Raw genomic sequence first — 111,035 nt, forward strand, 5'->3', positions numbered from 1 at the left:
CTTCGCCCGCATCCTCAAGCCCGGTGGCCGCTTCTGCTTTGCGTCGGATATCGACACCTATGTCGATTGGACGCTGATCCATGCGCGCGACCATGAGGCTTTCGAATGGCCGGCGCGATCCTCGCTCGACTGGCTGACGCCTTACAAGGGCTGGGCGCCCACGCGCTACGAGGAAAAGGCCCGGCGTGAAGGACGCAGTTCGGCCTATTTGACCTTTATCCGTCGCTGATCGGGACGCGCCGATTGACAAGGCGGGGCCTCGCCCGCTCTATGAGGCCGAAAGTGATGCCCCGTTTCCGGGGTTCTTGGGAGGAAATCATATGAAGACTTCGCTTTGGGCAGGCGTGATCCTGTCCGCACTCGTTTCTGCCGGCAGCGCCTGGGCGGCCGACTACAAGATCATCGCGCCCGCGGCTCCCGGCGGCGGCTGGGACCAGACGGCCCGCTCGATGCAGTCCGCACTTCAGGATGACGGCATTTCGCCGAGCGTGCAGGTGACCAACGTGCCGGGCGCCGGCGGCACCATCGGCCTTGCCCAGTTCGTCAACCAGGCGAGCGGCGATCCCGAGCAGCTGATCGTCGGCGGTTATGTCATGGTCGGCGCGATCCTCACCAACAATTCGCCCGTGACGCTCGAGCAGATCACGCCGATCGCGCGCCTGACCGGCGAGTATGAGGCGATCGTGGTTCCGGCCGCGTCCGAGATCAAGGACATGGCCGGCCTCGTCGAGAAGCTGAAATCCGATCCGGGCTCCGTGTCCTGGGGCGGCGGCTCGGCCGGCGGCACCGACCAGATCACGGCGGGCCTGATCGCCAAGGCCGTCGGCGTCGATCCGACCAAGGTCAACTACATCGCCTTTTCGGGTGGCGGCGAAGCGCTGGCGGCCATTCTCGGCAATCAGGTGACGGTCGGCATCTCCTCCTACAGCGAGTTCGCGAGCCAGGTTCAGGCCGGCACGCTGCGCCTGCTGGCCGTGTCGTCGGATGAGCGCCTCACCGGCGTCGAGGCGCCGACCTTCAAGGAAGCCGGCGTCGATGTCTCGATCCAGAACTGGCGCATGGTCGCGGCAGCTCCCGGCATCAGCGACGAGCAGAAGGCGACTATTACGGCGGATGTCGACAAGATGGTGAAGTCCGAGGCCTGGAAGAAGATCCTTGCCGACAAGGGCTGGGCCGACACCTATCTGGCCGGCGACGAGTTCGTCGCGCAGCTCAAGAAGGATCAGGAAGCGACCGCGACGATCCTGAAGGAAATCGGCCTGGTTCAGTAAACCAGAGCCAGCCAGCGACGAAATGCGAGCTACGCTGTTATGAGCGAGAACACATCGCGCCGCCCCGACCGGGCGGCGCTTCTGATTGCGCTGGGCCTCGTGGTGATCGGTGCGGTCATCGCGTGGAGCACCTATAATGCCGGCGGCCCGCGCGGCTATTCGCCGGTCGGGCCCAAGACGGTTCCCTTCGTGATTGCCAGCGTTCTGGTGATCCTCGGAATTTTCACCGCAATCGCGGGAATGCGCGGCGATTTTCCCGAGCGTGAGCATCATGATCCGAAGCCGATCCTCTGGATCCTCGGTGGTCTCGTTATCCAGATGCTTTCCATGAAGACGGTCGGCTTCTCGATCGCGACTGGCCTTCTCTTCGCACTCGTCGCGAAAGGCTTCGGACGCGGGCCGCTCTGGATGACGATACCCATCGGCATCGTCTTTTCCTTCGTGATCTGGTTCATTTTTGCCAAGGGCCTGCAGCTTTCGCTTCCGGCCGGTCCGCTGGAGCGTCTGATCTGATGGATACGTTCGCGCTTCTGGGCCAGGGCCTCGTTACCGCCTTCGAGCTTCAGAACCTTCTTTACGCGCTGATCGGCGTGACGCTCGGCACGGCAGTCGGCGTGCTTCCCGGCATCGGCCCGGCGCTCACCGTGGCCCTGCTTCTGCCTGTCACCTACAAGCTCGACCCCGCCGGCTCGCTGATCATGTTCGCGGGCATCTATTATGGCGGCATGTATGGCGGCTCGACCACCTCGATCCTGCTCAACACGCCGGGCGAGAGCGCTTCGATCGTGACCGCGCTCGAAGGCAACAAGATGGCCCGAAAGGGCAGGGGCGGGCCGGCTCTCGCGACCGCCGCCATCGGCTCCTTCGTCGCCGGCCTGCTCGCGACGCTGGGTCTGGCCTTCATCGCGCCGAGCGTGGTGAGCTTCGCGCTGTCCTTCGGCCCGGCCGAATATTTCGCGCTGATGCTCTTGGCCTTCATGACGGTTTCGGCCGCCTTCGGCGATTCGACCCTGCGCGGCCTGACCTCGCTCTTTCTGGGTCTGGCGCTCGGCCTGATCGGCATCGACCAGCTGACGGGACAGGCACGCCTCGTCTTCGGCCTGCCCAACCTTTTCGACGGCATTTCGGTGACCACGCTCGCGGTCGCGCTCTTCGCGATCGGCGAGACGCTCGCAGTGGCCGCGAGCCACCAGACCGGTGACGAGAAGGTGGAGGCGGTGAAGGGCTCGGTCTGGATGAACCGCGAGGACTGGCGGCGGTCATGGATGCCATGGCTGCGCGGCACGGCGATCGGTTTCCCCATCGGCGCGATGCCGGCGGGTGGCGCGGACGTGTCGAGCTTCCTGTCCTATTCGGCGGAGCGCAACTTCTCGAAGCACCCTGAGGAGTTCGGTCATGGCGCGATCGAGGGTGTCGCCGGCCCTGAGGCCGCGAACAACGCGTCGGCCGCCGGCACGCTGGTGCCGCTCCTGACGCTCGGTCTGCCGACCACGGCGACCGCTGCGATCATGCTGGCGGGCTTCCAGCAGTTCGGGCTTCAGCCGGGTCCGCTGCTGTTTGCCACCAATGCGCCGCTGGTCTGGGGCCTGATCGCGAGCCTCTTGGTCGCGAACTTCATGCTTCTGGTTCTGAACCTGCCCCTGATCGGGCTTTGGGTGAAGCTGCTGACCATCCCGCGGCCGTGGCTCTATGCCGGCATTCTGGTCTTTGCGACGCTCGGCACCATCGGTGCGGATGCTTCGACGACCTATCTCGGGGGAATTCCCGTCGCCTTCGGGCTGGGGCTTCTGATGCTGTTCGGATTGCTCGGCTATGGCTTGCGCCGCTTCGGCTATCCGATCGCGCCCGTGGTGGTGGGTCTGATCCTGGGGCCGATGGCGGAGAAGAGCCTGCGTCAGGCACTCCAGATCAGCCAGGGCAATCCGAGCGCGCTGTTCCATTCATGGATCGCGATCGTGCTCTGGGTGCTGGCCTTCACGGCACTTCTCTTGCCGCTCTACCTGCGCATGCGGGGCAGAGGCAAAGTGCTCTCGCAGTTCGGGACCGACGAGGACTGAGATAGCGCGGACTGAGAACCCGAAACGGGTTCTCGTTCGTGCGAACTCTGGATGTCAGAGCTTGATCTGACGGAACGTTGCCGGCTCGATGCCGAGCTGCTGAAGGTCACGGGCCTTGGGCTGGCGACGACCGTCAAGGGCTGCCGAAACGGCGATGGCGCTGCCGAGAGCATCGAAGATGCTGCGAATGCGGCTGGGGCGCGACTGCATGGTCATGATGGTTTCCTGTTTCATTGTGCGATGCAACATAGATAATATGTCGCGTGGCCTTGGGTGAGGGATAAGATCGCAGGCCAGCCATGCTGAACTGCATGGACTGTGAACGAATGCGGATCGACTTGCATTCGGGGGGCAGCCAAGCTATATGCGCCCCATATTCTTGGTCGGTTTGACGAAGAGTGGGTCCACCCGGTCCCGCTCTTTTTTGTTTCCGGCCCCTCGTTCAGGACCCTGATGACGGCTGAAAGCTTTAACGACGATCGGCTTATCCGCGAAAGTGGTTCGGACGCCCGTGTGGCGGCCATCGTCGCGCCTGTGATCGAGCCACTGGGTTTCCGCCTCGTGCGGGTTCGCGTTTCAGGGCAGAACGGCTTGACGCTGCAGATCATGGCCGAGCGCCATGACGGCACCATGAGCGTCGAGGATTGCGAGACGGTGAGCCGTGCGGTGTCGCCCGTGCTGGACGAGGCCGACCCGATCCCCGACGCCTATCATCTCGAAGTGTCTTCGCCCGGCATCGACCGGCCGCTGGTGCGTGCCAGCGATTTTTCCGATTGGGCCGGCCACGTCGCCAAGCTCGAAACCTCGGTGATGGTGGATGGCCGCAAGCGCTTTCGCGGCAAGCTCGGGGTTCCGGAAAACGGCCATGTGGTGATCGAGCGCGACGCGGCGTCCTATGGTGACGCGCCGACCGTTTCGATCCCGCTCGACGCGATTTCCGACGCGCGCCTCATTCTGACGGACGAACTGATCCGCGAGGCGCTCGCCAAGGACAAGAAGGCCCGCCAGGCCGCCAAGCGCGGCGAAGTGGGCAACGACAACGAACCGGCGGACGACGAAGACGTCTCTGCTGACGAAGAGTAGTAATTCCAGCAAAAGTGCGCAGCGGTTTTGCGTGCGGAATTACGAGAAAGAAGAGATGGAGCATTTGCGATGAATCTTGATTCATCGGAAGTGCTCCGACACAAGGGAGAGTGACTATGGCCGTCAGCGCCAACAGGCTCGAGCTTCTGCAGATTGCGGACGCCGTCGCGCGCGAAAAGTCGATCGACAAGACCATCGTGATCGCCGCCATGGCGGACGCCATCCAGAAGGCCGCGCGCTCGCGCTACGGCCAGGAAACCAATATCCGCGCCGACATCAACCCGAACACCGGCGAGATGAAGCTGCAGCGCCTGATGGAAGTGGTCGAGACGGTCGAGGAATATGACCGCGAGATCGCGCTCGAGGACGCGCGCCGCCGCAACCCCGATGCGCAGGTCGGCGACTTCATCGCCGAGCAGCTGCCGCCCATGGATTTCGGTCGCATCGCCGCCCAGAGCGCCAAGCAGGTGATCGTGCAGAAGGTGCGCGAGGCCGAGCGCGACCGCCAGTATGACGAATACAAGGATCGCATCGGCGAGATCGTCAACGGCACGGTCAAGCGCGCCGAATACGGCAATGTCATCGTGGATCTGGGCCGTGGAGAGGGCATCGTCCGCCGCGATGAGCTGATCCCGCGCGAGAACTACAAGTATGGCGACCGCATCCGCGCCTATGTCTATGACGTGCGCCGCGAGCAGCGCGGGCCGCAGATCTTCCTGTCGCGCACCCATCCGCAGTTCATGGCGAAGCTCTTCACCATGGAAGTGCCGGAGATCTATGACGGCATCATCGAGATCAAGTCGGTGGCTCGCGATCCGGGCTCGCGCGCCAAGATCGCGGTGACGAGCCGCGATTCCTCGATCGATCCGGTCGGCGCCTGCGTCGGCATGCGCGGCTCGCGCGTGCAGGCCGTGGTCGGCGAGTTGCAGGGCGAGAAGATCGACATCATTCCGTGGTCGCCGTCCGCCGCCTCCTTTATCGTCAATGCGCTGCAGCCGGCGGAAGTCGCCAAGGTCGTTCTCGACGAGGACGCCGAGCGTATTGAAGTCGTGGTGCCGGATGACCAACTGTCTCTGGCGATCGGCCGTCGCGGCCAGAACGTCCGTCTCGCTTCGCAGCTGACGGGCTGGGACATCGACATCCTTACCGAGGAAGAAGAAAGCTCGCGCCGCCAGAAGGAGTTCACCGAGCGTTCGGCCCTCTTCATGGACGCGCTCAACGTGGACGAGATGGTGGGCCAGGTTCTGGCGTCCGAAGGCTTCTCGACGGTCGAGGAAGTGGCTTACGTCGATGCGGACGAGATTTCGTCCATTGACGGGTTCGACGAGGAAACCGCGACCGAGATCCAGTCGCGTGCGCGTGAGTATCTGGAGCGTATCGAGGCCGAGCACGATGCCAAGCGTCGTGAACTGGGCGTCGAGGACGAGCTTCGCGAGATCCCCGGCATCACGACCGCGATGCTGGTGGCGCTCGGCGAAGACGGCGTGAAGACGGTCGAGGACTTCGCCGGCTATGCGGTGGACGACCTGACCGGCTGGAAAGAGCGCAAGGACGGGGAAACCAAGACCTTCCCCGGCATCCTGACGCCTTTCGAGGTTTCGCGCCAGGACGCGGAAGCGATGGTCATGGCGGCCCGTTTGAAGGCCGGCTGGATCGAAGAAGAAGAACTCGGCTCGGACGAGGCGGACGACGCCTCCACCGAAGCGGCCGAGTAAGGGCAGTGGTTTGGAGCGCGACACATGGGCAGGGAGGCAGTCGAAGACATGAACGACCGCACTTGCATCGTGTCGCGCCAGGCCGGCAGCTCGGATGAGCTGATCCGTTTCGTCGCAGGGCCCGACAATTCCGTCGTGCCCGACCTGAAGCGCTCGCTCCCTGGGCGCGGCTGCTGGGTGACGGGCACGCGCGATAGCGTGGAAAAGGCGCTCAAGCGCAAGCTGTTTCCCCGCGCGCTCAAGGCCGAGGTGCAAGCGTCAGCCGACTTGCCCGCAAATCTCGACACCCTACTTGTTCGGAATGCGCTCGGCGCATTGGGTCTTGCGCGCAAGGCGGGAAGCCTCGTTTTCGGCGCGGCTCAGGTCGAGAAGGCCGTACGCTCCGGCCGTGCCGCCTTCGTGCTTCACGCGACCGAAGCCTCACCTGACGGCATTCGCAAGATCACGAATGCGCGACACGCGGTCCTCCACATGGATGGACCCGCCATCGAAGCCTACAAACTGTTCTCCGAGGCCGAATTGGGTTTGGCATTGGGTGGGACAAATGTGATACATGCTGCCGTGCTCAGCGAAGGCGCTGGCAAGGCGGTGGAAAAGCGCGTGCAGGCGCTCCATCGGTACCGGGGAGGTGGCTCCCCCGACAGCCGTTCAATGGATCAAGCGACTGCGCCCCAAGACGACGCCGCGAAGGATATGGAATGAGTGATACCAAGACAGGTGACGACAAGACGCTGAGCGTGAGCGGCAAGCTGACGCTGAAGCGTCCGGGCCTCGAGCAGGGCACGGTGCGCCAGAATTTCAGCCATGGTCGCACCAAGTCTGTCGTCGTCGAGACGAAGAAGCGCAAGTTCAACGTGCCGGGCACCGAGGCGCCTGCAGCAGCACCCGCGCCCGCCGCGGGCGGCCTGAAGCCGCGTCCGGCGGCCCCGGCTGCCGCTGCCCCCGCGCCGCAGGCCCCTGCCGCGCAAACGCCGCCTCCCGCGCCGACGCCGCGCCCGGCGGCACCGGCACCCGCTCCGGCACCTCAGGCTGCGACGCCTGCCCCAGCACCTCAGGCCGCGACGCCGGCTCCAGCACCTGCCGCGCCTCAGGCACCAGCAGCGATTGCCGCTGCTGAGCCGACGCCCGCGCCGGCTCCAACACCAGCACCTCAGCCGGCCGCCGCAGCACCCGTTGCTCAGCCTCGTGCCGAGACGCCAAGCGCACCGGCACCTCAGGCTTCCGCTCCGGCTCCGCGCCCCGCCGCGCCTTCCGCGCCGCAGGGTCAGCGTCCGGGTGGGCCTGCGCCGCAGGGCGGACGTCCCGGTTATCAGGGTCAGGGTTATCAAGGCCAGCGCTCGGGTGGTCCGGGCGGTGGTGGCCGTCCCAACGATCGTCCGCAGGGCGGCCGTCCGGGTGGCGCGCCTTACGGTCAGCGTTCGGGTGGTGGCGGCGAAGGCCGTGACCGTGATCGCGACCGCTCGCGTGGTCCTCAGCAGAACCGCAGCGGTGGCGGCGGCATGGTGTTGAACTCGCTCTCGCAGAGCGAGATGGAAGCCCGCCGTCGTGCCCTGGCATCAGCCGGTGCGCGTGAGCAGGAAGATCGTGCGCGCGCTGCCGACGATGCGCGTCGCCGCGCCGAGGAGGATGAGCGCCGCCGTCGCGAGCGTGAAGAATCCGCGCGCCGTCAGGCCGAGGAAGAGGCACGCATCCAGAAGGAAGCGGAAGACCGCCGTCGCGCCGAGGAAGACGCCAAGCGCCGCGCCCCGCGCGCCGAACTGGTCAACTCGTCTGACGACGAGGAGGAGGGCGACCGCCGTCCGGCTCGTGGCGCGGGTGCAGGTGCCGGTGCTGCGGCCCGTCCCGCACCGCGTCTTGCCGCGCGCCCCGATGCCAACCGTACGCCGGCCCGCACCCGTCCGGGTGGCGATGACCGCCGTCGCGGCAAGCTGACGGTCAGTGCTGCGACGTCCGACGACGATGCGCGTTCGCGCTCTCTTTCGGCGATGCGTCGCCGGCAGGAGAAGTTCAAGCGTGCGATGTACGAACAGCCGCGCGAGAAGATCACCCGCGAGGTGGTTCTGCCTGAAACCATCACTATCCAGGAACTCGCTCAGCGTATGTCCGAGCGCGCCGTGGAAGTGGTGAAGTACTTCATGAAGCAGGGCCAGATCATGAAGCCCGGCGACGTGATCGATGCGGATACCGCCGAGCTGGTCGCGTCCGAATTCGGCCACACCGTGCGCCGCGTGGCGGAAAGCGACATCGAGGAAGGCCTCTTCGACATCGCCGATCGTCCCGAGGACATGGAGTCGCGTCCGCCCGTGGTCACGATCATGGGCCACGTCGATCACGGCAAGACCTCGCTGCTCGACGCCATCCGCAATGCGAATGTGGTGTCCGGCGAAGCCGGCGGCATCACGCAGCATATCGGCGCCTATCAGGTCGAGAAGGACGGTCACCCGATCACCTTCATCGACACGCCGGGTCACGCGGCCTTCACAGCGATGCGTGCCCGCGGCGCGCAGGCGACCGACATCGCGATCCTCGTGGTGGCGGCCGACGATTCGGTGATGCCGCAGACGATCGAGTCGATCAGCCATGCCAAGGCGGCCAATGTGCCGATCATCGTGGCGATCAACAAGGTCGACAAGCCTTCGGCCGATCCGCAGAAGGTGCGCACGCAGCTGCTGCAGCACGAGGTGTTCGTGGAATCGATGGGCGGTGAGGTGCTCGACGTCGAGGTTTCGGCCAAGACGGGTGCAGGCCTCGACAAGCTCCTTGAAGCCATCCTGCTGCAGGCCGAAATCCTCGACCTCAAGGCGAACCCGGAGCGTACGGCCGAGGGTGTGGTCATCGAAGCCAAGCTCGACAAGGGCCGTGGTCCGGTGGCGAGCGTTCTGGTTCAGACCGGTACGCTGCTGCCCGGCGACATCCTCGTGGCCGGCACCGAATGGGGCCGTGTGCGCGCGGTGATCAACGATCGCGGCGAGGTACTCGACGAGGCCCTGCCTTCGACGCCGGTCGAGATCCTGGGTCTCGGCGGCACGCCGCAGGCCGGTGACCGCTTCGCCGTCATCAACGACGAGGCGCGTGCCCGCGAGATCACCGAGTACCGTCAGCGCATGGCCCGCGACAAGGCGGCCGCGCGTCATGCCGGCAGCCGCGGCTCGCTCGAGCAGATGATGAGCCAGCTCCAGACCAGCGGTCTGAAAGAGTTCCCGCTCGTCATCAAGGGCGACGTGTCCGGTTCGGTGGAAGCCATCGTGGCAGCGCTCGACAAGCTCGGCACCGACGAAGTGCGTGCGCGCATCGTTTATGCCGGTGCGGGCGGCATCACGGAAACCGACGTCTCGCTGGCCGAAACGTCCGGTGCCGCGATCATCGGCTTCAACGTGCGTGCGAATGCGCAGGCGCGTCAGGCGGCCGAGCGCGCCGAGATCGACATCCGCTACTACAACATCATCTACAACCTCGTGGATGACGTGAAGGCGGCCATGTCGGGCCTGCTCTCGCCGGAGCGCCGCGAAACCTTCATCGGCAATGCCGAGATCCTGGAAGTGTTCGACATCACCAAGATCGGCAAGGTCGCGGGTTGCCGTATCACCGAAGGCAAGGTGGAGCGTGGTGCGGGCGTGCGCCTGATCCGCGACAATGTCGTGATCCACGAAGGCACGCTGAAGACGCTCAAGCGCTTCAAGGACGAAGTGTCGGAGGTTCCGGTCGGTCAGGAATGCGGTATGGCGTTCCAGAACTACGAGAACATTCAGGCCGGCGACATCATCGAGTGCTTCCGCGTCGAGATGGTGAGCCGCTCGCTCTAAAAGCATCGGGGTGATCGATTGATCATCCTACCCAGAGTTGAAAGCGGGCGATGGAGCTGATCCATCGCCCGCTTCGCTATCCGCGTCTCGAAGAAAATGGCGCGAAACGAACCGTTCCTCCGAAAGTTGTTGAGTGATGTCGAGCCCCACGAAAGGCCCTTCCCAGCGCCAGCTCCGCGTCGGCGAGCAGGTCCGCCACGCATTGGCGGAAATGCTCCAGCGCGGCGAATTGCAGGATGACCTGATCGAAAGTGCCGTGATTTCGGTCGGCGAAGTGCGCATGTCGCCCGATCTCAAGATCGCCACCGCCTTTGTCGTGCCGCTGGGTGCCAAAGACGAGAACGCGGTGGTGGAAGCGCTCAACCGCCATGCGCGCTTTGTTCGCGGCCGCATGTCGCCCGCCTTGCGCCAGATGAAATACATGCCCGAATTCCGCTTCCGTCTCGACACGAGCTACGACAACATGACCCGCATCGACGCCCTCCTGCGCTCGCCCGAAGTGGCGCGTGACCTCGACCACGACGAGGAAAACTAATGGCACGGCGGGGCAAGAAGAAGGGTCGGCCGGTTTCGGGCTGGCTGGTGCTGGACAAGCCGGCGGGACTGGGCTCGACCGAGGCCGTGTCCAAGATCAAGTGGCTGTTCGGTGCGGACAAGGCGGGCCACGCGGGCACGCTCGATCCGCTGGCGTCCGGCATGCTGCCCATCGCCTTGGGCGAGGCGACCAAGACAGTGCCCTACGTCATGGATGGGGCGAAGACCTATCGCTTCACCGTGGGCTGGGGCGAGGAGCGCAACACGGATGACCTCGAAGGCGAGGCGACGGTGCGTTCGGATCTGCGTCCCACGCGTGATGCGATCGAGGCGCTTCTGCCGCAGTTCACCGGCGTGATCATGCAGACGCCGCCGCAGTTCTCGGCCATCAAGATCGCCGGCAATCGCGCTTATGATCTGGCGCGCGATGGCGAGGTGGTGGAGATCCCCGCCCGCGAGGTCGAGATCGTCCGGTTCGAGATCGTGGAAATGCCCGACGCGAACCACACGACCTTCGAGGTCGAGTGCGGGAAGGGCACCTATGTGCGCTCGCTGGCGCGCGACATGGGCCGCCTGCTCGGCTGCTACGGCCACATCACGCTGTTGCGCCGCGAGGAGGTCAGCCCCTTCACGGTGGAAGACCTCGTGACGCTGGCGGAACTCGAAACGGCGGGCGGCGAAACGGAAGAGATCGGCGAGCGCTTCGCGGCGCGCGACGAGTTCCTGCTCGATGCCGCTGCTGCCCTCGAAGATTTGCCGCAGCTGCCGCTCTCGGACGACGCGGCGCAGAAGATCAGGCTCGGCAATGCGGTGATCCTGCGCGGGCGGGACGCGCCGCTCCATGCGGACGAGGCCTGCGCCACCTCGCGCGGCAAGCTGGTGGCCATCGGCGCAGTCGAAGCGGGATTGTTCAAGCCCAAGCGCGTGTTTGTCGGGTAGAGCGGTTTCCGACCATGTTGCATCGTCGGCACGCAGGTGATTTTGATTCAGCACAAGGCGCGAGGAGGGCGCGATGTTCATGCATCGTAACCGACGAGCAACGCGGCTGCTGGGGCAAAATCGCCCCGCCGCGCAGCGGGCGCCCGAAGGGCGATGAGGGCGGTGCAATATGATTGGAAACCGCTAACCCATGCTCAAGGAACAGCGTGCCCTCCGCCGCAAGGCCAACCGCTCGCCGGTGGGCGCGGCTCCCGGCACGCTGACCGCGCACCCGCATGCGGAGCCGACGGAACTCAACCTCACGCTGGTCGGCAACGGGCGCAGCGAGTTCCACGAGAATGTCGCCTTCGATCTTGTCGCCAAGCGACGCGGCGAATTTCCGCTGGTCTGGCTCGATTGCGTGGGGCTCGGCGATGTCGAATTGATCGAGCGCGTCGGCAAGCTCTTCGGCCTGCACCGGCTGGCGCTGGAGGATGCGGTCAACACCGGCCAGCGGCCCAAGGCCGACTTCTACGACGCCCATGGTTTCGTCGTTCTGTCGATGATCGATGAGATCAAATCCGGCCGCGTGGAGCAGATCTCGCTCGCCTTCGGCAAGAATTTCGTGGTCACCTTCCAGGAGCGCAAGGGCGACCCGTTCGAACCCGTGCGCCACCGCATCAAGCGTAATTCGCCCATCTGCGAGCGCGGCGGCGACTATCTCGCCTACACGCTGATCGATGCCATCGTGGACAGCTATTTTCCCGTGGTCGAGAACATGGGCGACCTGATCGACAAGATGGAGGATGCGGTCTTCGCCGAGCGGGGCGGGGACCGGCGCATCAAGGAACTGCACATGCTGCGCCGAGGCGTGAGCGGGGTGAAGCGCTCGCTCTGGCCGCTGCGTGACGCGATGGCCGGGCTGACGCGCGCGGAGAGCCCGTTGGTAACGACCGAGACCAAGCTCTACTTCAACGACACGCTCGACCACGCCATTCGCCTGATCGAGATGGTCGAGACCTATCGCGACATGCTCACCGGCCTGATCGAGATCGACATCTCCATGGCGCAGGCGCGCACCAATGACGTGATCTCGTTTCTCACGATCATCTCCTCGATCTTCATCCCGCTCACGTTCGTCGCGGGCATCTGGGGCATGAATTTCGATCCGAAGGCCTCGCCCTATAATATGCCCGAGCTTGAGACCTATTACGGCTATCCGTTGGCACTTCTGTTCATGGCGGCGCTCGGCGGCGGCATCTTCGCCTATTTCAAATGGCGCAAGTGGCTTTGAGGCAGTTTTTGCGAGGTAACACAGGCGTTTAAAGGAAGTGCTGGCGTTTGGGCCCCGACTTCATTATATGCGGCCCAGCAACGTGCACCGCACCTTGCCTTTAGCGGCCCCCGCTGGACGACATCCCGGCCGTGGGCATCTTCTCCTCTCCAATCATAAGGAACCATCCGATGTCGATCACTGCCGAGCGCAAGCAGGAATTGCTCAAGGAATACGCGACCCAGAAGGGCGACACCGGTTCGCCGGAAGTTCAGGTCGCGATCCTGTCCGAGCGCATCAAGAACCTGACCGAGCACTTCAAGGACCACAAGAAGGACAACCACTCCCGTCGTGGCCTTCTCAAGCTCGTGTCGCAGCGCCGCCGCCTTCTTGACTATCTCAAGGGCAAGGAAGAGGCGCGCTACCAGACGCTGATCGAGAAGCTCGGCCTGCGTCGCTAAAAACCATCCGAACCGGCGGAAACCTCATGTTTCCGCCGGTTCACCTTTTCGGACCGGCCGTCACAGCACGGCGGTCCGCTGAAGGCTTCCAGTGAAAAAGGAAGCCGCTCCATGGGAACGGGTCATGGGGCAGGATTGCAGGAGGCCTTCTCACGAGACCTCCCGCTGTCTTGCCCATGGCTCGCCCGAACGAAGCCAGAGGGAAGAAGCCGCGCGCGTCTCATCGCGAGCCGCACTTCCCGTTTGAAGGACAAGGCATGTTCTCACACCACAAAGTGGAAATCGAATGGGCTGGGCGCCCGCTCACCCTCGAAACCGGCAAGATCGCGCGTCAGGCTGACGGCGCGGTTCTCGCCACTTATGGCGAAACCGTTGTTCTCGCCACGGTCGTTTCCGCCAAGGCCCCCAAGGTCGGCATCGACTTCTTCCCGCTCACCGTGAACTATCAGGAAAAGACCTTCGCGGCCGGCAAGATCCCCGGCGGCTACTTCAAGCGCGAAGGCCGTCCGTCGGAAAAGGAAACGCTGGTTTCCCGCCTGATCGACCGCCCGATCCGCCCGCTCTTCGCGGAAGGCTATCGCAACGACACGCAGGTCGTCGTCACCGTCGTCCAGCACGACCTCGAAAACGATCCGGACATTCTGGCGATCGTCGCGACCTCGGCCGCGCTCACGCTTTCGGGCGTGCCTTTCATGGGCCCGATCGGCGGCGCGCGCGTCGGCTACATCAACGGCCAGTATGTTCTGAACCCGCATATCGACGAATATCCTGAGTCCAAGCTCGACCTCGTCGTGGCCGGCACCGGCGACGCCGTTCTGATGGTCGAGTCCGAGGCGCAGGAACTCGGCGAAGACGTGATGCTGGGTGCGGTCATGTTCGGCCACAAGGGCTTCCAGCCGGTGATCGACGCGATCATCAAGCTGGCCGAAGTCGCCGCCAAGGAACCGCGCGAGCACCAGCCCGCCAGCCTGGGCGAGCTCGAGACCGAAATCCTCGGCATCGCCGAAAGCGAGCTGCGCGAAGCCTACAAGAACACCGACAAGCAGACCCGCTACAACGCGGTCGACGCGGTGAAGGCCAGGGTCAAGGCGCATTTCACGCCGGCCGAAGGCGAGGCGCCGAAGTGGACCGCCGAGCAGGTCGCCGGCACGTTCAAGGACCTTCAGGCCAAGATCGTGCGCTGGAACATCCTCGACACGGGCTCGCGCATCGACGGCCGCGATCTCAAGACCGTTCGTCCGATCGTGTCGGAAGTGGGCGTTCTGCCCCGCACGCACGGCTCGGCGCTGTTCACGCGCGGCGAGACGCAGGCCCTCGTCGTGGCGACGCTCGGCACCGGCGAGGACGAGCAGTTCATCGACGCGTTGACCGGCACCTACAAGGAGACCTTCCTCCTTCACTACAATTTCCCGCCTTACTCGGTGGGCGAGACCGGCCGCATGGGTTCGCCCGGCCGCCGCGAGATCGGCCACGGCAAGCTCGCCTGGCGCGCCGTGCACCCGGTTCTGCCCGCACCCGAGCAGTTCCCCTACACGCTGCGCGTGGTGTCGGAGATCACCGAGTCGAACGGTTCGTCGTCGATGGCGACCGTTTGCGGCACCTCGCTGGCGCTGATGGATGCGGGCGTTCCGCTGACGAAGCCCGTCGCGGGCATCGCCATGGGCCTCATCAAGGAAGACGAGCGCTACGCGGTGCTGTCGGACATCCTGGGTGACGAGGACCATCTCGGCGACATGGACTTCAAGGTCGCGGGTTCCGAGAATGGCATCACCTCGCTGCAGATGGACATCAAGATCGATGGCATCACCGAGGAGATCATGAAGGTCGCGCTGGACCAGGCCAAGGACGGCCGCCTGCACATCCTGAACGAGATGGCCAAGGCGCTGACCTCGGCACGTTCGGAGCTCGGCGAGTTCGCGCCCCGCATCGAGGTCATGAACATCCCGACCGACAAGATCCGCGACGTGATCGGTTCCGGCGGCAAGGTGATCCGCGAGATCGTCGAGAAGACCGGCGCCAAGATCAACATCGAGGACGACGGCACGGTGAAGATCGCCTCTTCCAACGCCAAGGAGATCGAGGCGGCGAAGAAGTGGATCCACACCATCGTGGCCGAGCCGGAAGTGGGCGAGATCTACGAAGGCACGGTCGTCAAGACCGCCGACTTCGGCGCTTTCGTCAACTTCTTCGGCCCGCGCGACGGTCTCGTCCACATCTCCCAGCTCGCCAGCGAGCGCGTGGCCAAGACCACCGACGTCGTGAAGGAAGGCCAGAAGGTCTATGTGAAGCTCATGGGCTTCGACGAGCGCGGCAAGGTTCGCCTTTCCATGAAGGTCGTCGATCAGGAGACCGGCAAGGAAATCGCTCGCGACAAGAAGGAAGAGGGCGAAGACGCCGCCTGATCGGTGGATCGCTGAAGATAAGAGGCGCGGCCGGCAACGGCCGCGCCTTTTTTGTTTTGGAGGATGACTGCGGGGAGGGTGGTGCTCGTCATTCAGGTCACCCCCACCCTGTATCCCTCCCCACAAGGGGGAGGGAGGACATGCGCGTTGTGTCTGATCCTTCAAGCCAGGCGCCAAGCATCGAGGTCGAACGCTACGATGACGCCCTCTCTCCCCCTTGTGGGGAGGGATAAGGGGTGGGGGTAACGTCTCCGCCAGACGCAATCCCTCCGCGAGCATCCGCCGCCGACGCCCCTCCCCACCACCATCCCCTTGCCCCAGACTCACATCCCCTGCAGAAGCACCGCATGACTGCCGCGACGCTTCTCCACCCCTTCACCGCCGATCTGCTCCCGCCCCCCGCGCCGGATGCCCGCGTTTTCTGGCTCGGTGCCGATCCCGATTTAACGCTTCCCGAAGCATTCCCCTCCGACATCACCTTCGTCCAAGGCTTTCGCCCGACATTCCTGCGCCTTGCCAAGCCCGGCTTGAACGTCATCTCGAGCCCCGAAGGCGAGGTTTACGATCTCGCACTCGTCCAGTGCACGCGCCACCGCGGCGAGAACGAGGCGCGGATCGGGGAGGCTCTGCGCCGTTTGAAGCCCGGTGGGCTGCTGGTGGTGGCTGGCGGCAAGATGGAAGGCGCAGATAGCCTGCGCAAGCGCGTCGGTTCGTGGCTTGCGCTCGAAGGGCATGCCTCGAAGCATCACGGCATCGTCTTCTGGGCGTATCGTCCGGACGTGCTCCCGCTCGAAGCCGCAGTGCCGGCGGAACCGGTGGAGTTCGAAAGCGATGGCGCGCGCTTCCGGACGCTGCCCGGCATGTTCTCGCATGGCGAGGTGGATGCGGCTTCGAAACTTCTCGCCGATCATCTCCCGACCGGCCTCAAAGGCGCTGCCGCCGACTTCTGCGCGGGGTGGGGCTATCTCTCTCGCCGTTTGCTCGACGCGCAGCCGGGTCTCAGCGCACTCGATCTCTATGAGGCCGACTGGGCTTCGCTCCAAGCCGCCAAGAGCAATCTGGGTGGCGATGAGGGCAGGGCGCTCGGGTTCTTCTGGCAGGACCTGCTCGGCGAGCCCGTCGAGCGCCGCTATGATTTGATCGTCATGAACCCGCCCTTTCACCAGGGCCGGGCGGCGGAGCCGGGGATCGGGCAGGGGATGATCGAAAAAGCGGTGAAGGCGCTGAAGGGCGGCGGGCGGCTCTTCATGGTCGCCAATCGCGGCCTGCCTTACGAGACGGTGCTGGCGGCGCGGTTCAAGACAGTGAAGCCGCTTGGGGCGGACAAGCGTTTCAACCTGTTCGAGGCGGTGCGCTAAAGTATTGTCTCGCCGCAATTGCGGACGCAAAACTGCTACGCAGTTTTGCTGGAATCGCTCTCGAAGCGCCCCCTAACGGTCGCTTTCGCCGCTTACTCTTTCGCGAAGTTCTTCAGCTCGTCGAGCGTGGGCATCGAGGTGATGTGATAGCCGGAATCCACATAGTGGATTTCGCCCGTCACGCCGGAGGCCATCTCCGAGAGAAGGTAGAGCGCGGAATTGCCGACCTCTTCGATGCCGATATTGCGGCGAAGCGGCGAGTTGCGCTGCTGATAGGTGTACATGTGCCGCGCATCCGCGATGCCGGCGCCGGCCAGCGTCCGCACGGGACCGGCGGAGATGGCGTTCACACGGATGTCGCGCGGGCCGTAATCATTGGCGAGATAGCGCACGCTGGCTTCGAGTCCGGCCTTGGCCACACCCATCACATTGTAGTTCGGCATCACGCGCACGGAGCCGGCATAAGTGAGGGTCAGAAGCGAGCCGCCATTGGGCATGATCTTTGCGGCTTCGCGCGCCACTTCCGTGAACGAGTAGCAGGAGATCACCATGGTGCGCACGAAATTGTCGCGCGTGGTGTCCGCATAGAGGCCCTTCAGCTCGTTCTTGTCGGAGAAGCCGATGGCGTGCACGAGGAAGTCGATCGAGCCCCACTCGCTCTGGAGCGTCTCGAAGACGGAAGCGACGGAGGCGCTGTCCTCGACATCGCAGGGGACGATGAGCCTGGCATCGACCTTGTCAGCCAGGGGCTTCACGCGGCGGCCAAAGGCTTCGCCCTGATAGGTGAAGGCCAGTTCCGCGCCTTGCGCGTGCAGCTTCTGGGCAATGCCCCAGGCGATGGAGTGGTCGTTGGCCACACCCATCACGAGGCCGCGCTTGCCCTTCATCAATTCGTTCATGATCAGGCCTCGTAGCGGCGGAAGACGAGCGTGGCGTTGGTGCCGCCAAAGCCGAAGGAGTTGGACAGCACGGTGTCGATCTTGGCACCGTCAATGCGCTCGCGCACGACCGGCACGCCCTCGAATTCCGGATCGAGGTTTTCGATATGCGCGCTTTCGCCGATGAAGCCCGCCTGCATCATCAGGATCGAATAGATCGATTCCTGCACGCCGGCTGCACCCAGGCTGTGGCCGGTCAAGGACTTGGTGGAGGCGACGTGCGGCATCTTTTCGCCGAACACCTCGCGGATGGCGCCGACTTCCTTGCTGTCGCCCACCGGCGTCGAGGTGCCGTGCGTGTTGATGTAATCGACCGGGCCTTCCACGCCCTGCAGCGCCTGGCGCATGCAGCGCGCCGCACCCTCGCCGGAAGGGGCCACCATGTCGTAGCCGTCCGAGGTCGCGCCATAGCCGACGATCTCGGCATAGATCTTGGCGCCGCGCGCCTTGGCGTGTTCGAGCTCTTCCACCACGAGCACGCCGGCACCACCGGCGATCACGAAGCCGTCGCGGTCGACGTCATAGGCGCGGCTCGCGACATCCGGGCGGTCGTTGTACTTGGACGACATCGCACCCATCGCGTCGAACAGGTTCGACATGGTCCAGTCGAGGTCCTCGTGGCCGCCCGCGAAGACCATGTCCTGCTTGCCCCATTGGATCAGCTCATAGGCATTGCCGATGCAGTGCGCCGAGGTGGAGCAGGCGGACGAGATCGAATAGTTCACGCCATGGATCTTGAACCAGGTCGCGAGCGTGGCGGAGGCCGTGGACGACATGGCTTTGGGCACCGCGAAGGGGCCGACGCGCTTGGGGCTTTCGTTCTTGCGGGTGGTGTCGGCTGCTTCCACGATTGTACGCGTGGAAGGCCCGCCCGAGCCCATGATGATGCCGGTGCGCTCGTTCGTGATATCGGACGCTTCGAGGCCACCATCGGCGATGGCTTGCTCCATCGCGACATGGTTCCATGCACCGCCCTGACCGAGGAAGCGCATCGCGCGGCGATCCACCAGTTCCGCGGGGTCAAGCGAAGGCTTGCCCCAGACGCGGCAGCGGAAGCCGTGCTCGGCGAATGAATCGGAGAATGAAATGCCGGATTTGGCGTCGCGCAGCGATGCGGTGACTTCCTCGGCATTGTTGCCGATCGAGGACACGATGCCGAGGCCCGAAACGACCACACGTCTCATTGTAAACTCCCGAGGCTCAGGGGCAGCGAGCGGATGCGCCCGCCACCCGCGTGGCTCAAGCCGAAGCGGCTTCCTTGAACAGGCCGACGCGCAGGTCGGTGGCCGTGTAGATGGTTTCGCCGTCGGCCTTGAGCCAGCCGTCGCCGATGCAAAGTATGAGGCGGCCGCGCATCACGCGCTTGAAATCGACGCCGTACTCGACGCGTTTCGTCTTGGGCGTCACCATGCCGGTGAACTTGACCTCGCCGGTGGACAGCGCGCGGCCCTTGCCGGGCTCGCCCAGCCAGCCGAGGAAGAAGCCCGACAGCTGCCAGAGCGCGTCGAGGCCGAGGCAGCCCGGCATCACCGGATCGCCGATGAAGTGGCAGGGGAAGAACCAAAGGTCGCGGTGAATGTCGAGTTCGGCGCGCACATGGCCCTTGCCATGCTCGCCGCCGTCCGAAGTGATCTCGGTGATGCGATTGAACATCAGCATCGGCGGATAAGGCAGCTGTGCGTTGCCTACCCCGAACAGTTCGCCGCGCGCGCAGGCGAGAAGTTCTTCGTAGTCGAAGGAATGACGCTCGGAAAAGCTCACGGACGGCAAACCCCATTGCGGGTCCCGTTGAGGGAGAATGCCGCTGATCGAACCGTTCTGCCTGTCACCCTGACGCTCGCCTTTCGCTTTCATCGCCCGTTCCGGCGCAAGGTCATGCGCTTAAACTGCGGCGGTTCGGGGGTCAACCGAAACCCATAAGGCTTTGCCTGCTCCGAAACGCCGCAAACCTGTGCTATTGATCCATTTTCGCCGACCGAATATATGCTTGCCATCCTTCTGTCATGGAAGGATCAAACGGGAAGCCGGGCCAATCGAGGCTCGGGAGTGTTTTATTCAGGCGGTCGATGGATATTTCGATCAGTAACCCAATGGGCTTCGAGCCCGCGAGCGAGCGCGTCCGTGCGGCGGGGCTGAGGCCCACGCGGCAGCGTGTGGCGCTGGCCGAGCTCCTGTTCGCCAAGGGCGACCGCCATCTCTCCGCGGAAGAGCTGCACGAGGAAGCGCTGGGCGCCGGCGTGCCGGTTTCGCTCGCCACCGTCTACAATTGCCTGCACCAGTTCACCGAGGCAGGGCTCCTGCGCATTTTGTCGGTGGAAGGCTCGCGGACCTATTTCGACACCAACATCTCCGACCACCACCACTTCTTCGTGGAAGGCGAGAACCGCGTCTATGACATCGACCAGGGCCCGGTTCAGATCCTGAACCTGCCCGAGCCCCCCGAAGGCATGGAAATCGCCAATGTCGACGTGGTGGTGCGCCTGCGGCCCATGAAGGACCGCTAGGAAGCGTCTTCGCGTCCGTTTTCAGATCGGGACGACCTCAGTCGTCCACCGACTCGCCCGGGTAGGCGCCCCAGATCTGGGACTGCACGACATAGCCCTCATGGCCGGCGAAAACCATTTCGCACCATGTGCCGTCGCATTTCTTGATCGACCCGACCACGCCGGGATCGACCAGCGCTACCTTGCCCGCATCCTTGGACGCCGAGGCATAGACCGGGATCTGCACATCCTTGCCGCGCTGCCAGGGTGCGGTGATGCCGGTGCGGCGGCCCGAAAGCAGGCCTTGATTGACCCAGCCTTCCGCGCCATCCGCATCGCGGATACGGCGCCAGTTGTCGTATTCCTGGATGATCTCCATCGGCATGCCGGCCTTGAGATACATCCAGTCCACCGGATAGTTCACGCCGGGTCCGATGCGTGAGTTGACCTTGCCCGAGCGCAGCGAGACGAAGCGAGGGAGCGGCAGGCCGCTCGGGCCCGTGGTGGTCGCGGCGAACACGCTGTCGCCCGCTTCCTGAGCGTGACCCTGAGCCATCGGCAGCGCCGCCAGCATCACCGCGAAAAGGCTTGCCGCGATGGCACGGGAGGCTGTGTGGCGCATGATCGGTCTGTTCCCTTCTCTCGGGGCTTGCTTCGGCGGCGGAACACCGGCAGACACGACGCAAGCGTTCCGAACGCTCCCGTTTCGGCTTTTTTGCCGGCCCGACGCATGAGAGAAATCATCGCGCGTCTTGGTTAAGGAGTGTTCAACGCCGGCCACGGAGAGGCATTGTTGAGCACGCGAAAGAGACCCCTCGTCGTTCTGACCCGCAAGCTGCCCGACCCGGTCGAAACGCGCATGCGCGAGCTGTTCGACGCGCGCCTCAACATCGACGATCACCCGATGACAGAAGGCGATCTGGCGGCAGCACTCCGCGAGGCGGATGTCCTGGTGCCGACCATCACCGACAAGATCGACGCGGCGCTTCTCCAGCAGGCCGGACCCCAGCTCAAGCTGATCGCGAATTTCGGAAACGGCGTGGACAGGATCGATGTGGCGGCGGCCGCCGCCCGCGGCATCACGGTGACCAACACGCCCAATGTTCTGACCGAAGACACCGCCGACATGACCATGGCGCTGATCTTGGCCGTGCCGCGCCGGCTCGCGGAAGGTGCCAATGTGCTGCCCGATGGGCCGAAATGGAGCGGCTGGTCGCCGACATGGATGCTGGGGCGCCGCATCGGGGGCAAGCGGCTGGGCATTGTCGGCATGGGCCGCATCGGGGCGGCCGTCGCACGGCGCGCCAAGGCGTTCGGGCTGTCCATCCATTATCACAACCGCCATCGGGCAGCGGCGCAGCTCGAGGACGAGCTGGAGGCGACCTATTGGGAAAGCCTCGACCAGATGCTCGCGCGCATGGACATCATCTCGGTGAACTGCCCCTCGACGCCGGCGACTTTCCATCTCTTGTCCGCACGTCGCCTGGCACTCATGCAGCCCTCAGCCACCATCGTGAACACTGCGCGCGGCGACATCATCGACGAGGATGCGCTGATCAAGCTCCTCGCGGACAACAAGCTCGCGGGTGCAGGGCTCGACGTCTTCACCAACGAGCCGGCGGTGAACCCCAAGCTCGTGAAGCTCGCCGCCAAGGGCAAGGTCGTGCTTCTGCCGCATATGAGTTCGGCCACGATCGAAGGCCGCATCGACATGGGCGAGAAGGTGATCGTGAACATTCGCGCCTTCATCGACGGCCACCGGCCGCCTGACCGGGTGCTGCCGAACAAGGTGTAGGAGCCCATTTGAACCTTCTTCGGGTCGGTCCAGCGGTTCTTTTCGACGCCCGCTTCGTTGCCGAGCCTCGTCGATGCCTCCAGCATCGCCTGCGTTCGGCGCCTCTCAGGCGACGAAAATCCCTCGCCGGACCTCAGCCGATGAAGGTCCAAACAGCCTCCGAGCTCAGCGTCCGTATTCGATCGCATCGAACCGCGCGCCGAGGCCGTCGTAAAGCAGCAGGCGGCCGACCAGCGGTTCGCCGATGCCGAGCAGAAGCTTGAGCACCTCGGTCGCCTGAAGCGTGCCGATGACGCCGGGCAAGACGCCGAGCACGCCGGCTTCCGCGCAGGACGGCACGGTGCCGGGCGGGGGAGGGGCGGGGAAGAGGTCGCGATAGGCGGGATAGGGGCGGCCCTCGCTATCCTGCGCATACGGCATGAACACCGTCACCGAGCCATCGAAGCGCGAGAGCGAGCCATGCACTAGGGGCTTTCGGGCTTTCTCGCAGGCATCGGCGAGCAGGTAGCGGGTGGCGAAATTGTCGGAGCCGTCGGCGATTACATCGAACCCGCGCACCATTTCATCGGCATTCGCGGCATCGAGACGGACGAGGTGGGTTTCGACCGCGACATGCGGGTTGATGGCTTTCAGCGCTTCTGCGGCGCTCGCCACCTTGGCGATGCCGACCTGCGTGCTGCCGTGGATCACCTGCCGCTGGAGGTTCGACAGCGACACGCGGTCGTCGTCCACGATGCCGAGCGTGCCGACGCCTGCGGCAGCCAAATATTGCAGGATCGGGCTGCCCAGGCCGCCTGCGCCGACCACCAGCACTCTCGCTGCCTTGAGCGCCTGCTGGCCCGCACCGCCCACTTCGGGCAGCACGATATGGCGGGCGTAGCGTTCGAGTTCTTCCGGTGAAAGCGTCATGGGAGGGAAGATAGGGTGCGCGAGCTCAAACATCCTCACGCACTTCGCCGTCCGAAACGCGCAGGAACTGAGCGCGGCCTTCGAGGCTGCCGAATAATTCGCGCTCGGTGCCCGTCATGAAGCTCTGGCAGCCGAGTTCGTCGAGGATGTCGAAAAGGGCCGCGCGCCGGCCGGCATCGAGATGGGCCGCGACTTCATCGAGCAGGAGCACGGGCACGGTGCCGGCGATCTCGCCCGTCAGCCGCGCATGGCTCAGGACCAAGCCGATCAGCAAGGCCTTCTGCTCGCCGGTGGAGCAGAGGGCGGCCGGCATCCTCTTGGGCGCATGGGACACGAGAAGGTCTGACCGATGCGGGCCGTCGAGCGTACGCCCGGCCGCGCGGTCGCGCTCCCGGCCATCGCGCAAGGACGCGCGGTAAGTCTCTTCGAGATCAACTGCCGCCTGACCCTCCACCTGTTCTTCGAGCGGGCCGGAAAGCGCGATGGTGGATTGCGGAAACGGGTTGTCGGCCGGCAGGCGGTCGATCATGGCCTGAAGCAGGCGAACCAGCTCGACACGGGCGGCGGCAATCGCCACGCCGGTTTCTGCCATCTGCGTCTCGATGGCCTCGAAAAAGGCGCGGTCGCGCACATCGTCGGCAAGCAGCCTGTTACGCGAGCGCATGGCCTTCTCGAAGGCAATCGCACGCTGGCCGTGGCTCGGATCGACGGCGAGAACCAAGCGGTCGAGGAAGCGCCGCCGGTCGCCGGCCGGACCAGTGAAAAGCGTGTCCATGGAAGGGGTGAGCCAGACCACGCGCAGGATATCGAGAAGCTCGTCGGCGTTGCGGGCATTGGCGCCATTGATACGCACGCGGCGCAACAGGCCCTCGTCGGCGTTGGGAGACGCACCGGCCGTGCCCGTGCCCACCTCGCTTTCGCCTTCCGGCCCGTCGATTGCAGCATGGATCGCAAAGCCGTCGGTGCCCGCGCGCGCCACATCGGCGTAAGACGCGCGGCGCAGGCCGCGGCCGGGCGAGAGAAAGGAGATGGCTTCCAGAAGATTGGTCTTTCCCGCCCCGTTCTCGCCCGTGAATACGACCGCACCCGGCGCGAGGCCGAGCGCGAGCTGGCTGTAATTACGGAAATCGGAAAGCGTCAGCCGCGTCAGGTGGACGGCGGCTGGAGCAAGGGACTGTGAAGCCACAGGATGGGATGCGCGCTAAACGCGCATCGGCATCAGCACGTAAAGCGCCTGGTCGTCGCTCTGGTCGTGGATCAGCGTGGGCGAGCCCGCATCGGCCAGCATGAAGCGCGCCTCCGAGCCCGAAAGCTGGCCGGCGACGTCGAGCAGATAGCGGGCATTGAAGCCGATCTCGATGGGCTCCGCCGAGTAGTCGGCCGCGAGCTCTTCGGTCGCCGAGCCGGAGTCGGGATTGTTCACCGCGAGCACCAGCTGGCCGTCATTGATGGAAAGCTTCACCGCACGACCGCGCTCCGACGAGATCGTGGACACGCGGTCCACGGCCTGCGCGAAGGACTGGCGGTCGATCACGAGTTGCTTGTCGTTCTGGGTCGGGATCACGCGCTGGTAGTCGGGGAAGGTGCCATCGATCAGCTTCGAGGTCAGCACGATGCCGCCGATGGTGAAGCGGATCTTGGTTTCGGAAAGCTCGACACCTACCGTCTGCTCGGCGTCGCCATCGAGCAGCTTCTGCAACTCGCCGACCGTCTTGCGCGGAATGATGATGCCCGGCATGCCTTCAGCACCCGAAGGGGCTTCCACTTCGGCGCGCGCCAGACGGTGACCGTCGGTCGCGACTGCGCGCAGCTTCAGCTTGCCGTCCGATTCGATGGCGTGAAAGAAGATGCCGTTGAGGTAGTAGCGCGTTTCTTCCGTCGAGATCGCGAACTGCGTCTTGTCGATCAGGCCCTTTAGCGAGGGACCGTCGATGGAGAAGGAATGCGAGAAGGAGCCGGCGGAGAGTTCGGGGAAATCTGACTGCGGCAGGCACTGGAGGCGGAAGGACGAGCGGCCGGCGACGACCGTCATCGCATTGCCGTCCTCGTCGAGCTTCAGCATGACTTCCGCGCCATCGGGCAGCTTGCGCACGATGTCGTAGAGGAGATGCGCCGGCACGGTGGTCGCGCCCGGCTGATCGACGCGGGCAAGCGTCGCCTCGGTGATTTCAAGGTCGAGATCGGTCGCCTTCATGTCCACGCCGCCGCCCTTGGCTTCGAGCAGCACGTTGGACAGGATCGGGATCGTGTTGCGGCGTTCGACCACGCGATGCACGTGGTTCAGGGCCTTGAGAAGGTTGGAGCGTTCAAGCACGACGCGCATGACGGAACTCGCTGGTGGGAGCGGGGCCTTGCGCGCTGCAACGGGGTTTGCGCGCGTCTCGGCTCATCCGCTCTTGGGAACTGAGGGACCGGCAAAATGCCAGTAGTTGCTACCCGATTGCAAGGGCGACGAAAGGCGCGCGTCATGAAACGCGCGCCTTTTGAGCGTGATGCCCGGTTTTCAGTCGCTGATCAGGCGGCGGAGCAGCTCGATCTCCTGCGCCAGCGTGCCGTCGGTGCCGGCGAGGCCCTCGATCTTGCGCACCGCATGGAGCACCGTGGTGTGGTCGCGGCCACCGAAGCGACGGCCGATCTCGGGCAGCGAGCGCGGCGTCATGATCTTGGCGAGATACATCGCCACCTGGCGCGGCTTGACGACCGTGCGGGTGCGGCGGTTCGAGAGCAGTTCGGTCTTCGACACGTTGTAGTGGCGGGCGACCACGCGCTGGATATCCTCAATGCGCACGCGCTTGGGCTCGCCCGAGCGGTAGATGTGGCCAAGGATCTCGTCGATGCGATCGACCGTGATCTGCGGCTCGAAGGTGCGGCGGAACAGGATCTGGTTGAAGGCCCCCTCGAGTTCGCGTCCGCTTCCCGTGACGGTGCGGGCGACATGGGCGAGCACATCTTCCGAGACATCGACGGTGGCGTCGGTCGCCTGGGCCTGTTGGAGGCGCGTCTTGAGCATGGACAGGCGCATCGCGTAGTCGGGCACCGACATTTCGAGTGCGACACCGCCATTGAGGCGCGAGCGGACGCGAGGCTCGAGCGATTCCAGCTCTGAGGGCGGACGGTCGGCGGCGACGACAACCTGCTTGGCGCTGTCGAGCAGCATGTTGAGAAGGTGGCAGAACTCGTTCTGGATCGACTTGCCCTGCAGGAACTGCATGTCGTCGATGATCAAAAGATCGATGTCGCGCAGCTGCTCCTTGAGGCTGAGCGCATTGTTGTCGCGGATCGCGGTGGCGAAGCGCCACATGAAATATTCGGCAGTGAGATAAACGACGCGGGCACGCGGGTTTTCAGTGAGCGCATGGGCGGCGATGGCCTGAAGCAGGTGCGTCTTGCCCAGACCCACGCTGGCGTGAAGGAAGAGCGGGTTGAAGCGCACGGCGTTCGGGGCCTGCTCGGCCACGGCACGGGCCGCGGCAAAGGCCACGCGGTTGGACGGACCTTCCACGAAGGTGTCGAAGGTGTAGCGGCTGTCGAGCGGCGAGCCGAGCACGCCGCTCTGGCGCAGGTCGTTCTCATTGGCAGGCTGGGCGGTGGCGCGAGACTGTGCCGCTGCGCGTTCGACCACGGGGGCGGCAGCGGAAGCGATGCGGGCGGCGGGACGGCGGGTGTCGATCGAGACGGGGTTATCCGTGACCGGCGTCTGGGGCAGGCGGGTGGCGGAGCGCACGGCGATCTCGACGCGGAGCAGGCTCGGCTCTTCTTTCTTCCAGAGCTCGGTGATCATGTCGAGATAGTGGCTGTTGATCCACGAGCGCAGGAAGGCAGTCGGCACCGAGATGCGGACGACCGAACGGGTCGCCTCATCGAGCTTCATGCGGCCGAACCAGCTTGAATAGACTTCCTGGCCCAGGCGCGCCTTGAGCTGCGCCTTCACCTTTTCGAAAACCGGTTCCGCACCATTCATCTCGATCGCGTTCGCAGTCATTTTCGTCCCCGTACTCTACTCACTCGCGGCTTTCTTCGGGCCACCCCGCCCGGAAGATCGCCGCCTCGATTTTCGGCAAGCCGAAGGCGTTCGGTGGCAAACACCACCGTCGCGCCCTCCGGGCTTTCCAGTTACACTCGAGAGCAAACCAAGCCCGTTCGCGGAAAACTCGACCCGCGCCGTGCAGTGTTGCCGATGTCCTGGTTCGGAAGGCCCTCCGCCTTCCCTCTCGATGGAGTGAACCTACGAAAATGCCTGTGGACAGATCAAGACCAGCATTAAGACAATTTTAGACAATTGCGTCCAAACACTAATCTCGCGCCAAGAGTCTTGATGAGCCGGCAACGCAAAATCGTTGTGAATCAAGACTCTTTCGGCGAGTCCAGGCGAGTTGTTAACCATTGATCGCCGCCGAAGATTCTTTCGCTTGACTCAATGCCCTGCGACCAAGACTCGCCCCGATTCCAACAAGACTCTGCCGCACCCCGACTAACCTGTTGATTCAGAGCGATATTTTCTGACTCTGGGGAAGGGGTTGGCGGATAAGACTCACGTGGCGAAAGGCAAGTAGGCTAACGAAGATTCTTTGGGCGAAATCGAGCAGCGTTAACGAAAAAGCCCGGCACGATGGCCGGGCTTTTTCGATTTAAAAATGTTAATCGCAGATCAGGCGAGGGTCTTCACCCGGTGCGCCAGACGCGAAATCTTGCGCGAAGCGGTGTTGCGGTGAAGCACGCCCTTGGAAGCAGCGCGCATCAGCTCGGGCTGTGCAGCGGTCAGGGCTGCTGCTGCTGCCGACTTGTCGCCGGTGAGCAGCGCTTCCTCGACCTTGCGGATGAAAGTGCGGATGCGCGAGCGGCGGTTCTTGTTGACTGCCGTGCGGCGGGCGATCTTGCGCGTGGCCTTTTGGGCCGACGTCGTATTGGCCATCTTGGTTTCCCGTGTCTCTCTGAACAAGCCGGGAAAGCCCAGCCGATAAAAACAAGCGCGGCGGCACCAAGGCCGCCTCGAACTTGGGCCTGCCTATAAGCTAGCGATGTGATTTCGTCAACGCCGTTGCGATTATCGCTACACCGGTCAGCGTTGGCAAACCGGGCAATAGAAGGTCGAGCGCCCGCTTTGCACGATGCGGGTGATCACACCCCGGCATGTGGGCTTGGGGCAGGGCTCGCCCTCACGGTCGTAAACGCTGAAGCGGTGCTGGAAATTGCCCTCGCTGCCATCGGCTTGCCGGTAATCGCGCAGGGAGGAACCGCCCGCCTCGATGGCGTCCGCAATCACCGAGCGCACGGCGGTGGCCAGCCGGTCGGCACGCAGCGATGACTGTCCCTTGGCAGGCGCGATGGTACCAGCTGCGCGCCTCGGCGAGAGGCCCGCGCGCCAGAGCGCTTCGGAGACGTAGATATTGCCGAGGCCCGCGATCAGCGTCTGGTCGAGAAGGGCGGCCTTCAATGGGGTCTGCTTGCCCTTGAAAAGGGTGGCCAGCATCGCGCCATCGAGCGCGTTGCCGGTCGGCTCGACGCCCAAGCCATCCAGCATCGGATGGATGGCGGGCACTTCGGTCGCGAACAGCATGAAGCCGAAGCGGCGCGGGTCGTTGAAGATCACGCGGCGGGTAACGTCATCGCGGCAGAGCAGGTGGAAGACGACGTGGTCATGCGCCTCGAGCTTGGAGCGCGGATGGTGGAAGAGCCCCGGCGTCAGGCTTTCGTCTTCCGTCTGCACGCGAAACGCGCCCGACATGCCGAGATGGCAGATCAGCGGCGGACCTTGGTCGAGATAAAGAAGCAGATATTTCGCGCGCCGGCCGAGGCTGACGATGGTTCTGCCTTCAAGCGTCTCGGCGAAGCGCTCGGGAAAGGGAAAGCGCAGATTCGCGCGTCGCGTCTCGACCTTGAGGACCTTCGCGCCTTCCATGGTCGGCTCGAGACCACGCCGGACGGTTTCGACTTCCGGCAATTCAGGCACGGATTTCTCCAAGGAACGAACGCCCGTATGGGCCGGGAGCGATTCCCAGATGCTCGGCCACCGTCTCGCCGATATCGCTGAAACAAGAACGCAAACCCACCGAGCCTCCCCTCAGGCCGGGCGCAAGGCCCAGGATCGGCACGCGTTCGCGCGTGTGATCCGTGCCTTTCCAGGTCGGGTCGCAGCCATGGTCGGCGGTCAGGATCAGCATGTCGCCGGGTTTCAGCACGGCAAAGGCTTCCGGCAGCCGCCTGTCGAACGCTTCGAGCGCCGCCGCATAGCCGCCTGCGTCACGGCGGTGGCCGAAGATCATGTCGAAATCGACGAAGTTCGCGAAAACCAGATCGCCATCTTCCGCCTCATTCATCGCGCGCAACGCTTCGTCCCAGACGGCATCGTTGCCCGACGCCTTGCGCGAGACCGTGATACCCTTTTGTGCGAAGATGTCGCCGATCTTGCCGATGGCGAAGACTCTACCGCCTGCCGCCTCGATGCGGTCGAGGAGTGTCGGTTCGGGTGGCGGCACGGCCAGATCGCGCCGGTTGCCGGTGCGCACGAAACCGCTTGCCGCGTCACCCACGAAGGGCCGCGCGATCACGCGGCCGATATTGAGCGGGTCGACCAAGTGCCGTGCGATGCCGCAGAGATCGTAAAGCCGTTGGAGGCCGAAGCTCTCCTCATGGGCCGCGATCTGGAGAACGGAGTCGGCCGAAGTATAAAGAATGGGCTTGCCCGTCTCCATATGCTCGGCGCCGAGGCGGGCGATGATTTCGGTGCCCGAAGCGTGGCAATCACCGAGAATGCCGGGAAGAGCGGCCTCGTCGATGAGCGCCTCGATCAGCGAGGCAGGAAAGGCCGGAACCGTTTGCGGGAAGTAGCCCCAGTCGAACGGAACGGGGAGGCCGGCAATCTCCCAATGTCCGGAAGGCGTGTCCTTGCCTTTGGAGATTTCGGTGGCCGCGCCATGAAAGCTATGGGGCAAAAGTGCCGAGGCCGGGAACAGTCGATGTGCCGATGCGAGCGCCGCCGAAACGCCAAGGCCGAGTGCCGCCATATGGGGCAGGCTCAGCGCTTGCTCCCGCGCCTCTTCGCAGAAGCGCGCGATGTGCCCCAGCGTATCGGCACCGGAATCGCCGAAATCCGCGGCATCGGGCGCGCCGCCGATCCCAAAGGAATCGAGAACAAACAAAAAGGCACGCGCCATGAGGGAGAAGGGTGAACCTCTGCGGAGAACTGCCCTCAGATAAGTTCGGGCGCGCCGTTTGACAACGCAGGTGTTTCAGCAGTTCGAGCAGGCGATCACGTTCGTCTGGCGCGGGCGGAGGAAGTAGGTTTCGCTCATGTTCAGTTCGTTGAAGGCCGACAAAAAGCCCAGTGTCTTCTGTTCGCTGGCCGACCACGCGATCACCGGCTTATAGCCGAGCTTGGCCTCGACCTTGATGAGAAAGCCGTTTCGCGTCAGCAGTTTTTCCGGAACGGTCACCTTTGTCTCAGCCGCGTAGGGCCGGGAATACTGGTCTTTCACCAATTGGCCGGACCAAGCGATCTTTGCCTCGGGTGTGTCGGAGTCGCTCATTTGGATGGCCGTCACGATGACCTCGGGGTTTGAGCGGTTATAGGGCTGCACGATGGCCGTGCCGATCCGCATGATCGCCGTCAGGTCCTCTTTGGTCATCGGCTTGCCGGACTGCTGCTGCGTGATGAGATCCGCCACCATCGAGCCGACACGGCCGATCTTCTTGTCCGTCTCGATTGCCTGTCCCGCTTCCATGGTGAGAAAGTACATGCAGAAGAGCACGGGCACCAAAATGGCGAACTCGACGGCCGCGACGCCGCGCCGGTCATGAAAGAAGCGTTGCCATGCCGATTTTCCGCCTTGGGCGATCGTCCCGCGCTTATTCATCGAAGGGCTCGTTCTGCCATGTGACGCTGGCGAATTGCAGGATGGTGTTGTCGTCGAAGTTGGACATCGACTTGCGCAGGAAGTCCGTGATGATGGGCCACTTGTAGAAAACCCGCAGCATGTTGATGGTGGACGGGCCCGCCGCAGTTACCCCCTTGGTCTTTACATTCGTCCGCCCTTCGAACTCGATCCGCACATCAGACGCATCTTTGAAGGTTGCATATTGCTGAAGGTCGAACGTCAGGCCAGGGCATCCGGATGCCACCATGATGCTGATCTTGGCGCAGAGCCGTCTCTGAATTTCTGCGGGTGTGATCTCGACCTTCCTGAACTGACCGGTGCGGATGTCTCGGGCGATGTCGTCCGTCGCATTGGCCAGCACCTGTTGGCCTGCAAAGGAGATGCAGCTCTCCAGCACGGCGAAGGTGAGCAGCGAGAAGGGGATGACAAGCAACGCGAATTCGAGCGCGGTGGCGCCATCGCGGCTTTTGAGGAAGCGCGACAGCGGCCATCGGCCGCCGCGGCTTCCTCGCTCAACTTGGTGTGCCCCCGTCATGTGTTCGCCAACCCTCAAGCGAAACTCGAACTCTCCCACCCTTTGTTGCATGGGAGGAGTTTAGAACTGGTTCGCGCCTTTTGAGGATTTGGTGGTCTGACGGTAGGTCCGCGTTCACCAATGCCGAACCTATTGGCTGGCGCTCATCTCGCTCTCGGAAGCGCGTTCGGCTTCGCCCTTGTAGGAGCTTTCGCAATAGGGCGTGCAGGACAGCGTCTGGACGCTGGCACGGCGATAAACGCGCACGGAGCGCTGGTCGTCACGCGAGACCACCACTTCCTGCTCCATGATCGTGCCGCCATCCGCATCGAGCACCACGACATTGGTGATGCCGAAGCCCTTGCCCGTGAGAACCAGAGTCTTCGCATCCTGCACGGAGGCGTCCGCAATGGCCGGATTGCCGATCACGATCGTATCGGCCGCGCGCGAAAGCTTGAGAAGCTTGGCCTGGTTCAAAGAAACGGGGATCGTGCCCTCGGCACGCGCGACCGTCGAGACGGCAGCCAGGCAGAGCGCGACCTTGATCGCCAGATGACTGAAGGAAACGAGGCGCGCCATGACGGTCCTGGAACAGAGGCGAGAAGCGTGATGAATGCACTGTGACCGAGAATGGTGAATTCGCGGTTAAACGCTTCCCGCGCATAGTTCGTACCGAAGGATTGACCGCTCTTGGCCGGGTACCAGGAATTAACCCTGCAAAACGCCGGAACTATTCAATGAATCGGTAAGGGTCTTTTTTAAGCCGATCGCAACAGCTCTTTTCTAGTGTGTGCTCATCCGATCGAAACAAAAGAAACTTCGACGGAAACTGCTGCAACAACTGGAGACAGGAGCTCTCGCATGGTTAAGCTTTTCGCACGTTTCAAGAAAGACGAGTCCGGCGCAACCGCCATCGAATACGGCCTGATCGCCGCCCTGATCGGCGTTGCCATCATCGTCGGCGCCGGTTCGCTGGGTAATACGCTCAACAAGAAGTTCGACTCGATCGCCACGACCGTTGGCGGTGCAAGCGCTACGACTGGCGGCGGCGCGGCGAAGTAATCGCCCTGCAATGACTGGACGGAAATTGTCCGTCCAAATCTCGGGCCGCTCCGAAAAGGGGCGGCCTTTTGCTTGAAGAGGGCCGAAGCGCCTCAAGCGAATGGGAAACCCAATGGTACTGCCGGTTCTGACAATCCTCGTATTTGCTGTGTGCATGGTATCAGCTGCCGTGACAGACCTGCTATCCATGACAATCCGCAACCGCGTCTCGATGGTCCTGATCGTTTCATTCGCGGTGATCGCACCGCTGGCAGGCATGGAATGGCAGAGCTATGCCCTGCACTGTGCAGCCGGTCTCTTGGTTCTGCTGATAACTTTCGGGCTTTTTGCACTCGGTGCCATGGGCGGCGGCGACGCCAAATTGATGTCGGCGACAGCTTTGTGGATGGGGCTCGGCCCCGCACTCATGGAATATGTTCTGGTGGCCTCCGTGCTCGGCGGCCTGCTGACCCTGTCGATCCTGCTGCTGCGCGTGTCGCCGAAATTCATTTTGAACGGCGCCGGACGTTTCCTTCCGCATCTCGTGGACAAGAAGATCGGCATCCCCTACGGCATCGCGCTGGGCGCGGCGGGCCTGCTTACCTGTACTGAAAGCGATCTCGTGCGATGGGCACTGGGCTCGGTCAATGGCTGAATACTCGCCATAAAGGTTAAATTAACCGCGCCCGGTAGCGTTGCGTTAACCATGTCTTGACGTTTCCCTCGCATCTTTGTCCATGACCGCGAGGGGGAGTGGGGAATTTCACCTGTTGCGGATCGCTCGAATTCGCAAGGTGATATTCCGATGCCCGCTTCGCGCATCATCATTCTCGGCGTGGCTGCTGCCGCAGCCGGCGGCGCTGGTTATGTGGCCAAGAATATGTCGGCCGCTGAGCCGGCGGTCATGGCCGAGCAGGCGCCACAGCAGCCGCAAATCCAGCTTTCCGAAGTTCTGGTGCTTTCGGCCGACGTGCCGATGGGCGCACCGCTCGGTGGGCAGATTGCCTGGAAAAGCTGGCCGACCGAGGGCATAGCCACCGGCTTCATCACCAAATCCGACGATCCAGAAGCCGAAGAGACGTTGAAGAACGCGGTCGCCCGCGTTCCGCTCTACCAGGGTGAGCCACTGCGCAAGGCCAAGCTGATCGGGGAGGGCCAGAGCTTTCTGTCAGCCCTTCTGCCGGCCGGCAAGCGTGCGGTCGCGACGCAGATCGCCGCGGACACATCCGCCGGCGGCTTTATCCTCCCCAATGACTACGTGGACGTCATCATGACGCGTAGAGCCCCGGCAGGCGCGGGCGGCACGACCGGCGACGGTTTCATCACGGAAACAGTGCTCAAGAACGTCAAGGTTCTCGCGATCGACCAGGCCATTCAGGAGGATGAGGAAGGTAAGCGAACGCGCGTCGGACAGACGGCAACGCTCGAACTGACCCCGCAGCAGGCGGAAATCATTACGGTCGCCCACCAGATGGCGGAACGGCTGACGCTGGCGCTCCGCTCGGTCAGCGACAGCCAGGAAAAGATCACCGAAGAAGCCGACTACCTCGTCACGGGTGCCGGCCGACGTGGCACCGTGCGGCTGGTGAAGGCCGGCGTGATGACCGAAGAAGGAGCACGCAAGTGAGCCCTGCTTCTCCCGCCCGCAGCCATTCCCACACCTCGCCGGTTACTCTCATGCTACGCCGTTCGCTCCAGGTCACCCTTGCAGCGACGATGCTTCTTTCGCCGGCCACGGCTTTCGCTGGCGGCGAACTCGGTCTTCGCTCCGATTATGCACCGGCCTATGCGGGTCTCGAGAAGCGCACCAAGATCGGCCTCAACAAGTCGCTGGTGCTCGACCTGCCAGCCGACGCCTATGATGTGCTGGTCGCAAACCCCTCCGTTGCCGATGCCGTCACGCGTACCGCACGGCGCATCTACCTTTTCGGCAAACAGGTCGGCCAGACCAATGTGATCGTGTTCGGCCCGAACGGGGAACAGATCGCCTATTACGATATCGAGGTGGAGCGCGACGTCGCCGGCCTCGAAACCTATATCGCGCGCTTCCTGCCCGGTTCGAACATCAAGGTCGAGCTGATCAACGACAACGTGGTGCTGACGGGCACCGTCGAGACGCCACTTGATTCCAAGCGCGCGATGCAGCTGGCCCAGGCTTTCGTGAAGGGTGGTGAAGCGACCACGGGCCAATATTCGCAGACCGCATCCGGCGGTTCGGGCGACAATGGCGTTGCCATCAACAATCCGGACGAAGAGCGCCAGTCGAGCTCGATCATCAACCTGATCCAGATCGTGGGCGAGGATCAGGTGACGCTCAAGGTCACGGTGGCCGAGGTTTCGCGGTCGGTGATGAAGCAGCTGGGTGTGAACCTGATCGCACAAGGCTCCATCGATGGCATCAGCGCGACGGCACTGACGGGCATCCCCGGTGGTTTCACGGCGCCGCTGGCTTCAGCCACGGGAGCCAACCTGATTGGGGACCGTGTTCAAGCTTCGCTCCGCGCCATGGAGCAGTCTGGCGTCATGAAAACACTTGCTGAGCCCACATTGACGGCGGTCTCTGGGGAGAAGGCCACGTTCAAGGTGGGCGGCGAGTACAATATCCTTCGAGAGGTTCAGCCGCCGACACGCGATGAAAATGGTGTGGTCGATCCGGGTGGCCTTCAATATCAGCAGATCGAATACGGCATCGGTCTGGAATTCATGCCGGTCGTTCTATCTCCCGGCCGCATCAGCCTCAAGGTGAGAACTTCGGTGTCAGAGCCAACGACCGAAGCTCCTTCTGCCGCCGGCAGCGGTCCGATCGGGCCATCATTGCGAAAGCGCCTTGCTGACACCACGGTCGAACTGCCTTCAGGTGGTTCGATGATGATCGCAGGCCTTGTGCGTGACGAGGTCAAGCAGACGATAGGCGGGCTACCTGGACTGTCGAAAATCCCGGTTCTCGGCACGCTCTTCCGTTCACGCGATTTCGTCCGCAACGAGACCGAACTGGTCGTGATCGTCACACCATACCTCGTCAAGCCCGTTGCGCGTGCCGAGCTCAACCGCCCGGACGACAATTTCACACCGCCCAGCGACGGCGCCGGAAACTTCCTCGGTCGCGTCAATCGCGTCTACGGAACCATGAAAACCGACAAGCCCAACGGCCGCTATCACGGCGTCGTCGGCTTCATCTACAAGTGAGAAGGGCAGGGCTTCCGATGACTTCCCGTGCAATCCTTGCCCGCCTGATCCAGGGCGCGGCGCTTGTTTCGCTTGGGCTTCTCGCGGGTTGCGAAACCAATCGTGACAGCGTGGTGGTAGGCTCCATCCCCGACGACTACCGCACCAATCACCCGATCGTCATCAAGGAGCGCGATCAGGTCCTCGACCTGCCGGTCGGTGCCTCCGAGCACGGCATGACGGATGTCCAGCGCGTGCGCTTCGACGGGTTCATCGCGAATTACGACCGCAAGTCCGCGCCCGTGCTGACCGTCATGGCACCAGCCGGCGGCCTCAACCACGTGGCGGCAGCGCAAGCCGCACGTGAACTGGGCTATCGCGCGCAGAAGCGTGGCGTGCCGCCGGGCCGCATCGCGGTGACGTCCTACAGCGCGCCTTCAGCCGACTCCGCGCCGCCGATCCGCATCGTTTATGCCGCGATGCGCGCGGGCGTCGAAAAATGCGGGCGCTGGCCGGCCGATCTCAACAGCAATCTCGAAAACAAGCACTACGCGAATTTCGGCTGCGCCTCGCAGAACAACCTCGCCATGCAGGTCGCCAATCCCGCCGACCTGCTCGGACCGCGCCAGCCGAGCGAGATCGATGCGGAGAACCGTTCCGAGGTCATCGAAGCCTATCGCAAGCGCGAGATTTCGGGCGAACTGACCGGCAGTTCCGAAGTCGATATCAACTTCTAATCACCAGGGCACACTCTGATGAGCAATCTCGCCCTCGCTTCCCTCGACGACATCGATCCCGTCGTTGCCGATCTCTCCACGCTGCAAAGCCTGCGGCCCGTGCCACGCGTTTCGATTCAGGCCTTCTGCGAAACGGAAGCGGTCGCCAATCCGCTTCAGCGCGCGAGCGAAGACCGGCGCATGAACAAGACCCATGTGAAGATCCACATGGGCGGCATCCCGACGGCAATCGAGTTCTATTCATCGGCACCGACGCCGAACCTGATCGTCCTGGAATCGCGCGCGACGCCCGGCGAGCTCGTCTCGCAACTCGGGCAACTGGCCGAATTCTGTGACCCGACATCCAAGGTCGTGGTGATCGGCCACCACAACGATGTGGGGCTTTATCGCGAGCTGATCCGCTCGGGCGTATCCGAATATATGGTGGCGCCGATCTCGATGGCCGACATCGTCGGCGTCATCAGCGCGATCTTCGTCGATCCGGAAGCCGATCCGATCGGCCGCTCGGTGGCATTCATCGGCGCCAAGGGCGGCGTGGGGTCCTCCACGATCGCGCATAACATCGCCTGGTCGATGTCCACGCTGTTCACCTCCGAGGTGATGGTAGCCGACATGGATTTGGCCTTCGGCACCGCCAACATCAATTTCGACCAGGATCCGGCCCAAGGCATCGCCGAGGCGGTCTTTGCGCCCGAGCGCGTGGACGAGGTCTATCTCGACCGCCTGCTCGCTCAATGCGCCGAGCGGCTCTCGCTTCTGGCCGCGCCTTCGACGCTCGACCGCACCTATGATTTCGACGGCGACGCGTTCAAGGGGATCATCGAGACCGCGCAGCGCTCCGCACCGCTTCTCGTGCTCGACGTGCCGCATGCCTGGACGAGCTGGACGCGTGCGACGCTGTCGTCCGCCGATGAGGTGGTGATCACCGCGACGCCGGAACTCGCCAATCTGCGCAACACGAAGAACCTCGTGGACATGCTGCGCAAGCTGCGTCCCAACGACAAGCCGCCGCATCTCGTGCTCAATCAGGTCGGCATGCCGAAGCGGCCCGAAATCGCGACCGCGGATTTTGTGGAGCCGCTCGGCCTCGAAGTGCTCGCCGTCATTCCGTTCGAGCCACAGCTTTTCGGGAATGCTGCGAACAATGGGCGGATGCTGGGTGAGATGGATGCCAAGAGCCCCATTGTCGGGACGATGAGCCATATGGCCCATGTGCTCACCGGCCGCGCCGAGGTGAAGGCGCGCAAAGGTGCCGGCATCTCAAAGCTGATCAACCGGCTGAAGCTCGCCAAGAAATAGGGCGTAAAGCTTCCCTAACAGCCCTCGGCTAATTTGCGAGGCGGGGGGCGGGTGAAGCGTAGGGGTTAGACGAGAATGTTCGGAAGACGCGGAACCGAAGATACGAGACCGGCTGCGCCCGAGTTCAAACCGCCCGCGGCGGTGGCTGCCGTTGCGCCGCGCGTGGTTGAAACGCAAGCCGCGCCGCGTGCGGCGGAGGCCCCTCCGCGTCGTGTCGTAGCCGAGACGCCGCCGCTGGCCCCCCAGCGCAAAGCGCCCGCGCGCGAGCGCAACGACAGCTACTACGAGACCAAGGCACAGGTCTTTTCGGCGCTCATCGACACGATCGATCTTTCCCAGCTTTCCAAGCTCGACGCGGAAGCTGCGCGCGAGGAAATCCGCGACATCGTCAACGACATCATCGCGATCAAGAATTTCGCGATGTCGATCGCCGAGCAGGAAGAGCTGCTCGAGGATATCTGCAACGACGTGCTGGGCTACGGCCCGCTCGAGCCGCTTCTGGCGCGCGACGACATTGCCGACATCATGGTCAACGGCGCGAGAAGCGTCTTCATCGAAGTGGACGGCAAGGTCGAACTGACGCCGATCCGCTTCCGCGACAACCAGCAGCTCCTCAACATCTGCCAGCGCATCGTGTCCCAGGTCGGTCGCCGCGTCGATGAAGCCTCGCCGATCTGCGACGCGCGCCTGCCCGACGGCTCTCGCGTCAACGTCATCGCCCCGCCGCTCGCCATCGATGGCACCGCTCTCACCATCCGCAAGTTCAAGAAGGACAAGCTGACCCTCGACCAGCTGGTCAAGTTCGGCGCGATCTCGCCGGAAGGCGCGGAGGTGCTCAAGATCATTGGCCGCGTGCGCTGCAACACCATCATCTCGGGCGGCACGGGTTCGGGCAAGACGACGCTGCTCAATTGCTTGACCAATTATGTGGACCGCGACGAGCGTGTGATCACCTGCGAGGACTCGGCCGAACTTCAGCTCCAGCAGCCGCATGTGGTGCGCCTCGAAACGCGCCCGCCAAACCTCGAAGGCGAGGGGCAGGTGACCATGCGTGATCTGGTCAAGAACTGTCTGCGCATGCGCCCCGAGCGCATCATCGTCGGCGAGGTGCGTGGTTCGGAAGTGTTCGATCTTTTGCAGGCCATGAACACCGGCCATGACGGCTCGATGGGTACGATCCACTCCAATTCCCCACGCGAATGCCTCAACCGCATGGAATCGATGATCGCCATGGGCGGCTTCTCACTTCCGCAGAAGACCGTGCGCGAGATCATCGTCGGTTCGGTCGACGTCATCATCCAGGCCGCCCGCCTGCGCGACGGTTCGCGCCGCATCACCCACATCACCGAGGTGATCGGTATGGAGGGCGACGTGATCATCACGCAGGATCTGGTGCTCTACAACATCAAGGGCGAGGACGCGTCGGGCCGGCTGATCGGCGAACATGTCTCGACCGGCATCGGCCGCCCGCATTTCTGGGATCGTGCGCGCTACTATGGTGAGGAAGCGCGGCTCGCCGCAGCACTCGAAGCCATGGAAAAGCAGCGGAACTAGGGGCAAGCGCGCGCGATGATCCTCGACAGTTCCCTTCTTATCGCGCTCCTCGCCGCCGTCAGTGCCGGCGGGCTCGCTTATGCGCTTCTCTTCAACCGGATCGAAACCGAGAAGAATGTCGGCAAGCGCCTCGAAACGGTGAAGCAGGTCGACAACGACCGCGCTGCCAAGAAGGCGTCGCGCGACCGTGCGTCGGAACTGACCAAGCGTCGCAAGTCGATCCAGGATTCGCTCAAGGATTTGAGCGACAAGCAGAAGGAACGCGACAAGAGCACGCGCAAGCCGCCGCTGCGCATCCAGATCAAGCAGGCCGGCATGACGACGAGCATGGAGCGCTTCACGATCTACTCGGTGGTGTGTGGGGTGATCCTCACGCTTCTGGCACTGGTCGCCGGCGCGCCGCTTTGGGCGCTGCCCGGCGTTCTGGCCGCGGGTGCGGTCGGCCTGCCGCGCTGGTTCGTGGCTTTCCGTCGGGGGCGGCGGGTGAAGGCGTTTCTCAATGAGTTCCCGAACGCGCTCGACGTGATCGTACGTGCGGTGAAATCCGGCCTGCCGCTCAACGATGCGATCCGCCTGATCGCCAGCGAAAGCCAGGAGCCGGTGCGCGCCGAGTTCAAGCGCATCGTGGAAGGGCAGCAGGTCGGCCTTTCCATCCCCGAAGCCTGCATGCGCATGCCCGAAACCATGCCGTGCCCCGAAGCGGGCTTTTTCGGCATCGTGATCCAGATCCAGGCCCAGGCGGGCGGCAACCTGTCGGAAGCCATCGGAAACCTGAGCCGTGTCTTGCGCGACCGCAAGAAGATGAAGGCCAAGGTCCAGGCGCTCTCCATGGAAGCCAAAGCATCCGCCGCCATTATCGGCGCGCTGCCCTTCATCGTGGCCACGCTCGTCTACCTGTCGAGCCCCACTTACATCATGCCGCTTTTCACCACGAGCACGGGCCATCTGATCCTCGCCGTATCCGGCGTGTGGATGTCGATCGGCATTTTCGTGATGAAGAAGATGATGAGCTTCGAGGTTTAGACCGTGATCGATACCGTCACACGCGCCGTCTTCGACCCCTCGTTCCTCATCGCGGCGCTGACTGCCATTGCGGTCTTCGCCACGATCTTCACCGCGCTGCCCTCGCTCAGCGGCAATTCATTGAAGCTTCGCATGCGCTCGGTGGCACTGGAGCGCGAGGAATTGCGCGCCAAGCAGCGCGCGCGATTGGCGACCGAGGCGGGACGCCGCAAGGGCCTGCGCGAGCAGGAGTCGCACAAGATGCGCTCGATCGTCGAGCGCTTCGACCTGCGTAATGCCCTGGCTGACGAGAACACCGTCGCCAAGCTGCGTATGGCGGGCTATCGCGGCCAGAACCCGCTGACGCGCTTTCTGTTCTTTCGCCTCATCCTGCCATTCGTCGGTCTGGCGCTCGGGCTGTTCTATATTTTCGTGCTCGGCGGCATTCCCGACAAGCCGCCTTTCGTAAAGTTCTTCGTTTGCGTGCTGATGGCCTATGCGGGCTTCTATCTGCCCGTGATCTACGTCAACAATGTCGCGGGCAAGCGCAAGGCGTCGATCCAGAAGGCGTGGCCGGATGCGCTCGATCTGATGCTGATCTGCGTCGAATCCGGCATGTCGGTGGAAGCGGCATTCCGCAAGGTGGCTGAAGAGATCGGCGCGCAGTCGGTCGATCTCGCGGAAGAGTTCGTCTTGACCAACGCCGAACTCTCCTTCCTGCAGGAGCGCAAGCAGGCCTACGAGAACCTCGCACTGCGCACCGGACTGGAATCGGTTCGCTCGGTCACGCAAGCCCTGGTTCAGGCTGAGCGCTACGGCACGCCCGTCGCGCACGCGCTCCGCGTGCTGGCCGCCGAAAGCCGTGAGATGCGGATGAATGCGGCCGAGAAAAAGGCCGCAGCCCTGCCGCCCAAGCTCACCGTGCCGATGATCCTTTTCTTCCTGCCGGTGCTGTTCGGCATCATTCTGGGCCCGGCCGGCATTCAGCTCAGCCAAGGCGGCATCTTCGGCGGGAATTAAAGCGTCCTGAGGCGGAGCCCGTTCGCTTCGCCTTCAGATAAAGCCAGCAGAGGCAGCGGGTTCGACCAACGCCTCAGCCCTGGTTCGCGACCGCCTTCTTCTGCTCGCGTGCGATGTCCTTGTAGGCGTTCTGCTGGGCGAGCATGGCGCGGAGATAGGCCACGTTGGCATTGGCCTGATCGGGCGACATCTCGTTGCGTGCGATGGCCTCCGCCTCATCGAAGCGGCCCTGAAGGCCGACCACGAGTGCCAGGTTCTGGCGCACGCGGCTGTCGGCGCCGGGTGCCTGGGATGCCGGTCGCAAATAGGTTTCAGCCGAGCGCAGATCACCTTCGAGCAGATAGGACATACCGAGATTGCTGAGCACCGAGGGCTCGTTCGGCTTGATGTCGAGCGCCTTGCGATAGGATTCGCGCGCATCCTGCGGCTTGCCCATCTGGTCGAGAATGGCGCCTTCGGCCGACAAAAGCTTCCAGTCGGGATATTCGGGCGTCTGGGCGCGGCGCACGGCATCGAGCGCGGGCTCGAGTTGGCCCGCACCGGCCAGCGCCTTGCCGTAGGCCGCCAGAACCGTGCGGTCCTTCGGATAGCCGATGGCCGTGCGGCGCATCACGGCGAGCGCCTGATCGGTCTTGCCGTCCATCTGCAGCGCGTTGGCGTAGGAAAGCGCCGTATCCCGGTTCTTCGGATCCTTCGCATAGGCATCACCGAGCGAGGCCGTCGCGCCGTCGAGCTGCGGGCCCGACATGCGGGCCATGTCGGCATGCCCGCGCGAAACGGAGCCGGTGGTGAAGGGCTTGCTGGCGCAGGCAGCGGTGCCGGCCGCGAGCGCACCGAGAAGTGCGACGCGCACAAGGCGTTTGCCGAGCGAACCGTGGGCGAAATGCATGGCCGAAAATCCCCTCGGCCCGTGGCTTCGCGCCAGCTTTTCTCGGGCCGCCTTTCCTCTCACTGAAATATTTGGTTAACCCTAATGACTGGTTAACATCGCAGGCCCGGAAGGCTTCCCATGCCCGTTGTAATCGTTTCAGCGCTCGAACAAGCGCGGCCCGTTCACGCCGTGAACCAAGGTGGCCTGGAAAATGCCGGTCTCGATGACCAGGCACTCGGCTGGGCGAACGCGAACCGCTTCTCCGGCAAAAGCGGCGAGGTGCTGGTGCTGCCGAGCCAGGACGGCAAAATTGCCGGTGCGCTGTTCGGCACCGGCCCGGAAGGCGAGGGGGCGTCGCTCGATTGGGGCGTGCTCGCGCGCGGTCTTCCGCAAGGCGACTGGCGGTTCGCTCAAAGCCCGCTTGATCCCGCGCTTGCAGCACTGGGGCTCGTGCTTGGCGGCTACCGCTTCACGCGCTACGGCAAGAAGCCAGGCGAGGCCCTACGCTGGGTGCTACCCGAGGGAGCCGATGCCGCCTGGGTCGCACGGGTCGCGGATGGCGTGGCGCTTGTGCGGGATCTCGTCAACACGCCGACCTCCGACATGGGACCGGACAAGCTCGAAGAGGCCGTGCGCGGTCTGGCCGCCAAGCACGGTGCAACGGTCGAAACGACCCTCGGCGACGCGCTTCTCGACGCCAATTTCCCGATGATCCATGCGGTGGGCCGTGCATCCGCCATCGCGCCCCGCCTCATCGATCTGCGTTGGGGCGAGGAAGGCCACCCGCGCGTGACGCTGGTCGGCAAGGGCGTGTGCTTCGACACCGGCGGGCTCGACATCAAGCCCGCGAGCGGCATGCTTTTGATGAAGAAGGACATGGGCGGTGCTGCCAATGTTCTGGGCTTGGCCTCGATGATCATGGCCTCCAAGCTGCCCGTGCGCCTGCGCGTGCTCGTTCCGGCCGTCGAGAACTCGATCTCCGCCAATGCCTTCCGCCCGAGCGACATTCTGCCGAGCCGAAAGGGCATCACGGTCGAAATCGGCAACACGGACGCCGAGGGCCGCCTCGTGCTGGCTGATGCGTTGGCGCTCGCCGATGAGGAAGAGCCGGAACTCCTGATCGACATGGCGACGCTGACGGGGGCGGCCCGCGTGGCACTCGGCCCCGACCTGCCGCCTTTCTACACCGACGACGATGCGTTCGCCTCGGAACTGGCGGAGGCAGCCGTGGCCGTCGAGGACCCGCTTTGGCGCATGCCGCTCTGGAAGCCTTATGCGGCCAAGCTTTCGTCAAAGGTGGCCGACACCAACAACGTCACCACGGATGGTTTTGCCGGCTCGATCACCGCCGCACTTTTTCTCCAGCGCTTCGTGGAGAAAGCGAAGACCTGGGCGCATTTCGACATCTTCGCCTGGAGCCCGTCCGACAAGCCGTCCTGCCCGACAGGCGGCGAGGCACAGGCGATCCGGGCGCTCGAACGCCTCCTATCCCAGCGATACGCGCGTGATTGAAAGGGATCGGCAACCGTTTTGAGCGAAATAGTGCAGTTATGACGGTCGCCCTTCGCCCTTCTCAGGCCTTGCGCCTGTGGCAGCAGGTCGCGCTCACGGAAGTGCGCGCGAACATGCCCGATCTGTCCATGCGCCAAGCCGCGATCCTGCTTTCCGTTTATCTCGACCCGCCGCCGCATACGGTGCGGGGTCTGGCCGCCCAATTGGGCGTGACCAAGCCGGTGATAACCCGCGCGCTCGACGCCATGGGCACGCTGGGTCTGGTCGCCCGCCGCCGCGACGAGGCGGACCGCCGCAACGTTCTGGTGCGCCGCACGGTGAAGGGCGCGCTCTTCGTGGAGCGGTTCGGCGATGCCATCATTGCGCGTGCCGCCGAACTGCCGACGATCGGGCACGGCTGATGGCAGCGCTCGACAAACGCCTGAACGCGTTCCGCCCCGACCTCGCTGACGCTCGCCTGAAGGGCCATGTCGAGGCCAAGCGCTTCGTCGAAGGCCGTGCAGCACGCGTGATCGTACCCGTCGCAGACCTCAAGCACGAACCGCGTCATGATGCAGGGCTCGACACACAACTGATCTTCGGTACGATCGTCCAGGTCTTCGACAGTCACGAGGACTGGGCTTGGGTGCAGGCCGAGCGGGACGGCTATGTCGGTTATCTGTCGAGCGAAGCCCTCGGCGCGCCAGCCGATAGGCCGACGCACATCGTTTCCGCTGCCCGCACGTTTCTCTATCCCGGCCCGGACATGAAACTGCCGCGGACCGGCACGCTCTCGCTCGGCTCCGAACTGGTGGTCACCGATTGGACTGAGACGCGTGGCTCGCGCTATGGGCGGCTCGACACCGGCGAATGGGCCATGGCCGTACATCTTCGTGAGATCGATGCCACCGAACAGGATTTCGTCGCGATCGCCGAACGGCTGCTCGGTACGCCCTATCTCTGGGGCGGCGCCAGCGGCTTCGGCATCGACTGCTCAGGCTTGGTGCAGCTTTCGCTTCGCATGGCCGGCCGCACAGTGCTGCGCGACACGGATATGCAGGCAGGAAGCGTCGGCGAGACTGTCGACGGAGCCGATCTTCGTCGCGGCGATCTCGTCTTCTGGCGCAGTCATGTCGGCATCATGCGCGACGCGGAAACGCTGATCCACGCCAACGGCCACACCATGGACGTGGCGCTCGAACCTCTCCGGGACGCGGTCGAGCGCATCGGCTACCTTTATGGGCAGCCGACCGTCTATCGCCGACCCTGAAGGCTCAATAGCCGGCGGATCGGTCCACCACATTCTCCGGCATCTCGCCGCGATCCAACTGCTCCATGCCTTCCAGCATCGGCCCGACGAGATGGTTGGGGTCCGATGTCGCAGCCGCGTGCGGGGTGATGATGAGGCGCGGGTGAAGCCAGAGCGGGCTGTCGGCCGGCAGCGGTTCCTGCTCGAACACGTCGAGGCTCGCTTCCTTGAGCGTATTGTCGTCGAGCGCGCGCAGGATGTCGGCGTCGCGCTGCAACTGGCCGCGCCCGGCGTTGATCAGCACGGCCCCGCCCAGCGCGTTGCGGCGGCGCAGTTCCTTCAGCAGCGCATAGTCGATGATGCCCTGCGTCGTCGGTGTCAGCGGCAGGAGCACGGTGAGGATATCGGTGGCGTTGAGAAAGGGCACGAGGCCGCTTTCGCCGGAATAGGTGTGAACATTCGCCACCTCGCGCGGCGTGCGGCTCCAGCCGTTCACGGTGAAGCCGAGCCCGTTCAGGGCCTCGGCCGCCGCGCGGCCTAGCTGTCCGAGCCCCATGATGCCGACCGAAACATCGCCGGCCGTGCGCTGCCCCACCTCGTGCCACACCTTCCGCCCCTGCTGCGCGCGGTAAAGCGCGCCCTGGCGGTGATGGTCGAGCACGCGCCAGACGACATATTCCACCATGTGCTGGGTGAGATTCGGATCGACCACGCGCACCACCGGCACATCCGGCAAATCGGGGTCGGCCATGATGTGGTCGACGCCGGCGCCGATCGAAAAGATGCCACGCAGGTTCGGCAGGTTTCTGAGCGCGCCATGCGGATGTTTCCAGACCACCGCATAGGCCACGCTCGGATCGGCCGAGCCGTCCGCATCCATCACCACCTCGCGGCCAGCGCTCAGCAGTTCGTGCCAGCGGCGGGGGCTGAAGCCTGAAACGGAAAGAAGAACGCGCGATGCGTCGCTGTCTGCCATGCTTGAAACCCTAGTCGGCCACTGCGCCTTGCGGCGCGGTTTCGATGCGGAAGGCGGCGGCCATCAGTGCCTTGGTATAATCCGTCTGCGGGCGCTCGAAGATGTCCTTCGCCGGTCCCTGTTCCACGATGCGCCCATTCTGCATGACGATCACATGGTTCGCTAGCGCGCGCACCACTTTGAGATCGTGGGAAATGAAGAGATAGGCAAGGTCGTGCTTGGCCTGCAGGTTGCGCAGCAGGTCCACGACCTGCGCCTGCACGCTCATGTCGAGCGCGGAAGTGGGCTCGTCCAGCATCACGAAACGCGGCGAAAGCACCATGGCACGCGCGATTGCGATGCGCTGGCGCTGCCCGCCGGAGAACTCGTGCGGATAGCGGTGGCGCGTTTCGGGGTCGAGCCCGACCTCGCGCAGCACATCGACCACGCGGGTGTCACGCTCGGACGCATTCAGCTTCGGCTCGTGGATCCTCAGCCCCTCCTCGATGATTTCACCCACCGACATACGGGGTGAGAGCGAGCCGAACGGGTCTTGGAACACGATCTGCAACTCGCTGCGCAAGGGCCGCATCTCGGAGAACGAGAGCTTGTCGATGCTTTTATCCTCGAAGCGGATCTCGCCCTTTGACGAGATCATACGGCAGAGCGCCAGACCCAACGTCGTCTTGCCTGAACCGGACTCGCCCACCACGCCGACCGTCTGGCCCGCGCGCAGCTCGATGTCGATGCCGTCCACGGCCTTTACATGGTCGACGGTCTTGCGGAAGAAGCCTTCCTTGATCGGAAACCACACCTTCACGTCGCGGCCCGTCATCACGGGCTTCGCCGTCTCCAGCACGGCCGGCGGTTGGCCCTTTGGCTCGGCGGCGAGCAGGTGGCGCGTGTAGTCGTGCCGCGGATTGGCGAAGATGTCTCGCGTCGGACCTTCCTCGACGATCTTGCCTTTCGTCATCACGCAGACACGGTCGGCGATGCGGCGCACGATGCCCAGATCGTGGGTGATGAACAGCATGGACATGTTGTTCTTGGTCTTGAGCTCGGCCAGCAGCTTGAGGATCTGCGCCTGCACGGTCACGTCCAGCGCCGTGGTCGGCTCGTCGGCGATCAGGAGGTCCGGCTCGTTGGCGAGCGCCATGGCGATCATCACGCGCTGGCGCTGCCCGCCCGACAGCTGATGCGGATAGGCGGCGAGCCGCTTTTCCGGGTCGCGGATGCCGACTTCATGCAAGAGTTCCAGCGTACGCGCCCGCCGCTCACGCTCGCGCAGTCCCCGATGGAGCTTCAGTACCTCGCCGATCTGCCGCTCGATCGTGTGAAGCGGGTTGAGCGAGGTCATCGGCTCTTGGAAGATCATCGCGATCTTGTTGCCACGCACCCGCCGTAACTGCTTCTCGTCGAGCTGCAACAGGTCTTGGCCGCCGAACATGATCTGCCCGGATGGATGGCTCGCCTGCGGATAGGGCAGCAGCTTCAGCACAGAAAGGGCCGAGATCGACTTGCCCGACCCGGATTCGCCTACCAGCGCCAGCGTTTCACCCTTGGCGATGTCGAACGAAATACGGTCCACGGCCGGCTTCGGCCCGCCGAAGGACACCGACAGGTCGCGGACGGAAAGCAAAGGCTCGGTCAAGCGGCTGCCTCGACATCGGTCTGGCGGAAGTCGTCGCCCTTGTAGAGCAAAGGTTCGCCGCGGGCTTTGGAAAGGGCGTAGGCGAAGCAGTCGCCGAGGTTCAGTCTGGCGGCGTGGTTGCCTTTGCCGAACTGGCGATAGGCGTGACGCGCCGCGACAGCCTGGTCGGCTGTCACCGGAGCGACCTCGACCCCAAGTAGCGCCATGAGGGAATCGAGACCTTCCGACCACTCTTCATCGCGAAGTCGGTCCACCCGGATCGCGACCTCCAGATAATTGACGGCAGAAATCTCGTGCGGCCCGCTCCTGGACGTGATCAACGTCTTGAAGCCGGCGCCATCCTGCTCGTTCAGCATGATGGCGAGAATTGCGGATGCATCAACGATCACGCGGGCAAACCATCTTCGTCATAGAGGTCGGAATGGTCACTCGTCACGCCGGGCGGAACGGGGGGAAGGTTAGCGAGAAGCGCGTCGATCTTTCTGATCCGCTCGGCCACATCACGATCCCGGTGGACACGTGCCAAGCGCTCCTCGACCGACCGCCGGATCGCCTCGGTCAGGCTTTCGCCGGTTTCACCCGCGAGTTGACGGACGAGACGCTCGACCTCATCGCTTTTGATGTTCATGCCCATGACAAGCTCCATGGTAGAAAGTCGCAGCGATTATACCATGCCCTTTGACTCATCGAAACGTCTTCCGCGGATCGAAAGCGTCACGCGTGGCTTCGCCGATGAAGATCAGCAGCGACAGCATCAGCGAAATCACGACGAAGCCGGAAAGCCCCAGCCAAGGCGCGTTCAGGTTGCGCTGGCCCTGCTTGAGCAACTCGCCGAGGGAAGCCGAGCCGGGGGGCAGGCCGAAGCCGAGGAAGTCGAGCGAGGTCAGCGTCGAGATCGAGGCGTTGAGGATGAAGGGCAAGAAGGTGAGCGTCGCGACCATCGCGTTGGGCAACAGATGCCGGACGATGATGGTGCGGTTGGGCACACCCAAAGCGCGGGCGGCATTCACATATTCGAAATTGCGCGCGCGCAGGAATTCCGCGCGCACCACGCCGACGAAGCCGACCCATGAGAAAAGCAGCATCAGCCCGAGCAGGATGAAGAAGCCGGGCGGCAGGATCGCGGCAACGATCATCAAGAGATAAAGCACTGGGATCGCCGACCAGATCTCGATGAAGCGCTGGAAGATGATATCCGTCCAGCCGCCGAAATAACCCTGCACGGCACCCGCCGACACGCCGATCACGGCAGAGCCGATCGTGAGCAAGAGGCCGAAGAAGACGGACACGCGGAAGCCGTAGATGACGCGCGCCAGCACGTCGCGCGCGCCGTCATCCGTGCCGAGCCAGTTCCAGTTGCCGACCGTGCAGTTCCGATCGTTCACGCCCTGCGGGTAGCGCGCGCAACGCTCCTCCTTCGAATACATCCATGACGGCTTGGCGGGTGCGGCTTCAGGGATTTCGTTGTTCGCCGTGCGGTAGGAATAACGGACGGGCGGCCAGATCAGCCAGCCATTCGCTTCGATCTCGTCCTGGATCACCGGGTCGCGATAGTCGGTGACGGCATAGAAACCGCCGAACTTCTCTTCCGGGTAATCAACTGCCACGGGCACGATCAACTCGCCCTTGTACATGCCGATGAGCGGGCGGTCGTTGGCGATCAGCTCCGAACAGCAGGTGAGCACGAAAAGGACGAGGAAAATCCAGAGCGACCAGTATCCGCGCCGGTTCGCCTTGAAGTTCTGCCAGCGCCGCTTGTTGAGGGGCGATAGCCAGATGCGCGCAGGGACCTCGCGCACCTTCTCGACTTCGGCCTTGAGCTGGATTTCAAACATCGCGCTTCTCGAAATCGATGCGCGGATCGATCCAGGTATAGGTCAGGTCGGACAAAAGCCCCACGAAAAGCCCGATCAGCGAGAAGATGTAGAGATTGGCGAAGACCACCGGATAATCGCGGTCGAGCACCGAGCGGTAGCCGAGAAGCCCCAAGCCATCCAGCGAGAAAATGTTCTCGATCAGAAGCGAGCCGGTGAAGAAGGCCGAGATGAAGGCGCCCGGAAAGCCCGCGATCACGATCAGCATCGCATTGCGGAATACATGGCCGTAAAGCACCTGCCGCTCGGACAGGCCCTTGGCGCGCGCGGTGACCACATACTGCTTGCGGATTTCTTCCAGAAAGGAGTTCTTCGTCAGAAGCGTGGTGGTCGCGAAGGCCGATAGCACCATGGCTGTGAGCGGCAGGGCCAAGTGCCAGAAATAATCGAGAATCTTCATCGGCCAGGACAACTGGCTCCAGTTCTCCGAGGTCAAACCACGCAGCGGGAACCAGTCGAAGAACGAGCCGCCGGCGAAAAGCACCATCAGGAGGATCGCGAAGAGAAAACCGGGGATCGCATAGCCGACGATCACCACCGCACTCGTCCAGATGTCGAACTGCGAGCCGTCCTGCACCGCCTTGCGGATGCCGAGCGGGATCGAAATCAGGTAGGAGATCAGCGTGATCCAGAGGCCGAGCGAGATCGAGACCGGCATTTTCTCGAGGATCAGGTCGAGCACCGAGATGTCGCGGAAATAGCTGTCGCCGAAGTCGAAGCGGAGATAATCCCACAGCATCTTGCCGAAGCGTTCGAGCGGCGGTCGGTCGAAGCCGAACTGTTTTTCGAGGCTTGCGATGAATTCGGGATCGAGCCCTTGCGCGCCGCGATAGCGCGAGCTTTCGCCGCCCACGTCGAGCTGGCTGTTGCCGATATCCGCGCCGCCTCCGCCCAAGCCGTCGCCGGCCTGGCCCTGCAGGCGCGCGATGACCTGCTCGACGGGGCCGCCTGGGGCGAACTGGACCACGAGAAACGAGATCGCCATGATGCCGAAGATGGTCGGGATCATCAGCAGGATGCGGCGTAAGAGATAGGCGCCCACTAGAGCAGCTTCCCGCCGTGCCGCACCGCCGTCATCGCCCTTCGGGCGCCCGCTTTCGCGGCGGGGCGCTTTTGCTCCAGCCCGCGCGGCCCTCGTCGGTTACGATGCGGTGGCATCGCGCCCTCCTCGCGCCTTGTGCTGAACCAAAATCGCCTCCGTGCCGACAATGCGCCAGGGCTGGAAACTGCTCTGGCCTCAGCCTCGCGGCCGGGCCTCACGTCATAATCCAATCGCTTGCGCCTTCGCCTTGTCCCACCACCAGAGAGCCTCGACGGGGAAGCCGTAATCGGGCTTCGGCTCCTTGAAGCCGAACGCATCCCAATAGGCCGACTTGTGATTCGCCGAGAACCAATTGGGAATCCAGTCGAGCCGCGCGCGCAAGACCCGGTCGAGCGCACGCAGCGCCACCGCAAGCTCCGCGCGAGTTTCGGCCGCCCCCGCGGCATCGATCAGGGCATCCACCGCAGGGTCGGCCGTGCCCGGCAAGTTGTGCGAGCCTTCGCTGCTGGCCGTGTCGGAATGAAAGCTGTCGAGCACTTCGTCGCGCGTCGGCGTCGCGGTGAAGGATGCGGCCATCATCACCATATCGAAATCGAAGCTGCGCTGACGCTTTTCGTATTGCGTGGAGTCGACCTGCCGGATGCGGGCATCCACGCCCACCGCGCGCAGGTTCTCCACGAATGGACCCATGACGCGGGCAAGCGAATCGTCCTCGACCATGATTTCGAGCACGAGCGTGCCGCCATCCTTTCGCACGAGCGCCCCAGCGCGCTCCCAGCCAGCTTCCTTGAGAAGCCTTGCGGCCTGGCCCAGAAGCTTGCGGTCGCGGCCTGAGCCGTTGGACACCGGCTGGATCACGGCTTCGCCGAACGCTGCATCGGGGATCTTGCCGCGCCAGGGTTCGAGCAGCACCAGTTCCTCGGGCGATGGCACGCCTTCCGCCTTGAAGTCCGAACGCTCGAAGGGCGACTGCGAGCGCGCATAGGCGTTGAAGAAGAGGTTTCGGTTCGTCCATTCGAAGTCGAAGCAGAGTGCGATGGCCTGCCTCACGCGCATATCCTTGAACTGCGCGCGGCGCTGGTTGAGCGCCCAAGCCTGCATGACGGGGCGCAGTTCGGACGAGAATTCGCGCTTCACCACGCGCTTTTCCTGCACTGCCGGAAAGTCGTAGCCGGTCGCCCAGATCCGGCTCGTCGCTTCCTCGCGATATTTGATATCGCCTTTCTTGAAGGCTTCGAAAGCAGCCTGACGGTCGCCGTAGAACTCGATGCGGATGCGGTCGAAATGGTAGAGGCCGCGATTGACGCCAAGGTCGCGCCCCCAGAAATCCGCCACGCGCTCATATTCGATCGATTGGCCCGGTGCCACGCGGCCGACCTTGTAGGGGCCCGAGCCGAGAAGCGGCGCGGTCGCCGCGCGTTCGAAGCCGTTCGCCTCGATGTCGGCTTCGGAAAAGATGGGGAACCCTGCGAGTTGCAGGATCAGACGTGCCGACTGTTTGCCATCGAGCACGAGTTTGAAGGTCTCGCCATCACTCTCGGCCGCTGCCATGCGGCGCAAGGGAAGCATCAGTTGCGGGTGACCTTTCTCCTTCAGGAGCCTGAACGAATAGGCGATGTCGCTGGGTTTGATCGGTGTGCCGTCATGGAAACGGGCTTCGGGGCGGATGCGGAAAAGGAAGCTATTGCGGTCGGGCGCGATCGTGACGCTTCGCGCCACTTCGCCATAGATCGCATCCGGCTCGTCCAGGGCCGAGACCATCAGCGAGGAGAAGCACATCTCCATGCGGGGCGGAGCTTCGCCGCGTAGCGCGTAGGAGTTCAGCGTGTTGAAGGTGAGGGGACTCTGGTTGAAATACCAGTAGGAAGGCGAGAAGTTGAAGGTGCCGCCCTTGGGCGCATCCGGCGAGGCGTAGTCGAAATGCGGGAAGTCCGCCGGATATTTCAGATCGCCGAAGGCCGACATGCCGTGCAGAGGCCTGTCCGTCGGCAGCGCGGCAAACGCTTTATGCGAGAGAAGCGGTGCCGCGAGCGCTGCGCCGCCAAGCGCGAGAAACCCGCGCCGGCTGATGCCGAGCGGCACTCTCACTGCACGCTCCGGTATTTCGCGGCGAGCGCCTTTTCCTTTTCCGGATCAACCCACCAGGATTCCACGTCCGGCCCGATATAGGTCGGCTGTTTGGCGGGAATGCCGAACTTGTTCCAGTAGGCGAGCCACACCTCGGGCCGGTGATATTGTGGGATCACGTAGAAATTCCAAAGCAGCACCCGGTCGAGCGCATGCGTGGTGGCGAGCAGCTCGTCGCGATCCTTGGCAAAGATCACCTTGTCGATCAGCGCATCCACGACCGGGTTCTTGATGCCCGAATAGTTGCGCGACCCCTGCGCGTCCGCCGCGCGCGTCGACCAGTAGTCACGCTGCTCGTTGCCGGGCGAATCCGACTGCGGCAGCGTGGTGGTGATCATGTCGAAGTCGAAGCCGTTGACGCGGTTCACATATTGCGTCGGGTCGACGATGCGCAGGTCGGCCTGGATCCCGATCTTGCGCAGATTGGTGATCAGCGGGTTGAAGATCACCTCGTCGGTCGCATCCTTGCCGAGCATCTGGAAACGGAAGACCTCGCCCGTCTTCGCGTTGACCATCTGCCGGCCTTTGATCGCCCAGCCGGCTTCGCCGAGGAGGCGAACCGCTTCGCGCAGATTGGTGCGCTCGGCTTGGGGGGTATCGTAGACCGGCAGCTTGAAGGGTTCGGTGAGGAGGGCGGGGGGCAGCTTATCCTTGAACTCGGAGAGGATCTCCAACTCGCGGCCCTGAGGCACGCCGCTCGATGCGAGTTCGCTGCCGACATAATAGCTCGACGTGCGCTTGCTCGAATTGAACAGCACCGTGCGGTTCATGGTTTCGAAATCGAAGGCGTAAGTGAGGGCCTGACGCACGCGGACGTCCTGAAAGAGCGGGCGGCGTGTGTTCATCACATAGCCCTGCATGAATGCGCGGGACGAGGCTTCGAATTCCTTTTTGATCACGTCGCCGGCTTGTACGGCCGGGAAATTGTAGGCCGTGTTCCAGCGGCGCGAGCTGTTCTCGGGATTGATGTCCTCAAGCCCGCCTTTGGTGAAAGCGACGAAGGCGGCGTTCTCGTCCTGGATATAGGTGTAGCGCCGCTTGTCGAAATTCTCGCGGCCGAGCTTCACCGGCAGTTTCGCCCCCCAATAGTTCGGCACGCGGGCCCAGACGATCTCCGAGCCCGGCTTGAAGCTTTCGATTCTGTAGGCGGCCGAACCCAGTGGCGGTTCGAGCGTGGGTTGGGTGATGTCGCGCTTACGCCCTTGCGCGTCCGTACCCTCCCACCAATGCTTGGGAAGCACTGCGAGGTCGCCCATGATCTTGGGCAGCTCGCGGTTGCCCTTCTGGTCGAAGCGAAACTCTACCTCATGGTCGTTCAGCGCCACGGCTTCCGAAACGTTCTCGTAGTAGCGGTTGTATTGCGGGCTGTTCTTCTTCAGCACATTGAACGACCAGATCACGTCCTCGGCGGTGATCGGCTGTCCGTCATGCCATTTGGCGGCAGGGTTGAGGCGATAGGTCGCCGAGGAATAGTCGTCGGGGTATTTGTAGGCTTCTGCGACCAGCGCATGGCTGACGCTGGGCTCATCGACCGACTGTTCCATCAGCGTGTCGTAGAGGAGCCCGCCGCCAAAGGCGCCGAAGCCCGCGGCCGGTGTGCCGCGTACGATATACGGGTTGAAGCTGTCGAAAGTGCCGGGCGACACCGTGTTGAGCGTGCCCCCCTTCGGAGCGTCAGGGTTCACATAGTCGTAGTGCTGGAAGTTCTGGCCGTACTTGCTATCGCCGAGCAGGGAAGAAGAGGTCTGCCAGTCCGCGCTCCATGCGTTTGAGACGGCAAACAGGACGGCTGCGGTGCCCCAGGCAATCCCACGGACAGTGCTTCGCGTCATTCCCGACCTTTCGTTCTCGTTTCAGCGAACATACAGATCCCCTTGGGGTATATTCCTGCCGCATTATCCGACGGCGAAGCGAATACGCTTCGAATGGAAACGCTCATAACAAAAAAGCCAGGCGAAACCTGGCTTTTTCAAGAGTGCACCGATGAAAACGGCGTTATTGCGGGCGTGCCGCCTTACTGTGCGGGAGCCGCAGGGGCAGGCGTGGCACCCGAGGGGGCTGCACCCGTCGGTGCGCCGGTCGCCGGTTCGCCGGCCGGCGCGGTTGCGGGAGCCTCGGGAGCTGCGGCGCCTTCGCCGGCAGCAGGCGCCGAGCCGGCAGGGGCCGAAGTGTTCTCAGGTGCCGGCGCCGCATCGGCTGCCGGCAGAGGAGCCGGGTTGTCGGACAGCGTGCGCAGGTAGGCGATCAGGTTCGCGCGCTCGTCATCCTTCTTGAGGCCGGCGAAGCTCATCGCGGTGCCCTTCACATATGATTTAGGCCCGTGAAGAAAGCCGTTGAGGTGCTCGAAGTCCCACTTCTGCGAACCGCCTTGGCTGAATTCCTTCATGCCGGCCGAATAGGCGAAGCCCTCATGGCTTGCGACCGGACGATTGACCACGTCCCACAGGTCGGGACCGACCTTGTTCGGGCCGCCCTTTTCACCGGAATGACAGGCCTGGCACTTCTTGAAGATGGTGGCGCCGGCTTCCGCATTGGCATTGGCGAGAAGCTGGCCGATCGGCACGGCAGCGGCAGTCTCGGCCGTGGCGCCGCCCGTTTCCTCGGTCGCCTCGATGGCATAGCCGGGCTTTTCCGGAACGGGAGCGGCAAACAGGGCATCGGACACGATCGCCACCGAGAATACCATGAAAGCGGCACCCAGTACCGCACCGAGGATCTTGTTGATCTCGAAGGAATCCATCCCTGCCTCTACCACTCAGGCCTGCTGGCCGCGCTCTCCTCAAGCGCGCGCTGGCGTGGGCCATCCTCCCGGAGCGCCCTTTGAAATTGCGGCGAAACTAGGTCTTTTGCCCGACCCGCGCAACACCTATAAGGGCCCGCGCCCATGAGGCGTTTTGACACTTTTCGCCATCCTTCCGGCCCCTTCCTCGAGCATTCTGGCCATGAGCACTCTGGTTCTGATCCCCGCCCGCATCGGCTCGACCCGCCTGCCGGGCAAGCCGCTGGCTCCCATCGGTGACGCGCCGATGATCGTCCACGTCGCGCGCCGTGCCGCTGAAAGCCGTGCCGGCCGCGTGGTGGTGGCAACCGACGACGAGGGCGTGAAGAGGGCGGTGGAAGATCACGGCTTCGAGGCGGTGATGACCCGCGCCGATCACGAATCGGGCTCGGACCGCATCTGGGAAGCGCTGAACCTCGTCGATCCTGAGGCGCAAGCCGACCGCATCGTCAATGTTCAGGGTGACCTGCCGACGCTCGACCCCGCACTGATCTCGGATGCGCTGGCCCTTCTCGACGACCCGGAGGTTGCCATCGGCACGCTTGGGGTCGAGATCACGCGCGAGGATGAGAAGACCAACCCGAATGTGGTGAAGATCGTCGGCTCGCCGCGTTCGGAGAAGCGTCTGCGCGCGCTCTATTTCACCCGCGCCACCGCGCCTTACGGCGATGGCCCGCTGTTTCACCATGTCGGCCTCTACGCTTATCGCCGCGACGCATTGGAGCGTTTCGTCGCGCTCAAGCCCTCGACGCTTGAGCGCCGCGAGAAGCTCGAACAGCTGCGCGCGCTGGAAGCGGGCATGCGCATCGATGCGGCCCTCGTCGGCGGCGTTCCCCTTGGCGTCGATACGCCCGAGGACTTGGAGCGCGCCCGCGAGCTTCTGGCAGGCGATCACCATGGCTGACACGCCTCGCATCGCCTATCAGGGCGAACCCGGTGCCAACTCCGATACCGCCTGCCGCAACGTGTTCGGCGAGAGCATGGAGCCGTTGCCCTGCGCGACCTTTGAGGACGCCTTCGCGGCACTCGCCTCGGGCGCGGCCGAACTCGCCATGATCCCGATCGAGAACACGATCGCGGGCCGCGTGGCAGATATTCATCACCTTCTGCCCGAGTCCGGCTTCCACATCGTCGGCGAATATTTCCTGCCGATCCATTTTCAGCTGATGGTGCTGCCGGGCACGAAGATCGAACGGATCAAGACCGTCCACAGTCACATCCATGCCCTCGGCCAGTGCCGCAAGGTGATCCGCGAAAATGGCTGGACCAAGCAGGTGGCCGGCGATACGGCGGGTGCTGCGCGCCTCGTTCGGGACATGGGCGACCCGACGCAGGCAGCCCTTTCGCCGCGCCTTGCGGCCTCGCTCTATGGGCTCGATATCGTCGCCGAGAACGTCGAGGACACGGAAAACAACGTCACCCGCTTCGTGGTGCTGTCACGCGACAAGAACTGGGCGCCGCGCGCGCATTCCGGGCAGCGCATGATGACGACCTTCGTCTTCCGCGTGCACAATATTCCGGCCGCCCTTTACAAGGCCATGGGCGGTTTCGCGACCAATGGCGTCAACATGGTGAAGCTCGAGTCCTACCAGCTCGGCGGCACTTTTTTCGCGACCCAGTTCTATGCCGACATCGAAGGCCATCCGGACGACCCGAATGTGGCACAGGCACTGAAGGAGCTCGACTTCTTCTCGCGCGAGGTGCGCATTCTTGGCGTCTATCCCGCGCATGAGTGGCGCGACACGCAGGTGCTCGACGGTTAAGACCCCACCTGCGCCACTCTCGGCGCAGTCTTGCGGCATGGGGCGAAGAGGTCGAGCGCCGGCTTTCGGAGACTTGTCTCGACATCCATCAGGCTGAGCATGGATGGAAACAGGTTGTCCTGCGAGACGCTCTCGTCGGCATGGGCGCGCAGGCAGCTTGCGTCGATGCCGGCATCCTTCGTGAAACTGTCGCCCAGCCAGACCGCCATCGGCACATGGGTCTGCTCGGCGGGCGCCATGAAATAGGGTGTGCCGTGCATGTAAAGCCCGTCTTCGCCGAGCGACTCGCCGTGGTCCGACACGAAAACCATCGCCGGCTCGATCCGCCCATCGCGCGCCTTCAGCTTGCGGATCACCTCGCCGAGGATGTGGTCGGAATAGAGCAGGGAATTGTCATAGGCGTTGACGATCTCCGCTCGGCTGCAGTCGGTGAGATGGGCTGACAGGCACTCAGGCTCGAAGCGGCGAAACGCGGCGGGGTAGCGCTTGTGATAGGACGGCCCGTGGCTGCCCAGCATGTGCAGAACCAGAACCGTATCCTGCTTCACGCCATCCAGAAACGGATCGAGCCCGTCGAGCAAAGTCTGGTCGTAGCATTCGCCCCCCTCGCATTCGGCCGGATTCTTGTTGCCCATGCGATGATACTCGACCCGGTCGGCGACGCCCTTGGAGCCGGTATTGTTGTCCCACCAGACCACGGGAATGCCCGCATGCTTGAGAACGTCGGTGAGGTTCTCGGTCGAGAGGCCCTTGTAGTCGGAATAGTCGGCGCGCCCATATTTCGAGAACATGCAGGGCACGGAAACGGCGGTGGAGGTGCCACAGCTGGTGGCATGGGGATAGTTGATCGCTTCCGTTTCGCGCAGTTCAGGCGTTGTGTCGCGCTCGTAGCCGTTCAGCCCGAAATTCTGTGCGCGTGCGGTTTCGCCCACCACGATCACGGCAAGGCGCGGCGGACGGGCCGCATTGGCTTCATGACGGGCATCGAGCCCGATCGGCTCCAGCGTGGCGTGCGCATTGCGCCAGCTGACCACACCGAACTTCACCGCCGCCGTGATGGGCCCCCCGGGATTCGAGCTTTCCAGGAGATCGCCGTGTTCGCGGAAGGTCGAGGCAAGGCCGGCATAGTTGAGGAAGATCAGCCCGCAGGCGGCGAAGATCAGTGGAAACACCACCGCGCTGTTATGTGCGAGCTTGCGAAGAAAAGGCTCATGGCGAACCTCGACCCACAGAATGAACAGGCTCGGCAGCAGCCCGTAGAGCACCATGTGCATCACGAGCGCCGGGCTCATGAAGCTGCCGGCTTCCCCGGGCGTGGTGTTGAAGAGATCGCGCACCATGTCGCGCGTGATGACGATGCCGAAATCATCCACGAAATAGGAGGCCGCCGCCGAAACGATCACGAAAAGGACCAGCACGGGCTTGATCACATATTTCGCGGAGAAGCTCACGCAGAGAGCGATGATCAGAAGGGCGAAGGCAAGCGCGAAGCTGAAGCCTTCGATCGGCGAGTGGTCGAAATAGGTCAGCGCATGCGCCCAGAAGGTCCGGTTGAGGACCGCAAGAAGATAGGCGGCGGTAAGGACAGCCAGCGCGATGCTGGAAAGGCGGGGGCGGAAAAGACGCATGGTGGAGGACTTCAGCGGATGAGCCGCGTGGATTGAAGCCACCTCGATTGCGTCGGAATTGAGCCGGCGTCTTTGCGTTCGCTCAGTTCTCCGCCCAAAAGCGGATCAGCTGCGAGGCGATCGCACTCTGCGGCGGGATGACGAGCCCGTCGGGATGGGCATTGTCGATCATCAGCCGCACCTCGTCGCGCGAGAACCAGCGGCAGGATTCGAGCTCCTCCAAATCTGCATCGACCTGGGTGTCGAGCGCTTCGCCGAAGCAGCCGATCATGAGCGAATGGGGGAAGGGCCAGGGCTGGCTGGCGTGGTAGGCGACGCGGCCGAGCCGGATGCCTGACTCCTCGAAGGTCTCGCGCCGGACCGCATCCTCGATCGTCTCGCCGGGCTCGATGAAGCCGGCCAGTGCCGAATACATGCCCGGCGCGAAGTGGGCGCCGCGCCCGAGCAGGCAGGCATCGGGTTGGACGGTCAACATGATGACCACCGGATCGGTGCGCGGGAAATGCTCGGCAGCGCAGGATGGGCAGGCGCGCTTGACGCCGCCGCCGCGCATTTCACTCGGATGTCCGCAGCGCGCGCAGAACCGGTTGTTGGCATGCCAGTTGAGCAGGGCATTGGCTTGCGCCAGCGCACCCATCAGCGCTTCGTCGGGTGTGCCTTGCGCATAAAGCCCGCGCAGGGGCACGGCTTCGAAACCTGACTGTGGCTCGCCTTCCGGGGCGAGTGCCAGAACCGGATGGGTCTCGTTCCAGCCAAGCAGGACGGTCAAGCCCGGGAGCCCGCCGATCTCCGAGGGGGCGAAGCTGGTTCGGCCTTCGCGCGTCCAGACCTGTCCATTGGCGACGAGCAGAACCCGCGCCGAAGGATCGGCCAGAGCCCGCTCGATGTCGTCGTCACCGCGCTGCTCGGAGCGGCGATCGATGCGATTGCCGGCGAAGCCGTTGAAAGCGCTGGCCTCGCGCTCGGGCGCATTCCAAAGAGGGAAGGGCATGGAGGCTAAAGTGCCGCGCGAACGCGTTCGGCGAGCCTGCGCATCGCATCCGGCTTGTAGGGCTCGCGCGGCCCGTAGCCCCAGACTGGGCCGGGCCATCCGGCATCGTTCTCCGAGCGCGCGACCACATGCACATGCAGCTGCCGCACGATGTTGCCGAGCGCGCCGGTGTTGATCTTGGTGCAGCCGGACACGCGCTTGAGCGCCTGAGCCACCATATTGGTCTCGAATGTCAGCATCGTCTGGTCGAGTGGTGTCAGGTCGTGCACTTCCTCGATGCCCGGCCGCTGCGGCACGAGGATCAGCCAAGGCCAGCGCGCATCGTCCATCATTCGCAACTCGCACAGGCCGAGCCACATCACGGGCTCGCTGTCACCTTCGAGCCTGCGGTCGAGCTCGAAACCGGCCTTGAGGCCAGGAAGCATCGGCGTTCCCTCTTTATCTTATAGGCAAAAGGCTAGAGCGCGCCCTGACCTTGAGCAAGGGTGGGCAGGTGCTTTTCACTCAAATCCCGGCTTGCATTCCCTGTTCCGATTGCCGATATGTCTTTTCGGGAGGTTGGTGGTGGACGAGCCACTCGCCAACCGGGTCAGGTCCGGAAGGAAGCAGCCCTAACGAGCCCCGGCACGGGTCATCGTGCCAGCCTCCCACCTCTCATCCCGCTTGCGGCGCGGTTCGCGCGCCGGGCGGCTGAATGAAAATCTGAAGCGCCGTGGAATTGAACGCCTGTTGGTTGACGGGCGAACGATGCCCGGCGACAGTCGGCCCGACGATATTCGGGTTGCGTCTGGAGAGTTCGAAAAGCGGATGGCGGACACGCAAGGCAGCGAAGCGGGGCAGGCCGGCCGGACCGACAAGACCGGCTACCGCGTCCTCGCACGCAAATACCGCCCCGCCGACTTTTCCTCGCTGATCGGCCAGGAGCCGATGGTCCGCACCCTGACCAACGCGTTCAGCAGCGGCCGCATTGCGCAAGCCTGGATGCTGACCGGCGTGCGCGGCGTGGGCAAGACCACCACAGCGCGCATCCTTGCGCGTGCGCTCAATTACAAGACCGCGGAAATCAACGCGCCCTCGGTCGATCTGACTGTTCCCGGCGAGCACTGCCAGGCCATCATGGAAGGCCGCCATGTCGATGTGATCGAGATGGACGCGGCCTCGCATACGGGCGTGGACAATATGCGCGACCTGCTCGAACAGGTGCGCTACGCGCCGGTTTCCGCGCGCTACAAGGTCTATATCATCGACGAAGTGCACATGCTTTCGGGCGGCGCCTTCAACGCGATGCTGAAGACGCTGGAGGAGCCGCCGCCGCATGTGAAATTCATCTTCGCGACGACCGAAATCCGCAAGGTGCCGATCACGGTCTTGTCGCGTTGCCAGCGCTTCGACCTGCGCCGCGTCGAGCCCAATGTGCTCGTGCCCCATCTGCAGGGCATCATGAGCAAGGAGGGCGTGGAGGCCGAAGGCGATGCCTTGGCGCTGGTCGCACGCGCGGCCGAAGGCTCGGTGCGCGACGCGTTGTCCATTCTCGATCAGGCCATTGCGCATAGCGGCGGCGCGGTCTCCGCCGAGGCCGTGCGCGACATGCTGGGTCTGGCCGACCGCGCGCGTGTGGTCGATCTCTTCGAGCATCTGATGAAGGGTGACGTCGCGCAGGCGCTGACCGAGTTTCGCGCGCAGTATGATGCCGGCGCCGATCCGTCCGCCGTGCTGACCGACCTCGCCGAGTTCACCCATCTCGTCTCCAAGCTGCGTTTTCTCGAAAACAGCACGGATGCGACGCTGACGCCCGACGAGCGCGAGCGGGGCGGGGCATTCGCGAAATCGCTGTCCACCGCCGTGCTGTCGCGGGCCTGGCAGATGCTCCTGAAGGGCTTGAGCGAGGTTGCCGGTGCGCCGCGTCCGGCGAGTGCCGCGGAAATGGTGCTGATCCGCATCGCACATGCCGCGCATCTGCCGACCTTGGACGAAGCCTTGCGCTCGCTCGAAAACGGCGCGGCGTCGAACGGCGTCACCGCCCGCTCGCTGCCTGCGACGCCGCGCCCCACCAATGGCGACGGCGCACCGCCGCCGATGCAGAGCTATGCGCCGTCCACATCCGGGCCCGCCGCCACCATGCGCCGCGCGCCGGAACCCGTGGCGGAGGCGCCCGTCGAGACCGGTCCGCGCGTGGGGACCATTCAGGATGTGGTGAGCCTCGCCGAGTTGCATCGCGATCTCGCCTTCAAGGTTCTGCTCAAGCGCTGCGTGCGCCCGGTCAAGATCGAGCAGAACAAGATGGAGGTGAGCTTCACGGAGGACGCGCCACCGACGCTTGCGACCGATCTGACCACGCGCCTGCGCAAATGGACCGGCCAGAACTGGTTCGTCTCGGTCTCGAAACGCGAGGGCGGCAAGACGCTCAGCGAGATCGAGACCGCGCGCCGCGAGGACGCTTTCACCGATGCGCGCTCCGATCCGACGGTTGCCGAGATCCTCGCCCGCTTTCCCGGCGCCAAGATCACCGATGTCCGCATCGCGGTTTCGGACGACGAAGTCGCTGAGGCGGAAATGTCTACGGACGCGCCCGACACGCCCGGCCTCGACCCTATCGAGGCCGATGACGACGACAACGATTAGGAGATCGACGGGATGAAGGATTTGCTCGGCCTGATGGGCAAGGCCAAGGAGATGCAGGCGAAGTTCCAGTCCATGCAGGAAGAGATCGCCAATCTCGAAGCCACCGGCAATTCCGGCGGCGGGCTGGTTTCAGTCACGCTGTCGGGCAAGTTCGAGATGCGCTCGCTCAAGATCGACCCTTCGCTGGTGAAGCCTGACGAGGCGGAGATCCTGGAGGATCTGGTGCTGGCCGCGTTCAACGACGCACGGGCGAAGGTCGAGGCCGAGATGCAGGAAAAGACGCAGTCGCTGACGGCCGGGTTGCCGATCCCGCCGGGGATGAAGCTGCCTTTTTAGAGAGGCGGCTTTGGCCAATCGGCTCGGTCTACCAACTAATCGGGTTGCCGAGCCAAAGATCTGCGATGATCGTGCCTGCCACGAAAAACACGCCGTTGACCACGATCAGGGCGATTGTCGCGAGCAGAGCCAGAAGAGCGGAGCCAATTGGGCGAGAGCGGAAGAAGTAGAAGATCAGGGCAAAGACGCCGAAGATTGCCACCAGCCAGATCAGGGAGCGCTTAACGGGATAGTTTCGCTCGCGTGCATCCCAGACGCACCACCTTGCGATCAATAAGCCGAAAGCGAGTGTGACTCCGATCCCGATCCAGAATTCCGCCGCCCCGCCTAGAGGAATGAACGGATCGGCGATGCCGACGAGGAGCGACACCAGAAAAGTCGCTGCGAGGATTAAAGTCTTTGGCTGCAAACCCTATATTCTCCTTATCAGTTCCGCTTTTCTGAAACACGCTCGCCATAGCTTCACAGCGGGCGCAAAAGCTTTTTGTCGCTGTCCCCATTTCGAGCTGTTTTCGTTTATGTCCAAGCGCATCGCCGGCCCCGAGATCGAGAAACTGATCCAGCTACTCGCCCGCGTGCCGGGTCTGGGCCCGCGTTCGGCGCGCCGCGCAGCGCTTCATCTCATCAAGAAGAAAGACCAGCTGTTGGTCCCCCTCTCGCAGGCCATGACCAGCGCGGCAGAGAACGTCCGCGTCTGCTCGCGCTGCGGCAATGTCGATACGACCGATCCTTGCACGGTCTGTTCCGACCCGCGCCGTGATCCGGCGACCGTGATCGTGGTCGAGGACGTGGCCGATCTCTGGGCGCTCGAGCGGGCCGGCGCGTTGAACGCGGGCTACCATGTGCTCGGCGGCACGCTTTCGCCGCTCGACGGAATCGGGCCTGACCAGCTTACCATCCGCCAGCTCGTGTCGCGCGTGGCGGAAGGCGAGATCAAGGAGGTGGTGCTCGCCGTGAACGCCACCGTCGAGGGCCAGACCACGGCGCATTACCTGACCGATCAGCTGAGCGGCATGGATGTGCGTGTGACGAGGCTTGCCTACGGCGTGCCGGTCGGCGGCGAACTCGACTATCTGGACGAGGGTACATTGTCCGCCGCTCTCCGTGCCCGCACGGCATTTTAGAGACTGTTTGAGGCAAGGCCGCGTGGGTTAGGGTGCCGCCCATGGTACGTTCCACGATCCGCACCACGCTTCTCGCCTGCCTCGCATCGCTGCCGCTAATGGGCGCGGTCCAGGCGGCGCCCATCGATGACCAGTTTCAGACCTGGCTCTCCGCCGACCTCTGGCCTGACGCGAAGAAGGCCGGCGTCTCCAAGGCGACGTTCGACGCGGCCTTCAAGGGTGTCGAGCCCAACCTGAAACTGCCCGACCTTGTCCTGCCCGGCCAGAAGCCGGAAACGCCCACCAAGCAGCATCAAGCGGAGTTCCGCTCGCCTGCTGCCTACTTCGCGCCCAAGACCGTGGACGCCGTGGTGAATGGCGGGCGCTCGCGCCTGCAATCGAATGCCCGCACGCTGGCGCGGATCGAGAAGCAGAGCGGCGTGCCGGGGCCGGTGCTGCTGGCCGTCTGGGGTCGTGAGTCGGGCTTTGGTGCGGCCAAGATTCCCTACGACGCCTTCGAGGTTCTGAGCACCAAGGCCTTTCTTTCGACGCGCAAGGAGATGTTCCGCGCGGAAGTGATCGCAGCCCTCCAGATGCTCCAAAGCGGGCGCGTGACGCGCGCCGATATGCGTTCGTCCTGGGCGGGCGCGCTCGGCCAGCCGCAGTTCATGCCGACCTCGTTCCTGAAGAACGCCGTCGATGGCGATGGCGACGGGCATGTCGATATCTGGACCTCGACGCCCGATGTGCTCGCCTCCATCGCCAACTACCTCGACCATTATGGCTGGCAGAAGGGGCGCGACTGGGGCTTCGAGGTGAACTTGCCCGAAAGCGTCTCCTGCGCGCTCGAAGGACCGGATCGCGGCAAGAAGTTCGGCGAATGGGCCAAGCTCGGCATCACCCGCGCGAACGGCAGGCCGTTTCCGAAGGCCGAGATGAACAAGGAAGGCTTCCTGATGCTGCCCGCCGGCCGCTCGGGGCCGGCATTCCTCGTCACGCCGAATTTCTATGTGCTCAAGGAATACAATGAGAGCGATCTTTACGCCCTCTTCATCGGTCACGGCGCGGACCGCATCGGTGGCGCGAAGAGCGGGTTTGCGGGCACATGGCAGCCGGTCGAGGGTCTGATGCGCTCGGACGTGGCGAGCCTCCAGCGCGCTTTGAGCGCCAAGGGTTACGACACGGGTGGTGCGGATGGCTTGCCAGGCTTTCGCACGCGTCGTTCGATCGGCGAGTGGCAGACCGCCCAAGGCCAGCCTGCCACGTGCTATCCGAATGCCGCTTTGGTGAAAGCGGTTCGCTAGGCCGCTTGCTTCAGCTCCTCGCACGACTGCGCGAGGATTTCGAACGAGCGCTTGCGCGCCTGATGATCGAATATCTGTGCCGTCACCATCAGCTCGTCCGCGCCGGTGTGCGCCGCGAATTCCGCCACGCCGCGCCGGACCACATCCGGGCCGCCCACCACCGAGCATGAGAGCGCCGAGGCGAGGATCGGCTTGAAGCGCGGATCGAGGTTTTCTTCATAAGCTTCAACCGGCGGCGGCAGCTTGCCGGCGCGGCCCGTGCGCAGGTTCACGAAAGCCTGCTGGAGCGAGGAGAAGAGCAGTTGCGCCTCGTCGTCCGTGTCGGCGGCGAAGACGTTGAGGCCCAGCATCACATAAGGCCGGTCGAGTTGTTCGGAGGGCTCGAAGCGTTCGCGATAGATGCGAATGGCGCTTTCCATCTCTGCCGGCGCGAAATGCGAGGCGAAGGCGTAAGGCAGGCCGAGCATGGCCGCGAGTTGGGCGCCATAAAGGCTGGAGCCGAGGATCCAGACCGGCACTTCCTCGCCCTCGCCGGGAAAGGCATGCACGTTCGAGCCGGGATCACCCTTGAAGTAGCGCATCAGCTCGATGACGGAGCGCGGAAAATCGTCTTCCTGGTTGAGGCTGCGTCGCAGCGCATGCGCCGTGCCCATGTCGGTGCCCGGCGCGCGGCCGAGGCCCAGATCGATGCGCCCGGGATGGAGGGCGGCGAGCGTGCCGAACTGTTCGGCGATCACCAGCGGCGCGTGGTTGGGTAGCATCACGCCGCCGGAGCCGACACGGATCGTGGAAGTGGCGGCGGCCACATGGGCGAGCGCCACGGCGGTCGCAGCACTCGCAATACCCGCCATGTTGTGATGCTCGGCCATCCAATAGCGCTTGAAGCCAAGCTTCTCCGCGTGCTGCGCAAGGTCGATGGAGTTTCTGAGCGCATCGCCCGAGCTCGAACCTTCGGGCACCGGGGCGAGGTCGAGAACCGAAAGGTCGGCCATGAGATGTCTCCTGAACGGAAATGTTTCATTCCATATGGGAGGTGCGCCGGCCGCTGCCAACCGTCAGGCAGCCTTTGCGGTGCCGATCTCCTGCCGCACCAATGGCGCCACCTTGGTGCCGAACAGTTCGATCGCCTTCATGATGTTCGCATGCGGTTGCACACCGATGGCCATCTGGATCAGGAAGCGGTCGTTCTTGAAGAGCTTGTGGTTGGCGATGATCTTTTCCGCGACCAGTTCCGGCTCACCGACAAAGAGATTGCCGCGCGGGCCACGTGCCGCGTCGAAATGGGCGCGGTTGGTCGGCCCCCAGCCGCGCTCGCGACCGATGCGGTCCATCACCTCGGCCTGCGGGCCGTAGAACAGGTCGGCGGCCTTGTCGGTCGTTTCCGCCACGAAGCCGTGGACGTTGATGCTGGTCTTGAGCGTCGCGGGATCGTGCCCGGCTTGCGTCGCTGCCCGGCGGTAGAGCTCGAAAAGGGGGGCAAAGCGCGGGGTCTCGCCGCCGATGATGGCGAGCGCCACGGGTAAGCCGAGATGGGCCGCGCGCACCACGGATTGCGGCGTGCCACCCACCGCCACCCAGATCGGCAGCTTGTCCTGCAGGGGACGGGGATAGACACCGCGATCATGGATCGCGGGCCGCATCGCGCCTTCCCATGTCACGCGCTCCGCGTCGCGGATCTTCAGGAGCAGAGCGAGCTTCTCGGAATAAAGGTCGTCGTAGTCTTCCAGCGCATAACCGAAGAGGGGAAAGGACTCGATGAAGGAGCCGCGGCCGGCCATGATCTCGGCACGGCCATCGGACAGAAGGTCGAGCGTCGCGAATTGCTGGAACACCCGCACGGGATCGTCGGATGAGAGCACGGTGACAGCGGAAGTCAGCTTGATGTTCTTCGTGCGCTCGGCAGCGGCGGCCAATGCCACGGCGGGGGCGGAGGCCGCATAATCCGGGCGGTGGTGCTCGCCCAGGCCGAACACGTCGAGACCCACCTGGTCGGCGAGTTCGATCTCCTCGATCAGATCGCGCATCCGCTGGTGCGGGCTGATGCTGCCGGGGCCGGGGGCGAGGCTCACATCGGCGAATGTGTAGAGACCGAGTTCCATGGCAAATCGCTCTTGAGAAAGGTGCGTTCTCCAGTTAAGAGAAGCCCCGTCGCCGCACTAGAGCATGGCTCGGTGAACGGTGCATCCAATAAGCGAAAAAGCATGGCAGATGTGCTCGATCTGCCCTTGAACCGCGCGCCCGGATTCGTATGTAAAGCGCGCAAACTCCCCGAAGGTATGAAAGTTGGCAATCTACAAGGAACAGAATTTCGCTGATCGGCGCGGTGCGGCCAACGACGCGAAGAAGGCGCTTCTCGCTAAGTTCAAGGCACGCCCCTCGGACGACGATCCGGAAGTGATCGCTCGCAAGGCCGAGCGTCAGAAGATCCTCGAAGAGCGCGAGAAGCGCGAGGTCGAGAAGGAAAAGAAGCGTCAGGAGCGCTTGGCGATCGAAGCCAAGGAGCGCGCCGAGCGCGAGGCTCGCGAGGCGGTGGAACGGGCAGAGCGCGAAGCGCGCGAAGCCGAGGAAGCCCGCATCCGCGAAGCGGAAGAGATGGAGCGTCTGGCTGCCGAAATGGCGGACGAGGCGTCCAAGAAGGCCAAGCGCGACGCGCGCTATGCCGCCCGCAAGCAGCGCAACGGTCGCATGCCGCCTCCGCCGCGGCCGTCCTGATCAATTCCCCATGAAGCGAATGGCGCGGAAGCAATTCCGCGACATTCTTGTTTTCACTTCTCGGTTTTCTTCGCGCGGATTGCGATCACGGGTGCTGGGGCTTCCTTGCTTGCCGCGCCCTTCGCCTTGGCGTCCTTTTTCGGTTTGCGCGCTTCCTTGCCGGGGCGCATCGAACCTTTTGCCATATGGGTTTCCTCCGTTGTGGTGTTGGGTCGAGTGAAGCGGAAAGTGGGGTGGGTGGCAAGATCGGTTCGGCCGCTTAGCGGCCATGCTGTTCAGGTGGAAGCGTTATCCCCACCCCTTACCCCTCCCATCTGTGGGGAAGGGTAGAGGCGACCTATCCGGTTCCGCCAATCCTGCCGATTGCCCTTACTCCCCATCCTCCACGATCCGCAGCCGCAACGCTCCCGGCCTCGGCTCCACCCGCCGCACCGGTTCCGGCTGAGCCCCCTCGCTCAGTTCCATCGCCTCTATCCGCTCGCCGCGCTTGGTCAATCTCTCCGTCACCGCGAGAATGTCGCCGACATCCTTGCCTGTCTGAGTCCAGTGCTGGTTGAGCTTGCGCACGCGCTCGTCGAGGCGGCCCAGATCCTCGCCAAGCTTGGCAACTTCCGCCTGAATCAGATGCGCCTGCTCGCGCATGCGGGCGTCCTTGAGGATGCCTTGCATGACCTGGATCGACAGCATCAGGAGCGAGGGCGAGACGATCACCACGCGTGCCCGATGCGCGCGCTGGACGATGGTGTCGAAGTTCTCGTGGATTTCCGCGAACACGCCCTCCGAAGGCACGAACATGAAGGCCGTGTCCTGCGTTTCGCCGGGCAAAAGATACTTGGTTGAAATATCGCGGATATGGACTTCGATGTCGCGGCGGAAACTTTGGGCCGCGGCCTTGCGGGTTTCCGGCGTGTCGGCGGCGCGGATGGCGTTCCAGGCTTCGAGCGGGAACTTGGCGTCGACGGCCAAGGAAGGCTGGCCGTTGGGCATGCGGATCAGGCAATCGGGCCTGCTGCCATTCGAAAGCGTCGCCTGAAACTCGAAAGCGCCATGTGGCAGGGCGTCGGCCACGATGGCTTCCATGCGGCCCTGGCCGAAGGCGCCACGTGCCTGCTTGTCGGAGAGCACGTGTTGCAGCTTCACGACCTGCCCGGCAAGGCTCTGGATGTTGGCCTGTGCCGCATCGATCGCCGCCAGCCGCTCGCCGAGCTTGGACAGGTTGAGATGCGTCGCGCGGGTCTGCTCGACCATGGTCTGGCCGATGCGGCCTGTCATCGCGTCGAGGCGCTGGCCGACGGAGCGGTTGAGCTCCGCCTGCCGGGCACCCAGCGCATCGGCGACCGCACCCAGGCGACCACCGAGTTCGGCCTGCGTGCGGGCGAGGGCTTCGAATTGGCGATTGGCGCGCCGGGCGCTGCGCGCGAAGAGGGCGACGAGCGTAAGAGCCGCGAGTCCCAGCCCGGCAAGCAGCAACTGCCCCGAGCTCAGCGTGGTCGCGCCGAGGCGGAAGGCGGGTTCTGCGAGGGCTGAAGCGTCCATAGCGGCAAGCTTTGTCCGATTCATCTTAAGGAAGACGGAACAAAGCGGGACCGTGTTGACGACAGCGAGGCGGCCATCTACCTGAACGCCATGACGATCAAGCCCCTCGTGATCCTGCCCGACCCGCTTTTGCGCGAGGTCTCCAAGCCCGTCGAACGCTTCGACGCCGACCTGCGCCGCTTCAACGCGGACATGTTCGAGACCATGTATGACGCGCCGGGCATCGGGTTGGCCGCGATCCAGGTCGGCGAGCCGTTGCGCATGCTGGTGATCGACCTCGCCAAGGAAGAGGAGGAGCCGCAGCCGCTGACCGTCATCAACCCGGAGATCGTCCACAACGGCGACGAGCGCTCGGTCTACGAGGAAGGCTGTCTGTCGATCCCCGACTACTATGCCGAGGTAGAGCGTCCGGCTGTTATCCGCGTGCGCTTCCTCGATATCGAAGGCAAGCAACAGGAGATCGAGGCCAATGGCCTGCTCGCGACCTGCTTGCAGCACGAGATCGACCATCTGAACGGCGTGCTCTTCATCGATCATATCTCGAAACTCAAGCGCGACATGGTGGTGCGCCGCTTCAAGAAGCTCGCCAAGGACAGACCGGCGCCCTCGAAGCTCGCAAGCTGAGTGGGGCAGGGGACGCGTCGGTGAAACACCGCTTGGTTTTCATGGGCACGCCGGATTTCTCCGTGCCCACGCTTCGCGCGCTTCATGATGCAGGCCACGCGATCGTTGCCGTTTACTCCCAGCCGCCGCGCCCGGCAGGGCGCCGTGGGCTTGAGCTTGTGCCGTCGCCCGTGGCGCGGGAGGCGGAACGGCTCGGAATTCCTGTTCGCACGCCGGTCTCGTTGAAGAGTGCCGAGGAGCACGAGGCGTTTCGGGCGCTGGATGCGGATGTGGCGGTGGTGGTGGCCTATGGGCTGATCCTGCCGCCTGCGATCCTCGAAGCGCCACGCTTTGGCTGCCTCAATGGCCATGCCTCGCTTCTGCCGCGCTGGCGCGGTGCCGCCCCCATCCAGCGGGCCATCATGGCCGGCGACCGGGAAACCGGCACGATGGTGATGCAGATGGAGCGCGGGCTGGACACCGGCCCCGTCGCCCTGACCGCGCGGCTTGCCATCGGCGCGGACGAGACGGCCGGAGAGTTGCATGACCGATTGAGCGAGGCGACGGCGGAGCTGATCGCGGAAGCGGTCGATGCGCTCGAAAGCCTTAGCTTCACGCCCCAATCGGAAGAGGGTGTTTGCTACGCCCACAAGATCGACAAGAGCGAAACGCGCATCGACTGGACGCTGCCCGCGCGTGAAGTCCATGACCGCATCCGTGGGCTGGCACCCTTTCCTGGCGCGTGGACGGAAGCGCAAGGCGAACGCGTGAAGCTCCTGCGCTCGACGTTTGGTGAGGGACAGGGCGAGCCGGGCACCATTCTGGACGGTGACCTTTTGGTCGCTTGTGGCGAAGGCGCGGTGCGTCTGGTCGCGGTTCAGCGCGCGGGCGGCAAGCCGGTGGCGGCGCATGAATTCCTGCGCGGGGCACGGCTGGGCGTAGGCGATCGTCTCGACTGATGGCGCGCTTCCGCATCCTGATCGAATATGACGGCAGGCCCTATGCCGGCTGGCAGCGGCAGGCCGGGCACCACACGGTGCAGGCGGCGATCGAAAATGCCGTGCTGGGTTTCTCGGGCGAAGCGATCACCTTGAAAGGCGCGGGGCGGACCGATGCGGGCGTTCATGCGACCGGGCAGGTGGCGCATTTCGACCTCTCCAAGGATTGGAGCGAGCGGGCCGTGCGCGATGCGCTGAATGCCCATCTGCGCTTGAACAGCGAGGCCGTTGCGGTGCTTTCCGCGCAGAGCGTCGGCGAGGATTTCGACGCGCGCTTCTCGGCCACCGCCCGGCACTATCGCTATATCATCCTGAACCGTCGCGCGCCGGCCGCGCTCGCTCAGGGCCGTGTCTGGTGGGTGCCCAAGGCGCTCGACTGGGAGGCGATGGCGGAAGCGGCGCTCACGCTTCTCGGGCGGTACGATTTCACCACCTTCCGCTCGGCGCAGTGTCAGGCATCGAGCCCTGTGCGCACGCTCGACCGGTTCGATGTTTCGCGGTTCGGGGAGCGCATCGAAATCACAGCATCCGCGCGCTCGTTCCTGCACAATCAGGTGCGCTCGATGGTGGGGAGCCTCAAGCGTGTGGGCGAGGGCGGCTGGGAGCCGCAAGACCTTCGCGCCGCGCTCGATGCGGCCGACCGTGCCCGCTGCGCCGGGCTCGCGCCACCGGAAGGGCTATATCTCGAACAGGTCGATTATTAGGCGAACCAGTCTTCGAGAAAGTGCTGGTAGACCTTTGTGAGTGTTTCCAGATCGTCCAGCGGCACCCGTTCATCGACCATATGCATGGTCTTGCCGACCAGCCCGAACTCGACCACGGGGCAGTAGTTCTTGATGAAGCGCGCATCCGACGTGCCGCCGGTGGTCGACAGCTGCGGCTCGCGGCCCGTCACCGCCTGGATCGACTTGTTGAGAAGCCCGACCAGCCGCTCGTCGCGCGTGAGAAATACCTCGCTCGGCCAGTCGCGCCATTCGAGCGAGAAAGAAATCGGCTTCGTCTTGCCCGGACGGTAGCGGGTGTCGGACGCGGCATGCTCAAGGCGTCGGCATACTTCATCCTGAAGGCTCTCCGCGCTCCAGTGGTCGTTGAACCGAATGTTGAAGTCGAGCGTCGCGCGAGCGGGGATCACATTGGTGGCGCGGTTGCCGACATCGATCGAGGTCGGTTCGAGATTGGTCGCGGGGAAGCTTTCGGTGCCCGTGTCGAAGGGCTCGGCCAGAAGCGCGTCGAGCATGCTGGTCAGGGCGCGTATCGGGTTATCGGCAAGGTGCGGATAGGCGGCGTGGCCCTGCACGCCTTCCACCGTCAGTCGGCCCGAAAGCGAGCCGCGGCGGCCGATCTTCGCCATGTCGCCCAGCACGTCCACATTGGTCGGCTCGCCCACAAGGGCTGCGTCCCACGTCTCGCCGCGTTCGGCTGCCCATTCGAGCAGCTTCACCGTGCCGTTGATTGCCGGGCCCTCCTCGTCGCCGGTGACGAGAAACGAGACAGAGCCCTTGAGCGCCGAACCCTTTTCCAGATGCCGCGCGACTGCAGCCACGAAGCAGGCGATGCCGCCTTTCATGTCGACGGCGCCTCGGCCCCACATCTCGCCATTGGCGATGGCCGCCGAGAAGGGCGGGTGCGTCCATGCCGCCTCGTCGCCTGGCGGGACCACATCCGTGTGGCCGGCGAACATCAAATGCGGCCCATTGCCGGACAAGCGGGCGTAGAGGTTTTCGATGTCGGGCGTGCCGCTGTCCGCGAAGACCGGGCGCTCGACCGTGAAGCCCATGGGTTTGAGCAGCGCTTCGAGCGCACCCAGCGCGCCGCCCTCGGCGGGCGTCACGGAGGGGCAGCGGAGAAGAGCGGAAAGGTTCCGGGCGGGGTCTGTGGGCAAAGGCATGATGCCTGCTCTTATAACCCCGCCATCACCCTGTCATCAGTTGGCGAGGCTGGCCTGCGCGGTGCTGGCGGCAGGCGCCACGCGCCAGACGGTGTTGCCCACATCGTCGGCCACGAGCAGCGCGCCCTTGCCATCCACCGTCACGCCGACCGGGCGGCCCATCGCTTCTTCCTTGTCGTTGATGAAGCCGGTCAAAATGTCCTGCGGCTCGCCCGAAGGCTTGCCGCCGGTGAAGGGCACGAAGATGACCTTGTAGCCGGAGAAAGGGCGGCGGTTCCACGAGCCGTGCTGTCCGATAAAGGCGCCGTTCTTGAACTGCGGTATGGCATCCGCCGTGTAGAAGGTGAGGCCGAGCGAGGCGGTGTGTGGCCCCAAACCGTAGTCCGGCTTGATGGCCTTTGCGACCAGATCGGGTTTCTGCGGCTGGATGCGCTCATCGACGTTCTGACCCCAATAGGAATAGGGCCAGCCATAGAAGCCGCCATCCTGCACCGAAGTCATGTAGTCGGGCACGAGGTCCGAGCCGATCTCGTCGCGCTCGTTGACGACCACCCAGAGGCGGCCATCCTCGGGGTTCCATGACGGCCCGTTCGGGTTGCGCAGGCCCGAGGCGAAAAGGCGGCTCTGCTTGGACGCGACATCCACTTCCAGCACGGCCGCGCGGTTCTCTTCTTCTTCCATGCCGTTCTCGCCGACATTGGAATTCGAGCCCACCGTCACATAAAGCTTCGTGCCGTCGGGGCTCGCCACGAGATCCTTGGTCCAGTGATGATTGCGGCCCGCCGGCAGGTCCACGATCTTCTCAGGTGCTGCCGTGATGCGCGTGTCGCCCTCATTGTAGGGAAAGGCCACGATCGCGTCGGCATTGGCGACGTAGATCCTGTTGTTGGCATAAGCGATGCCGAACGGCGACATCAGGCCCTCGATGAAGGGCTGCCTGAGTTCGGCGACGCCATCGCCATCGGCGTCGCGCAACAGCGTGATGCGGTTGGCGGAGGGCACTTCGGCGCCGGCACGGCTCATGAAGAAGCTCATCGCCCAGCCACGGATCGAGAAGCCTTCATCGGGTGCCGGCGGGCGGTTGCTTTCGGCCACCAGCACGTCGCCATTGGGGAGCGTCCGCACCGTGCGGGGATGGTCGAGACCTTCGGCGAAGCGGACGACCTGCAGCCCTTGCGCGGCCGTCGGATGTGCGCCTGGGCCCCAAGTGTTCACGGGTGCAACCTTCACTGTCGGGAAAAGCTGCTTTTGCGGCGCGGGCAAGACCGGGTCGGGGCCATAGCCTTGCGCCACCTCGTGGCCGGCGCGCTCGCCCCAGACCACATACCAAACACCACCCGCGAGGATCGCGAGCACCACGAGAACGCCGATGAGCTTTTTCACGGCACGAAACTCCAAGGGAACTTCATGCCATATGGCGCGCGAAAAGGGTTCGGCCAGTCGCGCCGCTTGGCACGCTCATCAAGGGTAACCGCGTCGGTGAGCGCGCCCGTCGATCTTACCCGCGGCGCTTTACCCGCTCGTCGATCAAGGTGATCTTCTGCCAGATCTTGCGCGACAGGTTGGAGCCGAGCGTCTCGATGTCGTTGACGGCATCCACCACCACCGCATCGTTGACCGACTGCGCGAAAAGGGCGGCGAGCTTGCCGGTGATGGAGAGCATTTCCGAACAATAGTCGAGATAGCGCGACAGGTCGGCGGGGTCGGTAATGCGTGCGGGCGAGTGAGCGGTCGGCTTGAAATCGGGCGAGAGCACGGCCGGATCCTTGGTCAACTGGTGCATGTCCACGACATGGATCAGCGAGCGAAGCCCATGCAGCGCCTTGAACACCCGCTTGCGCTTGATGCGCTCCTCCATGGTGATGAGCGTGAGAAAGCCGAGCCCGCCCAGGATCAGCGTGTTCAGCGTCGCCTCGATGCCCTGCACGAAATCGAAGGCCTCGTCGGTCTGGAACCGGTCGAGGGAGAAGACCGTGCCGATAAAGAGAAAGACGGCAGCACCCAGCAGGATCGACAGGCCGATCAGCACCCGCACGGGCCAGATCGGCGCGCGCAAGGCCTCTGCCGCGCGCGACAGGTCTGAGGCGAGGATCACGAAGTCCTTCGCCACGCGCGAAAGGCCGGAATGGGGGAAGCGCTCGCCGATGCGCAGGGACAGCCGCTCCGCCGTCCCGATGATCTGCTGGGGATCGAGCGTGCGGAAGGAAGGCGCGTCAGCTCTTGTCGTTGGTGCGCTGGCCATAGGTGTTGGGGCCGGGCGAGCCGGGCAGGATGCAGAGCACCACGAAGGCGATGATCGAGACGATGGGCACGAAAAGCGAAACGGCCGCGATGCCCGGCTTGTCGATGTCGTGCAGCCGCTTGATGCCGAGCACCACATTCGACCAGATGGTGACCACGAAGACGAGCCCGAACGCGCCCGCCCAGAACTCGCCTTCCGGGCTCGTCTGCGGCACGAGCGTCAACCGGTAGAGTGGATAGGCCTGGATCACGGCGAAGAACAGCCCGCCCAACAGAAAGGCCTGCCGGTTCACGCGGCCCTTCGGGCTGAAGAAGAACCAGACATAATCGATAGGTCTTTGCGGGGAGTTGCGGTCAGCCAAGCGGATCGGGTCCGTATTGGTTCGCGCCGCGTGTGCCTTCCAGCATGCCGAGTTCCACGAAGATCCAGAGGGGGCCGATCACCGGCACGAGCAGAAGCACGCTCCACCAGCCCGACTTGTCGCGGTCATGCCACCGCTTGGCGAGAACCGCAAGCACGGGCCAGAGGGACAAAAAGCCCAAGAGCATCACCAGCGCGCAATGTCCGAGCTCGAGCCGCGGCTGGAAATCGCACAGAACCGCCGCCACGCCGAGCGCCAGCCAGGCGAGACCGATCAGGACCAGCCCTGTCCAGAAAGGCAGGCGCGCGACCCGGCCGCGAAAGCCGGTGAAGAGATAGGTCCAGTTCAAGGCTTCCCTCCTCAAACGGAAAGGGGAAGCTTACCCATCATATGTTAAGAATTGCCGGTGCCCGGATCGGTCAGTCGCGCAGGAGCTCGTTGATCGAGGTCTTGGAACGGGTCTGTGCGTCCACCCGCTTGACGATCACCGCGCAGTAGAGGTTCGGGCCCGGCTCGCCGTTCGGGAACGGCATGCCCGGCATGGTGCCGGCGACGACGACCGAGCCCGCCGGCACTTCGCCATAGGTGATTGCGCCGGTCGCGCGGTCCACGATCTTGGTCGACTTGCCGATGAAGACGCCCATGCCGAGCACGGCACCCTCGCGCACGATGCAGCCTTCGACCACTTCCGAGCGCGCGCCGATGAAGCAATTGTCCTCGATGATGGTGGGGCCGGCCTGCAAGGGCTCGAGCACCCCGCCGATGCCGACGCCGCCGGACAGATGCACGTTCGCGCCGATCTGCGCGCAGGAGCCGACGGTGGCCCAGGTATCGACCATCGTGCCTTCGCCCACGTAAGCGCCGAGATTGACGAACGAAGGCATCAGGATCGCGTTCTTGGCGACAAAGGCCGAGCGGCGCACGATGGCGCCCGGCACGGCGCGAAAGCCGGCGCGTTCGAAATCGAGCCCGCCCCAGCCGGCGAATTTGGAGGGCACCTTATCCCACCACGACGCATCGCCCGGCGCGCCGGAGACGGTTTCCATCGGGTTCAGGCGGAAGGACAGCAGGACCGCCTTCTTGAGCCACTGGTTGACGTGCCAATCACCGCTCTCGCGGCGCTCGGCCACGCGCATCTCGCCACGGTCGAGCGCGTTGAGCGCCGTTTCCACCGCATCGCGTGCTTCGCCGCGTGTCGAAGAAGAAATCGCCTCGCGGTTCTCCCAAGCCGCCTCGATGGCGGTTTCCAAGGCTTGGGCGTCTGGCTTCGACATCGGCGGGAACTCCGTGTTAGGGCGGGCGTATCAAGGCTCGCGCAAGGACAGGCGGGCCGTATCGCAAGGACGCCGCTGAAAAGCAACGGCGGCGGAAGAGTGAAGGGTTGAGCCCGCGTGACCGCATATGATCGCCAAGACGAGAACTGGAATCCGCTGTCGCGCTCCGACGAGGACCTGAAGCGCGCCGAAAGCGTGCCGGACACACCGCAAACGCGTGCGCCGACCTATCGTCTCGCCTGGAGCGACCCGGATTTCATGACGCGCCGCGAACTGCGTGCGGTGCGCCTGCAGCTCGAACTTCTGAAGCCCGAAATGGCGCTCGCCGAGCGCGGCATCCGCTCGACGGTGGTGATGTTCGGCGGCGCGCGCATCCCCGAGCCGGGCGGCGAAGCATGGGCCGCCAAGAACGAAACGCAGAAAACGAACCTGCTCGCCAACGCCAAATATTACGAGGAAGCGCGCAAATTCGCCCGACTGTGCTCGGCCGAAGCCTCGCGTTACCTTTTCCGCGAATATGTGGTGGTGACGGGCGGCGGGCCCGGCGTGATGGAAGCGGGCAATCGCGGTGCCGCAGATGTCGGCGCGCCATCCATCGGGCTCAACATCGTGTTGCCGCACGAGCAGGCGCCGAACCTTTATGTGACGCCCGACCTTTGTTTCAACTTCCACTATTTCGCGATCCGCAAGATGCATTTCGTGATGCGGGCGAAAGCTCTGGTGGTGTTCCCTGGCGGCTTCGGCACCATGGATGAATTGTTCGAGTCGCTGACCTTGATCCAGACCGGCCGCATGGAGCGAGTGCCGGTGATCCTGTTCGGGCGTGAATTCTGGGAACGGGCCTTCGATCTCGACTATCTGGCGGAGCAGGGCACGATCTCGCCAGGCGATATCGACATTCTCGATTTCGTGGAAACGGCCGATGAGGCTTGGGAGATCATCAAGCGCTTCTACGAGCTTTAGTGCGTCTGTAAATCTGTCGCGGGGCAGGGATAGTGGCGGCGGACCGGATGATCGGCTACACGGGGGCGTGATCACAACGAGCCGCCATACGAAAAGCTGGTTCGCGTCCCTGCGACGCGACGGCGGGCTTTTCGTTGCGCTCGCCACGCTCCTTCTGGTCCTATCGGGTTTCCAGCCAACATCCGTCGCAAACGCGTCCGGTCTCGTCATCTGCACGAGCGATGGCGCAACGCACGGTCCGCTCCAGCCGCTCGATCACAAGGACTGCGCGCATTGCCTTGCCGGTAGCGCTTGCGGCGGCTTCAGCATCACCGGCAAGCTGCTGCCTTCGGGCGGTCTAGAGCTCGCATCGCGCGGTTTTTCGACGCCAATCAAGCCTGTTGCACGGTCGGTCGCTTCCGAGCCCACTCTGCCAGGCGGGTCGCCCGGCATCCGGGCACCACCTTTTTCGGCCTGAAGACACTTTGCGCCCGCTTCGCCTCGCGATGCGGGACGTTTCGTTCTGTTTTCCGAAAAGGTCCTATCTCATGCATCGCACAATCTTCGCGGCGGCTCTCGTGCTGTCCGCTTCGCCCGCATTCGCCCATGCCACTCTCGAGAAGGGGGAGGCGCCCAGCGGCGGCTACAAGGCCGTGATCCGCATCGGCCATGGCTGCGACGGCCAGTCCACTCAGACGCTCCAAGTGAAGATTCCCGAAGGCTTCGTCAGCGCCAAGCCGATGCCCAAACCCGGCTGGGAGCTGAATGTCGAGAAGGGCGATTATGCCAAGACCTACAAGCTGCACGGCAGCGATGTCGGCACAGGCACGAAGACCGTCACATGGACCGGCGGCGACCTGTCCGACGACTTCTACGACGAATTCGTGATTCAGGGCTCGATCCAGGCCGAGCCGGGCGCGCAGCTGCCCTTCATCGTCACCCAGCGTTGCGCGACGGCGTCCGTGGCGTGGGACGAGATCGCGAAGCCGGGCCAGGATTCGCATTCGCTCGATCATCCCGCCCCCTTCGTAACCGTTGTGGCCTCAGACGGTGCGGATGCTCACGTGCATGGCGGCCACGGCTCGCATGACGCGGCCCAGATCACGGCTGGCGACCTCGTGCTGAGCGCAGGCTGGGCGCGTGCCACTCTGCCGGGCCAGAAGACGGGCGGCGCCTATGTGACCATCACGAACAAGGGCGGCCAAGCTGATCGTCTCGTTTCCGCCTCGTCCTCGGCGAGTGAAAAGGTCGAGGTGCATTCCATGTCGACCGAGAACGATGTGATGGTGATGCGTCCTGTCGAAGGCGGCCTGGAAATCCCCGCGGGCGGCAAGGTGGAGCTCGCGCCCGGCGGCCTTCACCTCATGCTGACGAACGTCAAGGCGCCCTTCAAGGAGGGCGAGACGGTACCCGTCACCCTGCAGTTCGAGAAGGCGGGTGCGGTGACACTCGACCTGCCGGTTCAGAAGGGAGCTGGCAGCGAACACCAGCACTGAGCGGAACCGGGCGCGAGACGGGAACGTTTTATCCAAGCACAGAGTGATGGAGCGTTCCCATGTCCCGCATGACCAACCCCGACGACGCGATGATGGAAGTCCAGCAGGAAGCCGATCTCGGTCACGTGCTGGATGAGGACAAGCCTGGTGCCAGGATCAAGCGTCTGCCGGAAGGTGTCGATGCGGATGGCCTGATACGCGGCGCGCAGGACATGGACGAAAGCTCGGACACGGAAAAGGCCCGCCTCGCCGCTGCCAGCCGCGCAAAGTTGGCCGGCCGCCGACGTTAATCATCTGTTCGCGTCAGCCCGACACAGGCGTCGGCTGAACGGTGCGCAGGAAGTTCGTGAGATCGTCGGTCACGTAATCGACTTCGTCAGTGAAACCGGCATCCTTTTCCCACACATCCGCGAGGGGCTCCTCAAGGCTTGGCGGAACGACCAGCACGGTCTTCATGCCAAGCGTCTTCGGGACGACCAGATTGCGCGCGAGATCCTCGAACATCGCCGCGCGTGAGCCGTCGATGCCGTGGCGTGCGAGAAAGCGATCGTAGGCGAGGGCGGCGGGCTTGGGCAGAAGCTCGGCCGCCACGATATCGAAGATGTCCTCGAAATGCTCGAGAATGCCGAGCTTGGTCGCAGTGCGCTCGGCATGGGGCCGATCGCCATTGGTGAAGATGAATTTGCGTCCCGGCAAAGCCGCGATAGCCTCGCCGAGTTCGGGTGCCGCTTCGATCGGTGAATAGTCGAGATCGTGGACACGAAGAAGGAAATCGTCCGGATTGATGTCGTAACGCGCCATGAGCCCGGCCAGCGTCGTCCCTTGCTCATGATAGAGCTCCTTCTGGAGCTTCTTCGCCGCCGCATGATCGAGTGACAGAAGCTCCGCCACGTAATCCGTCATCTTGGCATCGATCTGCGCAAAGAGGTTGGCGCTGCGGGGGTAGAGCGTGTTGTCGAGATCGAAAATCCAGGTCTCGACATGGGCGAAGTGTTCAGGGCTGGGCGGCGTGTGCGTCATGGACCGCTTCTCGCATGCTTGTGGCGGCAAGCCTAGGCGGCTGGTTTCACCTTCGTTTAACCCTGTCCTTATGCAACGGCATCGTCTCACGCACTTCGCCGGAAGTTGGTGAGGCTTCCGAAACGGAACGGGGCTAATCGATGGCTCAAACGGAGAGCGGCATGACGGCACTTCTCACACGGGTCCTGCGACGTCGCACACTGATGAAAGCGCTTTTGGTCCTTCCGGCATTCAGCATCTTGCGCAATCTCGTGCCGCCCACGCAGACGGACGAAACCGTCGAGATCGATGGCTGGATTCTGAAACGGAGCGATCTGGCGTGATTTTCGAGGGCTTCGAGGCCTATCGCCGCGCAGGGTTCAGCCCACGCGTCGCCATCATCGGCGCGGGGCCGGCGGGCACGACCATTGCGCGCAAGCTGGCGCAGGCGAATATCCCGGTTGTCGTCTTCGAGGCCGGCAAGGACGATTACGACGAGGTTTCGCAAGGCTTCTACGCCGGCAAGGTGATCGGCGATCCTTATTTCGACCTCGACGTGACCCGCCTGCGCTATCAGGGCGGGTCGTCCAATCACTGGGCCGGCTGGTGCCGTGCGCTCGATGCGGTCGATTTCGAGCCGAAGCCCTGGGTGCCCGATACGGGCTGGCCGATCCGACGCGACGCTATCGAACCCTATCTCGAAGAAACGCGCGAAATCCTCGACCTCGTGCCGTTCAAGCCGGATCGGCCGCTCTCCGAGGACATCCGCTGGGTACAACTCATCAAGAGCCCGGCGGTGCGCTTTCTCGAAAAATACGGTGCGGAACTCGCCGCGAGCCCGAACATCGCGCTGGTGCGTGACACCTATGTCTCCGATCTGCAAGGCAACGGCACGCAGATCACGGGCGCGCATGTCTGGTCGAACAATGCGCCACACGGCGTCTTTCATGCGCCCTTCTTCGTGGTCGCGACGGGCGGTCTCGAAAACTCACGCCTCCTGCTGTGGAGCAACCAGCGCGCGAATGGCGGCGTGGTGCCTCAATCTGAGGCTCTCGGCCGCTACTGGATGGAGCATCCGCATTATCAAGCGGGCAATGCCATCATTCCCAAGCCCGAAGCCTTCGAGACGGACGATGTGCAGGAGGCCTTCTTCTCGCCGAGTTGGGCCGCCATGGAGCGGGCGAAAATCCTGAATTTCGGCATCCGCCTCATCGAGCAGCCCTATCATGGCGTGAAGGGCCTGATCTCGAGCCTTGCCTGTTCGGCGCCCGGGACGGCCGAATGGGCGGCAAACGAGATCGACAACAATCTGCGTTGCGCCGCGCAACTCCACGTCGCCTGGGAGATGGCCCCGGTCGCGACCAATCGCATCGAACTCTCCAGAACGGAGCGCGATCGCGCCGGTGTGCCACGCATCGAACTTCATTGGCAGAAGAGCGAGCAGGAGCGGCGCACCGTGCTCGAATCCATGCGGCTCTTCGGCAACACGCTGGCGCGCACGGATCTCGGCCGCGTGCGCCTCGCGGATTGGCTGCGGAATAACGAGGCCTATCCGGAAGACGCCGAACTCGGCGGCAACCACCATATGGGCGGCACGCGCATGGGCACCGATCCGGCAAAAAGCGTGGTCGATGCCGACTGCAAGGTGCATGGCATGGCGAACCTCTTCGTCGGAGGCTCGTCCGTGTTTCCGACCTCGGGCCAAGCCAATCCGACCACCACGCTCGTCGCGCTCGCCTGCCGCCTGAGTGAGCACCTCAAGGCCTTGGTCGCCTAAGCGTCAGGGCACCAAAAGCGTGCCTGCACCATGCTCGGTGAAGAGTTCGAGCAGCACGGCGTGCGGGGTCTTGCCGTTGAGGATGACCACGCCCTCGACGCCGCGCTCGATGGCCTCGATGCAGGTTTCGACCTTGGGGATCATGCCGCCGGCGATGGTGCCGTCTGCGATCAGCGCGCGGGCCTGGGAAACCGAAAGCTCGGGGATCAGCTGCTTGTTCTTGTCGAGCACGCCCGGCACGTCGGTCAGAAACAACAGGCGCTTGGCGTTCACGGCGCCTGCGATGGCACCCGCGAAGGTGTCCGCATTGATATTATAGGTCTGGCCCTTGCGGTCGGGGGCGACGGGCGCGATCACCGGGATCATCTCTGAGCGGGCGAGGAGATCGAGCAGCGTGCGGTCCACCTCCACCGGCTCACCGACGAAGCCGAGATCGAGCACGCGCTCGATGTTGGAGTCCGGGTCGGTGACGGTCTTCTTGGCCTTTTCGGCGAAGACCATGCTGCCATCCTTGCCGCACAGGCCGATGGCCCATTCGCCTTCGGCATTGATCAGCGCCACGATCTCCTTGTTGATCGAGCCGGCCAGAACCATTTCGACGATCTCCACCGTGCGCTGGTCGGTGACGCGCAGCCCGCCTTCGAAGCGCGAGGGAATGCCGAGCTTGTCGAGCATGCTCTGGATCTGCGGGCCGCCGCCATGCACCACGATCGGGTTGACGCCCGACTGCTTCAGGAGCGCGATATCGCGCGCGAAGGCTTGGCCGAGCTTGGCGTCGCCCATGGCGTGGCCGCCATATTTCACCACCACCGTCTTGTTCTCATAGCGCTGCATGAAGGGCAGCGCGGCCGAGAGCAGGGCGGCCTGCGAGAGCGCTTCTTCGGTGGCTTTGGCATCCATCGGGCAGGAACTTCCGGACAGGAGAAATCGGTCGGCGCTTCCCATAGCGCAGGTTTGGTGAAAACTGAACGACGCTTTGCGCTGTAGGAGGCGCAAACCTCTCGTTGCAAAAAAGTCTGCTCACGCTAGTTTCACGTGCAAGGAACCCCAGCCGCCACGACCCTATGACCGCAACAACCGCGATTCCTGCCGCGACTCCCAACGGGACCCCCTATGGGACCCCAACTGGCACCCACGACATCTCCAAGCTGATCGTGCGCACGTCGCTGCGCGACCGCGCGGCATTCGACCTCCTATATCGGCACACATCCGCGAAACTTTTTGGCGTGTGTTTGCGTGTCTTGAAAGACAGAACGGAAGCCGAAGAAGCGCTTCAGGAAGTCTTCGTGAAGATCTGGAGCAAGGCGGATCGCTTTGCGGTTTCCGAACTGTCGCCGATCTCCTGGCTGGTGGCGGTGGCGCGCAATCATGCGATCGACCGCTTGCGCGCCCGGCGTGTGCCTGCGGCTGACCTGGACGCGGCGCTTGAGGTTGCAGATCAAGCGCCGAGTCCGGAAGCGCAGGCGATCGCGGGAGGCGAGGGCGTGCGCCTGCACCGATGCCTCGAAGAACTCGAGGCGGACCGTGCCGACGCCGTCCGGGGCGCTTATCTGCGCGGCGACACCTATGAGGAACTGGCGGCACGCTTCAGCGTGCCGCTGAACACAATGCGAACCTGGCTGCGCCGCAGCTTGCTGAAACTGAAGGACTGTCTGGAGCGATGAGCCACGTGGACGAACAGGGAGAACAGGGAGGCGACGATCTCGTTGCCGCCGAATATGTTCTCGGCGTCCTTTCCGCTCCCGAGCGAGAGGCGGCCGCGCGCCGTGTCGATGCCGATCGTGCCTTTGCACAGATCGTGGATGCGTGGGAAGCGCGGTTGGCGCCACTCGCCGCAGCCTATGCGGAAGAAGCCCCGCCCGCTTCGGTGAAGGCGGCCATCGATCGTCGTTTGTTCGCGAGCGCGTCGGATGTCGCGCGGCGCGGCAAGACAGGAATCTGGTCGAGCCTCGCGTTCTGGCGCGCGCTTTCTGCAGCCGGCATCGCGGCAGCGCTGCTGCTGGCCGTGCAACCTTTGATGCAGCGTCCCGCCGATCTCACCCAGGACCGGCTCGTGGCGTCCCTCGACGCACAGAACAGCGATGTGCGCTACCTGGCACTGTACGACCGCGCGGCGGACAGAGTTTCGCTTTCCCATGTGTCGGGCGAGCGCGCGACGGATCGCGACTTCGAGCTCTGGATGATCGAGGGCCAGAACGCGCCGGTTTCGGTCGGTGTCGTCCCGTCGGGCAACACGATCACGCTGCAATTGACGGACGATCTGCGTGCGAAGCTTGCGGCGGGCGCTGTGCTGGCGATCAGCGTAGAGCCGACAGGCGGCTCGCCGACGGGTCAGCCGACGGGACCGGTCGTGGCCGCGGGCGGATTGCGGGATATCTGACGTGACACCTGGTAGAGCCGGTGTCGGGAATGTGGTTGACAGGATGGGGTGACGTGGCTGCCTTCGGGTGCGTCCAACAGCATCCCAACCCTTTCAATCCCTTTTGATTTTTCGGACGCGCCAACCCGCATTATCTCTGGGTCATACTTCGGAGGTGTCCCCATGAATCGCCGCACTTTTCTTGCCGGAACTGCTGCCATCAGCGCGCTGATGGTCGGTGGCGGATCGCTTCTCGAGCTCTTGCGTGTGGCGCCGGCCGAGGCCGCGAGTTTTCCGGTCTCGAAGACCGACGACGAGTGGCGCAAGGTCCTGTCCGAGCAGCAATATTCGGTGCTGCGCGAGGAGGGGACCGAATATGCGGGGTCGAGCCCGCTGAATCACGAGAAGCGCAAAGGCGTCTTTCACTGCGCCGGGTGCGCTCAGCCTGTCTACTCCTCCGACACCAAGTTCGATTCCGGCACGGGCTGGCCTTCCTTCTGGCAGGCGATCGACAAGGCTGTCGGCACCAAGGAAGACAATTCGCTCTTCATGCAGCGGATCGAGGTTCACTGCTCCAATTGCGGAGGGCATCTCGGCCATGTCTTCGACGACGGCCCGCCGCCCACCGGCAAGCGTCATTGCATCAATGGCGTGGCGCTCAACTTTACGCCCGCTTCCGCTGCCTGAAGCGGTCTGGAGAAACTTTTGTTAATCGTGCGGATTCATCTCCTGAACAGGGAGAATTCGCCATGGCACGTCACGGTCATTTCTTCTGGAACGAGCTTCGAACGCGCGACCCCGTGCGCGCCCGCGAGTTCTACGCGCGCTTTCTCGACTGGAGCTTTCACCAGCAGCGCGAGGATTATTGGATCGCGATGGTCGATCACAAACCGATGGCCGGCATCTTCCAGCTGCCCGAAGGGTCCGGTTGGGATCACATCGCCGAGACCTGGAACGCGTTCATCTCGGTCGATGACATCGATAGCCGCATTGCCCGCCTCAAGGAGGCGGGCGGTCGCGTCCTGCGCGAACCCTTCGACGTGATGAATGTCGGCCGCATCGCCATCGTCAAGGACGCGCTTGGGGCCGAGATCGGCTTGATCACGCCGGTCGCGGGCTGACTATTCGCCGCTGATCGAACGCAGGATGGCTTCCTGCACGGATTCGAGGCCCGCACCCTTCTCCGATGAGGTCGCGAGCACTTCCGGATAGGCTGCGGGACGGCGCCTGATCTTCTCGCGCGTGGCCTCGACGAGCTTGTCGATCTCGCCGCTTTTCAGCTTGTCGGCCTTGGTGAGCACCACCTGGTAGGACACGGCCGCCTTATCGAGCAGCCCCATCGCGTCCTCGTCGTTCTTCTTCACGCCATGGCGGCTATCGATGAGCACATAAACGCGCTTGAGCGTGGTGCGGCCGCGCAGGTAGTCGAAGATCAGTGCCGTCCATTGATCCACCTGCTCTTTGGGCGCCTGGGCGAAGCCATAGCCCGGCATGTCAACGAGCGCGAAGGGGGGCAGGTCGTCGCCTTCGCCGGAATAGCCGTCCGGCACGAAATAGTTCAGTTCCTGCGTGCGCCCCGGCGTGTTGGACGTGCGTGCCAGACCCTTGTGGTTGAGAAGCGCGTTGATCAGCGAGGACTTGCCCACATTGGAGCGCCCCGCAAAGGCGATCTCGGGCGGGCCTTCGGGCGGCAGGAATTTCATGGAAGGCACACCGCGCAGGAAAATCCAGGGGCGCGTGAATACAGGGTTTTCGCTCATCGCCGCCCTCATACAACAAGGCCCCGCCGATGGGCAGGGCCTTGGAGCGCCTTGGGAGGCTTGGAGCCGAGGAAAGCTTACTTCGGCAGCAGGACCTTGTTCACGACGTGGATCACGCCGTTGGACTGCATCACATCGGCAATGGTCACTTCGGCCGAACCGCCGCTCTCGTCCACCACGTAAAGGTTCTTGCCCTTCATCTCGACAGTGAGAGCATCACCGCTGACGGTCGTCAGGTTGGCCTTGCCGCCGCCCTTCTTGATGTCGGCCATGAGCGTCTTGCCATCGAGCTTGCCTGCGACCACGTGGGCGGTCAGCACCTTGGTCAGCTTGTCCTTGTTCTCAGGCTTGAGAAGCGTATCGACCGTGCCGGCCGGCAGTGCCTCGAAAGCCTCGTTGGTCGGCGCGAAGACGGTGAAGGGTCCCTTGCCGGACAGCGTGTCCACGAGACCTGCGGCCTTCACGGCGGCGACCAGAGTGGTGTGGTCCTTCGAGTTCACCGCGTTCTCGACGATGGTCTTGTTGGCATACATCGGCGCGCCGCCGACCATCGGGTTGTCCTGCGCCATGGCAACGGAAACCGGCGAGATGACGGGTGCGGCCAGAGTTGCGGACGCGACGAAGGCTGCAGCCGCGAGGCTGCGGAAAGAGTGCTTAAGCATTTGAATTGTCTCCTCAATGGCCCGATCGGGCTGACATGAGGATATACGGGCCGACCCCCTGAAACAGTTTCGGCGCTCACGAACCCGTGAACGCCGATCCTGAAAAGTTCGCGTTGAATGGGCCGGCCTACTCGGCCGGCGTCGTCTTCTTTTTGCGGAACAGGCCGGACAGGTTGTCCCACAACTCGATCTTGGCGCCCTGGCGCTTCATGATCACGCCTTGCTGGATCACGGACAGCGTGTTGTTCCACGCCCAGTAGATGACGAGACCTGCAGGGAAGCCTGCCATCATGAAGGTGAAGATCACGGGCATCCAGGTGAAGATCGCCGCCTGCGTCGGATCGGGCGGCGTCGGGTTCATGCGCATCTGCAGGAACATCGTGACGCCCATGATCAAAGGCCAGATGCCGATCATCAGCATATGCGGCGGGGTAAAGGGCAACAGGCCGAACAGGTTGAAGAGCGAGGTCGGATCGGGCGCCGCCAGATCGTGGATCCAGCCGAAGAACGGCGCATGCCGCATTTCGATGGTGACGTAGAGCACCTTGTAGAGCGCGAAGAAGACCGGGATCTGAATCAGCACCGGCCAGCAGCCCGCGACCGGATTGATCTTCTCGCTCTTGTAGAGCTCCATCATCGCCTGTTGCTGCTTCATCTTGTCGTCCGCATATTTCTCGCGGATCTCAAGCATCTTCGGCTGCACCGTCTTCATCTTCGCCATGGAGGCGTAGGACTTGTTGGCGAGCGGGAAGAAGATGGCCTTGACGATGACGGTTGTGGCGAGGATCGCCAGGCCGAAATTGCCGAGCAGCTTGTAGAGGTTGTCGATCAGCCAGAACATCGGCTTGGTGATGAAGTAGAACCAGCCCCAGTCGATCAGGAGGTCGAACTGGCGGATCTGGCGGCTTTCCTCATACTGGTTGACGGTCGCCACTTCCTTGGCCCCGGCGAAAAGCAGCGTCTCGACCGTTTCCGACTGGCCGGGCTGAAGCGTCACGGCATCCGACAGGTAGTCGGACTGGTAGCGCGGACGGCCATCCGTGAAATAGGCATAGCGCGGCTGGAACTGGTCCTTGCCCGACGGCACGAGCGCCGTCGCCCAATATTTGTCGGTGATGCCGAGCCAGCCATTGGACGACTTGCCGGGGGTGAACTGCTTCTCTTTCTCGAGCGCCGCGTATTTGTGCTCCTGCAGGCCTTCCTCGCCTGTCACGCCGATCAGGCCTTCATGCAGGACATAGATGCTGGCAGTGGTCGGCTTGTCGAAGCGCGTCACGCGGCCATAATTCGAAAGCGCGACCGGCGCGCCGCCATTATTCGAGACCTGGTCGGAAACGGTGAACATGTATTCCTGATCGACCGCGATCGTGCGACGGAAAACAAGGCCCTGGCCATTGTCGTAAGTGAGCGTGACCGGGGTGGCAGGGGTCAGCTGCGCGTTCTGGCCTTCGACGCGCCATTCGGTGTCGGGGCCGGGGAGGGGACCGGACGCCGCACCTGCGGCGCCGACATAGCCGACTTCTGCATAATAGCCGTTGGGCAGCTGAGCCGGGTTCAGAAGCTCGATCAGCGGCGAGCTGTCATCCACCGTCAGGTGATAATGCTTGAGGCGCAGATCATCGATGCGGCCCCCGCGCAGGTTGATCGAGCCGACGACATTGGGCGTGTCGATCGCCACGCGTGGGCTTGCGGCCAGCGCCTGCTCACGCGTCTGGGGTGTCGCACCATCCGTGCCGGGAACGCCGAGATTGGCGCCGCTGGGCGCCGCAGGAGCGGTTCCGCCCACGCCGGGGCCCGATTGCGGAGTTTGCCCGGGAGGCGTCTGACCCGCAGGCGTCTGTGCTGTCGTGTTCTCTTGCGCCGCCTGCTGCTGTTGCGTGGCAATCTGCTGCTGCTGGCGCTCGGTTTCGATGCGCGGGTTCATGTAGAACACCTGCCACAACGTCAGGATCAGCACGGAAAGCGCGATCGTGATGAAGAAGTTACGGTTGTTTTCCATCACGAGCTTTCGTCAGTCTTTTCGTTCGGAAAGAGGTTGGGTGCCGTCAAGCTTCGCGCTGACGTTCAGCGCTTGTCTGCCACGCGGCGCTTGAGTTCCGCGCATAGCTCGCCCCATGAGGCACCAAGCACCTCGCGGCGGCCGACCACCACATAATCATTGCCCGGCTGCATGTCATCCGCTGCGGTAATTCGGACCGCCTCGCGCAGGCGACGGCGCACGCGGTTGCGCACGGCGGCGTTGCCGACTTTCTTGGTGACGGTGAAGCCGACGCGCGGACCAGCGGACGGGTCCTTGCGGTCGAGCGCTTCAAGCAGGAAAAGCCGGCCGCGCCGCTTGTCGCCGGCGCGGACAGCCAGGAATTGCGCCCGCTTGCGCAGGCGCTCGGGGCTCTTTTGGCCCCCATTCTTGGGAATGCCCAAGAACGGTCCCCGTCTTTATGCCGACAAACGCTTGCGGCCACGGTTGCGGCGGGCCGCAACGACGGCACGACCGCCCTTGGTGGCCATGCGGGCGCGGAAACCGTGACGGCGCTTACGGACGAGCTTGGAAGGCTGGTAGGTACGCTTCATTTATCTTTATACCGCGGAGTTGCGGCCCTTCTTGGGTCTGCCCGAAGGCAGGAGCGTGGTTGAGTTGACGTCTGGAGACTGAGTGCAACGCAGGCAAGCGAACTTGCGCCGGAATGCCGCTCCCGAACGTGGCGCGGCTTATAGGGCCCGGTCCTCTTCAAGTCAACGAACTGCGCCGACGCGCAAACGGCAACCGCCTGTGAACCAGACGCGTGGCATACTCAAATGACAGTGAGAGCGGGAAGAGGCGCCTTGCGAAGGTGAGATCATTCCCGCATGTGATGAGCCTCGAGCCGGGTTCTTGCAAACGGACCGAGTGTCCGGTGCGTTGGAATCGAGGAGAGCGCAGTCTGATGAGCAAGGGCGTGACTGCCGGCCGATTGGCTGAGCAACCGGCATCCGGCGAGCCGGGTCTTGTTCGGCGGTTCCTGCCCGTCGCGCTCATTCTGGGTGCGCTCGCGCTCTGCTATGCATTCGGCGTTCAACGTTATCTGTCGCTCGACTTCCTCGCCCATAGCCGTGTTGCGTTGAAGGCTTGGGTCGGCGAGCACACCCTTCTCGCGCCGCTCCTTTTCGTTGCGGTCTATGCCCTCTCTGTCGCTTTCTCGCTGCCGGCCGCATCCGTTCTGACCGTGTTCGCAGGCTTTCTGTTCGGCTGGGCATTGGGTGGATTGCTGGCCGTGGTGGCCGCGACGCTCGGCGCGACCGTGCTTTTCATGGCGGCCCGTACCGCTTTCGGCAATGTCCTGCGCGCGCGCGTCGGCTCCTGGGGCGCGCGGCTTGCGGAAGGATTTCGGCGCGATGCGTTCGGTTATCTGCTCGTCCTGCGTCTCGCACCCTTCTTTCCGTTCTTCGCGGTGAACGTCGCGCCCGCCTTTTTCGACGTGCGCCTGCGCATCTATGTGTCAGCGACTTTCATCGGCATCATTCCCGGCACCTTCGCCTATGCTTGGCTCGGCACCGGGCTCGACAGCGTGCTGCGGGAAGCTGCAAGCTCAGGCCATGCGGTGCGCGTCGCCGATCTCGTGACGCCGGAACTGACCATCGCTTTCGCAGCCCTGGCCGGTGTCGCGGCAATCGCTGCCTTTGTGAAGCGCCGCTGGGCCTCGCGCTTCGCGTGAACCGGGACAAGGACGTCCTCAAACCCGACATCTGCGTGATCGGTGCCGGGTCCGGCGGCCTTTCGGTGGCTGCGGCCGCCGCCGCCTTCGGCGTGTCCGTGGTCTTGATCGAGCGTTCCCGCATGGGCGGAGAATGCCTCAACACGGGCTGCGTCCCATCCAAGGCCTTGATCGCCGCCGCTCGACACGCGCAGAGCGCGCGCGAGGCGCATCGGTTCGGCGTAAAATTCGAGGCACCACAAACCGACTGGCATGCCGTCCATGCGCATATCCGCCAGGTGATCGACGGCATTGCGCCGCATGATTCCGTCGAGCGGTTCACCACACTCGGGGTGAATGTCATCGAAGCGGAGGCGCGTTTCCTCGACGGCCGAACCGTGGAAGGCGACGGCCGACTGATCCGTGCGCGCCGCTTCGTGGTGGCCACCGGCTCAGCCCCGCGCATTCCCGATATCCCGGGTCTCCAAGACATCCCTTATCTCACCAACGAGACCTTGTTCGAGGCGCCAAGGGAAATCGGACATCTGCTGGTGTTGGGTGGTGGGGCGGTCGGCATCGAGATGGGGCAGGCTTATCGCCGTCTGGGCGCTGCCGTCACGCTGGCATCGCGCGGCGAACTGCTCTCACGCGAGGATCCGGAACTCGTTGTGCCGATACGGATGCAACTCGAGGCGGAGGGTGTTTCCATTCACACTTATGCCGAGGTCTCAAAGGCGGAAAGCGGTAAGGGTGGAAGGGTCCGGCTCGTTCTAACGAACGGCACAAGACTTGACGGCACTCACCTCCTTGTTGCGACTGGCCGCCGGCCCGTTCTCGAAAACCTCGGGCTGGAAAAGGCTGGCGTCGCCTACGAGCCTGATGGCATCCACGTGGCGAGAGACCTGCGCACCACCAACTGCCGTGTCTATGCGATCGGCGACTGCGTGTCGGGCGGCGAACGCTTCACGCATGCGGCCAACGCCCATGCCGGGCTCGTGATCCGCTCGGCGCTGTTCCGTCTGCCTGTGAGCATCAAGCCTGAACTTCTGCCCCGCACGGTCTATGCGACCCCCGAATTTGCACAGATCGGCCTCACTGAAGCGCAGGCTCGCTCCCAGGGCCTTGCGCTCACCGTTCTTCGCATCCCCTTCACCGAGAACGATCGCGCCCGCACAGGCCTCGAAACCGAGGGGCTCGTGAAACTCGTCGCAGGCCCTCGCGGACGCATCCTCGGGGTCGGCATCACCGGCCCGGAAGCCGGCGAGCAGATTGCGTTCTGGTCGCTGGCGCTTTCCAGGAAGCTGAAACTTTCCGACATCGCCGGAACGGTTCTTCCCTATCCGACGCGCGCGGAAGCTGGAAAGCGCGCGGCAGTCGCCTATTTCGCCGGTGCAGCAAAGAATCCTTGGCTTCGCAGAGTTCTGCGCATGCTGCGGGTCTTCGGCTGAAACCTTTCCGGCTGCTCACACGTGGCTGGGAGCATCGGACGGAACAGGAGCATGAGCGAAGTCTCCCCACGCGAGGAGCCGACCCGCGTTTCGCATGACGACCGCGAGACGGCATCCGCTCGCACCGACACCCGCTCCGCCTCGGTGCCGCTGTCGCACGGCCTTTCGCTCAAGCTGTTGCTGTTGACTATCATCTTCGTGCTCTTGGCCGAAGTTCTCATCTTTCTCCCTTCTATCGCCAATTTCCGCCTGAGCTGGCTCGAGGAGCGCCTTGGCACCGCGGCTGCCGTGGGCATCGTGCTTGTCGAGGGCGATGCGGGCAGCCTGTCGCGCCGCGCGCAGGACGACGTGCTCGGCGTGATCGGCGTCAAGGCGATTGCCGTGCGCGATCAGGAAGAGTCTCGGCTGCTCGTGGCACCCGAACTGCCCCCCACCGTCGATGAGCACATCAATCTCGTCGAGACCGGTCCGCTCAGTGCCATGGCCGGCGCGCTCGATACGCTGTTCTTCGGCGGCAACCGAATGCTGCGCGTGTTCGGTCCCGTCGGCGACGGGCCACAGGAATTCGAACTGATCGTGCCCGACAGCAAGCTGCGCGCGGCGATGCTCGTTTACTCGCGCAACATCGCGCTGCTTTCGGCGCTGATTTCCATCTTCACGGCCCTTCTCGTCTACTTCGCCATCGATCGCGTGATGATCAAGCCGATCCGCACCATGACGCGCTCTATGCTCGATTTCGCCGAGCGCCCCGACGATCCGTCGCGCATCGTGACCCCTGACGAAAACCGCTCCGACGAGATCGGTGTGGCCGAGCGCGAGCTCGCCGCCATGCAGGATCGCCTTCGCCTCATGCTGGGCGAGCAGAAGCACCTGGCCGATCTCGGCCTCGCTGTGTCCAAGATCAACCACGACATGCGCAATATCCTGTCCTCGGCGCAACTCATTTCCGACAGGCTCGGCCGCGTGCAGGATCCCACCGTCCAATCCTTTGCGCCGAAACTTCTGCGCGCGCTCGACCGTGCAGTGCTTTATTCGGAACAGGTGCTGTCTTACGGCCGCGCACAGGAAGCCCCGCCCGCGCGGCGGCGCATCCTGCTTCATTCGCTGGTGGATGAAGTCTTCGGCTCGTTCGCGGTCGATGAGAACGCCGCTCACATCGAATTCCATAATGAGGTGCCGGCCGATTTCACGGTCGATGCCGACCCCGAGCAACTTTTCCGCGTTTTGAGCAATCTGAGCCGCAACGCGGTTGAAGCGATGGCGCCGGGGACGGCCGTGGGTGCTGGCGGCGATTCGGTGATGTCTCGCTTGGCCATCGCCGCCACACGCCAGGGCCGCAACGTTCAGCTGGTGATCAGCGACACCGGCCCCGGTCTGCCGCCTGCCGCCCGCGCCAATCTGTTTTCCGCGTTCCGCGGCTCCGCGCGTTCCGGCGGCACGGGTCTCGGCCTCGCCATCGCGCAGGAACTCGTCCGCGCCCACGGTGGCCGCCTTGAACTGACCGAGAGCCGGGGAGGGCACACGGTGTTTACGGTGGAAATACCGGACCAAAGCCTGTCTCGCCCTCAGCTTCTTGAGCCCATTCGACAATATAATTGAACACGACCCATGGCGGCTCATCGATAAGCGGGCAGGACGTGTGCCGTAATGCAAAGCGGTTTGGGTGTTCAGGCTCACGCGAACCGCGCTTTCCCCAGCGTCCGAAAATTCCCTCGCGCGCCGGCTTGCATTTCCCGCCAACCCCCGCTAGTTACCCGCTCGTCGTCGCCAGCCGCCGACCGAGGCCACTCAACGGCCCACCGCGCGCCCGTAGCTCAGCTGGATAGAGCACCAGACTACGAATCTGGGGGTCAGAGGTTCGAATCCTTTCGGGCGCGCCATTTCGCTTTCACCGCATAAAACACCCGCTAAAGCCTTGAACGGTAGGGCTAGATCAGCGGTTCTAAAACCCTCGCCGCGACGGTAACGAAGCTTGTTCGCGAAGGCCAGTTTGAGCACCGTCTGACGATCTTCCAGGCGGTCTGAATTCCATAGGTTGCAAGGGTTTGCGAGGAAGCCAAGGGCGGTTCTAAGCGCATCCTCATAACTGCTCTTCGGACGCCCGCCGCCTGCCATCTTCTCGCGGATCAGAAGCTTGTCCTGCTCCAGCTTGCCGATCTTGGCTTCATAGGCTTTGGCCACGCTGGGAAGCTCTGTTTCAATCACACGATCCAAAAGCTGATCGATCTGGCGCTCGACCTTTTTGAGTTGGATCGAGAGGAGCCCGGCCTGTTCCTTCGCGCGGCCAACCTGGTGATTCCAAATCTCCTTGAACATGCGCTCGGCGACCTCGAAAAGTTTCGGTGTCGGTTGCAGCGTCGCGAGCAGTTGCTCGAACTCGCCTTCAATCACGTCGCGCCGGATCGACTTTCCGTAGCTCTCACAGCCGCGCTTGGGGCAGAGATAGTAGGGATGGCGCGCAGTCCTTCCCTTGGACCAACACGCCGTCAGCGGGTTGCCGCAGTCGTCGCAGACGACATAACCGCGCAGCGAGAAGTCTTGCCTCAGGTTCTTCCGGCTCGGCATCCGGCTGATGCCATCGAGCCGGTCTTGGATGCGCCGCCAGGTTTCGAACGAGACCAGACCTTCATGCTGAGCCTTCCGCAGCTCGACGCTCCATTCCGGCACTTCGAGATAACCCGCGTATAGAGGCGAGCGGAGTATCGAGGCGGCGCGCTGATTGACGACGCGGCCAGCGCGGTTTTTCGGGAACAGCGGACTCTGCTGGAGAAACCGAGCGACTTCGGCTTGGTTTTCGAAGCGGCCCGAGGCGTAGCCTTCGAGGGCTTCCTGAACGATGGTTGCGGCAGGCTCAACGCGCTTGAGCATCCGGCCTCGACCGGACACGGCTTCGTACCTGTAGCCGGTCGGAGCTTGAAAGCCCCAATAGCCATTCTGAGCGCGGGCGCGCATCCGGTTCAGCGTTTGCTCGGCATTCTTCTGCCGCTGGTGTTGCGCGACCGAGGCCATCAGATTTTCATGGAGAACGGAGTCGGCATCGTTGCCGAACTCCATCGTCGGGCTCATAAGCCGGACACCTGCGTCTTCGAGTAGATCGCGCAAATCCCAATGCCCGCGCACATCGCGCGCGAAGCGGGAGATGTCGTCGATGATGACGATGCGCTCACCCTTCTTGTGTTTTTTGAGGAAGGCGAGCATCGCCTGCATGCCAGGCCGGTTGGTGTCACCGCCCGATACGTCGTCACGAAAGACGTCGATGACGTTGAAGTCGCGATAGCGCGCGAACTCGCGGCAGCGGGTCTCCTGGCTGTTAAGGCCGTCGCCGTTCCGAACCTGCTTATTGTCCGACACGCGGCAATAGATGATGGCTTCCGGGTTGGCTTTATCCTGCTTGCTGCTTTTCATGCGCTGTTCCTCGTCGCTATCTCCAGATTATTCCGTAGAGCCCGAGTCTACCGCGACGGACGAGGCTTTCGGCAACTCATCGATTCCGTTAAAAATCTGCCCACAGATATCGACGGAAATGCCGATCTCGACCATCGAGCGCATAATGTTCCAAAGCGTCTCAAGAAGCTCGATTTTCTGCTCCTCGTCGATCTCGAATTCGTCGAGATCGCCAAGATAAGATGCTGTGTTGAGTTCGAGGCTTTGCCGCGCCTCACGGGAGGCGACCTCGTAGCCTTGCGCCAGCTCGAAACCGGCGCTCAAATGTTTGTTGCTCATGCCGTGCGCTCCTTTCCTGCTGGCGATGATGGGAAGCACCAACTATACAGAACGTAGCAAGAACATACAAGGAATTTAGTCCTAATATACTTGCTTTTTTGCTTCTCATTATCGCAGCTTGCTTGGACAGTTCTGCAATCGAACCGACCATGCGCATTGTGAGCCAGAGCCGTTATCCTGCCAACGGAGACCGCCGCCGAATTGGAAACGAAAAACGAGGCGAAACGGCCAATTCGCAAGCGACCACAGACGGTTGGGCGGTCTGAAAAGCCGTTCCGACTGCTGGCGTCTTCGAAGCTCTCGGATAGGAAAATCCGGCAGGTTTTGCGATGCTACGCAGACGGCAAGACGCCGAAGGAAGCGGGCGACATTACCGGCCTCAGCCATGTCAGCATCTATCGCCTCTACCGGCTTATCCGCGAACGTCTCTTCTATGTCGGCATCTACCGCACCAAGGTTGATTTCATCGAACACGCCAAGCGCGGCGAAGAAGAGGGACCGTATTTTGACTGGAGCGGGTTCGATCGCTTCATCCGCGAAAAGCTCGGAGCGCATCGCGGCATCAGGAAGCAGAACTACAACCTTTACCTCTCGCAGGCGATCTTCCGCTTCGAGGCGCAGTATAGTGGCGGCCAGCTTTACCGGCTGCTGCTGATCACCATCAAAGCGACCGGGCCGCTGAACCGGAAACCCGTCGGCTTCAAGCAGGCAGCCTTTCAGCGTGAAATCCTCCGCCTGAACATGGCCGAGATACGAAAATCGATGCGCGAACTCGACTGGGGTTCGGAATTTCAGACGTATATGCGGGCCGCGACGGATTGGCTTGAAAGCCGAACCGAGGAATTCGTCGAAACGCTCGAAGAGCTGGAGAAGCCGCACCGCTGAGCGGCAATTCAAAAACTGCCGACCGCAGGATTCACAAATCGCTGTTCGAAGCGCAGAATCCAGTAATGTCCAAAACCTTCGACCCCATGCTCGCGAGCCTTGCCGAGGTCAAAGAGCAAATCGAAAAGCTCGAACGCTGCATCGCCATCTATCACGAGGGCGAAGAGGATACAGGCGCGGGCGCATATGACTATCACCGCACGCTCTACTGGCGGGCGATGGGCATCGGCCGCGTCATCGGCTTCATGCAGAAGCTGCTGCAAGCTCAGGAGGTCGCGGCGAGACAGGTCTTCCGGGCTCAAATGATAGCGCGGGGCAAGGCGGGCCATCCGCTGACAAGCTCGCCAGTCAAAGAGGAATAGGGGCATGAACGAAACCGCGCGGCCTTTTACCGAGGACGATCTAAACGTCCTCCGCACGGCAGCGGTTTCGATACTGGCTCATCGCGAGGCGATGCCGGGCGACACTGCGCTGCGCCGCTTTCACCGCGAGCGCATGCTCTCGGACGCGGAAGTCTGGCTTACGGCTGCCGAAAACCCGAGCACCTGGGAAGCGATGGAGGAGGAGATGTTCGCCCGCGAGCGGGAGATCATGCGGAGGCACGATGTGACGCCATGACCGTCGCCGATATCGCAGCCAAAATCGCCGCGATCGAAAGTGAGCCGCAGGCAACGCCTTGGGAGCGCCAGCGGGTAATCTGCCTTCGCCGGATGTGGACCATCTACCTGATCGCAGCCAGGACTGAAGCATCCGCATGGCCGGCGGGTTAGCCTCGCTACGCCCGGTTCTGATGCTTGAGGCGAACGCCATCATCGCGGCGCTCGATCTTGTATGCCGCATCAACCGCCAGTTCAGGGACGCCGGGGACGAGCTTCTCAAACTCGCGGCACTCGGCGTCGATGGGGATGACGACTCCCTGCCCGAGCCGGATATGCAGAAACTCGCAGAATTGCCTGACACGCTCTGGCACACGCTGAAGGAAGAGCTGACATCGGCGATCGAACTCGCTGACCTGCCAGCGCCTCGCAAATCCCATTGGCAGGTAGCCCTGGACGCAGCACTTCGACACGCACAGACGGAGACTGCTCCGACATGACAGCCGCCAACGACAACACGCCAGCACATATCCGCAGTGCGATCGTCGAAAGCATGGAATGGCACTGGCGGCACTTTTACAAGGTCGAGGGACGCAGCAACGAGCTGGACGCTGAGCGCGATCGCCGCTTGATCGAAAAAATGCGCTCAGCTGTGATCCTGTTCGGTTAGAGCTCAGTAGCGTTGGCGAGCGAGATCACTTCTCGCCATGGCACTGTCGCAGATCACGCAGGCGCGGCCTTCCGCTCGGCTGATTTTTGAGACAATCAAGACCGGGCGAGGCCAATCTTTTCTCTTACGATCGGCGCTAGGCTAGCTCTGCCGCGCCTGAACGAGGTCGATGAACTCGGATACCTGCATTAGAGAACTTCTCTGGGCGGTCTGATAGGTCCCATGCACCTTTTCCGGCAGGACGAGCTGAAGTTTCGCGCGCTTCATCTCATCCGTTTGAGTAACAGAGATGCCGGGCTCCAGCGTCAGCAGGTGCTTTTCTTCGATCCGGTCGGCTTCGCTGAGGACCTGTCGCCACCGGTCCTTGCAGCTGGTTTTCGCTCCCAGCATCGTCAGCTTTGCGACCGGCCACGCCGGATTGTGGTAAGCCGCCTCATCGGGAAACAGAAAATCAGGGCCGTTACGTTTTTCGGTGGTCGCTTCACGCTTGTAGATCACGCCGTGCTGTTTCAGCAGCGCTTCGATGTGATTGCCCAGCGCCCATCCCGCACGTGATTTTCTTCGGTTCTGGACGCTGAGCGAGAATTTAACGAAGTCCTCAACATCGGCCTTGCCATCAGTGATGAAGCCCTTTTGAAGGCGGTCCGCCACGATATGACGCTCCAGCGTCATAAAGAGGCGCTCTTCAAGGTCCATCCATTCGAGCAGTGCCAGATCGGGATCAGCCTTTGCATCGACATCTTTGGCGAGCCGCCGCGTAAATTCCGAAAACTCCCTCGTGCCTGGAAAGCTTGCCCCGAATTTTGCGAGTATCTGATCGAGCCACTGATCCTCAGTGGCTATGACCTCGACATTGATCAGTTCGAGGATATAGCGGCTGACGAGATCGAGACTCCGGCCGCCATCTTCCCGATAATCCCGCTGGGAGATCACATTGTCGGCCGTCAGGCCAAGCCCGAACAGCCAGAGAAGCTGCTGTTCGATGGAGCTGCCATGCGTACAGAAAAGCGCCACAAGCGAGCCATCGCGCGGCTGGCAGAGAAATAGCGTGTCGCCAGCCTTGGCACGGTAAACAACGTCTTCGGAGGCGGCCGGATAATAAAGGCGGTATTCGGGGTCGCGATGGGACTGTCCCTTGCGGCTGTCATACCAAGTGCCGGTCAGAGGCAGGCTTACCGGCGGTTCCTCATCACTAAGCCAGACATAGGTAACGTCGATCTTTGTCTTCTCAGGGGGCGATCCGAGGAAAGCCCGGAAGTCGCTGATGCCCTGAAGCTCATGGCCGCGGGAGACCCTCGGATCAACCTCGGTGCCCTTAAGCGTCTTTGCACCAACGCCAACGAAGTAGTCAGACAGGGCACCCTGTTTCATGCGGTCTCCGAACGGATTTCATAAAGGTTGGAATCTGACCTGATCCAGTCAGCCGCCCGCCGGACAGTCTCTTGAAGCCCGATCTGGCCCGGCCCCCGGAACGCGCATTCCCAGATGGCGAGCTGCCGCCAGCCCATCCCCGAGAGGCGCAACCGGACCTCTGCATCCCGCGCCTGGTTGCGGCCGATCTTCTGCTGCCAGAATTCCTGCCGCGTTCCCGGCAGGCGGAACAGGGAGCAGTCATGCCCATGCCAGAAACATCCATGCACGAAGACCGCCGCCCTGTATTTTGGAAACACCAGGTCTGGCCGGCCGGGCAGCTCTTTCGCATGAAGACGGAAGCGGAACCCCATCGCATGCAGCGCGCTGCGGATCACCAGCTCGGGCTTTGTGTTAACGGCCCTGATGCCGGACATCATCCGGCTTCGCGTCTGCTGGTCTACGACATCAGGCAACGGCTCTGACTTCCTCTTCAGCCAGAATGACCCGTTCTTCGGCGAGGATGTATGGCAGCATATGCCGGGCGACGGCTTCTACGACAGGCACCACGACCGCGTTGCCGAACTGGCGATAGGCTTGCGTGTCAGAGACTACAATGTCGAAAGGCTTTCCGTCCGGCTTCTCAAAGCCCATAAGGCGCGCGCATTCGCGCGGCGTAAGGCGGCGCGGATTTTTCCGGCTCTGCCGGATGAGGATTTCCGAGCCGTCCTTGTGATAGCGGGCCGAGAGGGTGCGGGCGACATCGTTCGGGCCGAAGAGGCCGAACCCAAACCCGTTGCCCGCAAGGCGGTGCTTTTCCGCGTAATTCTGGAGATAGGTCCAGAGGTGGTCCGACAGCGTATAACGGTCCAGAACCTTGCCTTTTGGTCCGGCCGTGAAACGCCCATCCGCCTCTTCGCTTCCATCCTCCGGGTGAAGGATCGAGCGTAGTGCCGGATTATCGGCCGCGTCGGTCAGTCCGAGACTGCTGAAATCGAAGCTGTTCTCTTCCCTGAAGCCGACAATGAATATTCGCTCGCGGTGTTGGGGCACCCAAGAGCGTGCATCGATGATGCGGGTCTGAACCTGATAACCGAGGTCCTCCCGCAGAGTTTTCATGATGATATCAAACGTCCGGCCTTTGTCATGACTCTTCAGGTTTTTGACGTTTTCCAGCAGGAATGCTTTGGGACGATGGTGCTGGATGATGCGGGCTACGTCGAAAAAGAGTGTCCCTTGAACATCGCATTGAAACCCGTGTGGCCGGTTGAGGGAGTTCTTTTTTGACACGCCGGCAAGCGAGAAGGGCTGGCAAGGAAATCCAGCCAGCAGTACATCATGCGCCGGGATCGCCTCCGCAGGAATGGCCGTTATATCCCCTGCCAATTCATGATCGATCGCGTAGTTTGCCCGGTAAGTCCTTTGCGAAAATGCATCCCACTCGGATGTGAAGACGCATTTGCCGCCGAGCGGCTCGAAGGCCCTTCGGAAGCCGCCAATCCCGGCAAACAGGTCGATGAACGTGAATCGCGGTTCAGCATTAAGAAGCTTTTCGCCGATTTTACCTCGTATAAGTTCCATGACAGGTTTGCGGGGTGAAGTAACGCCGCTTTCCCACCTGTAAACTGTCCTTTCATCGAACCCCATCTCGCGTGCAACCTCCTGGATGGTGAGGCCTGCCTGCTGCCGAAGTTCTGAAAACGGTGTCATGAAACCCCTCCATTGAGATTCTCTGGGAGCAATTATGACATAATGACATTAGAACATAAGGAGAACAATGAAACTTTCGTAGTGAAGTCCACAGGAGTTGTTGCAGTCGTCTATCGGTTTTTGGACTATCAGACTTCAGTTGATGCACGCCTCCCGCTTGAGGCGCGGGGCGCCATAAAAACCCTTTTAGATCAGTGGTTTATTGCAATAAGTCCTGCAAAAAATCTATAACATTTCGGAAATGTTACAAACATTTTGACTCTGCATGCCTTGTGCGGCATAAATTAGTACAAGGATGGCTAATATGCGCGATAAACGACAGAAATTTGTGGATCTGGCAGAAGCTAGAGTTAATAGGGCAATCAAGGATGTGCGTCTGATCGGCAACCTGTCGAACAGAAGCGCCTACACGTACGCAGACGAGGACGTGCGCAAGATATTCCGGGTCCTGCAGAAAGAACTGGATGCTGCGAAGTCAAAATTTTCAGGAGGGAGCGGTGATCGTGAAAGCGATTTTCGTCTGGAGGAATAATGGGAAAGTGGGAATTCAACGAGGCTAACCCGTCTAGCGTACAACAGGAGCTGACGCAGCGCGATCAATTCAACAATGATGAAGTTTCGCTCGCCGAAGCATTGGTGCGGGAAGTTATCCAGAACTCGGCCGATGCAACGACGAATTCAGGTTCGGTTAAAGTGCGATTCTCACTTGAGACCCTTGAGGGCGTCAGAGCGGATAACCTCAGGAATTTGTTTGATAAACTCGAACCAGATTTCACGGCCTGCTCAATCGACACAGCGCCGCTTGAGGCTGCTCATATCCGAATTCTTGTGATCGAGGATTTCAATACAAAGGGACTGACGGGAGCAGTTGATCTTCTCGACGAGGAAAACTTCCGCAACTTCTTTCGTCGTCATGGTCGATCTGGAAAAAGTGGAAAAGCAGGCGGACGTTGGGGGCTTGGTAAGCTCGTCTATTCGTCATCCTCACTGATCAGGACATTCTTCGGAGTGACCGTCCGTGAGGGTGATGCCGGACCTCTTCTTATGGGGCAGGCGGTGTTGTCCAATCACGTGGTGGGCAGCGTAATGCGCGAGGCGCATGGCTTCTATCACGGTGGCCGTTCTTCTGCGCCGCTAAAGCTTCAAATGCCGATAACTGACGCGGTGGAAGTCGCGAAGTTTTCTGCTTTAACTGGCGTCACCCGAACATCACAGACCGGGCTTTCGATTGTGATTCCTTGCCTGAATCCTGCAATAACGGACGAGGCAATGCGGGAGGCGGTAATCAACCACTACTACTTCCCTCTGCTAGCGGGCGCCCTCGAAGTTGAAGTGGGAAATACGTTGATCAACGCCGAAACTTTCCACACTGTTGCCGCGACGATCAAGAAAAAGGCCACAGACGCAATCCCATACGGGTTCGTGGAAGCCGTCAGTCAGAAACTCTCGAAGGAACCAACTTTCGTTGCTGCCAAAGCGATCGGGAGCCAAGAATTTGATGAGACCTTCATCCCCGAAGACCAGCTGGCCGCTCTCAAGGCATCATATGCTGCAGGAGAACTCGTCGATATACGTGTCCCCGTCAAGCTCCGCGCCAAAACCGGCGCGGAACTCACCAGCTACGTCGACCTCTATCTCTTGATGCTGCCCGAGGACGAAAAGCCATTTGCGCTTTTTACGCGTGGTATGATCACCCTTCCCGGCGAGCGCCGCTATTTTGTCGGATCGCCCGCCTTCGGCGCAATGGTCGCGCGAGACGAAGCAATCTGCGCCTTTTTGGGCGATGCGGAGAACCCAGCGCACACTGCCTGGAACTCGAAGGCTGAAAAGCTTGGGGTGAACTGGCGCGGAGCGGGAAGCACCCTGACTACGGTACGTCACGCTTTGAAAAACCTGTATGGTCTGATTGCCGGACAGATCGATGCCGTCGACGAGAATGCGCTCATCGACTTTTTTTCGATCGCTGATCACACTCCATCTGCCAAAGGCAAAAACAAGAAGACTCCCAAGCCAAAGCCGCCAAAAACTCCAGTACTTAAGGCGATCAGCATCAAACCGGGCAAGGGGGGCTTTGAGGTTAAGGCCGGCCCCGGGGCAGCCGGGTGGACTTTCCCACGTAACATCCGGGTGCGTTGCGCATATGATATGATCGGAGCCAATCCGTTTAATCGCCACAGTCCCTTTGATTTCGATCTGACAAAAGGTGATCTTACCGTTTCTGCCACAGACGCTGTAGTCGAGATCGTAAAGCCGAACGTGATCAGGATTTCCGCGACCGGAAAGAATTTCTCCGTCAACGTTCAGGGCTTCGATACGAATAGAGATGTTCTCGTTGATGCAAAGGCTGCATCATGAGCTCGGCGAAGCACAGGATAAATTCTACGGGCCGTAAGCGTCTCAACCTTGAAAAGGTTGACATCAGGCTTCTCACGGTAAAGCACGGCCAGCCATTGCAGGCTACTGCCTCTCTGAAGCTGGAAGACGAAGGCTTCGATGACGACGCCACAGTCGTGATCGAGGCATATCACTCTTCATCGGGTATGCGGTTTGACTGCGGCACCGTCGCTAACTTGAGCATACCAACCGTTATGACGCTCGACGAAGTTGACCAAGGCGGCAATGTGCTGTTCCGCGTCAAGATAATCGACAGCAAGGTGCAGGGGCGCCTGATCGCATCGGCGGAACGTATTCAGCCGCGGAGCGATGACGACGAGGAGGGGCGTCGCAGCCTTTTCCCAATCATTGAGCGCGACCTCGGCAGCCTGTCCTGGAAAGTTGACATTGAAGGTGACGCGGCACCTGCGCTTGTTTTGAACAGCGCCGTTCCGGGTTTCAAGTTCCGTATCCTTGAAAATCCGCTGCTGCAGGGCGTACTGCTGCCGGCGGCATTGCGTATCGTGCTCGAGAAGATCGCTCAGGACCCCGCTAGCGAAGAAGGTGACTGGAAAGAGCAGTGGCTGGAGTACTGCCGGCACGATCTAGGAAACGAAGACGACCCCTCTGAATTGAGCGCAGAAGATCGTGAAATATGGGTATTCGAACTGGTCGAACGCTTCTGCGAAAGCAAGGATTTCATCGGGAAAATCAAAAAGGCGCTGGAGGGCGATGAGTGATGGCGGCTGCTTTCAGGAAACTGAATGACGACGGTGTTGAGGAGTTCGTCGATTACCTTAGAAGCGGCGGCGCCGGACAGGCTCCACGCCACCTGCTGAATGATCCTGCCAAGTCAGAACCGCTTTCCTCAGACATTTTCCCCAAAGCCGCTTCTTTCCAGAACAGGCATGAATTCGGGAGGTACCTTGTCGAACTTTTATCGACGCTCGATCCACAAGCAATTTCACGAGATAAAGGCCTGTGGACTGGCCTTGCGCTTTTCTGGTTCGATGAAATCTGCCCGCCGAAAGCAAATGGTGAACGCAAGCTGGACAAGGAATACCGCTATGTACTCAGCCGCGACTACCGTCACTACTACCGGCATAGCATCCGGTCTCCGTGGCAGCTAGTGCGTGATCACGGTGACCACGCCCGATTTCTGCTTGTGACACCGAAACCTGCAAGTCACCCCCTAGCGGTACATGGGGAAATTCTCGAGCAGATCGGCGGCCGCCAGCAGGTTCTTGCCAGCACGCCCATAATCAGCATCGCGAATGACCTGTACTTGGATAAGTCGACGGGCCGCCCGAAAAAGGGTGTAGCCGGACGGGGAGCCGGTTCGGCCAACCGGTTCGGTACCGTTCTGAGGCAATTCGAGCTCACCTATGATCCTGCCTCAATGGTTGATGGCGCCCTGATCGATATCCTGCCCGGCGAATTCGGCCGATGGAAGAACGCACCCTGAATACCGACGCAGGCACGGCGTGATTTGGAGCGGGGAAGAGATTTCGCATAGTGCAAGATGTGCGGTGTAGTACCGCAATCTTGGCAAGGGGGCCGCTGCGCGCCCCCGTTGCATCCCCCAGGCTGAGGCGCTTATCGGTATGGAGCCTCGTCCCGCCAGCAAAACGTGCGTTGCGCTGATTCGCGCTTATTACGATGGTTCAGCCTGGCGCCGACCCGCTGCGCAATGCTCATATCGCAACGTCTTCGTGCGGTTTCGACTAAATTAGCTCTCGCTTAGGTTGCAGATGGCTCTTGCTAAAGCGTAGCAGTAGGAGCAATCTCGGTGCGGGTCATTAATCTGTATGGGGAGTGTTATGGGTAGTAGCGGTTCTGGTAGTTTCTCAGATTATTCGGGTAGCAACCGTCAATCGAGTTCCGGAGGAAGCTCTGGTGGAAGTAGTGGAGACGATATCTGCCGTCGTGCGTTCAGTACGAGTCTCGAAGATGTGGCTCAGTATGCTTATTTTACCAATACGGCAAGTGTTCCTCCTGCAGGAACGATACTTTCGATCGTGATCGCGACCCGACTAATCGCTGTCGATCTGCATGGAGTCCATATAGGCGCCCTTCCAACCAAATATAACTATCTTCTAGGCTGCATGAATAATGGCACTTCTTACACTGGCCTCGTTACATTTTCTCAAGCTGGCTCATCGCCTAGGGTCGATGTAGACTTCACGGCCATATAAGATGAGTTCAGCTCCTATCCTGCTAGTCGGTGAAATTTGCGTCGATTTCACCATAGGTAAAGAAGGGCAGTCGCCGAAAGTTCGACACGGCGGGATCGTCCATGCTGCCCGCGGCCTTTGGGCTGCAGGTATCAGCTATGCTGTCGCTGCGGTTTGTCCAAAATATCTTTTGGAGGGGGCCGAGAAGTTTCTTAGTCATCATGGATGTGTTGAATTCATACAAATAGGAGAGGTGGTTGGCGCACCCAACTTAGTGATCATCGGGGACGTGCGGGAGGTAGGCCACCAAGGATATGAGGATATTTTGAGAAATGAACGCTCTGTCTTATTTGACAGAGAGTCATTTAGGCTGAAGCATTTTAAGCAAGCGGTAGTATTTCCAGGACGCTATGAGCTAGCTGAACTTAGAAGATTGTTACCTCATGATGCTGAGATCGTAATCGATGCGGCATACGACGCTCAGAACGCGGCGCAGCTGTCTCACTTCAAAGGTGCGATCAAGTCGTTCGTTATCTCTACGTCATCAGAGTTGTTTGTCGAGGTAGGTGGTCAAGATATTGAGCCATTACTGAAAACAGCCCGCGAGCTTGGCTCTGCTACCGTTCTTCTGAAAGAGAATAGAGGTGGTAGTCGATTTTTTAATCTTGCGACAGGAGAAATTGAGGAGGTGCCCGCCGTCCTAAGCGAGACGGCAAACTCCGTTGGTGTTGGCGATGCCTTTACGGCTGTTTTCGCCTCGTACCTGTTTGCTGATAACCCCGAAGCTGTTTGGCGAGGAATGCAGGTCGCAACAAACTACGCGCTGACAACGTTCCCTGATGACTTTCGATCGGGTGTTCAGCGTGATTTTTCGATACCTATCGATGTCGTCAAAGGGCTGGGCGGAGTTTCCTTACCTTGGCACGACAGAAAAAGTTTTCCGATTTATCTAGCTGCGCCAGATTTCTCCTATATCTCAAAGCCAGAAATTGATGCTGCAGTTGCAAGTCTTGAGTATCACAATTTCTGCGTCCGTAGGCCGGTTCAGGAGAATGGGGAAGCAAAGACTGGGAGCCCCAAATCTACGCTTTTAGAATTGTATTTCAAAGATGTCGCTTTGATTGACGAATGTGATTTGATGTTTGCTGTCCCGCTTACCCGTGACCCAGGAACTCTTGTTGAAATTGGTCTGGCCATCGCAAAGGGAAAGCCAGTGATCGTCTACGATCCCCGGCATGAAAACAATAATACTATGGTGATCTGCGGAGCCGACGAATACTCAGGCGATTTGGACCTATGTCTCAATCGGGTATTTGAATTGTTGGGAAAGGTCCGGTCAAGCAAATGACAAGGCAGGTTATTTTACTTGCATCTGGCGGCTTGGACTCGAGCACCGTTGCTTATCTGCTTGTAGAACAGGGCTATGAAGTTCTGCCGATTTTTTTCGATTACGGACAGCATTGCGTTGAGACTGAGTGGTATAGACTCAATGAAGTGTTGCCAACAAAAGTGCTGAATCCTGAAAGGAATGATATATCAGACATATTTAGAGGGTCTTCTTCTCGTTTGATCCTCGAGGCTGACCTTTGGGCGGACAATGTAGAAGATAATGATTTATATGTTCCTTACAGGACCTTTTTCTTCTACGCTGCGGCCGCTGCGCGAGCCCAAACGCTGGGTATTTCGTCGGTGTATACCGGATTTATCAATAGCAATCATGCGAAAGAGATCGATTGCACGGCGGATTTTATGAATAAACTCGATGGACTCAGTGAAGAGGTTGGCCCTGTTCGTTTCATATCACCATTCCGGTACAATTCGAAAACGGAGGTAACCCGTGAAGCGTTACGGCTAGGCGTTCCTATTGGTCGAACATTCTCATGCCAAGCTGCGAGCCAGTTGCCTTGCGGTGCCTGTCCCAATTGTGTAGAGCGACTAGCTGCCTTACGTTCTACAGGGCTATTGGGCTGAAATGAGCAGCGTGAAGCAGATCGCTGTTGAAAATCTCAAGGCAGCACGGGCTATTGCTAATCTCGCAGCCGCAGAAGGCGTGTTTGCGTACCCAGCTAAAAATAGAAGATCGTATTTCCATCTTGGCGCGGTCGTGGCAGACGCTGTACTTCAGGCTGGTCTGAATTATTCTAGTGTTGTTCGCCCCAGAATTAATCGCATTATGGCGGAGTATCCGGACGCCGATAATGTTAATGTTCTAATTGATATTGTTCATTCTGGTATGGCATCAGAGTTTCTAAATTGGAAGCATCATGTCAAAACAAATCGTTTCGAAAAACTTGTTATAACACTAAGAGATGCTGATATTAAGAATGTAACAATTCTTCGTGATGGGTTGCATTGTGAGAGGTTTTGTCAGAACTTGCTCAGCATAAAAGGCGTAGGGCCGAAGACAGTTGATTATATGGCCTGTTTGATCGGGATCGATTCTATCGCAGTTGATAGGCATGTTCGAAACTTTGCAAAGCAGGCAGGCATCGAGTCTCGCGACTACAACTTCTTGAAAACCGTTTCCTGCCTCGCCGCTGACTTGCTGGCAATACGTCGCCGTGATTTCGATGCTTGGATTTGGGCGCACCAAAGCAAACAAGGCGTTTCGCAACTTACTTTTGAATTTTAGGACTTTGATGAATGCTACGGAGCATTCCACCTAGCTCTTCTCGCTCCCAGAAGTTCGGCATGTTTACTGTATAGAATCCGTTGTCTCGGGAGTCCAAGAGGCCGCAGGCTTTGCCAGTGGCACTTCTTATATCCTCTACCTGTAGAAGTGGTCGTGCTTGCTCGACAAGATTGTCGCCCGAGCCATTCACTTGGTTCATGTTCACGTTAAAACCACGCACCATCACAGAGGTCCGGCCGGAGCGGTGCTCGATCTCGCGAAGCGTCTCGCTGTCCGGTAGGCCGCGATAGAGCGTATGAGCGACGGCCTTCCTCCAGATGCGTGCGGTCTCTCTGCCGTATTTAGCCTCAATTTGCCCCGCCGCGTTTTGGAAGACACCGAGAAAATTGATCCCGCCTTGGCGGTAGAGGGTTAGGATTTCGTAGAAGTTCGAGACATAAAGCTGTCCCCATTCCTCACCGACCACGAGCGCACGCAGCGGGCCGTACGCGTCGGCAAAGCGCTCGATAACCGCCGCCGTCATCATGCCGACGAAGCTCCGGGAGCTTTCCGAGCGCGCCGAGCCAATAATGAAGAGCGCTGTGCGCGCGGACTTCATCTCGGCCGGATCGAAGGAATTACCTTCCGTGACCTCCCGGGCTGCCGTGCCGGGCTGGAAGCCCTGCAGCCGCTCGGTGATTAGGGATGAATACGCGTTCCACTGATCTCGACTTTCGGTGAGACCGGCAATAATCCGGCACATACCGCTTTCATCCTGCATCCGGCCATCGGCGGCCCAGACAAGCAAATCGTCAGCGATCTCCTCGCGGCTGCGCCCGAAGAAGTCCCAAAGGCCGCCCGGTGAGCAAGCCCATCGCTCCGAAGGGTAGAGAGCGGTGATCTTGTTGTAGAGAGCGAACGCCGTCCTCACGCCCTGGCCGATCCAGCGGTGCGCAGGGTTCGGATCGATCGGAACCAGGAAGCTCGCCGCATCATACGCAGCTTCGCCTACGATGCCCCGCAGGCTTGGATTGGATGCCACTTCGAGCAGGCGCGTGTTGATGTTGTAGCTTTCACTCGGATAACCATGAAGCTGGCCGGGATTGATGAAGCGTACCCGGTAGCCCTGATCGCGCAGGGTTTTCCAACAGACCCAAGCGAGTTCCGCGTCCTTCGGATCGGTGATGATCTTGGTCAGGTGCGACGTTCTCGGCGAAACCAGATTAACGCCGAGAAAGCGGGTCAGCTTGCCTTTACCGGCTTGCGCGTCGATCGCAACCGGCTCGGTTCCGTCATAAATGAGAGGCTTCCCGTGAAGGAAGCCGAGTTCGATGCCGCGCCGGATGTTCGGATAAGTTTTGACGAGCGGGGTCATATCAGCCCGGACCGTCTGAGAGCTTCGAGATCGTTCAGTCGGGCGTTGCCGAGCTGACCGCTCGGGTTTGCTTCCAGCATCGCCCGAAGCTGGGCGGCTGCCATCGCTTCGGCCCTTGCTCGTGAAAGCCGAGCCTCCGCAGCATCACGCCAAGATAGGCGCTGCTGCGCGTGGGATTCGAACATCCAGAAAAACTGATAGAATTCGCTTATGGATCGCAGGCTCACTTGCGCAGCTCCTCTTCATCGTCCCAAGTTGCGAAGTGAAACGGCTCCGAATGCGTGGGCTCGTCAGGGGAGGAGGAGCTTGATGGCGTCGGAAGAGGCTCCTGAGGCAACGTAATGTACCGAGCCGGCGCCGCCGCCGTGGCTTCTTCCTCGGCCTTCGCTTCGAGGATGGCGATTCCCAGCGAGCCGAGCGAATACCCTAAGATAACGAGATAGAGCCAAGCTTCGTCATCGATCAGGTAATCGAATAGCCCGCTGGAAAAAGCCGCGAAAGCCGGGATCAGGAGCGCGCCGCTCACGCCGCGTATTACGAACTTGCGCGCCTCATCAGGGGTAATGGTGTTGCCGAAGAAAGTTCGCGGCTGATTCCATGCAGCAAGTGAGGCGATCGTCAAAAGCAGAGATAAGAAAGCAAAAAACGCGAATATGAATGCTGCCATAAACATACAGGCTGCACCGACTACACCGAAGGCGACGGCTGCGTCGCTGTTGTTGCTCTGCGAAGACATGACATTCTCCTCTGGTTGAAACGCTATCGATCTAGGCGCAGGCTGAGCGAGATGTTGCGCTCACGGCTCAACCCGGCGTCCTGCGATCTTTTGAATTTGAGGAAGCGCACAATGTCCGAGCGCAGCTCCAGCAGTTGCTCGGCCTGGCGCTTGCGCATCGCCTTGATCTCGACCTGAAGCGAGGCGCGCTCGTCTCGTTGGGCTTGCACCAGAAGTTGCCGCTCCCGCGCTATTTGGCGGCGCGTCCGCTCGGCCTGCGCTTCATTCTCCGCCCTGATTGCCTGGTATTTGCCGGTAATCTTCGACCATAGGCCGCGAAGTCCAATTGGAAGCCGTGCCCGGCGCTCTTTCGTTTCGGCAAGCCATCGTCGCTTCTGTTCCGATGCTAGTTTCAATCGCTCATCGCGCTGGCGCAGAACCAGCTCCATCTTTCGATGGGCAAGCACTGCTGCGCCTTTCTTGAAGCGCGTCTTGCCCTCCGCAACGTGGCGGCGCATCGCTAGCGTCATGCGTCCGGCGATCTGCTCCTTGGTCGCATCGACGCTGGGAAGATCGTCGCCGTCGCCAAGCCGGGCGCGCACTTGCTTCGTGTTGAGGCCAAGGCAGCGGGGGAGCGCGTGGACTTCTCCGCTGAAGTCGATGACGACATGGCTGCGTCTATCGCCCTTGGCGAGAAAGAGGCCACGATCCTGGAGCGCGCCTGAGAAAGCCGGAGTACTATCGGATCGGTTCCAAGAATCCTGGACCACGACCTTGAGCCAGCGCGGATCGAGCCCGGCGCGTTTTGCCTGCTGCCATTCGGCGAGTGTAAAGTTGGTCGGATCGCGGGCCCCGGCCTCAATGATGCCGCGCGGCATGGCCCAGCCCTGATCGAGATAGAGATCGCGGCTGATGCCCATGAGCTTCTGCTTGAAGAACGACATTTGGCGGGCGGTCATGGTCTGGGCGTCGATGCGGCTCCAGACGCAATGAGCGTGACGGCGGCCTTCCTTCTCATGAAAAACGACGGCGCGCGGTTGTCCTTCGAGCCCGAGGCGACCTTCAATTCGCTCGATTGCCGCTTCGAACTGTTCCTCTGAAACGGATTCCTGCTCGGGCGGCGAAAGCGAAAG

At 62.6% G+C, this 111,035-nt stretch carries 116 protein-coding genes, 1 tRNA gene, 1 other RNA gene and 1 pseudogene (2 of these 119 cut by a window edge); 65 read left to right on the plus strand and 54 right to left on the minus strand.

Features of this window, described 5'->3' with window-relative positions; all coding sequences use genetic code 11:
• The 4 genes from trmB to NGM99_RS16625 all read left to right on the plus strand — a co-directional run.
• Positions 1-229: the final stretch of a tRNA (guanine(46)-N(7))-methyltransferase TrmB gene (gene trmB / locus NGM99_RS16610; protein WP_252820964.1), read on the plus strand. Its footprint begins 470 nt before the window's first position; 229 of the gene's 699 nt are visible here — the last part of the coding sequence; its start codon lies beyond the left edge, outside the window; the stop codon is at positions 227-229.
• A 91-nt stretch (positions 230-320) separates the two neighbouring features.
• The gene (locus NGM99_RS16615; protein WP_252820965.1) at positions 321-1,271 is read left to right on the plus strand and encodes a Bug family tripartite tricarboxylate transporter substrate binding protein; all 951 of its coding nucleotides are present in this window, start codon (positions 321-323) and stop codon (positions 1,269-1,271) included.
• Positions 1,272-1,310: 39 nt separating this feature from the next.
• On the plus strand, positions 1,311-1,784 hold the full coding sequence (locus NGM99_RS16620; protein ID WP_252820967.1) for a tripartite tricarboxylate transporter TctB family protein: 474 nt from the start codon (positions 1,311-1,313) through the stop codon (positions 1,782-1,784).
• On the plus strand, positions 1,784-3,328 hold the full coding sequence (locus NGM99_RS16625) for a tripartite tricarboxylate transporter permease (RefSeq protein WP_252820970.1): 1,545 nt from the start codon (positions 1,784-1,786) through the stop codon (positions 3,326-3,328). The genes NGM99_RS16620 and NGM99_RS16625 overlap by 1 nt, the downstream gene beginning before the upstream one ends.
• Before the next feature lie 54 nt (positions 3,329-3,382).
• On the opposite strand, the gene NGM99_RS16630 is transcribed toward NGM99_RS16625, so the two are convergent.
• Complete coding sequence (locus NGM99_RS16630) at positions 3,383-3,544, minus strand: hypothetical protein (RefSeq protein ID WP_252820972.1); 162 nt, start codon at positions 3,542-3,544, stop codon at positions 3,383-3,385.
• A 237-nt stretch (positions 3,545-3,781) separates the two neighbouring features.
• Between NGM99_RS16630 and rimP the strand changes: the two genes are divergently transcribed.
• The 10 genes from rimP to NGM99_RS16680 all read left to right on the plus strand — a co-directional run bounded on the left by rimP (position 3,782) and on the right by NGM99_RS16680 (position 16,875).
• On the plus strand, positions 3,782-4,411 hold the full coding sequence (gene rimP / locus NGM99_RS16635) for a ribosome maturation factor RimP (RefSeq protein ID WP_252820973.1): 630 nt from the start codon (positions 3,782-3,784) through the stop codon (positions 4,409-4,411).
• 116 nt (positions 4,412-4,527) lie between these two features.
• The gene (gene nusA / locus NGM99_RS16640; RefSeq protein ID WP_252820975.1) at positions 4,528-6,126 is read left to right on the plus strand and encodes a transcription termination factor NusA; all 1,599 of its coding nucleotides are present in this window, start codon (positions 4,528-4,530) and stop codon (positions 6,124-6,126) included.
• Between the two features lie 24 nt (positions 6,127-6,150).
• The gene (locus NGM99_RS16645) at positions 6,151-6,828 is read left to right on the plus strand and encodes an RNA-binding protein (RefSeq protein WP_289852527.1); all 678 of its coding nucleotides are present in this window, start codon (positions 6,151-6,153) and stop codon (positions 6,826-6,828) included.
• Entirely contained in the window at positions 6,825-9,929 is a 3,105-nt protein-coding gene (gene infB, locus NGM99_RS16650) for a translation initiation factor IF-2 (protein ID WP_252820977.1), read from the plus strand. Before NGM99_RS16645 ends, infB begins: the two co-directional genes overlap by 4 nt.
• A gap of 136 nt (positions 9,930-10,065) precedes the next feature.
• Positions 10,066-10,464, plus strand: coding sequence for a 30S ribosome-binding factor RbfA (gene rbfA / locus NGM99_RS16655; protein WP_252820979.1), 399 nt, complete (start codon positions 10,066-10,068; stop codon positions 10,462-10,464).
• Complete coding sequence (gene truB / locus NGM99_RS16660; RefSeq protein WP_252820981.1) at positions 10,464-11,402, plus strand: tRNA pseudouridine(55) synthase TruB; 939 nt, start codon at positions 10,464-10,466, stop codon at positions 11,400-11,402. Before rbfA ends, truB begins: the two co-directional genes overlap by 1 nt.
• A 190-nt stretch (positions 11,403-11,592) precedes the next feature.
• Positions 11,593-12,675, plus strand: a complete 1,083-nt coding sequence (gene corA / locus NGM99_RS16665) for a magnesium/cobalt transporter CorA (RefSeq protein WP_252820983.1) — start codon at positions 11,593-11,595, stop codon at positions 12,673-12,675.
• Between the two features lie 170 nt (positions 12,676-12,845).
• The gene (gene rpsO, locus NGM99_RS16670) at positions 12,846-13,115 is read left to right on the plus strand and encodes a 30S ribosomal protein S15 (RefSeq protein WP_252820985.1); all 270 of its coding nucleotides are present in this window, start codon (positions 12,846-12,848) and stop codon (positions 13,113-13,115) included.
• Positions 13,116-13,372: 257 nt separating this feature from the next.
• Positions 13,373-15,517, plus strand: coding sequence for a polyribonucleotide nucleotidyltransferase (gene pnp / locus NGM99_RS16675; RefSeq protein WP_252820987.1), 2,145 nt, complete (start codon positions 13,373-13,375; stop codon positions 15,515-15,517).
• Between the two features lie 347 nt (positions 15,518-15,864).
• Entirely contained in the window at positions 15,865-16,875 is a 1,011-nt protein-coding gene (locus tag NGM99_RS16680; RefSeq protein ID WP_252820989.1) for a class I SAM-dependent methyltransferase, read from the plus strand.
• Between the two features lie 92 nt (positions 16,876-16,967).
• Here the strand turns inward: NGM99_RS16680 and fabI are convergent, their stop codons facing one another.
• From fabI to fabA, 3 genes are read right to left on the minus strand one after another with little or no spacing between them, the layout of a single operon-like run.
• Positions 16,968-17,774: an enoyl-ACP reductase FabI gene (gene fabI / locus NGM99_RS16685; RefSeq protein WP_252820990.1), complete on the minus strand. Its 807-nt coding sequence runs from the start codon at positions 17,772-17,774 to the stop codon at positions 16,968-16,970.
• A gap of 2 nt (positions 17,775-17,776) precedes the next feature.
• Positions 17,777-18,997, minus strand: a complete 1,221-nt coding sequence (gene fabB, locus NGM99_RS16690; protein ID WP_252820992.1) for a beta-ketoacyl-ACP synthase I — start codon at positions 18,995-18,997, stop codon at positions 17,777-17,779.
• A gap of 55 nt (positions 18,998-19,052) precedes the next feature.
• Complete coding sequence (gene fabA / locus NGM99_RS16695; RefSeq protein WP_252820994.1) at positions 19,053-19,667, minus strand: 3-hydroxyacyl-[acyl-carrier-protein] dehydratase FabA; 615 nt, start codon at positions 19,665-19,667, stop codon at positions 19,053-19,055.
• Between the two features lie 212 nt (positions 19,668-19,879).
• Between fabA and irrA the strand changes: the two genes are divergently transcribed.
• Entirely contained in the window at positions 19,880-20,317 is a 438-nt protein-coding gene (irrA, locus tag NGM99_RS16700; protein ID WP_289852528.1) for an iron response transcriptional regulator IrrA, read from the plus strand.
• Positions 20,318-20,354: 37 nt separating this feature from the next.
• Here irrA and NGM99_RS16705 read toward each other — a convergent pair whose 3' ends face one another.
• Positions 20,355-20,918, minus strand: a complete 564-nt coding sequence (locus NGM99_RS16705; protein WP_435371446.1) for an SH3 domain-containing protein — start codon at positions 20,916-20,918, stop codon at positions 20,355-20,357.
• 171 nt (positions 20,919-21,089) lie between these two features.
• On the opposite strand from NGM99_RS16705, the gene NGM99_RS16710 reads away from it, so the two are divergent.
• Positions 21,090-22,091: a 2-hydroxyacid dehydrogenase gene (locus NGM99_RS16710; protein WP_252820996.1), complete on the plus strand. Its 1,002-nt coding sequence runs from the start codon at positions 21,090-21,092 to the stop codon at positions 22,089-22,091.
• 165 nt (positions 22,092-22,256) lie between these two features.
• Here the strand turns inward: NGM99_RS16710 and moeB are convergent, their stop codons facing one another.
• From moeB to NGM99_RS16760, 10 genes are all read right to left on the minus strand, one after another.
• Positions 22,257-23,000: a molybdopterin-synthase adenylyltransferase MoeB gene (moeB, locus tag NGM99_RS16715; protein WP_252820997.1), complete on the minus strand. Its 744-nt coding sequence runs from the start codon at positions 22,998-23,000 to the stop codon at positions 22,257-22,259.
• A 25-nt stretch (positions 23,001-23,025) separates the two neighbouring features.
• Positions 23,026-24,186 carry a DNA replication/repair protein RecF gene (gene recF / locus NGM99_RS16720; protein WP_252820999.1) on the minus strand — a complete coding sequence of 387 codons (1,161 nt, stop codon included), beginning with the start codon at positions 24,184-24,186 and terminating at the stop codon, positions 23,026-23,028.
• A 15-nt stretch (positions 24,187-24,201) separates the two neighbouring features.
• Positions 24,202-25,323 (minus strand): DNA polymerase III subunit beta, encoded by a 1,122-nt coding sequence (gene dnaN / locus NGM99_RS16725; protein ID WP_252821001.1) that lies wholly within the window; start codon positions 25,321-25,323, stop codon positions 24,202-24,204.
• A gap of 180 nt (positions 25,324-25,503) precedes the next feature.
• A complete protein-coding gene (dnaA, locus tag NGM99_RS16730; protein ID WP_252821003.1) occupies positions 25,504-26,982 on the minus strand; it encodes a chromosomal replication initiator protein DnaA in 1,479 nt (492 codons plus the stop codon).
• A 666-nt stretch (positions 26,983-27,648) separates the two neighbouring features.
• A complete protein-coding gene (rpsT, locus tag NGM99_RS16735) occupies positions 27,649-27,912 on the minus strand; it encodes a 30S ribosomal protein S20 (protein ID WP_252821005.1) in 264 nt (87 codons plus the stop codon).
• A 147-nt stretch (positions 27,913-28,059) separates the two neighbouring features.
• A complete protein-coding gene (gene mutM, locus NGM99_RS16740) occupies positions 28,060-28,950 on the minus strand; it encodes a bifunctional DNA-formamidopyrimidine glycosylase/DNA-(apurinic or apyrimidinic site) lyase (protein WP_252821007.1) in 891 nt (296 codons plus the stop codon).
• Positions 28,943-30,154 carry a phosphopentomutase gene (locus tag NGM99_RS16745; protein WP_252821009.1) on the minus strand — a complete coding sequence of 404 codons (1,212 nt, stop codon included), beginning with the start codon at positions 30,152-30,154 and terminating at the stop codon, positions 28,943-28,945. The genes mutM and NGM99_RS16745 overlap by 8 nt, the downstream gene beginning before the upstream one ends.
• 75 nt (positions 30,155-30,229) lie before the next feature.
• Complete coding sequence (locus NGM99_RS16750; RefSeq protein WP_252821012.1) at positions 30,230-30,853, minus strand: TadE/TadG family type IV pilus assembly protein; 624 nt, start codon at positions 30,851-30,853, stop codon at positions 30,230-30,232.
• Complete coding sequence (locus NGM99_RS16755) at positions 30,846-31,448, minus strand: TadE/TadG family type IV pilus assembly protein (protein WP_252821014.1); 603 nt, start codon at positions 31,446-31,448, stop codon at positions 30,846-30,848. The genes NGM99_RS16750 and NGM99_RS16755 overlap by 8 nt, the downstream gene beginning before the upstream one ends.
• A gap of 90 nt (positions 31,449-31,538) precedes the next feature.
• Positions 31,539-31,967, minus strand: a complete 429-nt coding sequence (locus NGM99_RS16760) for a pilus assembly protein N-terminal domain-containing protein (protein WP_252821016.1) — start codon at positions 31,965-31,967, stop codon at positions 31,539-31,541.
• Positions 31,968-32,249: 282 nt separating this feature from the next.
• Here NGM99_RS16760 and NGM99_RS16765 point away from each other — a divergent pair, with 282 nt between their 5' ends.
• The 9 genes from NGM99_RS16765 (at position 32,250) to NGM99_RS16805 (ending at position 41,206) form a co-directional block, all read left to right on the plus strand.
• Positions 32,250-32,450, plus strand: a complete 201-nt coding sequence (locus tag NGM99_RS16765; RefSeq protein ID WP_252821018.1) for a Flp family type IVb pilin — start codon at positions 32,250-32,252, stop codon at positions 32,448-32,450.
• Positions 32,451-32,562: 112 nt separating this feature from the next.
• Positions 32,563-33,084 (plus strand): A24 family peptidase, encoded by a 522-nt coding sequence (locus NGM99_RS16770; RefSeq protein WP_289852529.1) that lies wholly within the window; start codon positions 32,563-32,565, stop codon positions 33,082-33,084.
• A 150-nt stretch (positions 33,085-33,234) separates the two neighbouring features.
• Positions 33,235-34,056: a Flp pilus assembly protein CpaB gene (gene cpaB / locus NGM99_RS16775; RefSeq protein WP_252821022.1), complete on the plus strand. Its 822-nt coding sequence runs from the start codon at positions 33,235-33,237 to the stop codon at positions 34,054-34,056.
• A gap of 50 nt (positions 34,057-34,106) precedes the next feature.
• The gene (locus tag NGM99_RS16780; RefSeq protein WP_252821538.1) at positions 34,107-35,615 is read left to right on the plus strand and encodes a type II and III secretion system protein family protein; all 1,509 of its coding nucleotides are present in this window, start codon (positions 34,107-34,109) and stop codon (positions 35,613-35,615) included.
• A 17-nt stretch (positions 35,616-35,632) separates the two neighbouring features.
• On the plus strand, positions 35,633-36,331 hold the full coding sequence (locus NGM99_RS16785) for a CpaD family pilus assembly protein (protein WP_252821024.1): 699 nt from the start codon (positions 35,633-35,635) through the stop codon (positions 36,329-36,331).
• 18 nt (positions 36,332-36,349) lie between these two features.
• Complete coding sequence (locus NGM99_RS16790; protein ID WP_252821026.1) at positions 36,350-37,630, plus strand: CpaE/TadZ family protein; 1,281 nt, start codon at positions 36,350-36,352, stop codon at positions 37,628-37,630.
• A gap of 75 nt (positions 37,631-37,705) precedes the next feature.
• Positions 37,706-39,184, plus strand: coding sequence for a TadA family conjugal transfer-associated ATPase (locus NGM99_RS16795; RefSeq protein WP_252821028.1), 1,479 nt, complete (start codon positions 37,706-37,708; stop codon positions 39,182-39,184).
• A gap of 15 nt (positions 39,185-39,199) precedes the next feature.
• A complete protein-coding gene (locus NGM99_RS16800) occupies positions 39,200-40,207 on the plus strand; it encodes a type II secretion system F family protein (protein ID WP_252821030.1) in 1,008 nt (335 codons plus the stop codon).
• Between the two features lie 3 nt (positions 40,208-40,210).
• A complete protein-coding gene (locus tag NGM99_RS16805) occupies positions 40,211-41,206 on the plus strand; it encodes a type II secretion system F family protein (RefSeq protein WP_252821031.1) in 996 nt (331 codons plus the stop codon).
• Between the two features lie 73 nt (positions 41,207-41,279).
• Here NGM99_RS16805 and NGM99_RS16810 read toward each other — a convergent pair whose 3' ends face one another.
• Positions 41,280-42,095: a tetratricopeptide repeat protein gene (locus NGM99_RS16810; protein ID WP_252821033.1), complete on the minus strand. Its 816-nt coding sequence runs from the start codon at positions 42,093-42,095 to the stop codon at positions 41,280-41,282.
• Positions 42,096-42,215: 120 nt separating this feature from the next.
• Between NGM99_RS16810 and NGM99_RS16815 the strand changes: the two genes are divergently transcribed.
• The 3 genes from NGM99_RS16815 to NGM99_RS16825 are packed head-to-tail and all read left to right on the plus strand — an operon-like array spanning position 42,216 to position 44,838.
• On the plus strand, positions 42,216-43,589 hold the full coding sequence (locus NGM99_RS16815) for a leucyl aminopeptidase family protein (RefSeq protein ID WP_252821035.1): 1,374 nt from the start codon (positions 42,216-42,218) through the stop codon (positions 43,587-43,589).
• A 38-nt stretch (positions 43,590-43,627) separates the two neighbouring features.
• On the plus strand, positions 43,628-43,990 hold the full coding sequence (locus tag NGM99_RS16820; protein WP_252821037.1) for a MarR family winged helix-turn-helix transcriptional regulator: 363 nt from the start codon (positions 43,628-43,630) through the stop codon (positions 43,988-43,990).
• Positions 43,990-44,838: a C40 family peptidase gene (locus NGM99_RS16825; protein ID WP_252821039.1), complete on the plus strand. Its 849-nt coding sequence runs from the start codon at positions 43,990-43,992 to the stop codon at positions 44,836-44,838. The genes NGM99_RS16820 and NGM99_RS16825 overlap by 1 nt, the downstream gene beginning before the upstream one ends.
• A gap of 4 nt (positions 44,839-44,842) precedes the next feature.
• Here the strand turns inward: NGM99_RS16825 and NGM99_RS16830 are convergent, their stop codons facing one another.
• The 9 genes from NGM99_RS16830 to NGM99_RS16870 all read right to left on the minus strand — a co-directional run bounded on the left by NGM99_RS16830 (position 44,843) and on the right by NGM99_RS16870 (position 55,206).
• Complete coding sequence (locus tag NGM99_RS16830; protein WP_252821040.1) at positions 44,843-45,793, minus strand: 2-hydroxyacid dehydrogenase; 951 nt, start codon at positions 45,791-45,793, stop codon at positions 44,843-44,845.
• A gap of 10 nt (positions 45,794-45,803) precedes the next feature.
• Positions 45,804-47,423, minus strand: a complete 1,620-nt coding sequence (locus NGM99_RS16835; protein WP_252821042.1) for an ABC transporter ATP-binding protein — start codon at positions 47,421-47,423, stop codon at positions 45,804-45,806.
• The gene (locus NGM99_RS16840; RefSeq protein WP_252821044.1) at positions 47,420-47,812 is read right to left on the minus strand and encodes a type II toxin-antitoxin system VapC family toxin; all 393 of its coding nucleotides are present in this window, start codon (positions 47,810-47,812) and stop codon (positions 47,420-47,422) included. Before NGM99_RS16840 ends, NGM99_RS16835 begins: the two co-directional genes overlap by 4 nt.
• Positions 47,809-48,051 (minus strand): type II toxin-antitoxin system VapB family antitoxin, encoded by a 243-nt coding sequence (locus NGM99_RS16845; protein ID WP_252821046.1) that lies wholly within the window; start codon positions 48,049-48,051, stop codon positions 47,809-47,811. The genes NGM99_RS16840 and NGM99_RS16845 overlap by 4 nt, the downstream gene beginning before the upstream one ends.
• Positions 48,052-48,106: 55 nt before the next feature.
• Entirely contained in the window at positions 48,107-49,258 is a 1,152-nt protein-coding gene (locus NGM99_RS16850; protein WP_252821047.1) for an ABC transporter permease, read from the minus strand.
• Positions 49,251-50,339 (minus strand): microcin C ABC transporter permease YejB, encoded by a 1,089-nt coding sequence (locus NGM99_RS16855; RefSeq protein ID WP_252821049.1) that lies wholly within the window; start codon positions 50,337-50,339, stop codon positions 49,251-49,253. The genes NGM99_RS16850 and NGM99_RS16855 overlap by 8 nt, the downstream gene beginning before the upstream one ends.
• 219 nt (positions 50,340-50,558) lie before the next feature.
• The gene (locus NGM99_RS16860; RefSeq protein ID WP_435371447.1) at positions 50,559-52,427 is read right to left on the minus strand and encodes an extracellular solute-binding protein; all 1,869 of its coding nucleotides are present in this window, start codon (positions 52,425-52,427) and stop codon (positions 50,559-50,561) included.
• Positions 52,424-54,298, minus strand: coding sequence for an extracellular solute-binding protein (locus NGM99_RS16865; RefSeq protein ID WP_252821051.1), 1,875 nt, complete (start codon positions 54,296-54,298; stop codon positions 52,424-52,426). Before NGM99_RS16865 ends, NGM99_RS16860 begins: the two co-directional genes overlap by 4 nt.
• A gap of 182 nt (positions 54,299-54,480) precedes the next feature.
• Positions 54,481-55,206, minus strand: coding sequence for a c-type cytochrome (locus NGM99_RS16870; RefSeq protein ID WP_252821053.1), 726 nt, complete (start codon positions 55,204-55,206; stop codon positions 54,481-54,483).
• Between the two features lie 202 nt (positions 55,207-55,408).
• Between NGM99_RS16870 and NGM99_RS16875 the strand changes: the two genes are divergently transcribed.
• Both NGM99_RS16875 and NGM99_RS16880 read left to right on the plus strand, forming a co-directional pair.
• Positions 55,409-56,149 carry a 3-deoxy-manno-octulosonate cytidylyltransferase gene (locus tag NGM99_RS16875; RefSeq protein ID WP_252821055.1) on the plus strand — a complete coding sequence of 247 codons (741 nt, stop codon included), beginning with the start codon at positions 55,409-55,411 and terminating at the stop codon, positions 56,147-56,149.
• Positions 56,142-57,008, plus strand: a complete 867-nt coding sequence (locus NGM99_RS16880) for a prephenate dehydratase (protein ID WP_252821057.1) — start codon at positions 56,142-56,144, stop codon at positions 57,006-57,008. Before NGM99_RS16875 ends, NGM99_RS16880 begins: the two co-directional genes overlap by 8 nt.
• On the opposite strand, the gene NGM99_RS16885 is transcribed toward NGM99_RS16880, so the two are convergent.
• The 3 genes from NGM99_RS16885 to NGM99_RS16895 form a co-directional block, all read right to left on the minus strand.
• Positions 57,005-58,636 (minus strand): phosphoethanolamine transferase, encoded by a 1,632-nt coding sequence (locus NGM99_RS16885; protein WP_252821059.1) that lies wholly within the window; start codon positions 58,634-58,636, stop codon positions 57,005-57,007. The two genes, NGM99_RS16880 and NGM99_RS16885, sit on opposite strands and share 4 nt — an antisense overlap.
• Positions 58,637-58,718: 82 nt before the next feature.
• Complete coding sequence (gene nudC, locus NGM99_RS16890; protein WP_252821061.1) at positions 58,719-59,627, minus strand: NAD(+) diphosphatase; 909 nt, start codon at positions 59,625-59,627, stop codon at positions 58,719-58,721.
• 5 nt (positions 59,628-59,632) lie between these two features.
• Complete coding sequence (locus NGM99_RS16895) at positions 59,633-60,052, minus strand: HIT domain-containing protein (RefSeq protein WP_252821063.1); 420 nt, start codon at positions 60,050-60,052, stop codon at positions 59,633-59,635.
• Positions 60,053-60,180: 128 nt separating this feature from the next.
• On the opposite strand from NGM99_RS16895, the gene ffs reads away from it, so the two are divergent.
• The 3 genes from ffs to NGM99_RS16910 all read left to right on the plus strand — a co-directional run bounded on the left by ffs (position 60,181) and on the right by NGM99_RS16910 (position 62,585).
• An RNA gene (gene ffs / locus NGM99_RS16900) (signal recognition particle sRNA small type) lies at positions 60,181-60,278 on the plus strand.
• 156 nt (positions 60,279-60,434) lie between these two features.
• Complete coding sequence (locus tag NGM99_RS16905; RefSeq protein WP_252821065.1) at positions 60,435-62,249, plus strand: DNA polymerase III subunit gamma/tau; 1,815 nt, start codon at positions 60,435-60,437, stop codon at positions 62,247-62,249.
• Positions 62,250-62,261: 12 nt separating this feature from the next.
• The gene (locus NGM99_RS16910; RefSeq protein WP_252821067.1) at positions 62,262-62,585 is read left to right on the plus strand and encodes a YbaB/EbfC family nucleoid-associated protein; all 324 of its coding nucleotides are present in this window, start codon (positions 62,262-62,264) and stop codon (positions 62,583-62,585) included.
• Positions 62,586-62,613: 28 nt separating this feature from the next.
• On the opposite strand, the gene NGM99_RS16915 is transcribed toward NGM99_RS16910, so the two are convergent.
• The gene (locus NGM99_RS16915; protein ID WP_252821068.1) at positions 62,614-62,955 is read right to left on the minus strand and encodes a hypothetical protein; all 342 of its coding nucleotides are present in this window, start codon (positions 62,953-62,955) and stop codon (positions 62,614-62,616) included.
• Between the two features lie 148 nt (positions 62,956-63,103).
• Between NGM99_RS16915 and recR the strand changes: the two genes are divergently transcribed.
• Together recR and NGM99_RS16925 are read left to right on the plus strand one after the other, a co-directional pair.
• Positions 63,104-63,709 (plus strand): recombination mediator RecR, encoded by a 606-nt coding sequence (recR, locus tag NGM99_RS16920; RefSeq protein WP_252821070.1) that lies wholly within the window; start codon positions 63,104-63,106, stop codon positions 63,707-63,709.
• A gap of 41 nt (positions 63,710-63,750) precedes the next feature.
• Positions 63,751-64,992 carry a lytic murein transglycosylase gene (locus NGM99_RS16925; RefSeq protein ID WP_435371448.1) on the plus strand — a complete coding sequence of 414 codons (1,242 nt, stop codon included), beginning with the start codon at positions 63,751-63,753 and terminating at the stop codon, positions 64,990-64,992.
• Here NGM99_RS16925 and NGM99_RS16930 read toward each other — a convergent pair.
• Both NGM99_RS16930 and NGM99_RS16935 read right to left on the minus strand, forming a co-directional pair.
• Complete coding sequence (locus NGM99_RS16930; protein ID WP_252821072.1) at positions 64,989-65,984, minus strand: LLM class flavin-dependent oxidoreductase; 996 nt, start codon at positions 65,982-65,984, stop codon at positions 64,989-64,991. The genes NGM99_RS16925 and NGM99_RS16930 overlap by 4 nt on opposite strands.
• 63 nt (positions 65,985-66,047) lie before the next feature.
• Entirely contained in the window at positions 66,048-67,091 is a 1,044-nt protein-coding gene (locus NGM99_RS16935; protein WP_252821073.1) for an LLM class flavin-dependent oxidoreductase, read from the minus strand.
• A gap of 184 nt (positions 67,092-67,275) precedes the next feature.
• On the opposite strand from NGM99_RS16935, the gene NGM99_RS16940 reads away from it, so the two are divergent.
• The gene (locus NGM99_RS16940; RefSeq protein ID WP_252821075.1) at positions 67,276-67,704 is read left to right on the plus strand and encodes a DUF6481 family protein; all 429 of its coding nucleotides are present in this window, start codon (positions 67,276-67,278) and stop codon (positions 67,702-67,704) included.
• Positions 67,705-67,757: 53 nt separating this feature from the next.
• Here the strand turns inward: NGM99_RS16940 and NGM99_RS21615 are convergent, their stop codons facing one another.
• Together NGM99_RS21615 and NGM99_RS16945 are read right to left on the minus strand one after the other, a co-directional pair.
• On the minus strand, positions 67,758-67,889 hold the full coding sequence (locus tag NGM99_RS21615; RefSeq protein WP_289852530.1) for a hypothetical protein: 132 nt from the start codon (positions 67,887-67,889) through the stop codon (positions 67,758-67,760).
• A 184-nt stretch (positions 67,890-68,073) separates the two neighbouring features.
• Positions 68,074-69,240, minus strand: a complete 1,167-nt coding sequence (locus tag NGM99_RS16945) for a DNA recombination protein RmuC (protein WP_252821077.1) — start codon at positions 69,238-69,240, stop codon at positions 68,074-68,076.
• 90 nt (positions 69,241-69,330) lie between these two features.
• Here NGM99_RS16945 and def point away from each other — a divergent pair, with 90 nt between their 5' ends.
• From def to truA, 3 genes are read left to right on the plus strand one after another with little or no spacing between them, the layout of a single operon-like run.
• Positions 69,331-69,864: a peptide deformylase gene (gene def, locus NGM99_RS16950; RefSeq protein WP_252821079.1), complete on the plus strand. Its 534-nt coding sequence runs from the start codon at positions 69,331-69,333 to the stop codon at positions 69,862-69,864.
• 41 nt (positions 69,865-69,905) lie between these two features.
• Positions 69,906-70,802, plus strand: a complete 897-nt coding sequence (fmt, locus tag NGM99_RS16955) for a methionyl-tRNA formyltransferase (protein WP_252821544.1) — start codon at positions 69,906-69,908, stop codon at positions 70,800-70,802.
• Positions 70,802-71,545: a tRNA pseudouridine(38-40) synthase TruA gene (gene truA / locus NGM99_RS16960; protein WP_252821080.1), complete on the plus strand. Its 744-nt coding sequence runs from the start codon at positions 70,802-70,804 to the stop codon at positions 71,543-71,545. Before fmt ends, truA begins: the two co-directional genes overlap by 1 nt.
• On the opposite strand, the gene dapE is transcribed toward truA, so the two are convergent.
• From dapE to dapD, 6 genes are all read right to left on the minus strand, one after another.
• Complete coding sequence (gene dapE, locus NGM99_RS16965) at positions 71,542-72,729, minus strand: succinyl-diaminopimelate desuccinylase (RefSeq protein ID WP_252821082.1); 1,188 nt, start codon at positions 72,727-72,729, stop codon at positions 71,542-71,544. The two genes, truA and dapE, sit on opposite strands and share 4 nt — an antisense overlap.
• Before the next feature lie 36 nt (positions 72,730-72,765).
• Positions 72,766-74,112 (minus strand): PQQ-dependent sugar dehydrogenase, encoded by a 1,347-nt coding sequence (locus NGM99_RS16970; protein ID WP_435371449.1) that lies wholly within the window; start codon positions 74,110-74,112, stop codon positions 72,766-72,768.
• A gap of 115 nt (positions 74,113-74,227) precedes the next feature.
• Positions 74,228-74,971 (minus strand): hypothetical protein, encoded by a 744-nt coding sequence (locus tag NGM99_RS16975; protein ID WP_252821084.1) that lies wholly within the window; start codon positions 74,969-74,971, stop codon positions 74,228-74,230.
• The gene (locus tag NGM99_RS16980; RefSeq protein ID WP_289852531.1) at positions 74,943-75,332 is read right to left on the minus strand and encodes a DUF805 domain-containing protein; all 390 of its coding nucleotides are present in this window, start codon (positions 75,330-75,332) and stop codon (positions 74,943-74,945) included. Before NGM99_RS16980 ends, NGM99_RS16975 begins: the two co-directional genes overlap by 29 nt.
• Positions 75,325-75,681 carry a DUF805 domain-containing protein gene (locus NGM99_RS16985; RefSeq protein WP_252821085.1) on the minus strand — a complete coding sequence of 119 codons (357 nt, stop codon included), beginning with the start codon at positions 75,679-75,681 and terminating at the stop codon, positions 75,325-75,327. Before NGM99_RS16985 ends, NGM99_RS16980 begins: the two co-directional genes overlap by 8 nt.
• A 70-nt stretch (positions 75,682-75,751) precedes the next feature.
• Positions 75,752-76,606, minus strand: a complete 855-nt coding sequence (dapD, locus tag NGM99_RS16990) for a 2,3,4,5-tetrahydropyridine-2,6-dicarboxylate N-succinyltransferase (protein WP_252821087.1) — start codon at positions 76,604-76,606, stop codon at positions 75,752-75,754.
• A 117-nt stretch (positions 76,607-76,723) separates the two neighbouring features.
• Here dapD and NGM99_RS16995 point away from each other — a divergent pair, with 117 nt between their 5' ends.
• The 3 genes from NGM99_RS16995 (at position 76,724) to NGM99_RS17005 (ending at position 79,334) form a co-directional block, all read left to right on the plus strand.
• The gene (locus NGM99_RS16995) at positions 76,724-77,569 is read left to right on the plus strand and encodes an LOG family protein (RefSeq protein ID WP_252821089.1); all 846 of its coding nucleotides are present in this window, start codon (positions 76,724-76,726) and stop codon (positions 77,567-77,569) included.
• Between the two features lie 527 nt (positions 77,570-78,096).
• Complete coding sequence (locus tag NGM99_RS17000) at positions 78,097-79,044, plus strand: copper chaperone PCu(A)C domain-containing protein (RefSeq protein ID WP_252821098.1); 948 nt, start codon at positions 78,097-78,099, stop codon at positions 79,042-79,044.
• Positions 79,045-79,103: 59 nt separating this feature from the next.
• Positions 79,104-79,334 (plus strand): hypothetical protein, encoded by a 231-nt coding sequence (locus tag NGM99_RS17005; protein WP_252821100.1) that lies wholly within the window; start codon positions 79,104-79,106, stop codon positions 79,332-79,334.
• 13 nt (positions 79,335-79,347) lie between these two features.
• Here the strand turns inward: NGM99_RS17005 and NGM99_RS17010 are convergent, their stop codons facing one another.
• Positions 79,348-80,064 (minus strand): pyrimidine 5'-nucleotidase, encoded by a 717-nt coding sequence (locus tag NGM99_RS17010; protein ID WP_252821101.1) that lies wholly within the window; start codon positions 80,062-80,064, stop codon positions 79,348-79,350.
• A 161-nt stretch (positions 80,065-80,225) separates the two neighbouring features.
• Between NGM99_RS17010 and NGM99_RS17015 the strand changes: the two genes are divergently transcribed.
• Together NGM99_RS17015 and NGM99_RS17020 are read left to right on the plus strand one after the other, a co-directional pair.
• Positions 80,226-80,387, plus strand: coding sequence for a hypothetical protein (locus NGM99_RS17015; RefSeq protein ID WP_252821103.1), 162 nt, complete (start codon positions 80,226-80,228; stop codon positions 80,385-80,387).
• Positions 80,384-81,820 (plus strand): GMC oxidoreductase, encoded by a 1,437-nt coding sequence (locus NGM99_RS17020; protein ID WP_252821105.1) that lies wholly within the window; start codon positions 80,384-80,386, stop codon positions 81,818-81,820. Before NGM99_RS17015 ends, NGM99_RS17020 begins: the two co-directional genes overlap by 4 nt.
• Before the next feature lie 3 nt (positions 81,821-81,823).
• On the opposite strand, the gene argB is transcribed toward NGM99_RS17020, so the two are convergent.
• Positions 81,824-82,720 (minus strand): acetylglutamate kinase, encoded by an 897-nt coding sequence (gene argB / locus NGM99_RS17025; RefSeq protein ID WP_252821107.1) that lies wholly within the window; start codon positions 82,718-82,720, stop codon positions 81,824-81,826.
• A 164-nt stretch (positions 82,721-82,884) separates the two neighbouring features.
• Here argB and NGM99_RS17030 point away from each other — a divergent pair, with 164 nt between their 5' ends.
• The 4 genes from NGM99_RS17030 to NGM99_RS17045 all read left to right on the plus strand — a co-directional run bounded on the left by NGM99_RS17030 (position 82,885) and on the right by NGM99_RS17045 (position 85,300).
• A complete protein-coding gene (locus NGM99_RS17030; RefSeq protein WP_252821108.1) occupies positions 82,885-83,484 on the plus strand; it encodes a sigma-70 family RNA polymerase sigma factor in 600 nt (199 codons plus the stop codon).
• A complete protein-coding gene (locus NGM99_RS17035) occupies positions 83,481-84,200 on the plus strand; it encodes an anti-sigma factor (protein ID WP_252821112.1) in 720 nt (239 codons plus the stop codon). Before NGM99_RS17030 ends, NGM99_RS17035 begins: the two co-directional genes overlap by 4 nt.
• Before the next feature lie 162 nt (positions 84,201-84,362).
• Positions 84,363-84,866 carry a peptide-methionine (R)-S-oxide reductase MsrB gene (gene msrB / locus NGM99_RS17040; RefSeq protein WP_252821114.1) on the plus strand — a complete coding sequence of 168 codons (504 nt, stop codon included), beginning with the start codon at positions 84,363-84,365 and terminating at the stop codon, positions 84,864-84,866.
• A gap of 62 nt (positions 84,867-84,928) precedes the next feature.
• A complete protein-coding gene (locus tag NGM99_RS17045; RefSeq protein WP_252821116.1) occupies positions 84,929-85,300 on the plus strand; it encodes a VOC family protein in 372 nt (123 codons plus the stop codon).
• Here the strand turns inward: NGM99_RS17045 and yihA are convergent, their stop codons facing one another.
• From yihA to rpmH, 5 genes are all read right to left on the minus strand, one after another.
• Entirely contained in the window at positions 85,301-85,939 is a 639-nt protein-coding gene (gene yihA / locus NGM99_RS17050) for a ribosome biogenesis GTP-binding protein YihA/YsxC (protein WP_435371450.1), read from the minus strand.
• Positions 85,940-86,016: 77 nt separating this feature from the next.
• Positions 86,017-86,601 carry a fasciclin domain-containing protein gene (locus NGM99_RS17055; RefSeq protein WP_252821120.1) on the minus strand — a complete coding sequence of 195 codons (585 nt, stop codon included), beginning with the start codon at positions 86,599-86,601 and terminating at the stop codon, positions 86,017-86,019.
• A 127-nt stretch (positions 86,602-86,728) separates the two neighbouring features.
• Entirely contained in the window at positions 86,729-88,600 is a 1,872-nt protein-coding gene (yidC, locus tag NGM99_RS17060) for a membrane protein insertase YidC (RefSeq protein ID WP_252821122.1), read from the minus strand.
• 65 nt (positions 88,601-88,665) lie between these two features.
• Positions 88,666-89,022 carry a ribonuclease P protein component gene (gene rnpA / locus NGM99_RS17065; RefSeq protein ID WP_289852532.1) on the minus strand — a complete coding sequence of 119 codons (357 nt, stop codon included), beginning with the start codon at positions 89,020-89,022 and terminating at the stop codon, positions 88,666-88,668.
• 15 nt (positions 89,023-89,037) lie between these two features.
• On the minus strand, positions 89,038-89,172 hold the full coding sequence (gene rpmH / locus NGM99_RS17070) for a 50S ribosomal protein L34 (RefSeq protein WP_083867726.1): 135 nt from the start codon (positions 89,170-89,172) through the stop codon (positions 89,038-89,040).
• Between the two features lie 353 nt (positions 89,173-89,525).
• Between rpmH and NGM99_RS17075 the strand changes: the two genes are divergently transcribed.
• The 4 genes from NGM99_RS17075 (at position 89,526) to NGM99_RS17090 (ending at position 93,600) form a co-directional block, all read left to right on the plus strand.
• Entirely contained in the window at positions 89,526-90,293 is a 768-nt protein-coding gene (locus NGM99_RS17075; protein ID WP_252821124.1) for a TVP38/TMEM64 family protein, read from the plus strand.
• Positions 90,290-91,720, plus strand: a complete 1,431-nt coding sequence (locus NGM99_RS17080) for a dihydrolipoyl dehydrogenase family protein (protein ID WP_252821126.1) — start codon at positions 90,290-90,292, stop codon at positions 91,718-91,720. The genes NGM99_RS17075 and NGM99_RS17080 overlap by 4 nt, the downstream gene beginning before the upstream one ends.
• 51 nt (positions 91,721-91,771) lie before the next feature.
• Entirely contained in the window at positions 91,772-93,319 is a 1,548-nt protein-coding gene (locus NGM99_RS17085; protein ID WP_252821128.1) for a sensor histidine kinase, read from the plus strand.
• A 204-nt stretch (positions 93,320-93,523) separates the two neighbouring features.
• A tRNA-Arg gene (locus tag NGM99_RS17090) sits at positions 93,524-93,600 on the plus strand.
• Between the two features lie 547 nt (positions 93,601-94,147).
• Here the strand turns inward: NGM99_RS17090 and NGM99_RS21810 are convergent.
• Positions 94,148-95,125: pseudogene (locus tag NGM99_RS21810) on the minus strand (recombinase family protein); the annotation flags it as partial.
• Between the two features lie 642 nt (positions 95,126-95,767).
• Here NGM99_RS21810 and NGM99_RS17105 point away from each other — a divergent pair.
• The 6 genes from NGM99_RS17105 to NGM99_RS17130 all read left to right on the plus strand — a co-directional run bounded on the left by NGM99_RS17105 (position 95,768) and on the right by NGM99_RS17130 (position 97,594).
• Positions 95,768-96,328, plus strand: coding sequence for a cyclin family protein (locus NGM99_RS17105; protein ID WP_252821134.1), 561 nt, complete (start codon positions 95,768-95,770; stop codon positions 96,326-96,328).
• 65 nt (positions 96,329-96,393) lie between these two features.
• Complete coding sequence (locus tag NGM99_RS17110; RefSeq protein ID WP_252821136.1) at positions 96,394-96,690, plus strand: hypothetical protein; 297 nt, start codon at positions 96,394-96,396, stop codon at positions 96,688-96,690.
• 4 nt (positions 96,691-96,694) lie between these two features.
• On the plus strand, positions 96,695-96,946 hold the full coding sequence (locus NGM99_RS17115) for a hypothetical protein (protein ID WP_252821138.1): 252 nt from the start codon (positions 96,695-96,697) through the stop codon (positions 96,944-96,946).
• The gene (locus NGM99_RS17120; RefSeq protein WP_252821140.1) at positions 96,943-97,098 is read left to right on the plus strand and encodes a hypothetical protein; all 156 of its coding nucleotides are present in this window, start codon (positions 96,943-96,945) and stop codon (positions 97,096-97,098) included. The genes NGM99_RS17115 and NGM99_RS17120 overlap by 4 nt, the downstream gene beginning before the upstream one ends.
• The gene (locus tag NGM99_RS17125) at positions 97,083-97,424 is read left to right on the plus strand and encodes a hypothetical protein (protein WP_252821142.1); all 342 of its coding nucleotides are present in this window, start codon (positions 97,083-97,085) and stop codon (positions 97,422-97,424) included. The genes NGM99_RS17120 and NGM99_RS17125 overlap by 16 nt, the downstream gene beginning before the upstream one ends.
• Positions 97,421-97,594 carry a hypothetical protein gene (locus NGM99_RS17130; protein ID WP_252821144.1) on the plus strand — a complete coding sequence of 58 codons (174 nt, stop codon included), beginning with the start codon at positions 97,421-97,423 and terminating at the stop codon, positions 97,592-97,594. Before NGM99_RS17125 ends, NGM99_RS17130 begins: the two co-directional genes overlap by 4 nt.
• 141 nt (positions 97,595-97,735) lie before the next feature.
• Here the strand turns inward: NGM99_RS17130 and NGM99_RS17135 are convergent, their stop codons facing one another.
• From NGM99_RS17135 to dcm, 3 genes are read right to left on the minus strand one after another with little or no spacing between them, the layout of a single operon-like run.
• Complete coding sequence (locus tag NGM99_RS17135) at positions 97,736-98,965, minus strand: type II restriction endonuclease (protein WP_252821146.1); 1,230 nt, start codon at positions 98,963-98,965, stop codon at positions 97,736-97,738.
• Positions 98,962-99,420, minus strand: a complete 459-nt coding sequence (locus NGM99_RS17140) for a very short patch repair endonuclease (protein ID WP_289852533.1) — start codon at positions 99,418-99,420, stop codon at positions 98,962-98,964. The genes NGM99_RS17135 and NGM99_RS17140 overlap by 4 nt, the downstream gene beginning before the upstream one ends.
• Positions 99,413-100,654 carry a DNA (cytosine-5-)-methyltransferase gene (gene dcm / locus NGM99_RS17145; protein ID WP_252821150.1) on the minus strand — a complete coding sequence of 414 codons (1,242 nt, stop codon included), beginning with the start codon at positions 100,652-100,654 and terminating at the stop codon, positions 99,413-99,415. Before dcm ends, NGM99_RS17140 begins: the two co-directional genes overlap by 8 nt.
• Before the next feature lie 304 nt (positions 100,655-100,958).
• Here dcm and NGM99_RS17150 point away from each other — a divergent pair, with 304 nt between their 5' ends.
• The 7 genes from NGM99_RS17150 to NGM99_RS17180 all read left to right on the plus strand — a co-directional run bounded on the left by NGM99_RS17150 (position 100,959) and on the right by NGM99_RS17180 (position 107,833).
• The gene (locus NGM99_RS17150) at positions 100,959-101,186 is read left to right on the plus strand and encodes a hypothetical protein (protein ID WP_252821152.1); all 228 of its coding nucleotides are present in this window, start codon (positions 100,959-100,961) and stop codon (positions 101,184-101,186) included.
• The gene (locus tag NGM99_RS17155) at positions 101,186-103,009 is read left to right on the plus strand and encodes a hypothetical protein (protein WP_252821153.1); all 1,824 of its coding nucleotides are present in this window, start codon (positions 101,186-101,188) and stop codon (positions 103,007-103,009) included. The genes NGM99_RS17150 and NGM99_RS17155 overlap by 1 nt, the downstream gene beginning before the upstream one ends.
• Positions 103,006-103,767, plus strand: a complete 762-nt coding sequence (locus NGM99_RS17160; protein WP_252821154.1) for a hypothetical protein — start codon at positions 103,006-103,008, stop codon at positions 103,765-103,767. The genes NGM99_RS17155 and NGM99_RS17160 overlap by 4 nt, the downstream gene beginning before the upstream one ends.
• Entirely contained in the window at positions 103,767-104,492 is a 726-nt protein-coding gene (locus NGM99_RS17165) for a hypothetical protein (protein WP_252821156.1), read from the plus strand. The genes NGM99_RS17160 and NGM99_RS17165 overlap by 1 nt, the downstream gene beginning before the upstream one ends.
• Before the next feature lie 731 nt (positions 104,493-105,223).
• Positions 105,224-106,549, plus strand: a complete 1,326-nt coding sequence (locus NGM99_RS17170) for a nucleoside 2-deoxyribosyltransferase (RefSeq protein ID WP_252821158.1) — start codon at positions 105,224-105,226, stop codon at positions 106,547-106,549.
• Positions 106,546-107,172, plus strand: coding sequence for a 7-cyano-7-deazaguanine synthase (locus tag NGM99_RS17175; protein WP_252821160.1), 627 nt, complete (start codon positions 106,546-106,548; stop codon positions 107,170-107,172). Before NGM99_RS17170 ends, NGM99_RS17175 begins: the two co-directional genes overlap by 4 nt.
• 1 nt (position 107,173) lies before the next feature.
• A complete protein-coding gene (locus NGM99_RS17180) occupies positions 107,174-107,833 on the plus strand; it encodes a DUF8548 family protein (protein WP_252821162.1) in 660 nt (219 codons plus the stop codon).
• On the opposite strand, the gene NGM99_RS17185 is transcribed toward NGM99_RS17180, so the two are convergent.
• The 4 genes in view from NGM99_RS17185 to NGM99_RS17200 are tightly spaced (at most 23 nt apart) and all read right to left on the minus strand, a layout consistent with a single transcriptional unit that may run on beyond the window.
• A complete protein-coding gene (locus NGM99_RS17185; protein ID WP_252821165.1) occupies positions 107,817-109,187 on the minus strand; it encodes a type IV secretory system conjugative DNA transfer family protein in 1,371 nt (456 codons plus the stop codon). The two genes, NGM99_RS17180 and NGM99_RS17185, sit on opposite strands and share 17 nt — an antisense overlap.
• Positions 109,184-109,414, minus strand: a complete 231-nt coding sequence (locus NGM99_RS17190) for a hypothetical protein (protein WP_252821167.1) — start codon at positions 109,412-109,414, stop codon at positions 109,184-109,186. The genes NGM99_RS17185 and NGM99_RS17190 overlap by 4 nt, the downstream gene beginning before the upstream one ends.
• Complete coding sequence (locus NGM99_RS17195; RefSeq protein WP_252821169.1) at positions 109,411-109,923, minus strand: hypothetical protein; 513 nt, start codon at positions 109,921-109,923, stop codon at positions 109,411-109,413. Before NGM99_RS17195 ends, NGM99_RS17190 begins: the two co-directional genes overlap by 4 nt.
• 23 nt (positions 109,924-109,946) lie before the next feature.
• Positions 109,947-111,035 carry the 3' portion of a relaxase/mobilization nuclease domain-containing protein gene (locus NGM99_RS17200; protein ID WP_435371451.1) on the minus strand. The gene runs 186 nt beyond the window's last position, so only the last 1,089 of its 1,275 coding nucleotides appear in the window; its start codon lies off the right edge, out of view — the gene reads right to left on this strand; it ends in the stop codon at positions 109,947-109,949.

Source organism: Mesorhizobium liriopis (assembly GCF_024053505.1).
Taxonomy (GTDB): Bacteria; Pseudomonadota; Alphaproteobacteria; order Rhizobiales; family Rhizobiaceae; genus Mesorhizobium_B; species Mesorhizobium_B liriopis.

Coding starts and splice junctions, on each gene's coding strand:
- NGM99_RS16820 (WP_252821037.1), top strand. CDS start 43,628: ATGACGGTCGCCCTTCGCCCTTCTCAGGCCTTGCGCCTGTGGCAGCAG.
- NGM99_RS17000 (WP_252821098.1), top strand. CDS start 78,097: ATGCATCGCACAATCTTCGCGGCGGCTCTCGTGCTGTCCGCTTCGCCC.
- NGM99_RS16875 (WP_252821055.1), top strand. CDS start 55,409: ATGAGCACTCTGGTTCTGATCCCCGCCCGCATCGGCTCGACCCGCCTG.
- moeB (WP_252820997.1), bottom strand. CDS start 23,000: ATGACGCTTTCACCGGAAGAACTCGAACGCTACGCCCGCCATATCGTG.
- NGM99_RS16825 (WP_252821039.1), top strand. CDS start 43,990: ATGGCAGCGCTCGACAAACGCCTGAACGCGTTCCGCCCCGACCTCGCT.
- cpaB (WP_252821022.1), top strand. CDS start 33,235: ATGCCCGCTTCGCGCATCATCATTCTCGGCGTGGCTGCTGCCGCAGCC.
- nusA (WP_252820975.1), top strand. CDS start 4,528: ATGGCCGTCAGCGCCAACAGGCTCGAGCTTCTGCAGATTGCGGACGCC.
- truA (WP_252821080.1), top strand. CDS start 70,802: ATGGCGCGCTTCCGCATCCTGATCGAATATGACGGCAGGCCCTATGCC.
- msrB (WP_252821114.1), top strand. CDS start 84,363: ATGAATCGCCGCACTTTTCTTGCCGGAACTGCTGCCATCAGCGCGCTG.
- NGM99_RS21615 (WP_289852530.1), bottom strand. CDS start 67,889: ATGGCAAAAGGTTCGATGCGCCCCGGCAAGGAAGCGCGCAAACCGAAA.
- NGM99_RS16845 (WP_252821046.1), bottom strand. CDS start 48,051: ATGAACATCAAAAGCGATGAGGTCGAGCGTCTCGTCCGTCAACTCGCG.
- fabB (WP_252820992.1), bottom strand. CDS start 18,997: ATGAGACGTGTGGTCGTTTCGGGCCTCGGCATCGTGTCCTCGATCGGC.
- NGM99_RS16925 (WP_435371448.1), top strand. CDS start 63,751: ATGGTACGTTCCACGATCCGCACCACGCTTCTCGCCTGCCTCGCATCG.
- NGM99_RS17160 (WP_252821154.1), top strand. CDS start 103,006: ATGAGCTCGGCGAAGCACAGGATAAATTCTACGGGCCGTAAGCGTCTC.
- rimP (WP_252820973.1), top strand. CDS start 3,782: ATGACGGCTGAAAGCTTTAACGACGATCGGCTTATCCGCGAAAGTGGT.
- NGM99_RS16785 (WP_252821024.1), top strand. CDS start 35,633: ATGACTTCCCGTGCAATCCTTGCCCGCCTGATCCAGGGCGCGGCGCTT.
- NGM99_RS17085 (WP_252821128.1), top strand. CDS start 91,772: ATGAGCGAAGTCTCCCCACGCGAGGAGCCGACCCGCGTTTCGCATGAC.
- NGM99_RS16795 (WP_252821028.1), top strand. CDS start 37,706: ATGTTCGGAAGACGCGGAACCGAAGATACGAGACCGGCTGCGCCCGAG.
- NGM99_RS16780 (WP_252821538.1), top strand. CDS start 34,107: ATGCTACGCCGTTCGCTCCAGGTCACCCTTGCAGCGACGATGCTTCTT.
- NGM99_RS16745 (WP_252821009.1), bottom strand. CDS start 30,154: ATGGCGCGTGCCTTTTTGTTTGTTCTCGATTCCTTTGGGATCGGCGGC.
- NGM99_RS16620 (WP_252820967.1), top strand. CDS start 1,311: ATGAGCGAGAACACATCGCGCCGCCCCGACCGGGCGGCGCTTCTGATT.
- infB (WP_252820977.1), top strand. CDS start 6,825: ATGAGTGATACCAAGACAGGTGACGACAAGACGCTGAGCGTGAGCGGC.
- argB (WP_252821107.1), bottom strand. CDS start 82,720: ATGGATGCCAAAGCCACCGAAGAAGCGCTCTCGCAGGCCGCCCTGCTC.
- NGM99_RS17075 (WP_252821124.1), top strand. CDS start 89,526: ATGAGCAAGGGCGTGACTGCCGGCCGATTGGCTGAGCAACCGGCATCC.
- NGM99_RS16945 (WP_252821077.1), bottom strand. CDS start 69,240: ATGGACGCTTCAGCCCTCGCAGAACCCGCCTTCCGCCTCGGCGCGACC.
- truB (WP_252820981.1), top strand. CDS start 10,464: ATGGCACGGCGGGGCAAGAAGAAGGGTCGGCCGGTTTCGGGCTGGCTG.
- NGM99_RS16850 (WP_252821047.1), bottom strand. CDS start 49,258: ATGTTTGAAATCCAGCTCAAGGCCGAAGTCGAGAAGGTGCGCGAGGTC.
- NGM99_RS16905 (WP_252821065.1), top strand. CDS start 60,435: ATGGCGGACACGCAAGGCAGCGAAGCGGGGCAGGCCGGCCGGACCGAC.
- NGM99_RS17045 (WP_252821116.1), top strand. CDS start 84,929: ATGGCACGTCACGGTCATTTCTTCTGGAACGAGCTTCGAACGCGCGAC.
- recR (WP_252821070.1), top strand. CDS start 63,104: ATGTCCAAGCGCATCGCCGGCCCCGAGATCGAGAAACTGATCCAGCTA.
- NGM99_RS16625 (WP_252820970.1), top strand. CDS start 1,784: ATGGATACGTTCGCGCTTCTGGGCCAGGGCCTCGTTACCGCCTTCGAG.
- NGM99_RS16790 (WP_252821026.1), top strand. CDS start 36,350: ATGAGCAATCTCGCCCTCGCTTCCCTCGACGACATCGATCCCGTCGTT.
- dapD (WP_252821087.1), bottom strand. CDS start 76,606: ATGTCGAAGCCAGACGCCCAAGCCTTGGAAACCGCCATCGAGGCGGCT.
- NGM99_RS17165 (WP_252821156.1), top strand. CDS start 103,767: ATGGCGGCTGCTTTCAGGAAACTGAATGACGACGGTGTTGAGGAGTTC.
- def (WP_252821079.1), top strand. CDS start 69,331: ATGACGATCAAGCCCCTCGTGATCCTGCCCGACCCGCTTTTGCGCGAG.
- fabI (WP_252820990.1), bottom strand. CDS start 17,774: ATGAACGAATTGATGAAGGGCAAGCGCGGCCTCGTGATGGGTGTGGCC.
- rbfA (WP_252820979.1), top strand. CDS start 10,066: ATGTCGAGCCCCACGAAAGGCCCTTCCCAGCGCCAGCTCCGCGTCGGC.
- dcm (WP_252821150.1), bottom strand. CDS start 100,654: ATGACACCGTTTTCAGAACTTCGGCAGCAGGCAGGCCTCACCATCCAG.
- NGM99_RS17120 (WP_252821140.1), top strand. CDS start 96,943: ATGACCGTCGCCGATATCGCAGCCAAAATCGCCGCGATCGAAAGTGAG.
- NGM99_RS17030 (WP_252821108.1), top strand. CDS start 82,885: ATGACCGCAACAACCGCGATTCCTGCCGCGACTCCCAACGGGACCCCC.
- yidC (WP_252821122.1), bottom strand. CDS start 88,600: ATGGAAAACAACCGTAACTTCTTCATCACGATCGCGCTTTCCGTGCTG.
- NGM99_RS17150 (WP_252821152.1), top strand. CDS start 100,959: ATGCGCGATAAACGACAGAAATTTGTGGATCTGGCAGAAGCTAGAGTT.
- NGM99_RS16615 (WP_252820965.1), top strand. CDS start 321: ATGAAGACTTCGCTTTGGGCAGGCGTGATCCTGTCCGCACTCGTTTCT.
- NGM99_RS17115 (WP_252821138.1), top strand. CDS start 96,695: ATGAACGAAACCGCGCGGCCTTTTACCGAGGACGATCTAAACGTCCTC.
- dapE (WP_252821082.1), bottom strand. CDS start 72,729: ATGCCTTTGCCCACAGACCCCGCCCGGAACCTTTCCGCTCTTCTCCGC.
- NGM99_RS16760 (WP_252821016.1), bottom strand. CDS start 31,967: ATGGCGCGCCTCGTTTCCTTCAGTCATCTGGCGATCAAGGTCGCGCTC.
- NGM99_RS16750 (WP_252821012.1), bottom strand. CDS start 30,853: ATGAATAAGCGCGGGACGATCGCCCAAGGCGGAAAATCGGCATGGCAA.
- fmt (WP_252821544.1), top strand. CDS start 69,906: ATGGGCACGCCGGATTTCTCCGTGCCCACGCTTCGCGCGCTTCATGAT.
- rpmH (WP_083867726.1), bottom strand. CDS start 89,172: ATGAAGCGTACCTACCAGCCTTCCAAGCTCGTCCGTAAGCGCCGTCAC.
- NGM99_RS16765 (WP_252821018.1), top strand. CDS start 32,250: ATGGTTAAGCTTTTCGCACGTTTCAAGAAAGACGAGTCCGGCGCAACC.
- NGM99_RS17035 (WP_252821112.1), top strand. CDS start 83,481: ATGAGCCACGTGGACGAACAGGGAGAACAGGGAGGCGACGATCTCGTT.
- NGM99_RS16895 (WP_252821063.1), bottom strand. CDS start 60,052: ATGCTTCCTGGCCTCAAGGCCGGTTTCGAGCTCGACCGCAGGCTCGAA.
- NGM99_RS16870 (WP_252821053.1), bottom strand. CDS start 55,206: ATGGATTCCTTCGAGATCAACAAGATCCTCGGTGCGGTACTGGGTGCC.
- rpsT (WP_252821005.1), bottom strand. CDS start 27,912: ATGGCCAATACGACGTCGGCCCAAAAGGCCACGCGCAAGATCGCCCGC.
- irrA (WP_289852528.1), top strand. CDS start 19,880: ATGGATATTTCGATCAGTAACCCAATGGGCTTCGAGCCCGCGAGCGAG.
- NGM99_RS17010 (WP_252821101.1), bottom strand. CDS start 80,064: ATGACGCACACGCCGCCCAGCCCTGAACACTTCGCCCATGTCGAGACC.
- NGM99_RS16810 (WP_252821033.1), bottom strand. CDS start 42,095: ATGCATTTCGCCCACGGTTCGCTCGGCAAACGCCTTGTGCGCGTCGCA.
- nudC (WP_252821061.1), bottom strand. CDS start 59,627: ATGCCCTTCCCTCTTTGGAATGCGCCCGAGCGCGAGGCCAGCGCTTTC.
- NGM99_RS16880 (WP_252821057.1), top strand. CDS start 56,142: ATGGCTGACACGCCTCGCATCGCCTATCAGGGCGAACCCGGTGCCAAC.
- NGM99_RS17170 (WP_252821158.1), top strand. CDS start 105,224: ATGAGTTCAGCTCCTATCCTGCTAGTCGGTGAAATTTGCGTCGATTTC.
- NGM99_RS17125 (WP_252821142.1), top strand. CDS start 97,083: ATGGCCGGCGGGTTAGCCTCGCTACGCCCGGTTCTGATGCTTGAGGCG.
- NGM99_RS17195 (WP_252821169.1), bottom strand. CDS start 109,923: ATGTCTTCGCAGAGCAACAACAGCGACGCAGCCGTCGCCTTCGGTGTA.
- NGM99_RS17110 (WP_252821136.1), top strand. CDS start 96,394: ATGTCCAAAACCTTCGACCCCATGCTCGCGAGCCTTGCCGAGGTCAAA.
- NGM99_RS17015 (WP_252821103.1), top strand. CDS start 80,226: ATGACGGCACTTCTCACACGGGTCCTGCGACGTCGCACACTGATGAAA.
- NGM99_RS17055 (WP_252821120.1), bottom strand. CDS start 86,601: ATGCTTAAGCACTCTTTCCGCAGCCTCGCGGCTGCAGCCTTCGTCGCG.
- pnp (WP_252820987.1), top strand. CDS start 13,373: ATGTTCTCACACCACAAAGTGGAAATCGAATGGGCTGGGCGCCCGCTC.
- dnaN (WP_252821001.1), bottom strand. CDS start 25,323: ATGCGCGTCGTGCTTGAACGCTCCAACCTTCTCAAGGCCCTGAACCAC.
- NGM99_RS16910 (WP_252821067.1), top strand. CDS start 62,262: ATGAAGGATTTGCTCGGCCTGATGGGCAAGGCCAAGGAGATGCAGGCG.
- NGM99_RS16680 (WP_252820989.1), top strand. CDS start 15,865: ATGACTGCCGCGACGCTTCTCCACCCCTTCACCGCCGATCTGCTCCCG.
- NGM99_RS17130 (WP_252821144.1), top strand. CDS start 97,421: ATGACAGCCGCCAACGACAACACGCCAGCACATATCCGCAGTGCGATC.
- fabA (WP_252820994.1), bottom strand. CDS start 19,667: ATGAAAGCGAAAGGCGAGCGTCAGGGTGACAGGCAGAACGGTTCGATC.
- NGM99_RS16630 (WP_252820972.1), bottom strand. CDS start 3,544: ATGACCATGCAGTCGCGCCCCAGCCGCATTCGCAGCATCTTCGATGCT.
- NGM99_RS16930 (WP_252821072.1), bottom strand. CDS start 65,984: ATGGCCGACCTTTCGGTTCTCGACCTCGCCCCGGTGCCCGAAGGTTCG.
- dnaA (WP_252821003.1), bottom strand. CDS start 26,982: ATGACTGCGAACGCGATCGAGATGAATGGTGCGGAACCGGTTTTCGAA.
- NGM99_RS17180 (WP_252821162.1), top strand. CDS start 107,174: ATGAGCAGCGTGAAGCAGATCGCTGTTGAAAATCTCAAGGCAGCACGG.
- NGM99_RS17005 (WP_252821100.1), top strand. CDS start 79,104: ATGTCCCGCATGACCAACCCCGACGACGCGATGATGGAAGTCCAGCAG.
- NGM99_RS16770 (WP_289852529.1), top strand. CDS start 32,563: ATGGTACTGCCGGTTCTGACAATCCTCGTATTTGCTGTGTGCATGGTA.
- corA (WP_252820983.1), top strand. CDS start 11,593: ATGCTCAAGGAACAGCGTGCCCTCCGCCGCAAGGCCAACCGCTCGCCG.
- NGM99_RS16830 (WP_252821040.1), bottom strand. CDS start 45,793: ATGGCAGACAGCGACGCATCGCGCGTTCTTCTTTCCGTTTCAGGCTTC.
- NGM99_RS17155 (WP_252821153.1), top strand. CDS start 101,186: ATGGGAAAGTGGGAATTCAACGAGGCTAACCCGTCTAGCGTACAACAG.
- NGM99_RS16935 (WP_252821073.1), bottom strand. CDS start 67,091: ATGGAACTCGGTCTCTACACATTCGCCGATGTGAGCCTCGCCCCCGGC.
- NGM99_RS17135 (WP_252821146.1), bottom strand. CDS start 98,965: ATGAAACAGGGTGCCCTGTCTGACTACTTCGTTGGCGTTGGTGCAAAG.
- NGM99_RS16815 (WP_252821035.1), top strand. CDS start 42,216: ATGCCCGTTGTAATCGTTTCAGCGCTCGAACAAGCGCGGCCCGTTCAC.
- NGM99_RS16865 (WP_252821051.1), bottom strand. CDS start 54,298: ATGACGCGAAGCACTGTCCGTGGGATTGCCTGGGGCACCGCAGCCGTC.
- rpsO (WP_252820985.1), top strand. CDS start 12,846: ATGTCGATCACTGCCGAGCGCAAGCAGGAATTGCTCAAGGAATACGCG.
- NGM99_RS16705 (WP_435371446.1), bottom strand. CDS start 20,918: ATGCGCCACACAGCCTCCCGTGCCATCGCGGCAAGCCTTTTCGCGGTG.
- NGM99_RS17185 (WP_252821165.1), bottom strand. CDS start 109,187: ATGACCCCGCTCGTCAAAACTTATCCGAACATCCGGCGCGGCATCGAA.
- NGM99_RS16800 (WP_252821030.1), top strand. CDS start 39,200: ATGATCCTCGACAGTTCCCTTCTTATCGCGCTCCTCGCCGCCGTCAGT.
- NGM99_RS16975 (WP_252821084.1), bottom strand. CDS start 74,971: ATGGCCAGCGCACCAACGACAAGAGCTGACGCGCCTTCCTTCCGCACG.
- yihA (WP_435371450.1), bottom strand. CDS start 85,939: ATGAGCGAAAACCCTGTATTCACGCGCCCCTGGATTTTCCTGCGCGGT.
- NGM99_RS16885 (WP_252821059.1), bottom strand. CDS start 58,636: ATGCGTCTTTTCCGCCCCCGCCTTTCCAGCATCGCGCTGGCTGTCCTT.
- NGM99_RS16645 (WP_289852527.1), top strand. CDS start 6,151: ATGGGCAGGGAGGCAGTCGAAGACATGAACGACCGCACTTGCATCGTG.
- NGM99_RS17175 (WP_252821160.1), top strand. CDS start 106,546: ATGACAAGGCAGGTTATTTTACTTGCATCTGGCGGCTTGGACTCGAGC.